The following is a 115,343-nucleotide window of genomic DNA, read 5'->3' as shown; positions in this document are numbered from 1 at the left end:
TCCAAGGCATTGATCAACACCAGAGGAATCAACTTCTCCGGGAACTGGCAGGGACCGTAATTATTCGAACAATTCGTCAATAGGACAGGAAGGCCGTACGTATGCCACCAAGCCTTGACCAGATGGTCTCCGGCTGCTTTGCTGGCCGAATAGGGGGAACGGGGATCGTAAGCCGTCGTCTCGGAAAAAGCAGTTCCCCCGTGCCCGAGGCTGCCAAAAACCTCATCCGTCGAAACGTGCAGGAAACGGAAGCGCTCCGCCTCATCCTCCGGCAACTTGCTCCAGTAGGAACGAACGGCCTCCAGCAGGGTGAAAACACCCATGACGTTCGTCTCCATGAATGGCCGGGCACCGTCGATCGAACGATCCACATGAGACTCCGCCGCAAGATTGAGGACGGCATGAGGCCGGAAATCCCCCAGCACGCGATCCACGGCCTCACGATCCGCAATATCGGCCTGCATAAATGAGTAGCGCGAAGAACGATCCGCTTCCTGCAAGGAAGCGAGATTGCCGGCATAAGTCAGCTTGTCCAGGTTCAAGACCTCGTGCGGCGTATCCCGGACGATCATCCTGACAAGGGCGGAACCGATAAATCCGGCCCCCCCCGTGACAAGAATACGCAAAATCGGCGGTGTTTCATTCATGATGCGGGACAATAGCTGGGAGGCGTTCTTTCAGACGACGGACAGCCGCAAGCACGGCATCCGCCTCCAAAAGGGACAAATTGCCGTCGGAACGCACGACTTCGTGGAAATCTCCATACGGTTCATACCGGCGGTCACCACCGCCATCGGCCAGAGTTACAGACGGAATACCCGCATGGGAGGCCATGGCAGGAAACAGGCCATCTACAGCAATCACGCAGGATGCCTTCTGCATCGCTGCAACCAGGATGCCCGGATTCCCCGTCGTTACGGGAATATCAATCTCGGCAGCCAGGGTTCGTGCATTCCCGTCATCCACATCCAAGGCCACAAGACGGCATTGACTATCAAGCCCGGCAACAAGACGTTTCCATAAATCGACAGGCCATTCCTCTCCCGAGACTCTATTGGAAAACGGAGCCAGGAGGATTTCCCCTTTGCCCTTGCGATAGCCTTCATGAAGAGAGGGAAACAGAGACGGATCCTGGTTCGGGATAGAGTGGGCTTCTGCAAGAGCCATATAATCCAGAATGCGGGGACGATCCGGTTCTTTCTGGTCGCGATACGGTGATTTGACGCGGAATTTGACTTTGCCGATGCTGGGATGGTTGTCAAAACCGGAAAAAGTCAGAGGCATAAAGGGAAGCAGTCCCTTTACCGTTTCTTCACTGCCATCCAGCAGGAAAGCCATGTCGTAGGGACCATCGTCGTACAATTCCGGTTCATCCAGCCGGGCCGCCAGTTCCCGGGCATCCCGAAAAGCTACGACCTTGTCCGGCAAATGCAATTCCTGCCAGAAGGTTTCCTGCTCCGGCCGGCACAACGCAATCATCTGGATATCGCACCGGGCTGCTTTCAGGGCACGCATCAGGGGCACGGAAAGGATGGCTTCCTCCAGACTTTCCGGACAGGCAAACAGGATACGGAAAGGAATGAGATCCATGCCTTCCAGCAAACGGTTCGTCTTCTCGTCGGATGATACAAAGGCATCCAGAACTTTCCAGCGATGGTGCATCCAGAAACCGTCTAACGGAGACTTGCGCAGGATTTCTTCCATCTTGCGATTCACGGCAATCGTAATCCCGGCAATAGAACTATCCACGGATTCCGGGTCAATCGGTTCCCCCATGTCAGCAACCCAATACCCCGGACGCTCCGTGTAAACGCCAACGGCAATCAGGGCCGCCTTCGTCCGCTTGTACATCAACGCCGGCAAATAGGTCGTCCCCGCCACTTTGCGAAAGTAAGGAACGAACACTCCTTCCTGGACAAACTGATCGCTCAAAACTCCCAGAGAACCAAGTTCCTTGAGAAATTTCAAAGGAGCCTTGATGCCGCTCTCCTTGGAAAACATACATGTTCCCCGCTCCGTGCGGCGTTTATAGAGGTATTCCTCCATCAAGGGATTATCCATCTGCCGATACATGGAACCGAAGTGCTCCACCTCCTTGAAAAACGTCCGTATCCTGGCAAGAATTTCCCAATTGCCCGAGTGGGGGATGCAGCAGACCGTACCCCGGCCCTCCCGGAGCCCCGCCGTAAAAACGTCATGGTTTTCGATACGAACGCACTTTTCCAATTGTGCCTCCGACAAGGTAGCCGTCTTCGCGGAACCAATCAGATTGGCAACCGTCCTCTTGAAATTTTCCTTCACGAGAGTATTCAATTCCTTCCCGCGCAACCGGGTATCCATCACAATGCGGAGATTCCGCGCCACAATCCGCCTCCTGCCGGGGAAAATACAATAGACTATAAAACCGACCGTACGTCCGGCTTTACACAAAACGTACATGGGAACCAGAGAGAGGCATTTCTCGAAAACATGGAAAAAAAACATCCCAAGATGTTGAGAGAATGTATTCTTCGGGGTCTTGGGCGTCACCTGTTCTTCCGTAGTCATAGCGCAAATTCAAATTACGGAAATTCATGGACGAACTCAATGCTTTTCAGGAATTCACCACATATCCGGCACCCGGGACTCAAGAAAAGGCGGAGCTCCGGCGATTTTTCTCCGGGATTGCCAAAAAAAACATGTTGCGCTAAGGTATCGTCATGGAAATAACGCTGGATTCCCCCTTGGACATGCACCTGCATCTGCGCGACAGCCAAATGCTAAAACTGGTAGCCCCTCTAAGCGCCCAATCTTTCGCGGGAGCAGTCGTCATGCCCAACCTTGTACCGCCTGTCAACTCCGCAGCATCCCTGCATGCTTACAGAAACCGCGTTGAAGAAGCAACCAAGGGGGAAATCTTCCAGCCATATATGACGTTGTTTTTCCAGTCCTATACGGAGCAGGAACTGGCCAGTCTCAGGCCGGACATTTTCGGGATCAAACTCTACCCCGCCGGAGCTACGACGAACAGCGAAGGAGGAGTCAAAGCCATCCATGACGCAGAAGGCACTATGAAAATCATGGAAGAAATGGGCATCCCCCTGCTCGTCCATGGAGAAAGCCACGGCTTCGTCATGGATCGCGAAGAGGAATTCCTGCATGTTTACCGCCATTTGGCAACGGCATTTCCCAAACTTACCATCTGTATGGAGCACATCACCACGGCTTCCGCCGTTCAACTGCTCGACGAATTCGAAAACCTTTGCGCAACCGTTACCCTCCAACACCTTATCATTACTCTGGACGACGTAGCCGGCGGCATGTTGCGCCCCCACCTTTTCTGCAAACCAATCGCCAAACGACCAGAAGACCGCGACGCCCTCTTGCAAGCGGCCCTGGCAGCCCATCCCAAGCTCATGTTCGGCAGCGACTCGGCACCGCATCCCATCCATGCCAAGGAAGCATGCGGGTGTGCGGCGGGCGTATTCACCGCCCCCATCGCCCTGCCCGTCCTGGCCGATCTCTTTGAACGCCACGGAGCTCTGGAGAAACTTCAGGACTTTGTATCCGGCAACGCATGCCGCCTCCATCATTTGACCCCTCCCGTCAAACACATCACTCTCGCCAAAAAAGACATGACCGTCCCCGACGTCTACGAAGGATATGGCAAAAACGTCGTTCCCATGAAAGCGGGAGAAACCATCTCATGGTCTATCCGGTCATAACGTACCGGACCGGATAAGGTTCGCTCCTGAAGGGCTGTAATTCTGCAACGGGTTTACCGGACAAAGGCCCGTCAAAACGCCTTTTCTCCAAGCTCCGTTGCCATAACATTACCCAGATTTATGTTGTCTCACGATCCTTCATGGATAATATCGCCGTAACAAACGGCTTTCTGATTATATTATGCAGCTCCCTTTCCGCTTCATCATCCTGTCCTGTATCGGACTGCTCGCCCCGGCTACCGGATTTTCACAATCCCTTGCTCCGATGCTTCCCGGAGGACTTCAACCCTCCTCCGCCATGAAACCGGAAGCTCCCAGAGCCAAGCCCGCACGGGTCGTCAATAGAATCGCCGCAACCGTCAACGGGCGTCCCATCACGTCCAGTGAAGTCAGCTTCCGCCTAATGCCCATCGGAGCCCAACTTGCGACCCAATATCCAAGACAGGGAGCCGAATTCAACAGGCAGCTCGCCGCCGCTAAAAAGGCAATCATCAACGATCTGATTGATCGAGAACTCGTCCTGAGCGAATTCGACTCCAAAGGAGCCCAACTCAAAGATTCCTATGTTGACCAGGAAATCTCGCGCATAATTCGTGAAAATTTCAACGGCAACCGCGATCGTTTCCTTGAAAGCCTCCGCCTCTCCAACATGACTATACGCAACTTTCGCGAAGTCACCAAGCGCAACATGGTCGTCATGGCCATGCGCGCTTCCAAATACGACCAGGACATTCCGCCTACACCCGACGAAATCAACCGTGAATACCAGGAAACCAAAATGAAGTTCCGAGATATCACGAAGGACCACATCCAGTTCAAAAAGATCTTTATCCCCATGCTCGGAGACGAGCATGACTCTACTCCCGACGTCCAGCTCAAGCTGGCCGAACTCGTTGCCCAGGAAATCAGATCCGGCAAATCCTCCTTCGAAGAGATGGCTAAAACCTATTCCAAGGACGGCATGGCGGAAAACGGAGGGGTATGGCCAATGAAAGAGCGTTCGGAACTATCCCCGGAATTTGCGGCCATTATTTTTGACACTCCCGAGAACCAGCTCGTCGGCCCCCTCATCGAACCTACCGGATTCACAATCGCCGTTCCCCTGAAAAAGAATCTGGCTCCTGCCCCGCCTCTCTCGAAAATCAAGGACGAAATCGATGCTCAAGTCCGCAGCAAGCGCAGCAATGAACGCTACAAGCAGTGGATTGAGCGTTTACGCAACAAAGCCATCATCAAAACTTACATCTAAAAAGACAGGCAATTCCGCCAGCCGCCCCCGGTTCCCTCCAAGGACCGGGGGCTTTTTCTTTCTCCTTCCGGATACGGTTTCTTCCCTTGATTCCTCGCCGTACATTCAAAGAGGCGAACGTTTCTTTATGACTTGCATAATTCGCAGGAGAGAGTCATAATCCTCCCCGTATTATGAAACCTACACTCCTTGTTCTTGCAGCCGGGATGGGCAGCCGTTACGGTGGCCTCAAGCAGCTTGACCCCATGGGCCCCAACGGTGAAGTCGTCCTTGATTACTCCGTTTATGACGCCATCCGCGCCGGTTTCGGCAAAGTCGTCTTTGTGATTCGCCGTGACTTTGAAGAGGCTTTCAAGGAAAAAGTCGGCAGCCGCTTCGCTTCCAAAATCGAAGTGGATTACGCTTTCCAATCCCTTGACGACCTTCCCGAAGGATTCTCCGTTCCCGAAGGACGTGAAAAGCCCTGGGGCACGGCTCACGCTCTCCGCGCTGCCCGCAATGTCGTCAAAGAACCGTTTGCCGTCATCAATGCGGACGACTTCTACGGCACCGACGCTTTCATGCAGGCAGCCACATTCCTCAACACCATTCAAGACGAACCCGGCAAAGCCCACTACGGTATGATCGGCTATCCCCTGAAAAATACCCTTTCCGACAACGGCGATGTCAATCGCGGTATCTGCACCATCAACAACGGCCTCCTCGCCGGCGTTGAAGAATTCGTCAAAATTCTGACAGAAGAAGACGGAGTCACCCGAGGCGAAAACCTTGAAGGCAAGCGCCTCCCGGTTGATCCCGAAGAACTCGTCTCCATGAATTTCTGGCTCTTTGGCCCGTCCTTCATCGAACTGACGGAAGCCCACTTTGTCGACTTCCTCACCAAACGCGGTACGGAACTCAAGAGCGAATGCTACATTCCAACCGTTATGGACGCCTTAATCAAAGCCGACCGGGCCGACTGCAAAGTTCTTGCCACCACATCCAACTGGTTCGGTGTCACCTATCCCCAAGACAAGCCCACTGTCGTTGCCGGCATCCGGGCTCTCATCGATCAAGGGGTTTATCCGGAAAAGCTCGCTTAATTCCAAGCCATGCACGATTTGAAAGCAACAGCCGCCCTGTTCGACCTCCGAGGAGACTTCGTCCACGGACACCCCTACGGAAGCGGTCACATCAACGATACCTACTGCATCTGGGTAGACCAGGCAGGCCAGCGCATCCGATACATCCTCCAGCGTCTCAACCAAAACGTATTCAAGCAACCCGTACCGCTGATGGAAAACGTCAAGCGAGTCACGGATCATGCTCTCTCCCAGCTGAAGGAAAGCAATTGTGCCGAAGCCTACCGCCGTACCCTTACCCTGATTCCCGCCATTGACGGAAAGCCTTACGCAATTGATGCGGAAGGCAATTGCTGGCGTGTCTACCCGTTCATCGAACGAGCCCGTACCTACGACCAGATCGAAACTACCCAACAGTGCTACGAAGCAGCCAAGGCCTTCGGTGAATTCCAAAAGCTCACCGCCAACCTTCCCGGCGATCCCCTGTTTGAAACCATTCCGAACTTCCACAACACGACCAATCGCTTCCAGGCCCTTCAGGAAGCTATCAAGGCTGATCCTCTCGGACGCGTTCAGGAAGTGAAAAAGGAAATCGAATGGTTCATGGCACGCGAAGCAGACTGCCATCGCGTCGTCAACTACCTGGCTTCCGGAGAACTGCCCGTCCGCTGTACGCATAACGACACCAAGCTCAACAACGTTATGCTTGACGATGTCACGGGAGAAGGCATCTGTGTTATCGACCTCGATACCACCATGCCCGGTTCCGCCATCTACGACTTCGGCGACATGATCCGCACGGCGACGTCCCCCGCGGCCGAAGATGAAAAGGACATATCCAAGGTCACCATGCGCATGTTCATGTTCGAAGCCTTGCTGCAGGGTTATTTATCCTCAGCAACCTTCCTGACCCCGCTTGAAAAAGAACTGCTGCCCTTCTCCGGCAAACTCCTGACAATGGAATGCGGTATCCGGTTCCTCACGGACTACCTCTCCGGAGACGTGTACTTCAAGATCAAGCGCCCGGAACACAATCTGGACCGGTGCCGCACCCAGATCGCGCTCGTTGAATCCATCGAAAAACAGATGGATGAAATGAATGCCCTGGTCGCCAAATACTAAACCACCTCATTTATACCGCAGGGGGTGGGCACCGGTTTGCGGAAGCCCGCCCCCTTTTTTAGATATTCACTCCAACCACCACTCACCATCCATCCATGAAAATCCTCGTTACAGGCGGCGCCGGGTTCATCGGCTCCCATATCGTCGAACACTATCAGGACAAAGCTGACGAAATCCGCGTCCTCGACAACCTCCGCACCGGCTATCTCAAAAACCTCGACGGCCTCAAGCACACTTTCATCGAAGGCTCCATTTGCGATCGCGACATCGTTCGCAAAGCCGTCGAAGGTGTCGATTACATTTTCCACATGGCAGCTCTCGTCTCCGTCCCGGAATCTATGAGCAAGATCGAAGAAACCATCGACATCAACTGCCGCGGTCTTCTCAACGTTCTCGAAGAAGCCTCTGCCGCAGGAGTCAAAAAGATTGTTCTCGCCTCCTCTGCCGCTATCTACGGTGACAACCCCACCGTACCCAAAATCGAAACCATGTATCCGGAGCCCAAGAGTCCGTACGCCATCACCAAGCTTGACGGCGAATACTACCTCGCCATGTTCCGCTCCATCGGCAAGATCAACACCGCATCCGTCCGGTTCTTCAACGTATTCGGCCCCCGTCAAGATCCCAAGGGAGCCTATGCCGCCGCCGTGCCGATCTTCATCGAAAAAGCCTTGAAAAACGAAGACATTACGGTTTATGGAGACGGGGAGCAAACCCGCGACTTCATCTACGTCAAGGACATCGTCGGCGCCCTTACCTTTGCTGCCGAACATCCCGAAGTAACCGGAACATTCAATGCCGGGTACGGAGGTCAGATCACAATCGAAGACCTTGCCCAAAAGATTATCAAGGAAGCCGATTCCTCCTCCAAAGTCCTCCATGCACCGGAACGCGCCGGCGACGTCAAACACTCCCGCGCCTGTGCCGACAAACTCCGCGCTGCCGGCTGGAAGCCCCGGCATTCTCTGGAAGAAGGCCTGGCCGCCACGCTTGCCTATTTCCGCAGTATCCTTGGCAAATAATCTTTCCAATCCGGTCATCGAACCGTATTGACGCATCTGTTCAGCCGCCCTTTTCTCTACGAAGGGTGGCTTTTTTTGTATGACTTTGCACCCGCATCGGCACCTTGACTTGCTCACATCGGCTTCTATCATCCAACTATGACCTGCCAAATGTACCATTTGTCAGCAATGTATTCTCCGAATATCCCTTTCCACATGATCTCTTCCGGATATTCGGGCAATTTCCTATCCCGTAAGCCTGTGAAAAAAATCCAGGCAATGTACCTGCCAGTAAAAATTCACATCCTCCAACAATTGATTAACATACAGAAACCATTCTATTTCATTAACAAAGATAGCTATGCTATTTTGCATCACGAATAAGGTGTTGACTCGCAAGAAAAAAAGCAGAAAATCCTCGTCTCCGGGCGCATCACGGATGTACAAAATTAACCATTCTCTCACCATGAACAAAAATCTGATTCACTCCTGCACAACGGTCTTAGCCGTTTTTTCCGTTCTGGGTGCCCTGACCTCCTGCGATGAGGCCACCAACAAGCAACAATCTTCCGCCGCCATCCCTCCCCCTGACGTCCAGGTCACTGAATTGATCCACCGGGATGTTCCCATCACGGCGGAATGGATAGGTTCTCTCCGAGGTACGGAAGATGCTGAAATCCGCCCGCGCGTCAGTGGTTACCTCCTGAGCAAGGATTATAAAGACGGAGCCTATGTCAAAAAGGGAGAAATCTTGTTCCGTATTGACCCTCGCCCATTCCAAGCCGCTCTCGACCAGGCTCGCGGTCAGCTGGCACAGGCTCGCGCCAACGCTGAAAAATTCAGTTTGGACGTCAAACGCTACACTCCCCTCGTCGAATCCGGTTCCGTCAGCCGCAAACAGCTTGACGACGCCGTCCAGTCCTTGAAACAGGCCGAAGCATCTATCAAAACCTCCGAGGCTTCCGTTGCCGATGCGGAAATCAACCTCAAGTTCACGACGATTGATGCCCCCATCTCCGGGCTTGCCGGACTTGCCCAGCCATCTATCGGAGACCTTCTTTCTCCCACATCGTCCGAGGCCCTGACCACCATTTCCTCCATTGATCCGATCCGAGTAGACTACTCCATCAGTGAAAATCAACTTCTCGACGCGTTCGAAAAAAACGGCATTGATCCCGAAAAGGAAAAATTCCAAGTCATTCTCGCAAACGGCAAACCCTATTCCGAACTGGGCACTCCTGTAGCCGTTGACCGCAACGTAAGCCGCCAAACCGGCACCATTAATATTGTCGGCCAGATTCCCAACCCGAAGCACGAACTTCGTCCCGGCATGTTCGTACGTATCAGAGCTGTTGTCAAAGTCATTAAAAACGCTACACTCGTCCCTCCGCGCTCCATCATGAAAGTGCAAAGCATGAGCTTTATTCTCGGCATAGGCAAGGACAACATCCCGTTCATCTTCCCCGTCAAACCGGGACCGGTCGTTGATCACCTTCAAGTCGTCGAACCGCTCAAGGGAGAATTCCCGCCCAAAATGTCTGTTGTTGTCGAAGGGGTTCTCCAAGCGGCATCGCGCCAGGGCAAAGCCCCCGTCAACCCAGTTCCCTACGTTTTCCAGGAATCCCAGCCCATCATCAATTCCAAGGCCGTCTCCGACTTCGACGACAAGGGCAAATTAAAAACGCCTGGACAACAACCCGTCTCCGGTAATAAGGAAACCAAATAACCGGCCTTTTCTCCTTAGCAGCTTGTACCCGTTCAGCCTCTCAACCTGACGCAAGCTTCAGAAATATTCCACATCTCTACCTGCATGTAACACATGTCCAAGTTCTTCATCAAACACCCCATTATCGCCATGGTGATCTCTATCATCATGGTGATCATCGGTTCCCTCTCCATGATGTCACTGCCCATTGAGCAGTATCCGAACATCGTCCCCCCTAACATCAGTCTTCAAGCAACCTACCCGGGAGCCGATGCCCAGACTGTCACGGACTCCGTTGCGACACCCATTGAAATGCAAATGTCCGGTGTAGACAACATGGAATACATGCAGTCCACCAATTCCAATAACGGCATTTGCAAAATGTCCATTGTTTTCAAGGTCGGCACCGACCCGAACATGGACCAGACGCTCACCTACATGCGTTACGCCCAATCCACTGCCCAGCTTCCCGGTGAAGTTTCGCAGATGGGCGTCACTCTCACCAAGTCGGCCTCCGCCCCGTTATGCCTGGTGTCCCTCTATTCTCCAGACAACTCGCTCGACTCCGTGTTCCTTTCCAACTACGCCTACGTCAGCCTTGTCGACCCGATCAAGCGTCTGCCCGGCGTCGGCGATGTTCAGGTCTTTGGCGCCGGTCGTTATGCCATGCGTATCTGGCTGGACACCAAGCACATGTCCTCGCTCAACATTTCTATTGATGAAATTAAGGCAGCCATCGCCGCCCAGAATACCGTCAATCCCAGTGGCCAGGTAGGAGCCGAACCCGCAGCCCCCGGACAAGACTTTACCTATACGATCCGCACGGCCGGCCGCTTGTCTACTGTTGAAGAATTCGGCGATATCGTCATCCGTGCCGTCGACGGCAAATTCGTCTACCTCAAGGATGTCGCCCGCATCGAACTGGGATCGCAGACCTACGCCGTCAATGCCCGCTACAACGGCTCTCCTACAGGGGCTATTGCTATTTACCAGACCCCCGGTTCCAACGCAATCGACACCGTTGACGCCATCAACAAAATGATGAAGGATTATTCCCGCAGTTTCCCGTCGGGACTTTCCTACAAAATGACGATGGATACGACGCAGGCAGTCCGTTCTTCCATCGAAGAAATCGAACACACACTCGTCGAAGCACTCTTGCTCGTTGTCTTCGTCGTCTTTATCTTCTTGCAAGGCTGGCGCGCTACATTGATTCCCGCCATTGCCGTACCTGTCTCCATCATCGGTACCTTCGCCGTCTTCCCCCTACTCGGTTTCACTCTGAATACCATCTGCCTCATGGGGATGGTACTGGCCATCGGCCTCGTCGTTGACGATGCCATCGTCGTCGTCGAAGCCGTCGAAGCCCACATGGAGCGAGGTCTCACGCCGCGCCAGGCAGCCTTTGCCGCCATGGAAGAAGTATCCGGTCCCGTCATTGCCATCGCTCTGGTTCTGGCCGCCGTGTTCCTGCCCTCTCTGTTGCTTCCAGGCATCACGGGAACTCTGTTCCAGCAGTTTGCCGTTACCATCGCCATCTCGATGCTCATTTCGGCATTCAATGCCCTCACACTATCTCCGGCGCTTTCAGCCATCCTTCTGAAATCGAAGAATGAAACGCACAGCCTGCTCACGCCCTTCTACAACGTTTTCAACGCATCTTACGAAGCAACGGCACGCGGTTATACCGGGATCTGCCGCTTCCTGACGCGCAGGCTCTATATCTCCATCCCCTTGCTGGCGATCATTTCTTTCATGATCATCCCCGTCGCCAACAAAATTCCCGGAGGTTTCCTCCCGGAAGAAGACCAGGGCTATCTCTTCTGCGGTGTCCAGCTACCCGATGCCTCCTCCATGCAGCGTACGCGCGACGCCATTTCCGACATGGAAAAAATCATCCTCGACAACAACTGCGTCGATGCAGTGGTAAGCGTCATCGGTTTCAACATGATCACCGGAGTGCAAAGTACCAACTGCGGATTCTTCTTCGTCACTCTCAAGCCCTGGTCCGAACGCACCGCTCCGGGACAAAGTGCCAAAGATCTTACGGCACACTTCAACGTAGCATTCGGTCAAAAGGTAACGCAAGGCATGGCCTATTGTTTTGCCCCACCGGCTATTCCTGGCGTAGGTTCCTCCGGTGGTGTGACTTTTGTTCTGCAAGACCGTGCCGGTAACGGTATCCAATATCTGGATGAACAATCCAAGGTATTCACTGCCGAGGCCGCCAAGAGACCGGAAATCGCCAGCATACGCTCTACCCTGATGCCGGCTGTTCCACAAATCCGTGTCAAACTGGACGTGGACAAATGCTATTCCCAGGGAGTTAACGTCAAGGAAGCCAATAGTATCCTCCAGGCCTACATGGGTTCCCTGTTCATTAACTATATTACCTTGTATGGTCAGCAGTGGCAGGTGTATATCCAGGCACAGGCGGATGACCGTTCGGACATCAACCAGTTGGACAATTTCTACATCCGCAACAAGGATGGCGAAGCCGTCCCCATGTCCTCTCTTATTTCCAAGGAAAACATCACAGGTCCCGAATTCGTCTTCCGGTTCAATCTGTACAATTCCGCCCAGTTCCAGGTATCCGCTCAAAAGGGATATTCCTCAGCTCAGGCCATGGACGCCTTGGAAGAAGTCTTTCACCAATACATGCCCAACGACATGGGCTATGACTACAGCGGCATGAGTTTCCAGGAAAACCAAGTTCGCACCGGTATCACCATCACGGAAATCTTCCTCCTTTCATCGGTCTTCGTGTTCCTCATCCTGGCCGCTTTGTATGAACGCTGGTCACTTCCTCTGAGTATCTTCATGACCGTCCCGATCGCAGCCCTGGGAGCCTTCCTCGGTCTTTACATTTTCAAGTTTGAGCTGAACCTGTATGCCCAGATCGGCCTGATCATGCTCATCGGCCTCGCAGCCAAGAATGCTATTCTGATCGTCGAATTTGCCGTCATTGAGATTGAACGCGGCAAAGACCTCATCGAAGCCACGCTCTCCGCCGCCAGAATTCGTCTGCGCCCGATTCTCATGACCTCATTCGCCTTCATCCTCGGTTGCGTACCGCTGGCTCTGGCCTCCGGTTCCGGCGCCTATTCCCGCAATGTCATCGGCATCGTCGTCATCGCGGGAATGACGATGGCCACCTTTGTCGGCGTCTTCCTGATTCCATGCAGCTTCTACTTCATCATGCGCCTCTTCCGCGTCAAGATTGCCGCCAAGCACGATGGAGAAGACCCTGATGAAACGATCGCCATGAAATACCTGCAAGAAGGACATCCCCACTAAACTCTGGCTGTCCCCTCCCCGACAATACCTATTGATATCTATCTTTATTTATGAAAGCCCATAATATATGCCCCATAATCACATTCGCCGTATCGGCCTTGGGCCTCACCTCGTGCATGTTCGGTCCGGACTATAAGCGTCCGGACACCGATGTCCCGGTCGCCTTCCGAGGCGCCTTTGCCACGGATGCCTCCATCGCCGACCTTCCCTGGTGGAAAGTGTTCAAGAACAAGGAACTCCAAAACCTACTGTCCGAAACCTACGCCAACAACCACGACCTGCGTTCCATGATCGCCAACGTGGAAAAAGCGCGCCAGTACGTCACCATCGCCAACGCCCCCCTCTTCCCCTGGGCCAACTATGGAGCCAATGTATCCAAAGGGCAGAATTACAATTCCGGCAGCATCTACAACAGTGGTAATATGACCACCAACCCCGCCGCCATCCAGGCCGGGATCTCGTGGGAACTTGACCTCTGGGGCAAAACCCGCCGCAGCACGGAAGCCGCCGTTGCTGAATACCTCGCTTCCGAGGAAGGTCAACGGGCTCTCATGCTCTCCCTCCTCAGCCAAGTCGCAGACGGCTACCTTTCCCTCCTTCAGCTGGATGAACAACTCTCCATTATGAAGGACTCCGTCTCATCCTACACGGAATCCTACAGACTCTTCAAAGAACAGATGCAGGGTGAAGTTGGCGACGTTCTCCAGGTATCCTCGGCCGAAGCCGCCCTTTCCGCCGCCAAAGCTCAGATCCCGCTGCTGGAATCTCAAATCGCCAGCCTCGAAAATACATTGAGCGCCATAGCGGGCCGCGTTCCCGGCAAAATCAGCCGATCCGGAGATCTTGTTTCCATTGCCAATGCCGTCAAGATCCCTGCCGGAATTCCCGCTCAGATTCTGAACCGCCGTCCCGACATCCGCCAAAAAGAACAAATGCTCCGTGCCGCCAACGCCCGGGTAGGAGTCGCCATTGCCAACTACTTCCCCAGCATCTCGTTGACAGCTGCCGCCGGCACCGCGACTTCCGACCTCCGCAACGTAGCCTACCGCACCCGCGGCAACGGCTGGGGCATTACGCCCTCCGTCACCGGCCCCATCTTCCAGGGAGGAACTCTCCGTGCCTCGGAAAAAGCAGCCAAGGCTGATTACGAAGCAGCCAAAAACGACTACGAACAAACCGTTCTCAACGCTCTTGCCGAAGTCTCCAGCACTCTTGTCTCCCGGACCAAGTTGAATGAAGTCAACATCCAACAGGACAACGCTGTCAAAGCCTACCTTACCTCCATGAACGCTGCCATGGACCGTTACAAAACCGGTCTGTCCGACTATTTCGAAGTATTGTATGCCCAGCAGAACCTCTTCCCGGCCCAAGTCAGCCGTTCCCAGTACCGTTATCAGTACGCCAGTTCCCTCGTGAAACTCTACGTTGCCCTCGGCGGAGGCTGGAACATGACGAACCAGCAAATGATGAAGGGCAAATAATCAAAAACTCCCATCCATCAATTTCCCAAAACCGCTTCTCCTGTCACATTAGGGGAAGCGGTTTTTATGTTCTTTACCGTATTCCACCCCGCCTCAAACATGATTTCCGGCAGATCCACAAAATACAGAAAATCTAGACAGAAACCGGCATCTTCTCCGCTTATTAATAGAAATGATGCGACGGTTCAAAAGCCATGAGCTCGTGTATGAGAAATTCTACCTGCTTTTTCTCATTCCCTGCCTGAGCATTACCGTCTCATGTTCGCTCCCCCCCGTCAGACAGACAGCTCCGGAGCCACAATGGCTCCAGTCGTGGAAATCTACTTGGAAAAACAAATCCGCAGCAGATGGCAAACCCATCCCTCCTGATCCGGCTTCATACTCTAGCGCCATATACATTCCTCCCCAAAAAGATTCGTCTCCACCTCTCGTCCTCCCTATGTATTCCAACCCTGACTTCTGCCCTCATCGCAATTGTAATCGTCACCATCGAAGCAAAAAAGGCCATGATATCTATCATCCGCCCGACCACTGTTTCCGCAAATAAAAACATCTTTCGGGGATTGATTCAAACGGGCATCTTGCTAACATCTCCCCCATGAAAATGATGCGTCCGCACCGTCCTTCCGTCGATGAACTTGTCCAAGGTGTCCTGCAAGGCAACCGCGCCATGCTGGGACGTGCTATCACCCTGATTGAAAGCAATGCGGAAAAAGACCAGCATACCTCCCGCGAACTCATTGAAAAACTCCTTCCCCATTCAGGCAAAGCCATCCGCGTCGGCATTACCGGCGTACCGGGCGCCGGGAAATCATCTTTCATCGAAGCCTTCGGGACCTCCCTTTGCCGTCACGGATTCAAAGTAGCCGTCCTCGCCATCGACCCCTCCTCGTCCCTCTCCAAAGGTTCTATCATGGGAGATAAAACTCGCATGGAAGAACTCTCCGGCGAAGCCAACGCCTTCATCCGCCCTTCTCCCTCCGGAGGAACCCTCGGTGGCGTCGCCCGTAAATCCCGTGAAACCATGATCGCCTGCGAAGCCGCCGGCTTCGATATCATTCTGATCGAAACCGTCGGAGTCGGTCAATCCGAAACCACGGTCCGTTCCATGGTGGACATTTTCCTTCTTCTCCTGATCACCGGTGCCGGAGACGACCTTCAGGGTATCAAGCGCGGCATCATGGAGCTGGCCGACCTACTCATCGTCACTAAAGACGACGGCGACAACCGCCATCGCGCTGCAGCCCACTGCCAGGAACTCAAAATGGTTCTCCATTACCTCCAATCTCCCACTCCCGGCTGGCAACCCAACGTCCTTACCTGCTCCTCCCTGGAAAACCGCGGCCTGGATACTATCGAATCCCAAATCATCAAATTCCGAGACACTCTCGAAGAATCCGGTTACTGGTTCAAGCGACGCCGCCAGCAAGCCCTCCAGTGGGTCCATACACTCGTTCACGAGGCTCTTCTGGATTCTTTTGCCAAACACCCGGCCGTCGCCGACCATGCCCAACAAGTAGAAGACAAAGTTGCCAGTGGAAAAATGGATCCCGTTTCCGCAGCGCAAACTCTCATCTCCTACTTCACTTATCCCCTGCCCAACCAACACAAGTCATAACTTCTCCTCCAAAAAGAACATCTTTTTACTGGACAAAATATCCCAGTCAACCTAGAATCTTGCACCCCAATTCAACGAGCTGTAGCGCAGGCTGGTAGCGCGCTTCGTTCGGGACGAAGAGGTCGCAGGTTCGAATCCTGTCAGCTCGACCATTTCAAAAGCCCTGCAAGTCAATCACTTGCAGGGCTTTTTGTGGGTGTGAAAAGCTATTTTCCTTTCGTGCCTTTTGTGTCTCAAGATGATGTTTCTGGCACCTTTTTCCTTTTCACATACTGTATTCTGCCGTATTATATTTTTTCGCTTTTGTTAGTCGTGCCTGCCGGTAATCTACTTTAGATTGATCGTTTCTTTTTTGTCTTTGACAATAATTTCAAATTCACCCGGTTCCAGCACTCGTCGTCCATCGGAATTGGCGAAACTCAAGTCTCGCGCAGGATCCACGGTAAAGGAAACGGTTTTAGATTCACCCGCCTGCAATTCGACCTTCTGAAAAGCTATCAGGCGTTTCATCGGCTGCGATACTGAAGCCACTTTGTCATGAATGTACAAGAAAACAGTTTCTTTGCCGGCCCGGGAACCGGTATTTTTGATATCGATATTCACAGTCAGAGGCGTACTGGATGTCAATTCCCTGGCACTCAGCCCAAGGGGGCCGTATTCGAATGTAGTGTAGCTGATACCGTCTCCGAACCAATACATCGGCTCCGTGGAAATATCCTGATACTTACCCTGATAAGGCCTGGCTCGGTTCCGCATATTGTAGTACACCGGGATCTGGCCTTCCGTACGAGGGAAGGTAATGGCGAGCCTGCCGGAGGGGTTTTCCCGACCGGTAAGGAGATCAGCCACAGCAGGTCCGGCTTCTGTACCGGGATGCCAGGTTACAAGAATAGATGACACTCGAGGTTCAATCGTATGCAGGGAAATTGGTCTTCCCGTCGCCAGCAGAAGGACAATCGGCTTCTTCAACTCGACCAGACGGGCAAACAACTTTTGTTGAGGAGAAGTCAAGGAAATGGTCGAACGGCTGGCATTCTCTCCATTCATGGTAGAGGTTTCCCCTAGGCAGAGGAGGATAACTTCCGATTGCTCTGCAGCCTGTACGGCTTCCTGAAGCTCCTCGTCGGAACCTTCATTCACGCCGCAACCCTTCGCATAATGGAGATTGACAGAGGATGGTAACACTTTGCGAAGTCCCTCTTCGATATCCGTCACATTCCTAGCCTCTCCACGACCGCGCCAACTTCCGATCAAGGAATCCTTGTCTTTGGCCAAAGGGCCGACCAGGGCGATGTTCTTGAGATCGGGAGATAGAGGCAAAAGGTTGTCTTTGTTTTTGAGAAGCACCATGGATTCCACAGCCATCTGGCGCGCCAAAGCCTTGTATCCGGGCAAAAGCAACCGTTCGGCTGCAGGCTTGACCTCCACGTAGGGATGTTCGAAAAGCCCTAACTCAAATTTAACGCGTAAGACATTCCGCACAGCATCGTCCACGAATTTGGGATCCAGATCCCCGCTTTTTACAAGGGAAGGAATGGATCTCCTGTAAAATCCATCCACCATTTCCATATCGAGCCCGGCTTCAAGAGCTTTTTTGACACAGTCGTCCGCATTGGCCGCATAACCCTGGTTCATCAGTTGGCGAACGGAGCTCCAGTCCGACACGACAAAACCGGTGAATCCCCATTTGTTACGCAATACTTCCTTGAGGGTATAGGGATTAGCCGAAGCCGGCACCCCACAAATGTCATTGAAAGCTCCCATCAGAGTCCTGGCTCCGGCTTGAACGCCGGCTTCGTAAGGAGGCAGGTATGTCTCCCAGAGAGCCTGACGGGAAATATCCGTATAAGAATAATCCCGTCCGCCTTCCGACACGCCGTACCCGACAAAATGCTTCAAACAAGCAGCAATTCTATACGGTATAGTCTCTCCCTGGTACCCCTTGACAGCGGCAGCGGCAAATACTCCCGTAGCATAAGGATCTTCTCCGTAACCTTCCACAACGCGCCCCCAACGGGGATCACGTCCGATGTCGATCATCGGTGAAAATGTCCAGTCGATGCCTGATGCCTTGCTCTCTTTGGCAGCAACAACACAACTTTCGCGCACCAATTCCGGATTCCAGGAACAAGCCTGGGCCAGTGGCACGGGGAAAATGGTCTTATACCCATGAATCACATCATAGCCAAAGATCATGGGAATCCCCAATCGGCTCTTTTCCACAATAAACTTCTGATAGGCGTTACGCTTTTCCGGATCTTCCAGCGCACAAATCATCGAGCCTATCCGCGGGTCATCCTGAGCCTTTCCTCCCACGAGATTATTGACATTGTAATCCTGTCCGAGAACACCCTGGCTAAGCTGCAAGGCTTTTTCTTCCAATGTCATCTGACTCAACAAGGATTCAACCCTCTCTTCAAGAGGCAGCGCCGGATTTTTGTAGTCATCGGCAACAGGAGTTTCCTGGGCGCCACCTCCCATACTACATGCTAGAAAAATGAGACAGGAGGATATTCTATAGAGATTTTTTCGTTTCATAAGCTACTTATCCGATCAATTCAACAAGGTACCAAACATCTGCGATGTTACAAGTACGCAGAAGGAAAGAAAAAACTTACGAGGTTTTTCCAATCCGGGGACAAAGAAAAGAAAGATCTCAAAAAATCAATTCGTGTGAAACAACCACGCCCATACCGGAGTATATAATTATGTTATTCTTTTTCTTATAATATCATGAAGCCCACGCTCTACACACTTGGATTACTGGCTATTACAGCAGTTACTTATCTCATCTCCGAATCCGCCGAAGGTTCCGACCTCTCGCCGGATTCTCCCGTTTTTGCTCCCGCCACCAAAAATGCCATTCACACAGACCGAGACAAACCCGCTGGTACATGGAACTGGGCCGACGCCGCCAAAATGGAGATGCCTAACGGCTTCCCCACAGCACAAAATAAATGGAAATCCGGGAAGGACGACACTCAAAGAGCCTCCCTCCAGTCCTTGTGTAAATCATGGCACAAGGCAGATCCCTCCTCCCTTTCGGCCTGCCCGGCTGCAGCCGACTACCCCGGATTGCCCGGGGAAAAAGACGTCAAGCTCGTCACTCGTACAATCACAGTCGATCCCTCTTTCGCCGGTTGGCACAGTACAGGGTTGTATGCACCTCCCGGCGGGAAGGTAACTGTCACCTTCCCGGAAAACGTCACTCTTCGCCAGGAAGAAGGCAAACGGAACAAAAACATTTATGATGTTCGCATCGGTTGCCACAAGGATAAACTCGGAGAACGGCACAAGCAATGGAGCCGTCTCCCCGACATCACCGTTTCCAAACCCGTCACCGGTACCACGACGGAAATTACAAACCCCATGGGAGGCCTTATCTACGTCTGCGTCAACGGCAACCAGCATGAAACCCAGCCCTTTGACGTCACCATATCCCCTGCCGTTCCCAGCCCGATTTTCATCCTGGGTAAAACCTCCACCGACGACTGGAAACAGCAACTAGCCACCACCACCGCTCCCTGGGGAGAAATCCAGACACCGAGACTGACTGTCACCCTCGCCATCGACCAACTGAAGCAATGTCCGGACATACAGTCCATCGCCGCTTGCCTCCAGAAAAACATGGCTCTGGAAGACTGGTTGATCGCCTGGGACAAATTCCCCAACAAATTAAAATCACCCATGCGTATTGTTGTAGACCGGCAAATTTCCGCCGGGTCCGGTCACTCAGGCTACCCGGCCATGGGCTTGTTCGGCTGGGGAAAACCCATCGCTACCGGCTCCCTCCTCACACATGGAAGCTGGGGATTCTGGCATGAATTGGGACACAACCATCAAACGCCTCCCTTCCGCCTCGACGGCTTGGGCGAAGTCACAGTCAATCTCTTTTCCCTGATCTGCCAGGTTCAAGGTATCGGACTGGATTTTTCCAATGCCTGGGGAGGACTCAAATCCAAATCCCTTGCCCAGAAACTGAATGCCTACTTCACCGGAACGGAAACATACCACGAAAACCGGGATCATTCCCTGCGCCTCGCTTTCTTTGCCGACCTCATGAAAGGCATCGGCTTCAAACCTTTCCGCGCAGCTGCCATCGCCTACCACGCAAACCCGTACGATGCCAAAAAGACATCCAACGACGCCAAATGGGACTGGCTCATGGTCGAACTTTCCAAAGGTGCCGGTAAAAACCTCGCCAAATATTTCGAAACCTGGCGCATTCCCGTCTCTCCGGAAGCCAAAGCGGAGGTCAAAAAGCTGCCTACCTGGATGCCCTCTCAAGACTATCCGGCCTGTTACATTTCGGCACAATAATACTCCCCTATCACATCACTTGCTTTTTCATTCCGGGGCTGTCCTTCATTTTGAAGGGCTGCCCAGGAATGCAGCAAGGAGATCGGAGATCAGGCATTCTTTTTAGCGGTTTCGAGACGCTGTTCCGCTTTTTTGATGATTTTTTCACCTTTCCGGTCATCGCCCGCTTCAATAAAGAAATTACCCAGTTTTTTCTGAAGCCGGACTTCCTGGGAGATTTTGAAATAATCCCCACCCGTTTCCACCTTGGAGCGGTAGATGCGTTCCATGGAGCTGAGGGCCTGGTTCGTATATTTGGGGTTGTCTTTAGCGAAGCCCCAATACATGTCCATCACGGAAGAAAGGGTATCAAGTTTGCCGCTATAATCACGCAAAGCTTTCTTGAACAATGTATTGACTTCATCGTTCTTCTCGCCCTCAAGCAGATGATCCACTTGACGACGGAGAGATTGAACGGAAAGGTCGGCACGGCCATCCTTGGTGGAACGATCAAGCTGGCGGCGTTCACGGGCAAGAGCCTTGGCCGTGTCACTGCTATCCTGGAAGGGACGGACGAATTCTTCGTCAATCTCTTCCGCAAGGGAAAGGAAATCAGGCCTGTTCTTGAACTTTTTCCGGATGCTGTCGGACATTTCCTTCCACTGCTCAGTGGTTGGCTTGGGCTCCTTATTCTTCATGAAGTCGATTGACATTTCCCAAGGCAAGGGGTGGGTCGAAGCGATTTCACGGGCGCGAGCAAGCAGTTTCCATGCTGCATCATCAAGTCCAAAATCCTTGAGGAGATTGGACATGGTGAGCAAGTCACGCATCTGCGTATTACGTGATCCGCTTGTTTTAGGGTCGGAACGCATGGCAAACAGGGATTCGTGAACGCGCTTGCCTGTCTGAGGATCCGATGTCATTCCGGACGTATATCCATAACCGCCCGCACTCTGCCAATGGGTAGCTGAATCCATGTAGACAAACCACGCATGCGGGCCACGGTTTCCGTCGCCGGTGACGTAGGCTGCCGGAATACCGTTGCAGCGGGCAGTATTGACTGCGAAATAGCCCTGGTCGCGGCAGACCCCGCCTTCTTTCAGGATTTCCTTCAGGGTATACTCCTTGTACGGGTTTTTGTTCTGGGTAGCCCGCTCCATCAGGTAGTGTACCATGGGATAGGCAGAACTCCATTTCTTGCGGGAAAGGTGAACATTTTTCTGAGCCCATTCCATTTCCGAGTACGGAAGACGGACATTGACCACATAAATCAGGTCTGAAGGTTCCATTTTTGTAATATCCGTCTTCAACTTGCCCGCTTCGGCACTGGCACAGAATCGATCGTACACCTGGACAATATCCATCGGCGTCTGTCCGATAGTCTGGCATCCTCCCAATTGATCCTCCCTCACAATGCTGCATGCAATCGCCAAAGGCTGGTATTTGGCTCTCCATTCCGGAGAACTCTTCTTCCAAAGAACATGCCAGGTTCTCAAATAGCGTTCCCAGTCACTGCCCGTTTCGGAACCGGTGGCAGCACGGCTAAGATTGATCAGGGAATTGTCCTTGTTGGTCAGGATGTATTTCAGAAAAGAATCCCCACCTTCGACCGCTTCATTCAATTCGACAAGAGTCTCCTCCGGAAGGGTTTTAATCAGGTTATAGATGGCAACGGCCTGTGGCATCAATGGACTTTCGGAATAAACCTCCATATTAAATTCTTTCATACGCGTTACGCGCGCCAGAAGATCTTTGATATTTTTTTCCAAAAACGCTTTGAAGAGATTCCACTCATTCGTATCGCAAGCCACATTCAGGACCTCGTTCATGCGATCCATATTCCCCTTCTTTCCGGCAGCTATTCCGGACAACGCCACCGATTTGTCAAAAACGGCGACACGGGGATCTTTTTTATCTTGATCGACCGGAGTCACCTCCACTTTGGAAGGTTTATGCTCTCCGGCCCGACGTCGGGCTTCGGCAAGGCGGCGAGCCTCCTCTTCACGCAGCCAGGCTTCATGGGCCAGACGTATGCTTTCATCAACGTTTTTCCAAAGCTCCATGTTCTGCTGCTGCAAATTAGCTATGATCTTAAGGGCAGCTTCACGAGCTTCTTTTTCCCGGGCCAGACGTTCGCGGTCAAGCATCGCTATGCGGGCCTTCTCTGCACGCTCCATATAAATATAATAACTGATACCGGCGACGGCAACCACCAGTATCAGCAAAAGCCAGCCAACGGCAGAACCTCGGCGCAGAGAGCGAGAAATTAAACTAAGTTTCATGAAAAGAAAAATAATCGACAGTTTACTATGTCTCCATCCTGCAAAGATGGAACTACATGTCAATGAGAATCCACTTTTTACTTCCGTGCAAGACGTTCTTCAACATCGGGCAAACGCACCGGACCATCTCCCCCGCACCGGGAATCGATATCCTCCAATTCCTGCAGCAAATCGGAAACGAGTTTCCTGGGAACGACACCACCTGCCGACGAACAAAAATGCGATCGGCATGCCAAAGGACGGTGGGCGTAAATCCTGCACAAACTCGTCACCGGATCCAGAAAAGGGCATGCCCCATCCCCGGGCAGTTCAATACGGACACGCCCTGTGGCACGCCACGCCTTCCAGGCGACCCATGCCTCACCCAACGTCACATGGGGCACTTCCCCGGTTTCACGGAAACGGCAACAGCCGGCTCTTCCTCCGCATCCCTCGCTGCATGTCCGCATCACCTGCCCGACCCGGAATGAGCATTCTTCTAAAATTTCCCTGACACGCGCCAGAATCTCCGCCGGAGGCTCCAATTCCCTCCGGAGTCTGCGCCCGTTTTTCCCATGGTTTCCACCGCCCTTCATGCACCTTGCCGAAGCCAGATCAAAAAAATGCGAAATCCCCGGACCAGAAAACATCCGGGGATCCCGCCTTGAAAGTTCAATCGCGTTACTTGGTCAGGCCGTCCACCTTTGCCTGGTTCCAATAAGCGTATTCGGAACGGTTAAAGTCCACGTATTCCGGGGAAATATCAGAGGTGTAAACCGTATAGGAGGCATCTCCCTGGTTCAGATTGATCACAATCGAGAATTCAGGCACGGATACGGCCTCCCGTAAATCGTCGGACGGAGTATTCGTCTGCAAGCCGCCCCGGCAGGCAGGAAGCCCGGCAATATCAATATCGATCAGTTCCTCGCGGACACGCGCACGGGAATACCCCACTGCGTGGATAATACGCCCCCAGTTCGGGTCATTCCCATTCCACGACGATTTCACGAGGAAAGACTTGCATACGGTTTCCGCCACCATTTTCGCTTCCGAGAAATTACGGGCGCCGGTTATTTGTACCGTCACAAATTTCGTCACCCGTTCACCGTCACGCACCACCTTTTTGGCAAGTTCAAGCATCACCGCAGTCAAAGCTTCATGAAAGGTTCTGATGTCCTCTTCCGATTCAATACTGACACCGGACGCACCATTGGCGAGAACCAGCACCGTATCATTCGTACTCATGTCGCCGTCAATCGTAATGCGGTTGAATGTCTGCTCTACGGCATCATGCGTGCATTTGTCCAACACCTGGCGGCTTACTCCGGCATCCGTCGTTATAAAGCAAAGCATTGTCGCCATGCAGGGGGAAATCATGCCGGCGCCCTTGCAACAGGCGCCGATGCGGACAGGTTTGCCGCCGATCATCATTTCAATGGCAACAATCTTGTTGCACGTATCGCTCGTAATGATGGCATTGGCCACATCCTCCCCCTTGTCGCAGGCAAGGCCGGCTGCCAATTCGGACATCCTGGGTTCAATACGCACCATCGGCATCGGAAGACCGATCACCCCCGTCGAACAGACCCCTATTTCAGAGGATTTCAACCCCAGTTCCCTGGCTATCAGCTTACATTCGCGCCGGGCCACTTCCACACCTTCTACTCCGGTACATGCGTTCGCATTGCCGCTGTTGGCCACGATCGCCTGCAAATTGCTGCGGCGCAAATGAGCCTGAGTCACCTTCACGCAAGCCGCTTTCACGCGGTTTGTCGTAAATGTGCCGGAAGATACACAGGGTTTGTCGGAATAAATCAACGCAAGATCAAGCCGGGTCGCAGTCGGCTTCTTAATGCCGCAGCTCACAGCACTGCCAAGGAATCCCTGAGGCGCACAAACGCCACCCTGTACCTGTTTGTAGGAAGTGATATCCATGTTCGTAGAATAAACGTACGCGCAAATCATGAAGCCGAACCGCACATTTGAAAAGCCCCAAACGCGCGATTCGGAAAAAATAACTCAGCCCTCTCCAATCCTCCGGCCTTACAAAAGGATCAATCCTTCCGTTTCCTTAAAGCCGAACATGATATTGAACGACTGTACCCCCTGCCCTCCAGCCCCTTTCACGACATTGTCCTCCGCACTCATGAGAACAACACGACCAGTACGCTCATCCCACGCCCAACCGAGATCTACAAAATTCGTACGGGTTACATTCTTCGTATCCGCCGGACGATTCCTTCCCAACAGACGGACAAACGGAGAAGCATCGTAGGCAGCATGCAAAGCAGACTCCACCTCGTCAAAAGACTTGCCGGCTTTCAGTTTGGCGCTGATCGTCGTACAAATGCCCGTATTGACGGGAACCAGATGAGGCGTAAACGAAATCACGACCTTTTCTCCGGCAGCCCAGGAAAGTTCCTGTTCGATTTCGCTCAAATGGCGGTGTTTCGGCACGCCATAGGCACGCACGCTTTCATTGCATTCGCAGAAAAGGAGATCCACATTCGCCTTGCGCCCGGCACCGCTCACTCCGCTGGAGGAATTCACGACAATACCTTCCAACTCCAGCAATCCCTTCTTCAGCAGAGGAATCAGGGGCAACATGATACTCGTCGGATAACAACCGGCCGACGCCACCAGACGAGCTCCGGCAATTTCGTCCTTCCTCCACTCCGGCAACCCGAATACGGCCTCCTTCATCAAGGGGACATCCGGATGACTGGTTCCGTAATATTCTTCATATGTCTCGGGATCCCTCAACCGGAAATCCGCACTAAGATCCACGACGCGAATGCCTTTTTCCACCAATCCGCGCGCATAGGTTACTGACACGCCATGAGGAAGAGCCAGGAAGGCCATCTCGGCCCCGGTTCCGGCAATGGCATCTACATCAGAATCCGTAAAAAGAAGATCGGCTCCCGAAACTTTTCTGAACCGAGGAAAAATCTCCCACAGCGGCTTCCCGGCATACTGCCGGGACGTTGCACAAACCAGTTGAACGCCAGCATGGTTCAAAAGAATCCGCAATAATTCCTGCCCCGTGTAACCACTAGCTCCAACGACTGCTACTTGTACTTGCTTCATGACGGAAAAGTCTGTGCCATGAAAAAAGTCTCTTGCCAATACCAAATTTTTACTATATACACGTCCCCGCCCTCACGAGCCGCTCTAAATAAGATGCTCATGAAATGCCAAAACGGGTTGTAGCGCAGTCTGGTAGCGCACCTGCATGGGGTGCAGGGGGTCGCAGGTTCGAATCCTGTCAACCCGACCATTTTAACCGCCGTAAGTTCAATAACTTACGGCGGTTTTTTTGATTCAACGGTGCTCTATTCCCGCCGTCAGGAAATCCCGCGGCCGGATCAAGGTCTGGAGAGGGCCGTTCTCCATTTCTTTGTCAGATGCGTTGTAATGGCAAAAGGCCAACCCTTCCGGATCGGCAATTACGCACCGCGTACCTCGTTTCATCTTCCAGTACCAATGAATGTCCGCTGCCTTGATGTCGCACAGACGTACTAAATTCTTCTCTCCGCCGTCCGACATCGGCAGGTGAGTCATGTCACGGCGAATGTCGCGCGGACCGTCCTTGCTCCATCTCTGACGGAATTTCCAGGCTTTCAGCATGATCCGGGACACGTCAGGCGTTTTTGCCTCCACCTGTTCCAGAATGGTACCGACACTCGTTCCCGGCCGACAGTAGAGGTATTCGTCCATGTCCAGGAACGCACACCAGTCCAGTTCCTTCTCCCAGCGACGGATGAAGTCTTCATAGGCCTCCACCTGGCCATGAATGATCTGTCCCGTCTCCGTATCTCTCGGCTGCCACGGCATGATGCGCACCCGTTCCCTGCCGTACCGGGCCGACAAACCATCAAGCTTACTTTTAATATCCTCGTCACTCAAATGTGCCGTCAGCCTTCCGTATTCCTCCCCCCGCTTGCTTGTTCCGCTACGCTGTAAACGCCCTGCCCGGAAGACGGAATCAACCCTGCGGCTGCCAGTGCTGCCCGTGTTGTCATAAATCACGACGCGGAAGGCTCCGGCTCGCAGGTGGAACTCAATCCAGTCGCGCAGCCAATAGTAGGATTCCCTGGGCAAGGCCACCGCACACACTCCCCAGCGCACCGGAGGAGCGGCCAAAGCCATCTCCACCAAGTCAAGGGATTCCTGCCTCCTGCCGGGATTATCGGCACCCTTCCTACGCAGAACAGCGGTATGGTACAGGCGGTAGGAACCCTCCTCCTTGTCTCGGATGAATTGTTCCCTTCCCCATCGCTCCCATTGCAGGACAAGCTCCCGTTCCGTGAAGCGCAGGACAGTTGCCTTTTCCGGGAGTTTCACGCGGCAGCCGTTTATGCCCAGAATGCGGAAGCAGTCCGTCCAGTACGGATGTTCCAGTTCCACCAGGTACTCGGCACTGGCCGGATCATCCGTCATGGCCTCATGCAGGCTTTCCTCCATTTCCACCAGGGGATTGTTCAGGCTGACAGCTGGAGAGGGACATAGCAGGAAAGAAGTTTCCTGTTCCATGCTAGAGAGATTCTCACCTCCGTAATAGCTGACCATCTGCATCATCAGGGAATCGGCATCGTGTCCATAAGCTCCGTGTTTTGGATCCCGCCGGTCAGGGTAAAGCCCGGCAAGCTGCGCCGGGTTTCGTTCGCACTCCATCAGGTATTCCGCCGCTTCCCTAGTCAACGTGTAGAAAAGAGGGTTGGCAGGTTTGGCGGGAGGTTCCGCGTACTGGACGCCGTTGCGCGTCGTCAACATGCGGCACTCCCCCTGCTCATAGGAACAATGATGCGGAGAAAGCCGGGCATGCAATCGGTTGATGCGTTCCAAAAATCCCGAAGAACACAGAAGCTCTTCTCTGGGAAAGACAAACAGGTCATACGGTGAAAGTTCCACTCCTCGCACCGTATCAATCAGATCGGAAACCTGGTTCTTGCCCGGATAGTGACGGAGCGTGACGCGCCCTTGTCTAATCCAGTATTCATAGCGCGGCAGGACGAGGGAGGTGAAATTGTCCTCCGTCATTCCCTTGACGGCGACAAAGACATGGCAGTTCCCGTAAGGCTGGACCATAAAGAGGGGGAGCAACCTGTCCAGGTTTTCCAGACGGCGCACAACCAAACAGACAGCGATGAACTTTTTCGGTTCCGCATCATCCAGACGGGAGGCATTCTGCATGGAAGGAAAATCTTCTCCACCCTCCAAAAATTCTCCCGGCATCCGGGACAGCAGACAATGATGGGACTTATTCATCAGCAGAGCAAAAGACCTTTTTTAATCTACTGCTTCTTTTCGAAAAAATCCACCAAGAAAATAAAAAATAAAAAATCTGCAAATAAATCACTTTCAATCTTGACGCAAGAGATTTGAAGATTGATTGTGTAGAGTGACAGGAAGGTTTTTATTCCTGCTTTTCTGTCCTGTGTGTGCTCAAACCATTCATTTTGCGTCCTGTCATGAATACGCCTGTCTCAGATTCCGCCTCTCCGGCCTCCAATCCGGAAAACGCCACCCCCGCCTCCCGTCTGCCCGGGGCGGCCCCCTCGCTCTCCAGCAGCGCTGCTCCGGTTTCCAGTTCCTCTGCTCTCCCCTCGTCTTCGGCAAGCTCCAGCGCCCCCTTCTCGTCGGCAAGCTCAAGTTCTCCGTCCTCGTCGGCTAGTTCCAGTTCTCCCTCATCTTCGTCAAGCCCTCCCACGTCCTCATCGAGCAGCAGTGTGCCCTCCTCTTCGTCAAGTTCCAGCGTACCATCCTCCTCATCGAGCAGTAGCGTACCATCATCTTCGTCGAGTTCCAGCGTGCCGTCTTCTTCGTCAAGCAGCAGTTCTTCTTCATCTTCTTCGAGCAGCAGTTCCTCCTCTTCCTCCAGCAGCTCCTCTTCGGAGCCTTCTTCCAGTTCGTCCTCCGAGTCCTCCAGCTCCAGCAGCGTTCCGCCGACCAAGGAAAGTGATCCCTGCCAATCCTGTTCTGATCCCTGCGATGATATTTGCAACAACGGGGACGGAGACTACGCCGGGCGCATCGGCTTTGGCGGCACGCCGGACGGCGGCATGTGTGACGGCGCTGTCAATATCACCGGTAATCCCGCTCCTGCTTCCCGCATGCGCAATGCGGCCTCCAGGGCTGGAGACCTCTTTTCCATTGATTCGAGCTACGATTCCCCCATGGGAATGAAGTCCAGCTACGATCCTTCCTCCAACTCGCTCAGCATCAGCCTGACCTCCGGGGGCGTGATGTCCTTTAGGGGCAGCGACGGGTCGGCGACGGCAGACCGTTCCGGGGCTTCGCGGAAGGACTTCTCCCTGGCCCAGTACCTGAATGAGGACATGACGCCATGCACCACCGGCAACGCCTCATTCGCTAAAGTTGTCCAGCCGGACGGCTCTTCCCAGACGTTGAACCTCTCCACTGGCAGCGTCCATTCCATGACCACCAAGACCGGAGCCGTTATCTCGAAACAGTCCTACGATTCCCAGGTTCAGGTTTCCAAAAACAGCCAGGGGGACATCAACAGCATCACCAGTTCCAGGGACGGCATGCTGAGTTTCAGCCGTTCCTCCAACAACCTCACCATCTCCCAATACGGAGTCTCCCAGGTTTCCAGGAATGCTCGCGGAGAAGCCGTCCCGCAGGGAAATCCCGTCAAGATTTATTCCTACGAGTGGAACCCCGTCAAAGGGGCGATGATCATTACAAGCCAGGAAGCGGGCCTCCAGGTCTTTACCAGGGAGCGCCGCGTGGAGGGGAACAAGACCATCATCACCGAAGGCTCGGGTGACGAACGCGTCGTCACCACCTATGAACGCAACATGCTTCCCGGCGAAAAGTGGGAGGAGATCAAGACCGTCCAAAAATTCGGGGCTGCGGCCCCCTCCCTCTGTGAACGCGTCGTAAAGAAGTACACGGACGGCGGATGGCTTATCCTGAGCCGTACGGAAGGCTACGGCACCATGCTGGCACGCACCACCTCCTATACCTATAACGACCAATTCCGCGTCTCCGTCAAGGCCCTGCCGGGCGGCGGCTACACCCGCTACGAATACGACATTCAGGGGCGCGTCATCATGGAGGCTTCCCCCTGGACGGACGGGGATTATGAAAAGGTCGTGCATACCGTCTACGCCGACCAGCGCTTCAATGACTTCCGCCCCTCCATGGAACAAGTCACCCTGATGAACCTGGTAACGGGAGAGGAACAGGAACTCAAGCGCAGCATCTTCACTTACGACGACTCCACGACCGTACAGAGAAAAGTCGTCACCACCTGGATCACCGGGGAGACCAGCCCCGTCACCACCATCACGGAGACCTGGGGAGAAAGCGCCGCCAATGAATACTCCCGCGGGCGTGTCAAGATGGAGCAGGATGCCTCCGGCGTCCAGAAATGCACGTCGTATGAAGACACCTCCCTGCATGGGGCCAAATGGAAGGTCACGGAAGAAACCCGCGTCAACGATGCCGTCGTCCCCGGCCAAAGTGAAAAAACCATCCGCTACCTGGCGGAAGATGAAACCGTCGCCCGTGAGGAAAAATACGTCCATACCGGCCAGGGCTGGAGCCTCATTTCATCCGAGGACTACCAGTACGACGCCCTGAAGCGCCTCATCAAAACGACGAGGGGCAATGGCCGCGTCAGCACGGCGGAATGGGGCTGCTGCGGCCCCCTCCGCCAGGTGGACGAGGACGGGGTGATGCTCTCCTACGCCTACAATACCTCCCGCCAGCTTGTGGAAATCATCCGCTCCGCCACGGACACCAAGCCGGAGTCTATCATTTCCTATACGCGCGATTCCTCCGGGAATATCCTCCACTTGCGGGAGGATGTCGGCTCCATGCAGCGCACCCACTCCAGGACGTACGACATTCTGGGCCGGGTCACGAGTGAAACGGACTACGCGGGCCGCGTGACGACGTGGCTCTACGCGCAATACGGCTTGAAGGAGACGGTCGTCTACCCCTCCGGGGCGCAGGCCACCCTCATCAAGAACAAAGACGGCTCCACGCACAGCTACGCCGCCGTCGGCAGGCGCACCATCGTTTATCACTACGAACCTTCCTCCCACGGGGTGAAGGTGACGCGTAAATTGGAGGACGGCAGGGTTCTGGGTTATGATGAACTTGACGGAGACGGCAAGCTCCTCAATACCTGCGAATCCCCTGTTAACACGATGCTCTCCGACCAGCTCGTCCTCTCGAACCTCTACAACGGGAAAGGCCAGCTCGTCTCCTTCACGGATCGCGGGGTTCTGACGCAGTACCAGTATGACGCCATGGGCAACCGGAGCCGCCAGGTGCTTCCCATGGCTCCGTCTCCCACCCCGCAGAACTCGCGCGTGATTGACTACGCCAACCTTTACGAGGAGCGGGAGGATGGCGTTTACCGGGTGATGACGGAAACCTCCTACAATGAGGCGGGCCTTCCCCTCGTCCGCTCCCGGGCGGAACTGGTCTCTCAATTGAGTTCCACACTGGAAAGCAAGGTGGTCTCCACGGACGTTTTAGGCAACGTGACAACCGAGTGGACGGAATACGGCGCCCCCACGGTCCGCGTCCGGAAGGTTTCTCTTCCCGCCTCTAATATCACGGCTGAAACGTGCCTGACGGACGACTTTGTCGTCTCCTCCACGGATCAGGCGGGTGTCTCCACCACCCAATCCAGGAGCTACACCTCCACTGGCTACACCGTCACCGTGACGGACGCCCGCGGGAACGTCTCCTCCGTGAAGTACGACCTGATGGAGCGCCCCGTCCTGAAGACGGATGCGGCGGGAGCCACGGAATCCTACTCCTATGACCCGGCCACCGGGAGGCTTTCGGAACACACCAATGCCCTGCAACGCTCGGCCAAGTACATCTATGATGAGAACGCCCGCGTCGTCGCCGCCTTCGGAGATGGTATCCCTCCCGTCTGCTTCAGCTACGACGAGGACGGCAACCTGGCGATAATGAAGACGTTCCGGGTTCCCGGCACGGTCATTTCCCAGGACCCCCGCACCCGTACGGACGGGGATGTGACCATTTGGGAATACGCCTGGCAGGCGCGCCTTCTTACGAAGACAACCTATGCCGACGGTCACACCGTCTCTCTCCAGTACGGGGAGATGAACCGCCTGGCCTCCAGTACGGATTCCGCCGGGCGCACGCTTTCGCGGAGCTACGACGCGGCCACCGGGGAACTCATTGATGTCTCCTGCGATGATGGTGTGACCCCCGCCATCCATTACGGCTACAACCGGCTCGGCTGGCTCACGTCCGTGCAGGACGCGGCGGGGACCAGGACGTTCACTTACGATGCCCATGGCCTTCCGGAGACGGAGGTTCTTTCCATAGGCGGCGTCTCCCATGTCTTGCAGAACAAAATGGACGGCTTGGGCCGCCTGGAGGGCCTTCTGCTGAAACAGGGGGCTTCCTCCATCCTGGACACCTCGTTCTCTTATGACGCCGTGGGCAGGTATGCCTCGGGCGCCATTGCTGTCCAAGGTGTTTCCAAACAGTTCTCCTTCGGCTACATGGAGGGCACCAATCTGCTCCAGACCCTCACGATGCCCCAGGGCGTCACCCAGCAGATCACGTATGACGAACACCGCGACCTGGAAACGGGCTACCTCTTCCAGAATTCTACCGGGGCTCCCCTGTTGCTCGCTTCCCAGTCGTATGACATCATGCGGCGCGTTGCCAGCGACTCCTGGCAGCGTTCGGGAGATTCGCCCATCCAGGGTTCCTTTGCCTACAATGCCCGCAATGAGATGGAAACCGTCACCTGGCACGGAAACTCCTATGCCTACGCCTATGACAACATCGGCAACAGGACGGCGGCCCGGGAAGCTTCCACTGCCTTCACGTACCAGTCCAACGCCCTGAACCAGTACACGCGGATTCAGGAGGGCACGGCGGCCCCCTTCGTCCCGGCCTGTAACCTGGATGGCTGCCAGACGCTGGTGAAGACCTCCACCGGCATCTGGTCGGTGGAATACAATGCGGAGAAACGCCCCATCCGTTTCACCAATACGGCCTCGGGTATCGTGGTGGAATGCGCCTATGACTACCGGGGGCGCCGCTGCATGAAGAAGGTGACGAAGAATGGCTCCGTCACGGTGCTGGACCACTACCTCTACCTTGGCTATCTCCAGGTGGCCTGTATAGACGCGCGCAACGGCGCGTCCCTGCGCCACGGCGTCCTGTGGGATTTGTCCAGAGGTATGGCGTCCCGTCCCCTCGGCTTGCTCAAGGGCGGCGCGTTGTATACGTACGCCTGGGACCGCAATAAAAACATCCGCGCCGTTCTTGATTCCTCGTCCCGGCTGGTAGCCGGGTATGACTACTCCCCCTACGGGGCCGTCACCGCGACGGGCACGCTGGAGAATCCCTTCCAGTGGAGCAGTGAGTTCTATGATGCGGAGCTGGGCTTGGTCTATTATAACTTCCGCTACTACTCGCCGCTCGACGGCAGATGGTTGAGCCGCGACCCCCTCGGGGAAGTGGCCGGTTTGAACCTGTATGTCTTCGCCCGTAACACCCAGGCTATCGACGTTCTGGGGCTCGCGGCCCAGCAGCCGTGCGACCCGAAAAGCGGGATGGCGGGAATGATTGGCGGCCTTACTGGCGAACAGCTCAAAAAGTGGTGCATTAAATTGTGCCATGGCAATGAATGGCTGGGTTCAGGTGTGTACGGGCTTTTCCCGATGGACAAGTTACAGATCAGTGATGCGTTCACCTTGTCGGAACTTTTGGATCACTCGTTCTTTCAACCGGATAGCAATGCCATCCCCGACTCCCTTACGGGTATGTTGACAGCCTCTTTCACGGTCACAACGCCTGAGCTTGCAGCCGGAAAGGGCGGGTCGCTCACAGTCAGTACGTCATATCCCTTCCCGGAAGGTAAGGACCCCGTCTCGTTTTCGGGCGGCACTGTTTCCAATCCAGGAAACAAATTCGGAGGTTCTGCAAAAATTGGGGGGGAAGTATCTATCCCTGTAACTCAGCATTCGGCTATATATGCAAACGCTGGTGCAACAGTGAATACTCAATCAAAGCAGATAGGAGTAGAAGCTGCTCTAGGATTTAGAGGTACTTTTTAACTCGTATAAAAACAATGAAACAAATGACATTAAAAACTACATCAGGCCTGTCTTTGCCCGCAGTCAAAGACAGGTCGTCAAGAGGCGCTCTCTGGCGTTTTCCTGCCCGGGTGCCTCTCCTCCTGCTCGTCACGGGGCTGTTCCTCCAAATGCCTTCCGTATGGGCCCAGCAACAGGAAACTCCTGGAAAAGCAGCAATTCCGCAGGAATCGCCGTTTGGGACGTATGGCAGTTTTGAGAAGCTCTTGCAGGCGGCTCAAGGAGGCGATGCGGATGCGCAGGTCAAAGTGGGCCTCTGTTACGGAAAAGGTATTGGAGTTACACAGGATTATGAAAAAGCGTTTACCTGGGTAATGAAGTCGGCGGAACAGGGAAATGCTTTGGGAGCATATCTTGTTGCGGATTGCTACATGCAAGGAAAAGGTGTAGAACAAAATATTCCTCAAGCTATGGAATGGTTTACAAAAGCGGCTAATCAGGGAATTGCAATAGCCCAGTACAACTTGGGGGCTATTTATTTGAAGGGATTGTTTGACATACCCAAAGATGAGAAGAAAGCGTTCTTTTGGACTGAGAAAGCAGCTAATCAGGGAGACAAAGAAGCGCAATATAATCTTGGGATTTCTTATTGTAATGGATTAGGCGTTCCGAAGAATCTGGAAAAAGCGTTCTATTGGTTTGAGAAAGCGGCGGAACAAGGAGAACCAAATGCTCAAGCCAGTTTGGGATTGCTCTACATAAATGATGATAAGGATGTATCTTCTGTTTTTACACAAGCATCTAAATATTATTGGGCTCAACAAGAAGCCGGAAAAGAAGAATTAGATGCCTTGAGCAGTCCTTTCCCCGATAAGGAAACGCAGCGTAAATTTGAAAAAATGATGCACTGGATGGGAAAAGCGGCGGAACAAGGGAATTCTTTTTCTCAACGGGAATTAGGTTTTATTTATGCTTATGGAATCGGTGGCATCAAAAAAGATCTGAAACGGGGTATAGAATTTCTGAAAAAGTCGGCGGAAGGAGGTGATGCGGAAGCTCAATACATAATAGGGATACATTACGCAGGTATGACAAGTTATCTCGGTACTGTGTCTCAAAACATTCCTAAAGCACGGGAATGGCTTCAAAAGTCGGCGGAACAGGGGCATGAGAGAGCCCGGGAAGCACTCAAACAACTAACGGAAGCAAAAGCTTCTTCCTGAGAAACCTATTTCCAATACCCGGTCAATTCCGGAATGCCGCTGGTTATGTCGCTTCCCTTGTGGTTGGCCCGAACGAGCATCGGCTTGGCGGCCAGGATCAAGTCGCCTCGCCGGACAAGGGGAGCCCAGATGCGGTCGTCCTCGCCTCCCTTACGGGTATGTTGACAGCCTCCTTCACGGGCACAACGCCTGAGCTTGTAGCCGGAAAGGGCGGATCTTTCACAGTCAGTACATCATATCCAACCCAGGAAGGTAAGGACCCCGTCTCGTTTTCGGACGGCACTGTTTCCAATCCAGGCAACAAATTCAGCGGCTCCGGCACAATTGGAGTAGAAGGGGCTATTCCTACAGGTGCACATTCGGCTCTATACGGACAGGGTTCGATTTCGCTGGGACCTACCGGAGCATCTGTTTCTGCTCAAATCGGATGGAAATTGAATTTTTAACCCGTATAAAATAATGAAACAAATGACATTAAAAACAACATCGGACCTGTCTTTGGCGATAGCTAAGGACAGGTTTTCAAGAGGCACCCTCTGGCGTTTTCCTGCCCGGGTGCCTCTCCTTCTACTCGTCACGGGGCTGTGTCTTCAAATGCCTGCCGTATGGGCCCAGCAACAGGAAACTCCTGGAAAAGCAGCAATTCCGCAGGAATCGCCGTTTGGGACATATGGCAGTTTTGAGAAGCTCTTACAGGCTGCCCAAGGAGGCGATGCGGATGCGCAGGTCAAAGTGAGTCTCTGTTACGGAAAAGGTATTGGAGTTACGCAGGATTACGAAAAAGCGTTTACTTGGGCCATGAAAGCTGCCGAACAGGAAAACGCCGGGGGAGCATCTATTGTTGCTGGTTGTTACCTGCAAGGGAAAGGTGTAGAACAAAATATTCCTCAAGCTATTGAATGGGTCACAAAAGCGGCCAATCGAGGAGATGTAATGGCGCAATATAACTTGGCAGCCACCTATTATGAGGGATTATATGGCATACCCAAGGATGAGGAAAAAGCGTTCTTTTGGGCTGAGAAAGCAGCCAATCAGGGAGATAGAGAAGCACAATGTCTTCTTGGCGTTTGTTATTTGACGGGAAAGGGCGTTACCAAAAACTTAGAGAAATCTGCCTATTGGTCTCAAAAAGCATCTGACCAAGGCGCTCCAGCCGCCCAACGTAACATGGGAATCTTTTATGCTATGGGGTTGGGAGGCTTGAAAAAAGATGTCAACAAGGCACTGGAATTATGGAAAAAAGCAGCGGAAGCTGGTGACAGTGAAGCGCAATATGCATTGGGATCATGTTATGCTGGGGATGTAGAATATTATGATCCGGATAAAATTTATCAAAACATGCCGGAAGCAAAAAAATGGCTTCAAAAAGCGGCGGATCAGGGACATGAAAGAGCTAAAGAAACCTTGGAACGTCTCTTCCACATAAAAGCTTCTTCCTGAGAAACCTATTTCCAATACCCGGTCAATTCCGGAATGCCGCTGGTTATGTCGCTTCCCTTGTGGTTGGTCCGGACGAGCATCGGCTTGGCGGCCAGGATCAGGTCGCCTCGCCGGGCAAGGGGAGCCCAGATGCGGTCGTCCTCGCCTCCCCAGGAGGAGAGGAAATTTTCCATCGCCTCCGCGTACGCCGGGCGCACGGCAAAGGCGGCCATGCTGCGCAAATCTCCCGTGACTTCCTTCCATTCCCCGCAATCAAGGACGGCGCTCCCCTCGTAATGCAGCATCGCGGCTCCAGCGGTGGCTGGCGCCTTGCTGAGGAGATCCCGCAGCTTCACGTCAAACTCCGGCATCACCCGCGCGTCGTCCTGGAGGATGACCACCCATTCCTCCTCGCAGCATGCGGCCCACGCCAGCGCATTCCGCATGGCCCGCTTGCAGCCCACCGCGCGGCGGATGTAGTCCGGGTCCGTCTTCAGTCGCGGAATGCGGTAGGCCTCCAGGTTGCTGTACTCCTCCGGCGCGGCTTCTTCCACGGCTTCCAGGCGCACGCCGTCCACCCACTCCCAGGCCAGCCCCTGTTCCAGGAGCCGGGCGCTCATGGCCTCCCTCTTCGGGGAGCCGGGCAAACTTACGACGAGTATCTTGTACATGGCATCCGCTCTTTTGCTGTTGTCTCAATCCCCGGCTCTAGGGGTTTCCCGGGGCCTTGTCGATCCCGGGAACGAGAACGTCAAATGTCTTTTCGGAATACTGGGCCTGGTACACCTGGATAGGTCCGTCCCCGTCCTTCCGGAAAAGTTCGACAATCTTTTCAACGCTTTCCGCGTCCTTCTGGCATTTGATTCCCAGGATAATCCCCGTCAAATACTTGTGGAAGCAATCTACGAAATAGTCCTCCTCCTTCCTAACATCCTTCTCTGGCAAGGAGACGAGTATCCGCAGTTCTTCCTCATAGTGCCAAGACTTATCTTTTGTTAAGAGACATTTATCTACATCACACATCAGGCGGTCACCCATCATGCTGGTTCCGAACATGCCATACTCAAATTTTTGGCGCTCTTTCTTATATTTCATATTAAACAGCACACAATAATAGAGATGGGTTTTATCCCGCTTTCTCCAGCTAAACGAAATAAGCGAGTCTTCTTTCAGTTCAATATCCAGAATATAATAGGAGTACTCGTCTTCAACGTTTAGCTGGCGCAGGGGGAAGGTAAACTCCAGGCATACCCCCTTGTGCTTGTCGCCGTAGTGCGCCCACATCGCTCCGGAATTGTAAAGGGAGGAAAAGCAGATAAACGCCATCTCATACTCTTTCGACCATTTTTCCCCTTCCGGTCCGGCGGGCATGAACTCATAGGGATCGTTGCACTCGTCGATGGTGCGCACCTTCAGGGCTCCTCCGGCCAATACCTTGAGCATGTTCTCATACGTCATGTAGATATAGGCCTTGATCTCCTTGGGCTCCGTACCGTCAGAACTCTTTTCCATCCCGCCTTTTTATCTTTTTTTGGAAGTGCTGTCACGTCCGGAATTGCCTTCTCATTCCAGCGCTCCTTCGTCCGGAGGCGGCAGTTCCCAGAGCGAGCGGGAACCATCCAGCCTCGCCAGGGTCACGGAGGGGCCTTGGAAGTTTTCTCCCTTCCATTCCAGTTCCATCGGGTCCCACCGCTTCCAGGCCAATGTCAGCGTGTCCCGGGTCTCCCCGCCGAGTTTCCACCATCCGAAGTCCGGGGAGGACGCCCTCCGGAACACCCCCTCCCGGTAAAAGAGGAAGGAGTCGTCCCAGTGGGGGTGGATGCCGCGGTACACGGCGGCGGGCGTACCGTGACGCAGCACGTCCATGGCGCGCAGCACGGAGGGGATGCACCAATGCGCCGTCACCGTGTCGTTGTCCGGCAGCGGGTAGCGCACGTTGGAGAGGAAGAGCCTCGGCGTCACCAGGTACTCCGCCCCGGTTTCAAGGGCCAGCTTCCCGAAGATGAGGTCTTCCGCCCCCGTGAGCGGCACGTCCGACCTGGCGGCAATTTCCTCCACCACCGCGCGGGAGAGGAAGTAGCCCGCCCCGCCGCTGGGGGCTTTCCGCTCGCCCAGCAGGGCATCCCCGATCAGGCCGTACCGGGAGTCCGCCAGTTCAGGCAGCCGGGAAAGGTCCAGGTACGTGTCGTCGTCGCACTTGAAAATCCAGTCGAAGTCGTAGTGCTCAAGTCCGTAGCGGAAGAAGGCCAGCACCTTGGCCGGAAGCCCGTTGTACGTGTCCGGGGCGTCCAGCCCTACGGTATCGCCCCGTTCCTCTTCCGCCGCTTCGCCGCCGATGAAGAACAGGCACTCCACGCCCTCCTGCGGGTGCCGGAGCCAGGAGTCCCGCACGGCATTGCGCCGTTCCTCCAGCCCCTGGCCGGAACAGATGCCCACCAGGATGGAAACTTTCTTCTTCTCGTTCATAAGCTCGTTTCGTGTCATTGAGGGGAACCCAAGGTTTCGGATGTAGGGACTCGCTGCCCTCCTGTCCCTATTCGGGCAGCTTCGCCATCGCGTCGAACACTTCCTCCCAACTGGCGGATGACGCTTCCAGCCCGCCGAGTTCCAGGCCGCGCTCCCGCGCCGCCTCCGCCATGTCGTCGCGCCAGTGCGGCTCGTATGCCATCCGGGAGGCGTAGTAGATAAAGTCCCTCTCATGGTCGCAGAGCCAGCCGGTCCTGCCGTGCTCCACCATCTGCCGCCACCCGCCCCGGTTATCGACAATCAGCACGCTGCCGGAGGCCATCGCCTCGAAGCCCACGCGCGGCCAGTTCTCCGTCGTGTCCGTGGGTTGCAGCACGATCTTGCAGTGCTTGTAAAACTCCTGCTGGGAGACTTCCGTCTGGTCCCGCGCCGTCCTGATCCAGTCGTAGGGCTTGCCGATCTTCTCCTCGCTCCGGTGGTCGAATCCCAGGAAGAGGCCGCGCTTGGGCACCGGGGAGACGAAGTATTCATAGATTTGCAGCGTGTTTCGGGCGAACTTGTCCGCGTCCTGGCGGGAAATCCGTCCGCACCCGAAATACTCGTCCGTCCTCTCCGTAATAAAGGGGAAGGCGTCGCTGTGGAAGTACGGCTTAAACGTCATGAACCGGACGGACGGGTCCGCGTTCAGCCCTTGCAGGAGGGGCATGTTCTTCTGCCTCACCTCCTCGTTCTGGTAAAGGAACATGGCAATCAGCCCTTCCTTCATCAATTCCTTCTCCTTGTCGAAGAGCCATGTCATGCAGTTCACAAAGACGGTGCGCTTCGTATGTTTCCGGATCTCCGGGATGGCGTCCAGAAACTCGCTGTTGCAGAACCCCATCACCGGGTCGCCCGGCTCCAGAGCCGTCCAGTCGTCCGCCGCGTGGATGACCACCCCCAGCCGCAGCAGTTCCACATAAAGGTCTTCCGGGTAGAAACCGTCCCCGGTCGGGATGAGGTGGACATCCATCCCCATCTTCCGCCACACGATCATCTGGTGGTGCAGCTCCGTCCCCGCCCCGCCGTAAAGCGACGGGAACCCATGCACGAAAATCCTTTTTAACGCCCTGCTCATGGTTGATCAGGCTCTCACCTTACCACATCCTCCACGCGCCGCCAAGAATCCTCTACATTTTCCCATTCATCTCAAAATTTAGCCCTTGCCAATTTCACGATTCATGGAGGTTTTCCTTCCCGTTTCCAAGGAAGAGCACGAATCAGTGCCATCATGTCCCGGCAAAGCCCGATTCCTCTTGATTACCCACAGGCTCTTTTTATACTCTGCGGCAGTTCCTCCCGGGGAGCCAGCCTCAGACGTCAATCTGCCAATTTCACACATCATCAGTCAGTTTTCCATGGATCTCTCCGAGTTACGCAACAGCATCGACGGCATTGATGCCCAAATTGTCAACCTGCTGAAAAACAGATACGAATTCGTACGCCAGGTCGGCGAATACAAAAAGGCCCGCAACGCCCCGATTTCCGTACCGGAAAGAGAAGCGTTGCTCATGCAGAAACTGGAGAAACTCAACAACGGCGTCCTCCCCAAGGAAGCGCTTTATTCCATCTACAGGGAAATCATCTCCTGCGGCCTCCTGCTTGAAGGCAATATCCGCGTCGCCTATCTGGGGCCTCCCGGTACATGGTCCCACCAGGCGGCTCTCAAACAATTCGGTCATAGCGTAGAACTGATACCGGAACCGAACTTTGCCGATATATTTGACGCAGTCAGCCGAGGCAAGGCCAATTACGGAGTCGTCCCGGTGGAAAACTCCACAGAGGGTGCCGTCACAGCCGTCATGGATCTTTTCGTCCAATCTCCACTCAAAATCTGTTCGCAAATTCACCTACGCATCCGCAACGGTCTCATTTCCTCAGCGCCGAAAGACAGGATCACCACCATCTATTCCCACCCCCAGATCCTCGGGCAAACACGCAACTGGCTGCACCGCCACTACCCGGAAGCCGACATTGTCGCCACCACTTCGTCCACCAAGGCTGCCCAAATTGCCAAGGAACATGCCGGGGACGGAGCAGCAGCCCTTGCCAGCCCTCTTTGTGCGGAACTTTTCGGACTCGAACTGCTGGCGGAGGATATTCAGGACAACTGCAATAACACGACGCGCTTCGCCATCATCGGCAAGCAGGAGACCCAGCCCACCGGTAATGACCGGACATCCATTCTCTTCCAGATCAATCACAAGCCGGGGACGCTCGTCAAGGTTCTCGACATTTTCCGCCGCTACAACATCGATCTGACGCGCATCGAATCCCGTCCATCCAAGGTCGTCAACTGGGAATACGTCTTCCATGTCGATATTGTCGGTCATTCCCGGGAAGAGCCCCTTCTGAGCGCGCTGAAAGAAGTGGAACAGAACTGTTCCATCCTCAAAACCATCGGCAGCTATCCCAACGTGGATACCATATAAACCGCCTTCCATCATCTCCCTCCCCCTTTCCCATGAAATGCCGCCCGCATCCATCCGCCCCCGCTCTCCTGGCACTCTTGTTCTGTGCGATGCTGCCGGGCATTGCTGACGATACGCCAGTCCAAAAAGACAAAGCAACTCCCGTACCAGCCGTACAACAAGCAGCCCCGGATCCTCGGAAATCCGACGACCAGCACGCCGCCTATACGGAATCCGAAGAAGAACGCAATGCCCGCATGAAATGGTGGCGCGATGCCAAGTTCGGCATGTTCATCCACTGGGGACTTTACTCCGGACTGGCCGGAGACTGGAAGGGCAAGCCCATGGGATCGGAATGGATCCAGAAGAACGCAGAACTGGACACCGACACCTACGCAGCGGAAGCTCTGCCTCTTTTCCAACCCAAAGAGAATTTCGCCCAAGAATGGGCCGAACTCGCCGAAGCGGCCGGCTGCCGCTATGCCGTCATGACGACCAAACACCACGACGGCTTCGCCCTCTTCAAGAGTGACGTCTCCGACTTCGATGCCTTCGACCACAAGAGCGGACGAGACCTCGTCAAAGAATATGCCGATGCCTTCCGTGCCAAAAACATCCGTATCGGCCTTTACCATTCCGTCATCGACTGGCACCACCCTTCCTACGACTACACAATCTGTCCCGACCTGTGCTATCCCAAGCAGCAGGCCGCCATGCTGGAATCCAAACAAATTCCCCGGGATCAGGAGGCTTACAAGAAATACCTCCAGGCCCAAGTCAAAGAGCTCCTCTCCAATTACGGCAAAGTCGATGTCATCTGGTGGGACTACTCCCAGGGAGACATGCAAGGGAAAACGGGATGGAACGCTCCGGAACTCATCAAGATGGCCCGCAAGCTCCAACCCGGCATCATCATGAACAACCGCCTCTACTCGTTCACCGGCCTCGGACTGACCAAACTCGACGGGCTTGACCTGCGCTGCGGAGATTTCACAACTCCAGAAAAGAGTATCCCTACGGAAGGCTATTCCGGAATCGACTGGGAAGCGTGCATGACTATCGGCGACAAATGGGGATACAACCGCCATGATACCAATATCAAGAGCAAAGACGAACTCGTTCTAAAGCTAGCCGAATGTACTGTCAAAGGGGGTAATCTCCTGTTGAATGTCAACCCTCAGGCGGACGGCACTATCCCCATGGCCATTTCCCTGGCCATGAAAGGAGTCGGATCCTGGTTGAGGATTCATGGTGAAGCCGTCTATGAAACGCGTCCGGTTTCCATTCCAGACCTCCCCGAAGGAGTTGCCGCCACGACCAAAGGCAAAAACACCTATCTGTTCATCATGCAGCCCTCCTCCCAGGAACGCAAGGAAGCCCTCGTCATCCCCATGCCCAAGGGATTTTCCAAAGCCGAATTCCTGGACGGCTCCCCTGCTCCGGATATTACGCCGGAAGGCATTATCCTGACTCCGGAAGCCCTGAAAGGCAAAACAGCCCCCGTGCTCAGGCTATCCAAATAACCCATGCAGCACACTTGGCAGGAGTTTTACAAAATCCGGCTATCCAGGGAAAAGACCTGTCCCGAGGTCAACGGCATGGATGCGTGCAGGAAATACAGAAACTCCGCCGCATGGGACGGAGTGTTGAAAGCGCCCAGCACATGTTTTTTCCGGGCTCTCTCAAACACATGATCCGGTAATCTCTCTGTCATCGGAGTCTCCATAAAACCGGGAAGCACCAGATTGACGCGGATACCGTCCCCACCCCATTCGCGGGCAAGAGATTTCATGAGGCCCACCAAAGCAGCCTTGGAAGCAGCATAAAGAGCCTGTCCGGCGCCCGGGTGCAAAGCAGTATAAGATCCGACAAGGACAATACTGCCCGGTTTCCGCACACGTTTCATGCCACGGGCGGCACTTGCGGCACACCAGGCAGCACCACGCAAATTCACATCCATGATTTCATCCCAGCGGGTCTCCGACTGGCGCATCAGCAACTGGTCTCCCGTTATTCCCGCATTGCAGATCACGCAATCGAAGGAACCATGCGAAGCCACAAACTCCTCTACTCCCACACAATCACGCACATCCAGTTCCATACGGGAAGGCGCCACAACACGCCAGCCGCGATCCCCAAAAAACTGCCGCACACACCGGGCCAGCCCTCCATTTCCCCCGCTAATCAACAAGGAAGGAGCATCATCCTGTTCCGGTGCAACCATGTCCGTGTTTCCCATAGAGAAATCCTCCTCAGGAAGCGGGATCCACCCAGCGTCCATGTTCCCGGATCAAATCGACCAGGCAGTCCACGGCTTCCTCCTGAGGAATGTTAAATCGGATCGGCTCCTTCTTCACATACAAATTGATCTTGCCGGGGGCACCGCCCACATAGCCGAAGTCGGCATCGGCCATCTCGCCCGGGCCATTGACAATGCACCCCATCACAGCGATTTTCACCCCCTTCAGATGTCCGGTTGCAGCCTTGATGCGCGCCGTAGCTTCCTGAATGTTGTACAAGGTTCTCCCGCAGGATGGACAGGACACATAGTCAGCTTTCGTCAGACGGGAACCGCTTGCCTGAAGAATATTGTAGGAAAGGAACAAAGCCGCATGGGGATCCTTTTCTCCCTGGACAAGCACCGCGTCCCCAATGCCGTCGCTCAACAAACTCCCGATAGCACGGGCGGCCTGCAACAAGGCCAACTCTCCGCCCGGTGAAGAATCCGGGGAAAGAGTATCCTTCAGCAAGATCGGATGACGCCCTTCAATCCGTGCCGCCAGCAGTCGGAAGGCATCGGCAACATCCATTGGGCAACCGTCCTTCACAGTCACCACGGTAGGTTCTGGCAGTTCCGTCAATTGTTCGACAGCTTCATCATCCAGAGGATCGACAGCAACGGGTTCCAGCCTGTCGAGATCCAGTTCCGGGATAAACTCACCCAAGGCATCGCGTTCGCGCGAAAGCACGTCAAAGGCCTCATGGGGCAGAGCTACCCGGACGGGATTGTCCCACCCGAGACGGACACCATAACACATTGCCAGCCCGGCCATGCGGCGTTCGTAGGCATAAGGATCGAACGGAGCGGGAGGTTCTGCGACAGGCAGTTCGGGAGAATCCGCCTTCACGGAGGGCTGGAACGGGGCTGCAAGAGCAAAAGCGACAGGGACTTCGCACACAGCGTCCTCCGTCAGGGAAACACGCAAGGTATCCCCAATGCCGTCCTGAAGCAGAGAACCGATGCCCACCGCACTCTTAATCCGTCCGTCTTCGCCGCCACCGGCCTCCGTCACGCCCAGGTGGATCGGATAATTCCAATCGTCCCCCATCTCGTACAGGCGTCGGACGAGCAAACGATAAGCCGCTATCATCACCTTTACGTTCGAGGATTTCATTGAAAAAACCAACTGATGATAGTCCAGGTCACGAGCAATACGCGCGAATTCCAAGGCGCTTTCCACCATCCCCTCCGGAGTATCGCCATAACGGTTCAGGATACGGTCGGACAACGAACCATGGTTGGAACCGATACGCATGGCACGACCGTGTTCCTTGCAAAACTGAACGAGCGGAGTAAACTCCTTCCGGACACGATCCAGCTCGGCTTCATACTCATCGTCCGTGTAGTCGCGAACTTCAAACTTCTTTTTATCGATAAAATTACCCGGATTGATCCTGATCTTCTCCACCCACTTAGCCGCTTCCATCGCAGCATCCGGTTTGAAATGAATATCCGCCACCAAAGGAGCCGAGCATCCGGCCCTTCTCAGTTCGCGGGAGATATGTTCCAGATTAGCGGCAAATACTTTAGTCTGGGCTGTCAGACGGATAATTTCACATCCGGCATCAGCCAATTGCAAGGCTTCGCGCACGCATGCCTCCGTATCCCGTGTGTCGGACGTCAGCATGGACTGGATGCGAATGGGATTCCCTCCTCCGATTCCGACATTTCCGACCATCACCTCGCGTGTAGTCCGGCGTTGGTACCTGTACAGGCTGGAACAATACGACTGTTGCATGCCCGTGATGATACATTCCGGGCCAGACATTTGCAAATGCCAAACGCAACACTTCCCGCCTGTCATGAAGAAAAAACGCCACCTTTCCCTTCCCAGAGAAGAGGGAAAGAGCAAGAGGAAACGAGAGAAGCTTCCTATTTCTTGATGTAGAAAATGTAGATTTTTTTGTCCTTCATCGCCGGTACAATCAACTGATTGCCATGGATGAGGAAATGGGAAATCCCCTTCATCGCCAGAGGAGCCACATTCGTTGTACGCCTGATCTTCAGATCCAAACGCTGGAGGGATTCCGGGAACCCTTCCTTGGAATTATCACTGAAATACAGCATCTTGCCATCACTGGCGACCGCTCCGTATTCTCCACGAAGTTTCTTGCCTGCCATGCCTTCCATCTCCGTCACGGTCCCGTAAGTAATATCGACGGCCAAAATGCGGCCAGACGGTTTCTCCTTTTTGTTGACGGTTTCCGTGGCATCTTCCACCACGTAGAGAATCTTGTTCTCCTTGTCCCAGAAAACGCCGCTGGGAGCATGGAGCGGTTCCTTCGTCACAATTTCCGCGAAAGTTTTGGAACGAATATCGCCAATGTAAATCTTATTCAGGTCACGGCTTGCCACAATCACGCGTCCATCGCCCAACGACGTAATGCCGTCGAGTTGCTTCATCGGCAAATCCAGGGAAACGCTGATCCCGCCATCAAGATCCGCATTCTTCTTATTGATGATATACACATTGTCCACATCACTGAGGCAGAGGTAGTCACCCTGAACGCAAATTCCCGTAGGACTGTTGTACAACCCCTTTTCGGTAATCATCTCCGGTTTGGCATTTTCATCGGCAAGATTGAGTTTTGCCACGCCACCGTCCTCATCCTTCTCTCCGGTTTTCGGTTCCTGCCCCACGACGGCAATGTAGAGAGTGTCGCCATCCAGAGCAATGCCACCGGGACAAAAGTCCAGATCGATCGCCCGAGGCTTGAAAGGAACCGGTTCCGGCACAGGGGCCTTCTGAGCATTACCGGGGATAGCCGCAAAAGCGGATGCACACAGCAACACGGAACAGGAAGTCAGGAGAATGGAACGCAGCGACATGATCTGTAAATTAATGCTGGAGAAAACATATTACAATTATTCTCCCATTTCAATCTCAAAGGAACGCAGTCCTGAGCTTCCATTCTCAAAATCATCTTCATTTTGTCTTGCTTCTTTCCTCAATTTCACATTAATCCGTAGATTAATATGTTGGAGAAACTTTTCCTCGGCCTCCTGTTGGCGGGGCTTTCGCTTGTTCCCTGTGCCTTGGGCAATGGGGGAGGCTACAACAGTCCGGAAGGAGGAGGGGGAGGCAATGTCCTGCCCTTCGAGCTCGAAGGAGTCAGCCAGGTTGCCATGGAAGAGGAAGACCTTGTCATCGAATTGTGGAACACTTACGCCGATATTCATGTCAAATACAAGCTCAGGAACACAACGAATGCCCCCGTCACCGTCCGTTTCGGCTTCCCAGTTGAAACCCAAGCAAATCCGGACGTACAATATATTTCTTCCATCTCCGACTCATCGAAACGCCCCTCGGACAATCCTGTCCTAGCTTACAAAGCCAGCCTGAACGGAAAAGAGCTGCCAAACGAATTGCAACTACAATCCGTCCCCCTTGAAGAAGATAAAACAGCCAATCTATCCATGTATGGCTGGATTGTTTCCACCATGGAACTGCAAGCACATGAACAAGCGGAATTGGTCATAGAAACCAAAATGAAGCACATCAAGGAGAGTGATTACAGCGTCAGCGAAAATATAACCGTCGTCCCTCGGAATATGGTGTATCGCCTCTCCACAGCCGCCGTCTGGAACGGGCCAATCAAACGGGGCAGCATCACCATCAGAGCTCGTTCAGTCGATACCGACGAAGTCGTCTTCAAATCCCCCGTCAATCGCTTCAAACGTTCCGGTCACAGTTGGATCTGGCAATTCGACAACCTCAAGCCCGGTTTGAAGGACGACATTATCATCCAGGTTCTTCCCGAGATGGGATCTCACTACCAAGGGGATGGTTTCAGTAACGACTGGGAACAAACGACCAACAGCGCTTACGTCTTCAACCGCTTGGGCAAATGGTACAAAGGCATGGACATTGGTTCATCCAAAATCACCGTCTCTTCCATGGCAAACAAAGCTGTGAAATTGAACAAGACCTTCAATTTCCTCTACAAACCAAACAACTCTCGAACATGGATCAGTGAACCTATGACTCCGGAACGAGAAGAATCTCTCACGATCACCCTTCCGGAACCCGCCCGTATCGGAGCCATCTCTCTCTATCCCGGAGTCCTTGGTCCAAACAATCAGGGCAATGGAAAACCAGCCGAACAAAATCGCAATTACGACAACATCGAAACCATGCAAGTCATTGTCAATGGTGGGACCTGGCAACGCCCCGTCAGGTTTGAATCCAGCGAGGAACCAATAGATCGCTGGATTTCCCTGAATGATTGTCCATTCAAAATCTCCTCCCTCAAACTTGTCATCAAATCCGTCTATCACAACCCAAAAGGCCTAAAGCAGACTGGCATTTCGAATCTGAAACTCTATCGCAAACTCTCACAAAAGCCCCATCTTCCCCCCTGCCGTTGACCATGCGCCGTCTCTTTTCCCTACTCGCAGTAGCATGGATATGGGGTTCATATGCCGCTGTGCCGGTAATTTATCTGGAACAAAGCCATACTGGCAGTTTCACCTTCTTTACGGAAACAACAGACCGTACACGGGATTACAGGCTTCTGCTCGTTGATGCCCATCCGGATTCCAATGCTGCGACCAATTCCGATGCCATCCGCGACGGTGTCCTAAGCATAAGCAATCTCAGGCAACGGGCACGGCGTCTCGACCAATGGAGAAAAGAAGGACGTATCCAATGCTACAACTGGCTGGAACCTCTGATGCCGCGTCCAGTTGCCTCCGTTTACTGGATGCCGGCAAAGGAATTACTGCAGAACCAGACCCCTGACGAATTGACACAGGACGCCGTCGCCTATCTGGACGGTCGTCTCGAAATCGATCCTCGGGAATGCGGCTCATTAAGCAAGCGATGGAAAACCATCTCTCGCTGGGAAGAATTGCCCAATGACCAAGGTCTGCCGTGGCTGGCAAGCATCGATCTGGATGCTTTCGCCAACGCTTTCCACCCGGAAGAAGCCTTGGAAGAATGCTGGAAACAGGTCACCGGACTATACAACCTGTGTGCCATCAGCATCTGTCTTTCCCGCCCATGGCACAAGGATGATGCAACCGCTTGGCGGCTTTGGGAAAAAGCTATCCGGCTTTCACTTCAGACCCATCCGGCACATGTTCTGCTCAACGGGTGTCCATTGCCGGAAAAGGATACTTCGCGTATGGCAACCAGTTTCAAAAAGCAGGGAAAATCCATCCCGCAGCTGGATTGGAAACAGGCACCAGATTCCCTGTGGGCATTGTTGGCCGCACACCGCAGCCGCTTCTCCTCCGCCCGGCCGGATGTAACGTGGGAAAACATCCTCGAATCCCACAAAAAAACAGTGCCGAAAGTCGGCCTCACGGATATACAAGCGTCGCTGGACGGGACATGGCGCATGGATGCCGGGCAACGCCACCATCTGGAAGCCGGAGACATCTACGATCTTCCTGTCATCCCCCGGCGTTACCGCTGGTACCGTCTCACCCCAGTTGCCTCCATAGCCAATCTCAAGCCGGAAGACAGCAAGGGGGCCAGTTTCACCGGACATGCCGGAAACTGTATCCTCTGGAAAGAACAATTCGTCGCGGAAACCGAGGATCCTTTCCTGGACAACGACACTTGGAGGCGCGGCATCACGCTGGGGCGCTCGTGGTGGAAAGTCGCCATACTGGCCGGAAGCCAGGTTTGGGAAAGCCTGCCCGCTACAATCGCCATCACCGAGGGAGAGGGGTTCCACTCCGCCCTATCCGAGCAATTCGGCACGCCCTACATGTATGGGGCCGGCAGTATTCCGTACATGGGACAATGGATTGCAGGCACCGGGCTAGGCAATGACTGTGCCAACATGATCTGTTACGCCTGGAGAAGAAACGGCCACCGTATCCCCTGGAGCAGTCCCCGGGAACTCACCCGGTACATGCGCCTCCTCGGCAATTTGCAGACTGAAGACACCAGAATCCCCTTTACCCCGGAAGAACAATCTACAGGTCTTGTTGTGGATGCCGTCAACCACTCCGCCGCCTTGTGGCAAGACAAACCACCGCTCGGTTCCCTGGGACAGGAAGATCTCGTCATCCATCATCTCTCCGGGCAACCGGAAATTCTGACACTGGCCGACTTCCGGAAGCGCTACAAACGTTTTTCCCACTCGGTCTGGACGCTGGGAGATACTGAACCCGGAGTTAGCATCGCCCTTCTCGGTGACGTGGTAGCAATCGGAGAAGATACCCTCTGGGACAGACTGTGCCACTCCCTGCAAAATTACAACCTGGTAATGGCTAATGTCGAAGGAAGTATCGCATGTTCTCGGGAGGATGTTCCACAGGGAAGGAAATACACCTTTCTCTCCACTCCAGAACGCCAGGTTGCCCTGCTCAAACAAGCCGGAGTCCGTGTCGCCTCACTCGCCAACAATCATTCGGAAGACGGAGGCCCACAGAGTCTTCTCCAAAATATCCGCTACCTAAACAATGCGGGCATTCAAACAGTCGGAGCAGGCACCACCGTCAAAGAAGCCCTTTCGCCCGCCATCGTTCGCATCGGGGAACGCACGATTGCCGTCTGGGGAGCAGCTCACGACGAAGCTCTGAATCCACCTGTTTCTCCGACTATCCATCTGGCAAGACTTCCGCAAGATCAGGCAGTCTTACTCGAATCCGTCCTCTCATGGAAAAACCGGACGGATATGAATATCATCATGATCCACTGGGGAAGAGAAAACACAGACAAATACACCCCAGCTCAAACGGAATGCGCTCGCCGGCTTGCTGCCGCCGGTTTCGACATCATCGCCGGAAGTCATCCTCACATTCTCCTTTCCCCGGAAACTTTAGGAACAACACTCGTCTTTCCATCCCTCGGCAATGCCAGAATGCCCAATTCCGGCCCCACTCCGGCCTTCAATAAACGCGGCTGGGGATTCATCTCCACGGGCAATACCAACATCAGGAGAGAATTAGGAATCAAAAACCTGAAAAATCTACCTTCAACTGAGCAGAGAAAGAAACACAGTTGCAAAATAGACAAGGAGTCCGTAGATTCTAGAAAATAGCTTGTGGACAATTGATTGCCTGTCGAACTATCTTTCAAACAAGCTTGATTGAAAACATCGGATTCACCAGTGCAATATGCAGATAGTGAATAGCTTGACATGTGATTAATGCTCCTGCCAACCCGTAGATACCAAAAAAAGGAGGAATGGATTTCTCCATTACCTCCTGATATAGATGGCTGGATTCAGCAGCAACGCTACTGGTTCATTTTGAACGTCCAGTCGGAATGGCGTTCCTTGTATTTATCAAGGTCGGAAGCTTTGATCGTCAAGTGACCAACACTGGAACCTCCTGTTACTTCAATCTTAATGCAAGGGATTCCATCCTTGTTCGTCCAAGGAGTCAATGTCGCGGTCATCGAACCTCCGACGATTCCGTCGAGCTCATCCATCTTGATTTCTTCTTTATTATCGTTCATGGCGTTTGATTGTGTTGGGATTCGCTATCTAGACGTAACTCATGTTCGGTTGGTTACACCTTTTCACGAAAATCTAGTTCATTCGGTGTGATTCCCGAATTTCACCATCCTCTTCTAGTAGAGAGGTTACATAAGATATCATTCCCAGCTTGATCCGTCAAAGCACTAATAACCCATCGGATGAGAAATTTCCCCTTTCCCTGACTGCGTGTACCTGTTACGTAGGAAATGAAAAAACCTTCTGGAAGCACGCAGCCTTGGTAAGTCTGAAGTCCTTAATAAATATACATGTCAAACATGACATAGTACATCTCTCAATGCCCGATTCATTTTGACATCGCCTCGGAAAAGAGAAAAGAAAAAATATTAATCCGTTATGGTTAAGTTATTTACGAGCTTTATCCCCGGTAGAATTCGAACCTGCGATCAAGGGTTGAGGCGACGCCTAAGTCCTGTCTGTGCATCAAGAGCATCAGACTTCTTTTTAAAATATCTTTTCCCGCCCTTCCCCGATGAAGACATATTTGATGGAATACAGATTGCAAACAGTCCATTCCGAGTTGCCTGAACCTCAAATTTCGGAGCTTTCGCCATGTCAAAAACTATACCCATTATCCAATCAAAAAACGTATTTTTCGGTCGTTTTTGACCGTTATTTAACCGTTTTTCGACATTTCGGAAGCCTCTAAAATTGCCATTCCGAACATAATAAAAACCCCTTGAACCTTAGAGGATCAAGGGGTTTAAACTTGGTAGGCCCGGTAGGGTTCGAACCTACGACCAAGGGATTATGAGTCCCCTGCTCTAACCGCTGAGCTACGAGCCCGTTGCCTGCGCAACACGGAAAGGTTTATAAAGGATGCAACGCAGGAGGAAAAGAGGAAATTATGTCTTTTCTCTTGATGATTGAGTAAGCGAATGACGATCAAATTGTTGGAGATCAATTGCAGATGGCAGGAAAGATGCGACTTGAGATTTTCCATGCTCCGCTCTATAATGGAAGAAAATGACAAAAAGACTTCGGAATAATCTTCTTATCTGGGGGATAGCCTGTCTGGCCATTGTAGTTCTCTCCGGAGTATTGATCTGCAATTTGGAGTCTAATACGCCCAATAAATTGGTTTTCAATCCAGTGTGGACGGGAAAGGACCGTCAGCAAATTGAGGAAATTTATGTTTCCATGAAAGCCACCATCATCCCAATGCCGGACGATCCATTCACGTTGGAGGATTTGACCAGCAGTATGTTCCTCTCTAAGTTCATCCAGAAAAAGAACCAGTTCATCAGAAATTACCGAATGAACGGCCTTTTACGTATCATTTTCGATACAGCGTCTTCCGGCAATGCCAGGCATTCGGGGGAATCGCATATGACTCTTCTTCATTATGCCTGCTGTTTTGGAAAAAATGAGCTGGCCCTGCATTTGCTGGAATTGGGGGCAGCCCCCAATCAGTCTGCAGAAATCAAGACAAGCATGGGATCTATTCCCACCGAAAACGGTCCTACTCCATTAAGTTGTGCTCTGAGTTCATGGGGACAAGATAGTCATATTCCAGTTGAAAGACGGCTGGATCTCATACGGATACTTGCCAACCATGGAGCGGATCTTAATAAAAAAGCCAATGGACTCGTTCCCTTCGAGGAAGCATGTCTAGAAAGCCATAACGAACAAATAGCGTGCCTCATCCTTTCCCTGGGGGCAGATCCTGCTCTGGGAGGGAATTATCCATCGTACAAGAAAGCCTCCGGAGTACGGAGGAATCCGCTCTGTATCCCAATTATGCACGGTTGTTCCGAAGTTGTTCGCATGATGCTGGAGAAAGGAATTGATCCCAACGAGACAAGAGACGAAAACCCTCCGTTATTTATCACTACCGGCCATTATTCCGATCTAGTCATTAAGCGTCTCCTTCTAGAACATGGTGCCGATCCCAATGTCAGATGGAAGGATCCTGCCGATAATCCTCTTGATCCTTCGCCGGAATACGGACGTACTCCTCTGTGCGACCTTTGCGACCACATCTTCCCGCGACAGAATGATGATAAAAAAGAGGTTTTGATCAAGTCCATCGAATTGCTTTTGGAATATAAAGCTCTCGTCAATAGGGCTTCCCATGATGGAGAAACCCCGCTGATGATGGCGTGCAGGCATTTGATCGATCAGGATGGGAATCTGAATCCTGCAGCAGCCCGTGTTATCCGCCTGCTTTTAAAGCATGATGCCGATGTATCTCTCAAGAACCTGAAAGGAGGCTCCGCCGTCACGTATATCCTCCCCGCTTCTGAGGAAACGAGCCGGCAGCTACAGGAGCAACTGCCGGAACTTTTTCAGCCCCGGCAGTAAGAAAAATTCCACGCATCCGCCCCCTTCCCTCCGGTATATTCTCCGGAGACTATGTTCGAGTTTTGGAGGCAGGAACGTGGGCAGCGTTCCTGTTCGGAGGATCTATTCCCTGCAGATGCTTGACAAAGAAATCCCGTCTCTTACGTTCTCCGAATTTTCCACCCATTGTATGGCCCGCACCAGTAATCAGGACAAATTCGAAGTCCTTGCCAGCCTGTTCCAAGGCATGTATGACCTGACGGGTCGAAGCCGGATCGACATTGTCATCGATTTCCCCCAGGATCAACATCAATTTCCCTTGCAATTTACCGGCATTGACAACGTTGGAACACTCTTCATATGACTTGTCTACCGGATACCCCATCCATTGTTCATTCCACCAGATTTTATCCATGCGGTTATCATGGCACCCGCATGAGGAGACACCCACCTTGTACCATTCCGGGTGGAACAACAACGCACTCAAAGCATTCTGACCTCCGGCCGATACGCCATAGATGCCGACGCGGGACAAATCCATAACCGGGTATTTCTTCGCTGCCTGCTTCATCCAGGCAATGCGATCGGGAAAACCGGCATCCTTCAGGTTTTTCCAGCAAACATCGTGAAATTTCTTGGAACGATTGGATGTACCCATACCGTCGATCATCACCATGATGAATCCCAACTCGGTATATCGCACCATCTCGTGTTCCATGTTGAAAGATTTAGGTACATGAGAATCATGCGGGCCGGCATAAATATATTCGATAACGGGATATTTACGACCGGGGACAAGATTTGGAGGAAAAGCAATGATACCCCAAATATCCGTCAGACCGTCCCTTCCTTTGCCACAAAACACGGTCGGAGGTCTCCAGCCCCTTTTCAGAGCCGGTGTAATATCGGATTTCTCCAGCTTCAGGATTTCACGACCTGTTCGGGCATCGCGAAGACTCGTTTCCGGCGGCATGTCCACACGGGAAGCCGTATCGACAAAGCACGAATAATCCGGTGAAAAATCAATTCCGTGCGTAGCATTGGTCGGAGTTAAGCAAATGGGAGTACCCCCATCGAGAGATACTCTGTAAAGTTTCTCCAAGTAAGGATCCTCGCCAGGAGTTTGGCCGCATCCGATAAAAAAGACAGTCCTTTGCCCAGCATCGACATGTAAAACCTTTTTGACAATCCATTCCCCCGACGTCAGTTGCCGCACCACCTTCCCCGTCTCAGCATCCAACAGGTAAAGGTGCCTCCATCCATCCCGTTCGGATATCCACACAATTTCACCCGTATCCTCCAGATCATGGCGGTACAGGCGTGTATAATTAACAAAAGTCGGGAAGGATTCCTCAATCAGAAGGCGGGCCTTGGACGCATTCTCCCTGTCTACCTTATACACGATGTAGGAGCCGTGTCCGCGTTTGTTGTAGTCAAAGGTGAAACCGGAACTGTCACGCAACCACCGGATTCCCCCCAAGGAAAACTGTTGTTCCGGCTCAGGGAAGGATATTTCTATCCCCGTGTCGGCTTCCGTCCCAAACAAAACAGGACGCACCACATCCAAAGGATCGCCGGGTTTGACGTAGGGAATAGACCGTTCGCGGGGTTGCACGGAATCTTTGGGAGAGGATTCGATCAAAGTAATATGCCGCACGGGAGCCGTCACCCGGCGGCAACAGACCAGCCCCTTGGAATCCGGAGCCCAAAACACGGGTAAACAGTACGGATTCTCAGCCGTACCATTGGATGAAAGCCTCACTTCCATACCGTTTTTACTATTCCGCAGGAACAAATCGTTCTCTTTGACAAATGCCTCGTACATTCCATCAGGAGAACAATTGGGATTGTTCGGCTTGTGCTGGATCTCCCTGCTTTCGGGTGCAGGAGAAAGAGTTTTTCCGACTGTATCGTAACAAAATTCCTTGTCTTTCACACGGAAGCGCAAACTTTCAGGAGTTCCCGTGATGACATCAAAGGGTAACCATGCGGGATTTGCCTTTTCTCCGGACAGGCGATTTAATTCTTCAGCAACATGATCATGATCAAATGCCGGTTCCTTTGTTCCATCCGATGAGTTCACCCTCAAAAACGACTTCCGTCCATCCCGGTAGGAAGTGTACCAAAAATCCCCGGTTCCAGAAATCCATTGAGGAGATACATATCCCCAGCTGCAGCCCTCCTCGTAATACGCCCGGTATCCATCAGCTTTCCGATAGCACTCTTCCATCGTCGACGCCGAAACAGTCCATGCCGATAGTATCCCCAGAAAAACAAGCACTCCCTTTCCGAGCAGGTAATCAAAAATAGACAACTTCATCAATGTGAAGTACGTCATTGTGTCACTTCTTCTTTCTGTTAATTTGCAAAAGATCTTTTAATCTTCAAAGGGCTGCCGACTCTCATCTTTCCCGAAGCTTCTCATAAAATTCGATATCTCAACACAGTTTTTTCTTGCCAGATGGATCGGATGTAATTATAAACCCCACGTCCTCGCTTACCAGAGCGAATGCGACACAAGCAGATGTCACGGAGTGGTAGCTCAGTTCGGTTAGAGCGCCAGCCTGTCACGCTGGAGGTCGCGGGTTCGAGCCCCGTCCGCTTCGCCATCTGACTAAAAAGACACCCTGCAATAGCACGGTGTCTTTTTGTTTCTGCAGAATACCGAACTTCTATCTCCGGATTAGATTGTCCCCCTCTTCTTTCTCTCCAAATTCATAAGGGTAACAACGAATGCGAGGCCCTACCGATACATAAGTACCAATAGGACCCCGACATTATTACCTATGCAACCAGATCGGTCTCCTTATGAAGTCTTCCTCCGAAATTTTGAAAATCTAATATTGTTACGTTATTCTTTTTAATCAATTGTTCAACAACAAAAAAGACATAGCACAACTTTGTCGAATTCACGGCAACACCCATCGCTAAAATCTGTAAGGCCAGAGTTGAGAGGCAATGTCCTCCACTTTTCCTATCTTCTCCGAAACAGCAAACGGAAAAGAAAGAATTCCTCTCCATCTCCGTAAATAATAACAGATGAAATCCACACACCATCGTTTGTGCCGTTCCTTGTCTCTTGTGCTCTTCGCTTTCTTTGCTGTTTTTCCAACTACCAGTCAGACAATCATGCCCTCAGCCCAGTCCCAGCAGTCCGCGCCAAGAATACCGGATACTGGAACAGGAGAGAAACTTCTCCCGGAACATCTGTCATTCCGTAAAATCTGGAGTCACCGCAATCTCTTCACCTCCAAAATCGACATTGCTACACTCGATCTTAAGCAAATAGCCTCGGACACAGCCGGACCTATTCCCTCCCCTATCCGCAAAACGCACACACAGGACGGCCTGCAGCTCCACAACATCGGCAACTCCGATGTTTCCTTTCGACTCCCTCTCGGACAGCATATTCCATGCGGAATCTACGAATTGGGAATTTCGGATTGGACAAGCGGCAGTTCTGCCGGAATCGACATACGAAAGGACGATAACAACCGCATTGTCCTTACGTGCGTCAATCATGCAAACGGCCAGACAAAAGCCCCTGAACTTCGACTTGAAGTGTATGTCCAAGGAGTTCGGGTAATCGATAAAGTTCTTTCCAAAGCCCGACTCCATCCCCCATTCACAATTAAGGCGGATTTCATCCCGGAATCCATCGGGAATAATATACGTCGCTGCTTTTTGAGTGTCTGGGAAGAGACAAAAGAAAAACATACTCTGCTTGATTACAAAATCGACATCCAGACCGATTTTTCCAATCCTTCCGTTGTCGAAACTTATCGAGGGAGTCTCGTCGCAGGACTAGCCTCCGATTCTCGCCTCACACTCTCAGGATTCGACAATGCCATCACAGGAGGAGCCGCTCAAGCCGACCCCAAGCCCCTGCATGACGAAACAGGAACCATCCTGCAGGAAGGAGACTCCATCTGGCTTGCCATGAGCGTCCGAGGCTACGACATCCACAGTAGTTACCAAGGCATTTACCGCCTCAACCTCAAAACGGGAGAACTGAATATCACGGGCATTCTCCTCTTCAATCCCGACAACCGCAATCACTACGCCACCTTCCATGCTGCGGATATCATCTACAATTCCATAACCCAGGAGTGGATCGCCATGCCTACCGCCCACAATGAACGTCCGCACGCCATCAAATCGGGACTCATCCCGAAGGATCCACGGCATACTCCCTTCCAATGCGTCCCCGTTACCTCCGTCCAATACCCCGATCAGTCCAATGAGGAAGACGCCTCGTTGATTTATGACAGATCCGTGGGCAAATGGCGACTTGTTATGTGCGACTCCAGCCGGGGCGGCTACCAAATTCCCCTTCTCGAATCCGATACGTGGAACGGTTCCTACCGGGAAATCGCCCGTTACACACAAGCGCCATGTACTGGCATTCAGTTCCAGAAATTAGACGGAAACTACTATGTCTTCTTCGGACGTAACGTGGACAACTGCGAAGTACTCCGTTATCCATCCATGAATCACCCCGTCCGGCTGAATATACAGAGTTCACCGCGTTCCTACAATGTCTGGCCCGTCATCATTCCCTTCCGCAATGCCGATACGAACCGACAAGAATACTACATGCTCTCATTCGATCGCGAAACCCATGGAGGAGCCCACTCATACGGCAATCTCTACCTGTATCGGGCCGACGTGAATCCTTGCAAACCTACCTCGGAAGGCCCCATGGGAACGCTCCCCCCTCCTCCCATCGTCAACGGAGAAATACGCACAGCCTCCCAGCTCATGCAAATTCGCAATAATCCATCCGGTCACTATACCCTCAAAAACAATATTGACTTAGCTTCCATTTCCGACTGGATACCTATCGGCGATATACACACGCCCTTCTCCGGTACATTTGACGGAGCAGGATTCACAATCTCCAATCTCAATGTCAAACGCCCCGGCAATCATCATAACGGGCTATTCGGATATATTGGAAAGGGGGGGCTTATCAAGAATCTCCATCTCTCTGAAGCCACCATCGAAGGCTATCTTTACACAGGAGCCCTGGCCGGAACTAACGACGGAACTATTGACACGTGTTCCGCCAAGGCAAACATCCATGCCTTTTCCGTAGCAGGAGGGCTTGTCGGACAAAACAACGGTATCATCACACATTCCTCCACATCCGGGGACGTTGCCTCATGCCATGGCGACAGCATTGGCGGACTCGTCGGAGTCAACTGTGCCAACACCGCTCCGTCCAACGCCATCGACCTTGCCACCCAAGGTGTCCTCTCAGATTGCTCCAGTAACGCCCGGGTAACAGGTATTCTCAATGTTGGAGGACTTGTCGGTCACAACGACTGCGGTTCCATATCACACTGCCAATCTCAAGGGAATATCCGTGCCAATGCCAATGCCGGAGGACTCGTCGGAACAGTCAGTAGAAACTACGGAAATCCATCCACCAGCCCTATCGCTTTCAGCCATGCCTCCGGCGACGTAACCGGCACATACAACACAGGGGGACTCATCGGCATGAACGACGGTTCAATCAGCCAGTGTTCTTCCTCCGGTTCCGTCACGGGCAACAGCAATACATCCCCCTTCATCGGCACAAACCACAACAACTCCACCGGCAAGCTAGAAGAGTGACTCTTCGACAAAATGAGTGAAGATGAAGCCAACTTTCCGTTCTTCCCCGAGCAAAAGAAAAGCCCGCAAGCGATTAACTTGCGGGCTTTATTTGGTGGAGCATAGCGGGTTCGAACCGCTGACCTCTTCAATGCCATTGAAGCGCTCTACCAACTGAGCTAATGCCCCTCGACTTTCGTCTCGGTATCCCGTGAGGACGGGGAAAATTATAGTGAAGAAAAAGCCCGATGGCAAGTATTTTTTGATATCAGGTTTATTTTTTCTTGAGAAGGACAAATGGCGAAAGAAGAATATTTCCTAAGAAATTGATTCCAAATTACTTGGAAGGTTTGGAAGACGGGACAAAAACCTTGAGGCTCCCGGGGTGTTTTTCAATTTTGAGGGCACCATGCCCACCGAAATCGCCATCCAGTTCATAAGACGCAGGCGTGTCAACAGGATCTATAGAACAACCTTCCACTTTAAGGTAGGAAAAGTCTCCCTTCATGACCGGACTGAATCCCCCGCGAAGGAAAGCATGAAGACAGTCTTTGATGATGGTTCCCATGTGGCGTCTGAATACCAGGACATCCAGCAAACCATCCGCATTGTCTGCATCTCCGAACATAGTCCAAGAACCGCCGTATCGGGCGCCGTTGCCCATGATCACGGCTATGCCTTCTTCAATTCTTCCATCACTGAGGGTTATACGAAGACGAGGCTGAGGTTCGCAGGCAGCCTTGAGACCAGCTATACCATAAGCAATAGGACCCCATTTTTTCTTGGCCTGGCTGGTAGTCAGCTCCACGGCACGTCCATCAATACCGATTCCGGCCATTTGCAGGAAGGGTTCGCCATTCACCGCAAAAACGTCCACTTCCTTGATGCAGCCTTGATTGTAAGCCTGGAGGGCACGATCAAAATTACCGGAACCAATGCCTATTTCACGAGCGAAGACGTTGACAGTACCGGAGGGTATAACGACTAATTTGGTCTCCGTTCCCGCCAAGGCTCCGGCAGCCAGACGCAAGGTACCGTCTCCACCGGCAACAGCCACTGTTTCCAAACCTTTACGAGCACATTCCCTAAGGCTTTCCTGCATGTGTTCCGGCGATGTCGGCTCCACAATATCAAAAAGGCCTTTCCTGTCCGCCAACCAACGTCTCAAATGGATGGATCTGGCACTACGGGCTTCAGGGTTCAAGAAAAAGGGGACATGATTCATTAACGGAATCAATATAGTTTAAGGAGTATCCTTTTCCAAATTCATTTTACGATAAGACTTCCCCACCTCCCTCTCTCACGGGAAATAATGGAATTCGCGAAGGCAGACAAAAGCCGCATTCAAATTATTTTATGCTTTGCTCCAAAGCGTATCCGGCCGAGATCAAAGTCTCTTCCCTGAAGTGAGGAGCGAGAAACTGGAGACCAACCGGAAGGAGATCGTCGCCATCCGCAGCCGTACCACAGGGTACCGAAATCCCGGGAAGTCCGGCAAGATTGGCAGGAATGGTATAGATGTCCGCCAGATAGGTCTGGAGATGGTCCGAAGCCGCCACACCAAGCAGGGGAGCCGGAGCCGGGGCAGTGGGACCGGCAATCAGATCTACTTTCTCAAAGGCGCGGGCAAAGTCTCCGGCAACAAGGGAGCGAACTTTCTGCGCTCTGGTGTAGTAGGCATCGTAGAAGCCGGAACTCAAAACGTAAGTGCCCAAAATAATACGGCGTTTAACCTCGGGACCAAAGCCTTCCTCACGAGAAAATTCGAAAAGGTTGGAAAGATCCGATACGTCCGGCGAACGACGCCCATAACGCACTCCGTCGAAGCGGGACAGGTTGGACGAAGCTTCCGCACAAGCAATAATGTAGTAGGCAGCCACAACGGCTTCGGCATGCGGAAGAGAAATTTCCACCAATTCAGCCCCCAAGGATTCCAACCGGGCAAGAGCACCGGATATGGCCTCGGACACACCGGGATGGTTGCCAGAAGTCATATATTCCCTGGGGATTCCGATCCTAAGCCCTTTGATGTCTTTGCCAACGGCATCTTCGAAATGCTCCACCGGATGATTCTGCGAGGTAGAATCCTTAGGATCATGACCACAGATAGCTTCCAGCAGAATCGAGGCATCGCGTACGTCCCGCGTAATCGGTCCTATCTGATCCAGGGACGAAGCGAACGCAACAAGTCCATACCGGGAAACCCGGCCATAGGTAGGTTTCAATCCTACGACTCCGCAATGGGAAGCCGGCTGGCGGATGGAGCCGCCGGTATCGGAGCCCAATGCGGCAATAGCGGTACCGGCCGCAACCGAGGCAGCGGAACCACTGGATGATCCTCCCGTCGCCCGATGGGGAGCACATGGATTGTAAGTCGGTCCGAAAGCTGAATTTTCCCCGGTGGATCCCATGGCGAATTCATCCATGTTCATGCGTCCCAGAGGGATGCCTCCCGCCGCAATCATTCTGTCGACGGACGAAGCATTGTAAGGAGCAACATACGGTTCGAGAAAGCGCGATGCGCAACGCGTCGGCTGCCCCTTGACACTAATATTGTCCTTAACGCCAATGGGAATCCCGGCCAGGAGGGAATCCTGAGAAACATTCCGGGCTATCTTCAGGGCAGCGTCCCGGTCATAGGAAAGATAGGCGTGAGTTGCGCCGTCTTCTTTATCGATAGCATCAGCCACCATGTTGACGAGTTCGACAGAAGAAACGGAGCCGTCGCGTAGACAATCTCTCCACTCGGCAAGGGATTTTAGAGGCAGGGACATGTATCTAGGAAAAGTATGAGGCAAAAGGAAAAATAGTGGGGAAAAGGATCCGAAGGGAAATCAAGCGGATTCAACAACCTTGGGCACGCGAATCTGCTCCGAGGCCTGCTGAGGAGCATTGACCAGAGCTTCCTCTGTCGAAAGACCGGAAAGAACTACATCATCGCGCATAACATCCATTACCGGCAAGGGATGGTACATGGGCTCTACTCCGGTGACGTCGTAACTCTGTAACTGATCAACATAGTTGAGAACTTTAGTCAGATCGTCGGAAAAGCGGTCAACTTCCTCTTCCGTGAGGTGCAAACTCGCCAATCGGGCAATATAGGCAACGTCAATATGCGGCTGATTCATGGGCAGACTCAGTCTAGCAAGGCATCTCCTGGGAAGACACAGCAAATAAGGTCATGCTGGGAGATATTTTTCAACCCTGGTCCAGCAGACGAATGATCCAGAATGTGGAAGCGGCAATGGAGCAAATGAGAACCAGCAGAAGAGCCGTACTCTCATGAAGTTCACGCCTGGCATTACGGACATTACCCCGTGCGACGGCTACTTTCAGCGTGTTCTGCTGGCGTGTTTGCCGCACTCTGTCCGGAGGTGGAAGAGTATTGCGCTGGGGATGCATGGAAACGGGAGATCCCTGACCGACCATTTCTTCCAGTTCGCTGATTTTCTGCATCAACTCACGGGAAGCACGATCCAAATCGCTGAATTCAGAATCTCTCTGTTTTCTTTTTCTCAGAAACATGGTATTAGAAATTGTTGGAGTGACCGCAACTGACGATTGCGTATAAGATGACTAACAAGATAAACAACGGCAGGTGAAAGGAAAAACCCTGGATGAACTGCGTCACAAATTCACGCGAAGAGATCAGCAGGCGACGGGAAGATTTGCGGGAACGGGTCAATACTTTGGTATGGCGCATATGGGAGCAGTGATCGACCGCATCATTATAATCGGCTTCACAATGATCCATGATTTCAGCAGCATCGGTTAATTGCTGTTCCAGATTATCCTGTCCCCAGTCATCGGGGCGGATCGCCCCCAGAACCTTCAGATCCTTGGTAAAGCACAGGCGGATCTGTTCCAGCTCCTTGATTTCATTAGCAAGGCTTCCCAGTTCCTGCTCAATCCTTTCCACAGCGGAGAACATCCGGTCGCCCAACTCGTTTTGATCAGCAATAAAGCGGGCTTTCTTCTGCGCAATTTCCTCCATGCGCCGCTTGTAATCATCAATCTCCGCCTTTTTACGACGGAGTTCTTCCAGCTTGCGCTGAGCCTCCTCCATATCATCCTGAACGACAGGGACAGGCACACCTCCGGCAACTGGCGACGGAGGGCCATCCAGACTCATTTTCCTGTACTGTTGTTCCTGTTCTTTCATGGGTAGAATCAAAACGCCATTCCGACTAATCGGACTGAAGAAATATTTAACCTTTCTTATCCATCAAGGAAAGTGAAAAGTGCGGAAAACTTTCCTTTTTTTTCACGATTCCGAGCGTCCGTCACTGTTTTGCTCTTAAAAATTGATTATTCAAGTGTTTTTTACGATTGTCCGTCACGAATCAACTCACGGATATTGCGTGCTTCAATAGCCTCGTTTCTGGTACGTTCGTTCACCCTTGCCCTGTAGAAGGCCTTTTCCGTATCCGACCAGATATTGGATTCATCGTACTCCCCGGCAAATGGAATATTCAAGTCGATCCATGCACAGATCTTGTCCCATTCTTCCTGAGTCAATTTGACATTTTTGTGCCCTTTTTCGAGCAGTTTGACCAATCCGCTGCGGACGGCCCCAGCCCTGTAGGGAGGATACTGGTGCATCAGTTCAAACCGGGTGTACCACGATACATACTTGTTCGGTTCGTCCGGCAGGCGCTTGCCCAATGGACGAGGCCCCCAAACCTTGTCTGTTTCCCAAAAGGCGAATTCTTCAGGTTTGTGACCATTTTCCGGACGTGCCTTCGTCAGTTCGAAATAGGAACGGTAATACCGACGCATTGCCGCCGGATCATCCACATAAGGCTTGGACGTCAATAAAAGCTTTTTCCCTTCCCCTCCCTCGCGGTGACAGGCTATGCAATGCTTGTCGAACACGGGCTGTACCTCATGAATATAACTGAAGGCGCGAGGTGGACCATAAAAAGGCTCAAGTTCCTCCGCCGGCTTCATCGACGCAATCGTACGACGCAGCGGGTTGAGCGGCGTCTTGTTTTTGTCCTCATGGCAGCCGACGCATGAAAACTTCTCTGCCGGCATCAGCGTCGCCCACGAGCGCATCGTCTGAATGACCCGGTTTTTACAATCCAGAAGCTGGAAGTATACAGGCTTGCGAGCAGGTGCCTTGAACATCGCCGAACCGTCTTCATAGACCGTTGCATCGCCGATAATCTTCTTCGAATCGAAGGAGGCAAGGCCATGTCCCGTCGGCATCACAGTATCCCAGCAACCTCCGGGACCTTTACCCATTGCCGAGCCAATCGTTGCATTTTTGTACATCATTTCAATCACGCGGATCTTCTTGACGCTTCCCGGTTCAATCCCTTGGGCCGCTTCGCCATAGTATACATTCTGTACATAAAAAATACCCTCATCCTTCGTGTAATCAACCTCGGAGGGACGCACTCCCGGACGCTTGCGCGGAGCATCCGGAATCACCTGCAGGCAGGAAGTGCCCGGGTCTGACGCCAGAAGTTCCCGTTCTCCTTTGTCATTCAAGTAATACAGGGAATAATCGGCTCCGTTGTACGGGGCTATCGACACGAGGTAATCGCGTTCCGTCAATGCATAGGGATTGGAAAACTGTTCCCCCTGTTTGCCATACCGGTCATCATAACCATTGCCGCTTTTCGGCGTCCTGTATCCGGGCATTTCCACGATTCCCTGATCCAATTCCACACCCTTGGAGACATCCATTAGAGCCAGCTTGCCTCCCTGCGTCGTGTGGTATCCGCCGATAATGCAAATCACCTTGTTGGAGTTCGGGATAGCCCGCGCATGATGGAAGCTGTTGGGCAACCCCGTCTGGTTGCCGTAGAACTCCGTCTGCGCCGTCCCGTCGGGATTCATCTGGAAGAGGGCATGAGCCGAGGACTGGCCGCGATCATTGTAGTCGCGCCTCGTAAAAATCACGCGTCCGTCATTGAGCAAGCTCGGAAAAGCCGTATTCGTTTGATCGAATCCGACACGGCGGGCATACTTGCCGTCTTTGTTCATGATAAACAGATTGCTCAGGTCTCCCCACCCGCAGGTAATGTGCTGGACGATGCGGGAGGAACTGAACATGATGTCACCATTGGGCAGATAACAGGGTTCCATGCTGGAGCCATAAGTTTCAGGAGTCGTCAACGGGCGAGTCCTGCCAGTCGTACGATCCAGTTCGTAAATCTGATAATTTGATTCGGGACATCCGTAGGCATTCTCCAAATAATGATCCCGTTCCGGCGCTGGACAATAGATCGCGTAGTGCGAATACGTCAAACAGGAATTGAAATGTTTCCGGGACGCACGCATGGCAAACAGGAGCTTCGTTCCATCAAACGAGAGTTCAGGGTCACGGACACTTCCTTTGCCAGGATCCACCAGCATGTTTTCGCAGGCAAAGGCCCCATCCTTGTCCTGCGTCAAATCCAGCGAGCAAAGGGCCGATTTCTTGTTGGAGCCCTCTGTCTCCGTAATCAGATAAATGCCGGAGATACTGCCAAAAACATGGTGCTTTGCAAAAATCAATTTCGGAGCCAAAGCCCGTACTCGATCCAAACGCATTTGCCGGCGGGCATATGCCACCCGGTCATACAGGGTTACCCACTCCTTAACCGAAGCAGAGGAATCGTTCCGTTCCAATCGGGCCGCCTCTGCAGCAAAGTTCTCCGGATCCGGCACAGTTTTCAGCGCCACACCCACGGCATCAGCAAGCAATGCCCTCATATCCGGCACGGAGAAAAGTTCTTCAACCGTTTTACTCGCATCCTGTTTCAACCAGTCCATCTGGTGAGGGAAGGCTTTTTCCATAAGGTGCCCCGCCATTTCTACATTCTTCTTCGACAACGGACACCGCAATACATCACAAACAGCAGCAAAAGTTTCCGACCATTTTCCGGGTTTCAGAATCCTATCTTCCACTGCTTTTTTTTCCTTTGCAAGGGCTTGTTCCCAAGCTTCCGGAACCGGACTGGACGACAACACAGCATATTTTACATCCATCAGAAACCTGCCTTTCAATTCCCGGGCCTTCACGAGAACTTCATGTTCCCCTTTTTCTAACTCTCCCGACCACATGCATACCAGTTGGAAATCATTGAAATTTCCAGTTGAAGGAATCGTCCATACAGACTTTTCCCGTCCATCCATAAACAAGGCAGCCGTTCCCCCTTGATCCTCCGGAGATGCCATCATGAGCCAGAAATAATACGTACCCGTCTCCGGAACCTCCAATTTCCATTCCGGACCGCTGTCTGTTCCTGTCCAGTCACGGACAAAACCGCCGCGCTTCGTCACACCGCGTCCGGTCAACCGGGCTTCGCTTCCATCCAGAAAAATGAAAGGCAAAGACACTCCGCTATCCGCAACTACGGAGACAGGTTCCGGAGAAGAAGAGGAGGCTGCAATGGCAGTACCCAGACACCCCCAAGCCAGAAAAGAGAAGAGAAGGAGCTTCATAATCATCAAAGTATACGATTCTCCATCCTTCTGCCTTTCACTCACGACACCGGATATCTACCGTTTTCCCATTCACTCATGGGAGAGAAGAAAAACGATAGGTCTCTCCAGCCCGGGTTTCCGGCAACGACAAAGTTCGCTCATTCCATTCCGGTTCGGAGGATTCGATAATGGGAAGCTTTTTCCCGGAAGAATCCAGGGCAACCACAGTTCCATATTCCCACGGACAAGCCATCGTCAACCGGCCTCCCAGCAAGCTTGTTATTTCCAGTTTCACGACCGTTTTCCGACAACCATCATAGGCAGCCGAGACCAGGAACCCGCCCGGAACCCTCAACCGTGAAAAAGCGACGTTTCGATCCTTAGGCCAATTGGGAAACACCTTGATCACATCTTTGTGTTTCAGTACCAGCATACTGTTGATGGCAGCCGTCGCCCCGACTTTTTCCAGACCGTGATAGCCATCCCGAACGGCAAGATTATTTCCCATTTGTTTTTTCAGAACGCCCGCCATGTGTTTCAAAATCTTTTCCGCCGGATAACGAAGTTGGACGGCATCATAGAAAATACGTGGAAAATTATTGATTTGCCCCCATGCTCCATCCCCAAACGCATCAATCGTATTCCTACCTACTTGCTGCTGTTCCGCCGGGGAATAATACCCGAGTTCTCCGGCCGGAAGAATCACATCCAACGGAAGGATATTTCCATCCCATGGGATCGGATTGTCCAACTGCTTCCATGTGTTCTTTTTCCATTCCCTCTCTGCCAGAGAGAAAACAGGTTTACCCTTCCATTCGGAAACCGGCTGTTCCGGCAGACGAGTCAAAAGATCTTTCCAGAAGCTACGTTTTCCGGCGTCCATATCCAATTCCTCCGATGCCTTGATCAAAAACGCCAGCAACATCTTCACCGTCGCCAGCTCAACAGCGGGATTATGCGCCCACGAACCCTCATTGTACCCGGCTACAAGAAGACACCTTCCATCCTCATCCCTTTCCAGCCAGACTTCATACAACCGTGCACATTTTTTCAAGAACCCGTACGTCCTTGCCAAAAAATCACGGTCAAGCGTATAGTTGTAATACTGGATAATCGGCCATGAACTGTATGAAACATTGAGGAGTTCACGATGGTAGGAATCATCTGTAACAGTCCCCCACGGGCCAATCCCAACGGGGTAAAGAATGGCATCCGCAATGCCCTTCCGAAGAGCGGAACGGGAATTCACATATTCCCTGTTAATCCGTTGCAGTTCAATCTGATTCGCAGCACGCTCCATTCCTTCCCTCTCCATCGCAAGCATGGCTTCTGCGGCAGGCATCAGCAAATCACACCGATTGCTGGATGCCGTCCCGTAAAACGAAGCAATAAAATTATAATTCAGATGATAATCAGAAGACCAATTCGGCGTGTCCGTCGTATGCCAGACTCCGAAAAGTCCCGGAGCAAGTTTTCCATTCCGGATACCCGACCCCATCAAATACTGGGCTCCGTAATAATAACGCTCCGCCAGAGCCGTTTCTTCATCGGACGGAGACAGGTCGATAGAAGAAACAGCCCAATACTCCCTCCACCAATCGGCATGGGACTTGAGAAGAGAGGCAACACCAGCCTCATTCCGAACCAAGCCCAGCAATTCCCGGGCTTTCACCCAAGGGTCCCAGCCCTTCAGCCTGCCATCGTGTCCGTAGGTCTGCCCTCCCCCTCCGATAGCAACTACCAGCCAGGAGGATTGTCCCGGCTGTAAACGAACTATCCTCGAAACAGTTGCTTCCGATTTATTCTTCCAATGGTCGGGCAAGCCGGCATGGACAACGGATGGAGCCAGCACTGCCTGGGAACGCCATGAAGCGGGGTTTTCAGGAGCTCCATTGAAGGTCCACCTCGAAACCGCCCCGGCATTCTCGTCCGTACCCACATCCGCAGGGAAACATTCCTGATCAGCCTTGCACCACACATCGATTTCCAGATCCATAGCCTCCGGAGACTTCAACTCGACGATTAACACGTTCTCCGTTGCCGCCATCCATGCCTTCATGGATACGGACTCGCCGCTCATTCCCGTCAGTTCTGTTTCCAGACATGCCTTCCAAATATCCAATTTCTCATGGAAAGATTTTGTTTCCGCCAATGCCGAGGACTCGGCAACCGGTCTGATCGTCACACCGCCAATAGGCAAAGGTTGCGTTTTATAACGTTTATCCGCACTGAATTTACCTTTTAAATTTCCGCAGGACCAAAAATCAGATTTGGAAATCAAATACGTTTTTTCCATTCCGCGCCCTCCCGACACAATCCCGACATCACCGTTGCCAAGCAATGCCGTCCGAGGCAAGTCATTGGAAAAACTGTCCTGCGGATTCCACGAATTCCACACCCCGGAACAAGCTGAAACAATCTGTTCCGTCCGCGCGCGATCCGGAATATCGATAGAAGAATCCGCTGTACCGGACAAACCGGCAGCCACACCTCCAAACATCACACAGGTGATCCCTCTCCATTGTTTATGGAAAAAACTCATGTTCAAAACAGTTGGTTATTTGTGGCCGGATTGAATCATTTCACGGATATGGCGAGCTTCGATGGCCTCGTTTCTGGCACGTTCGTTCACCCTTGCCCTATAGAAGGCCTTTTCTGTATCCGACCAGATATTGGATTCATCGTACTCCCCGGCAAATGGAATATTCAAGTCGATCCATGCACAGATCTTATCCCATTCTTCCTGAGTCAATTTGACATTTTTGTGCCCTTTTTCGAGCAGTTTGACCAATCCGCTACGGACGGCCCCAGCCCTGTAGGGAGGATACTGGTGCATCAGTTCAAACCGGGTGTACCACGATACATACTTGTTCGGTTCGTCCGGCAGACGCTGCCCCAGAATACGCGGTCCCCATACCTTATCCGAGGGATAGAATCCGAATTCCTCAGGTTTGTGACCATTTTCCGGACGTGCCTTCGTCAGTTCGAAATAGGAACGGTAATACCGACGTTTAGCCGCCGGATCATCCACATAAGGCTTGGACGTCAATAAAAGCTTCTTCCCTTCCCCTCCCTCGCGGTGACAGGCTATGCAATGCTTGTCGAACACGGGCTGTACCTCATGAATATAACTGAAGGCGCGAGGTGGACCATAAAAAGGCTCAAGTTCCTCCGCCGGCTTCATCGACGCAATCGTACGACGCAGCGGGTTGAGCGGCGTCTTGTTTTTGTCCTCATGGCAGCCGACGCATGAAAACTTCTCTGCCGGCATCAGCGTCGCCCACGAGCGCATCGTCTGAATGACCCGGTTTTTACAATCCAGAAGCTGGAAGTATACAGGCTTGCGAGCAGGTGCCTTGAACATCGCCGAACCGTCTTCATAGACCGTTGCATCGCCGATAATCTTCTTCGAATCGAAGGAGGCAAGGCCATGTCCCGTCGGCATCACAGTATCCCAGCAACCTCCGGGACCTTTACCCATTGCCGAGCCAATCGTTGCATTTTTGTACATCATTTCAATCACGCGGATCTTCTTGACGCTTCCCGGTTCAATCCCTTGGGCCGCTTCGCCATAGTATACATTCTGTACATAAAAAATACCCTCATCCTTCGTGTAATCAACCTCGGAGGGACGCACTCCCGGACGCTTGCGCGGAGCATCCGGAATCACCTGCAGGCAGGAAGTGCCCGGGTCTGACGCCAGAAGTTCCCGTTCTCCTTTGTCATTCAAGTAATACAGGGAATAATCGGCTCCGTTGTGCGGGGCTATCGACACAAGGTAATCGCGTTCCGTCAATGCATAGGGATTGGAAAACTGTTCCCCCTGTTTGCCATACTGGTCATCATAACCATTGCCGCTTTTCGGCGTCCTGTATCCGGGCATTTCCACGATTCCCTGATCCAATTCCACACCCTTGGAAACATCCATTAGAGCCAGCTTGCCTCCCTGCGTCGTGTGGTATCCGCCGATAATGCAAATCACCTTGTTGGAGTTCGGGATAGCCCGCGCATGATGGAAGCTGTTGGGCAACCCAGTCTGGTTGCCGTAGAACTCCGTCTGCGCCGTCCCGTCGGGATTCATCTGGAAGAGGGCATGGGCCGAGGACTGGCCGCGATCATTGTAGTCGCGCCTCGTGAAAATCACGCGACCGTCATTGAGCAAGCTCGGAAAAGCCGTATTCGTTTGATCGAATCCGACACGGCGGGCATACTTGCCGTCTTTGTTCATGATAAACAGATTGCTCAGGTCTCCCCACCCGCAGGTAATGTGCTGGACGATGCGGGAGGAACTGAACATGATGTCACCATTGGGCAGATAACAGGGTTCCATGCTGGAGCCATAAGTTTCAGGAGTCGTCAACGGGCGAGTCCTGCCAGTCGTACGATCCAGTTCGTAAATCTGATAATTGCTTTCCGGACATCCCGATGAAGCCAGATTGACATCCCCCTGGCTCTTGCCCGGGAAAAAAGTTGAATTGTAATTCTTCCTCGTCGGACGCATCGCAAAAAGAAGCTTCGTTCCATCGAAGGAAAGCTCAGGATCCCGGACACTCCCCTCCCCTGGATCAACCAGCATTTCCTCACGGGCAAAAACACCATCCTTGTCCTGCGTTAAATCCAGAGTACAAAGGGCTGATTTCTTGTTGGATCCCTCCGTCTCCGTAATCAAATAAATGCCGGAGACACTGCCAAAAACATGGTGTTTCGCAAAAATAAACTTCGGAGACTTTGTCCTGATTCGATCCAAACGGATCTGGCGCCTTGCATAGCCCATGCGTTCATACAATCCGCACCACTGGGAGAAAGAGGCATCCGGATGTTGTTTCAGTCTAGTGATCTCATCCGAAAAAATCTTCAGTTCCGGGATATTGACCAGCATTCTCTCCACCGCACCCCGAATCAACACAACGGAATCCTCCGAAAGCAGCAGCTCCATTCCTCCCTTGCCCAGATCCTGACGAAGCCATACTTCCTGGTGAGGAAACCCATTCTCCAGCAAAACACGAAGGCGGTTCTCCGAATCCGGCAACAATCTGCCATTCCTCAACAGTCCGGAAGCTACAACCAAAGACTCGTTCCAGGACGAAACATTACTCATTGTCTCTTCAATTTTCGCGCATTCTCTACCGACTGCATCCTCCCAGGCTCTTTCGGAGGAATCGGAAGATAAAAAACCGTATTTCACATCCATGAAATACTGTTGGTTTAACTTTCCAGCCACAATCCGAAACGTATGTTCTCCGGCCTCCAATTGTCCCTGCCAAACGCGAACTGTCTTGAAATCATTGAAATCCTTCGTTGAAGGGACATTCCAATCGCAGACCTTCTTCCCATCCAGGATAATTTCCGCAACTCCGCCCTGGCCAGCCGGAGATGCCATTTTTAAATTCAGATAATACATTCCTTTCTCCGAAATGGCAAATTTCCATTCTGCACCACTGCCAACGCCATCCCAATATCTCAAAAATCCCCCCTGAGTCGATATATGGCTGCCGACAAGAGAAGGCGTTGCTCCATCCAAAAAGACAAATTCAGCTCCGGAACACACCATGCACATCAACAATAATGGGAAAAAGCTTTTCATACCAGGGATGAATACGCACACGAGTACAATTTCCTTTCAGTACCCTACATATTTAATTCGCTTATTTTCATACGACAACGGATACACCAAATCCACAGAATGAAGTACCGTATGATAAGTTTTTCCTTTCAGTGCTTTCAGGCTATTACCCAGTGTATCTTCAACCACATGAAGCAGAATGGCTTGGAAAGAGCCTCCTTGAAAACAGTCGATCCTCCCGGACAATATCCTATCTCAAAACGAAACATGATATCCCTTCCCCTCCAGATATCTCCGGACATATACGGTCAAAAGAAAAGCCGGAAACCTCAATAAAGTCCCTTGCTCTTCTTCCTCAGGCCGGATAAGCTCGGCAACTCTTATTTTTTGTTTCACAGAGCGGGACAGGAAGAGTAGATTAAACAGAGCAGCCCAACGAGTTTCATGCAGCAGACCGAGATGCCTCATCCCCCAAAATCAACAAAGGCCTTGCGCCGCGTATACATTGTGCTTGGCTGCCTTGCCTTCATTCAGTTGATGGCAGTAGGCATCGCACTGACACTCAAGCTTTCGTCCCCTCCACCGCTCGTTATACAACAGCCGGTTCCTGACAAGAAAGATCCCGTGCCCGACAAGCCACAGCCCCCCCTACCCGACGAACTCATCACATCTATCAGGCCGCGAACCGTTGAGGAAATGCTACGGGATGCCGATCAAAAATCCTCAGGTTCCCAGCCTTCTGTCATTGCTCCGCCCGTTATCCGTCAACCGAACAATGTACAGGATTACGCCGAAAACAAGACCCGCAAAGAACCGGATATCCCCCTTCCCCCACAGCTTGCCCAGCTTCTCAAGGAAGCCCGTTATGCCCAAATCGAAGGAGACATGAGAAAATCCGTTCTCAAACTCGAAGAAGCTTCGGCTCTTGAACCGGGCAATCCCGTCCTCCTCTACTATTTCGGCCTCGCTTACGAGGCTCTGCGCAATGCCGAAAAGTCCCGTGAATACTTCCTCAAAGTATTCACTATGCGCGACAAAGCCGGCAAATACTGCCAAATGGCCGCCAAACACCTCGAGACCGGTTTCGAGGCTCCGTCCGATAGACGGGGCGACATGGCTTTCGGTACCATTCTGGAGTACAAGGAAGAAAACGCGGGAGACGGACAACGCGTCGTCCTGACCATTCCCATTCTCATGAAAGAAGGGCTCAATATCCGCCCGGAAGACCTCTACATCCCCATCCTCTTCTACGATTCCGTCAATGGACGAAAAATCGAATTGACGCGAGCGGAAGAACCCCAGGTCCGCTGGATGAGCGAACCCGTTGACTGGGCTGACGGGGAGGAAACCCTTGAAGTCCGCTACCACATGCCTCCTCTGACCGAAGAGGCAATCGCCGCCTACGGCGATCTCAAATATTTCGGATTCACCGCCAAACTCTATTACAAAGGAGAGCCCATGGACTGCTACGCCTCTCCACGCGTTCTGTTCCTCATCGAGCAAATGCAGATGAAAAAACCGGATGTACCCTACCAGGACGACAATTACGGAGAAGGGCTCCTTCCCCCCAAAGAAGGAGGTTCTTCTATTCTTGACGCCCAACAAATGTCCGACTTCCTTCCCGCAGCTCAATAACCCTGCATTTCCTCCCTCATGACACTTTCCTTCCCCTGTACTCTAGGCGACTACACGCTTCTTTCCCTGATCAAAGAAAAGGATGGCCGGTTGTATTTTGACGCCATCCAAATTAGCACAAGCCGCAAAGTCATCCTGGAAATGCCCGATCCGGAAACGAGTACCGAGGAATCCATCCAGGAGTTTCTTCATGAGGTCCGTGTCAAAGCATCAGTCGATTCTCCCCTTTTCACCACCGTTTACGAAGCCAGCAAGACCGACGGGAAATGGTACTTCAGCTATGAAAAACCGGATGGGGCCAGCCTGGCCAATGCCATCAGCATCGGGAAAACCTTTAGCACCCATCAACTTCTGGAGCTACTGAAAACCGTCAGCAAGGCAGAAGAATTCTTCGATTCCCACAATCTCGCCACTTCTCCCATTTCTCCCGATTCCTTTTTTGAAGACTCGAGCGGAGGATTCCGCATGATCAACCCGGTCATTCCCGGGACAAGAAAGCCGGACACATCTGCCCTGGACATGATCTCCCTCGGCAACATTCTTCCCTCCCTTATCACCCCCAACGTGCCCGGAGCCACCCGCATAGGTACTATTGCCACCTGGATGCGGGACGGGCAGGAAGGAAAAACGCTCACCTGGCAGCACGTAGCCGAAATGGTGGATACCGTCGAAGACCAGTTGGGGATCGGGCAAAACGCCACCACTGGACTTCTTGAACAATCTCCTGTTTCTCCTTTATCCCGTTACAAGATCCTTCTGGTCGCCATTGTCGCCATCCTTGCCGCCGGAGCGGTTTTCCTTCTCATCGGCAACAATGATCCGGATCATCATTCCACCGCTACAAAACCTAAACTGACACATCCCGTTTTCGATGGGCGCGACCATATGGGAATCCCCATCAATCCGGGAAACGGAGCCCCCATCCTTATCTGCGACGCATACGAAGTCACCATCGGCGCCTACAAAAACTTTCTCGACTCCATCAAGAACATGCCGGAACAGGGACGCAAGTCATACGACCATCCCAATCAGCCTCCAGGAAAAACCGGTCACACCCCTCTCGACTGGGAGGCCATGCTCGATGCCGCCCAACATGGCAAGGTCTGGGAAGACTATGCCATGAGTATGCGGACGCCTGTCTTCAACGTCGATTTCTGGGATGCCTATGCCTATGCCAAATGGAAAGGATACCGCCTTCCTACCTTGGAAGAATGGAAAACGATTGCCGACCGGGTTTCTACGCACGGGCAAGATCCTATGGGTCCTGTTGACAACTATCTCCGGGACGTGGGAGAACACAACCTGTGCGGTTTTAATTCCGGAGTATCGGAATGGACATCCAGTGAAGGAAAAGATCCCTCCATGCCTATGGAAGCGGAACGCCCCATTGTCTGCGGAGGACATAGCGGACTCCCCGGAAAACAACGAGTCATCTACGTTCCATCCCAGGACATCAGATCCAAAACAATTGGTTTCCGTACCGTTCACGAACAATAATTCCCTTGATTTATCCCCCTCACCGGTCATACATACATAAATAACATCGGAAGTCGTCGTACCTGCGAATCTTCCAGTAAAACAATCTGCCATCGATTCTCGTACACCATCCCCTTCTATCATGCAACGTATCCTATCATTCATTCTTCTTCTAGGAGCTCTCTGCCTCCCGGCGTTTTCCCAGTTGATCGTCAGAATGGAACCAATCAAAAAACAATTCCTCAGCGGAGAACCTGTCACCGTTCGCCTAACCATCAGCAACAACACCGGAGCTCCCATCCATCTGAGCAGCAGCGACCAAATCTCCTGGCTCGACATCAACGTCGAAAGCAACGACGGCGGCATGCCCCTGCCCCAATCGCGCTTCGCCAACTTTCCTCCACTCTCCATCCCCACCGGTAAAAGCGTTTCCCGCCGAATCAACCTGCGCCACTTCTACGACTTTTCCCGTGACGGCAACTACAAGGCGACAGCCCTTGTCCGCGGCCCGGACATGCGCACCATGTTTTCCTCGGGCAAAAAAATGTTCACCATCATGTCCGGCATGCCCGTCTGGTCCCAGATCGCAACTCCTCCGGGAGGCCGCCGATGCAAGTACGTCGTCTGCAGCATGAAAAATAACCAAAAATCCCACCTGTACGTTCAAGTCAAGGACGGAGAGGTGGGTACTCCCATCAATGCCACGGGACTCGGGGAATGGTTGAGCTTCTTCGACCCGGCATGCCGCATTGATTCCAAGGCTAACCTCCATGTTCTTTTTTTGACGACACCAACCATCTACGCCGGGGCAATCATCGCTCCGGACGGAACCAGGAAATCCCTGCAATACTACAAGCGAATCAATGGTTACCAGCCTTCTCTCGTCTATCTTCCCGATGGAAGCCTCCGTATTACCGGAGCCATCCCGTTCGATCCATTCAAGCAGGGAGTAAAAGGCCCCAAAGACGCAACCGTCGTCCCAGGAGAATAATCCCGCCAATCTATTCGTTCTTCCCCCCTTTCAGGGAGGAACACTATTTTCCCGCCTCCACCGTCCCGGACGATGGAGGCGCTTCTCTTATTACGCCTCCCGTTTATTTACCGACGGGCAGAATACCCAGGTCGCGCAGCTGTTCCATGGGACGCTGAGGCCAAAACTTATTGGCAACCGGACTCGCAGGACTAGGATGCAGAAGAGTACCGATGGTAAACGTACGATCCGGCATGGCAGAGGAGGCATCTTTCAATTTATTCGTCGCGTAAGCTCCTACACCGACAAGGATTTCCGGCTCCATAATCCGTATCATACTCTCAAGATGAGACAGACACAGAGCGTCAATACGCTCCTGAATGTCTGCGGACAGCTTGTCCGGAGTAACGTTGGCTCCGGATTCGGACATCCAGACAAGCGGGCAAAAATTAACGACGAAATGATCCTTGAAAAATGTTTCCGGAGTTCCATAGACATCACGAAAGAGCCCCCACAATCTCCTGCCGCTTACCTCGGAGCGCTTACATGCAAATCCATCCACAGGCCTTTTCGGATGCATGAGGGAAGGCTTCCCCACGGCAGCTTCAATACCCAGCCAGTTCTTGACAGCATCCACTTCCCCGAACGGAACACCCGTCTGGGCCATCCCGAAAGGACCGGGATTCATCCCCAGAAAAAAAGTCCTCTTCTTCGAATCTCCATACCGGCGTACATATTGTTCATACGGAGCCCACGCATACTTTAGCGGATTATACGTATAAGCGACGGGGAAGGAAAACGACAGGGAATCCATCTCATCCGCCAGAAACGCGGAAGCCTGGAGCAATTGGTCTGCGATTGATACCATGCCGGAATCATGCCTATTCCACCTATATCGTGCCAGCAAAAAACTCGGGACTTGCTTTTCCTCCCACATCATATACGCTAAATTTCGGAACTACTAACGATACCTTCAGCCAATGAGTGGAATAGCCATTATGACATCGGGCGGTGATGCAGCAGGAATGAATCCCGCCATCAAGGCCGCCGTGGACCATGCACGACATCTCTCAATGCGTCCATACGTGGTATACGACGGACTGGAAGGACTCATCGACGGAAAGATTGAAGAACCATCCCGCAACCTTACCAATGAACTGATTTACCGCGGCGGCACGCTTCTGCGTTCCTCACGTTCCAAAAGGTTTTTCCAGTACGAATATCGCAAACAGGCCTACGAACACCTGAAGGCCAAAGGCATTGAAAAACTGATCATCATGGGAGGAGACGGATCCTTCCGAGCCCTCAACGACTTTTACAATGATTTCGAAGTCCCGTTTGCCGGGATTCCCGCCACGATCGACAATGATATTGCGTCGACGGACTACTGCCTCGGTGTAGACACCGCCCAAAACGTCATTCTCAATTGTATTGATTCCATCCGTGACACGGCTCAGTCACATCACCGGGCATTTGTCGTGGAAACGATGGGGCGCGATTGCGGATATCTGGCCATGACCACGGCTCTCTGCAGCAGCGCTGATATCTGTATTGTTCCTGAAATCCCCTACGACCTCGACTCCATCTACCGCCGTCTGAGCCCTCAAATCGAAGAAGGCATCGGCTACATCATCGCCGTCGTCGCCGAAGGAACGCGTGTCGCTCAGTATCTGACTCGCTGGCTCAATGAAAAAACGGGGATGGATACACGCCTCACCGTTCTGGGCCATGTTCAGCGCGGCGGCTCCCCGACTGCGAGAGACCGCCTGATGGCGACACGTTTCGCCACCCGTGCCGTAGAAGCTCTGCACAAGGGTAACAACAACCAGATCATGGTCTACCGCGACGGGAGTTACGCCACAACATCGCTGAATGCCGTTGCCGGCCAAAAATATTCGGTCAATCCCGAAATCATCGACCTCTGCCGCGAATTGAGCTGCTAACCCGGTTTCTTCCTCGTTCATTACAGGATTTTTCTTCTGACAAAAAACCGCTATTCTTTCACGGAATGGCGGTTTTTTGTATTCGCAGGACTTCGATCAAAGGGATCAATCGTAGCGAGCGGCAGCCAAGCGAGCCTTCCTCAAATTCTCGCGGGTTTCATGTGCCATTCGTCCCCAGTAGGAGGCAGGATCCAGATCTCGAGCTTCTTCCAAGACCTCCACAGAACGGTTGAATGTTTTCTCAAGTTCAGGTGAGTTGGAACCTATTTTTCGGAAGAGTTCCCGACACCTATTGACTAACAAAGGATAAACATAGGCTACAAGCACGCATTGCCTTGTCGGTGTTTCCAGATCCTTTTCCTCTAAAAAATGCAAAAAGCCCTTCAAAACATCTTCCCTTTCCTTTTCCCCGACAAGCAAGGAAAACTTATGGACCAGATCCCCCAACGCCTCTTCATGAAGGATACGCTTTGACGCAGCAACAGCTTCTAGATACCTGGCATCGGCACAGGAGGATTTCTCCAGCATGTGCATGCATGCAGCATAATGGAGAGCCCAGGATTCTACCGGAACATGTTCCAGGGCAAGAAGCACCATGGAAGCGGCCTCCTCCGGATCCTGCGCAGCGTAAGCACGGGCCAGCATTTCATCACGCTTGACTTTCTCCCCGCGCAAGAGAAGAAGCCTGGCCGCCAGGGCATCCGCCTCATCATCATTCCGGGATCCTCCAACTGCCATCGCATACGGCTTGCCCTTCTCATCGCAAAGAATCATCGTCGGCAACATTCTCACGCCATGACGCGCGGCACGCCCCAACACCTCCGATGTAACCGGACTGCCAGGATTAACCCTTCCGGAAGGAAGCTCCAATTTGCAGAATACAAAACTACCGTCCAATCCCGATTCATCAAACCGGGAGGAATCCAACCACTGCATCCATCCTTTCTCCGCCGGCCCCGGCTGTGAAGACACGTAAAGATAAAGTATATCCTTTTTTGCCGAGCGTGCACGTATTTCAGAACCTTCCGGAGAAAGAGACCATTCGACCGCACCGTAAACCTGCCATGCCCCCCCCGCTACAAGCACGAGGAACCCATAAATCCATCGCTTCAACAGGAATCGGCAGGAGCCCTTTTCCGTAGATCGAACCATCCTCATCATTCCGGACGAATCGTAATCCGTTTGAACCGGGCATTGCCCTCTTCAGACTCCGTCACAATACCGGGAACTTCTTTCAAGGCATTATGAACAAGCATACGGTGGTACGCATTCAAGGGATACAATTTCATAGGCTTGCCCGTTTCCTTAACTTTTTCCGCAATGGAGAGCGCCTTGTCGAGAAGCTTCTTCTCATGACGCTGACGGTAAGAATCACAATCCACCTTCACCCTAGGAGCATCCGGGATTTTGTGCTGAATCATCCTGTTGACGAGATACTGCAAATCATCCAGGCGGTCTCCATCTTCTCCAATCAGGAATTTTGCGTCCGGAGAACTAATCTGGAGGCAAATGATATTGTCCATCTCTTCAGGAGTTACAGTCCCTTCGAAACCAAGCGATTGGAGGAGAGTTTCAAGCGATTGAACGGCTAATTGTTTCAGGTCTTCTTCCATGGGTGTCAAAATAAGCTTATCGGGTTCCAAAAGTCCGCCTCCAGCTCATAGCAGAAGACGCGGAATATCCTTTACTCCTTATTGTACACATATTCTCCAATTGCCAAGTCAAAAACCCGCAATTCCTCATATTCCGGCAATCGCCTTCCCGGCGATCATCCTTCCGGCTCAATCGGGGAAATCCTCTTCACGGATTCGGGGAACTTCCTCCCCTCTCTCCTGGCCTCATTCACCTCCTGTCGTATAGTCGGATCAATCCAGTAAAGATGTGACTCCAATGGGTTGAAAATAATAGGATAACAAAAACGCGTCGTCTCCGAATCCGGCCACTGAATCCATCTCCAATAAGCCATCCTTGCAGAATCGTCCTTCCAGCCGGGCACCCAAATGGCCAAATCGCGAACTCGTGTTTGAATCCTCTTGAGAGCCCTCCGTAGATCATCCCTGCCGGAAGCTTCCGCGGCTTCCGCCAACGCACTGTCCAATTCCGCATCGGCTATGGAAAACACATTCTCCGTATTGGAGACAAGCCTCCCCGCAGCATCCCTGCCCTGGGATGAATGGAGCATCGGAAAGAGATTCGGGACGGGGTAATCGAACATCGTCGCCCAAAACACAGCCATATGCCTTTTTTCATTCACCTTGCGGGCACACACAGAACCGTCCAACGGATTCAGTCGCAAGTCAACCCCGCAAGCCCTGGCTCCCTCCTTCAGTTTGCGGCAAACATTGCCGATCAATGGCGAAAGTTCGGCATATGCCAATTCAATAGAAAGACGGTCTCCACGCCCATTGACAAGAATACCGTCCGGTCCCACCCGGCTATATCCGGCACGGGCAAAATACGCTCGCGCCTTCGTGGGCGAATAATCCGGCCATGCCAGATCAGCCGTCATACTGCCATATCCGTCCGTTAGAGAACACAACCGGGAAAAGTACCCCCGGAACAAGCTATCGAGTATTTCCTGCATCGGCATGGCATATAACAGCCCCGTCCGGACATCAATATTGTCAAGTGGCGGAGCTCCCGTATTCAGGTAAATGCCATAGGGAGGCTCCGGAAACCGACGGGTAAAGGAAACCATCTCAACATACCCGTCGAGGACGGGAGGAATCTGAAGAAGAGCTTCCCACAATTCTGGCTTATACACCGTCAAATAATCCAACTGCCCGAGACGAAACATCTCATACGCCTTTGTATCCGACCGGAAAAAGTGATGCGTAATCGCATCCACGTTGCACGAATAACGATAGTATTTCCTGTCGGCTGCCCACCAGTTTTTCACTCGCTTCAACGTCAGCGCCCTACCCCGGACAATTCGGTTCGCATCCAGAATATATCCTCCCGTTCCGGGAGGAATGCGCCACTGGTATCTATCCACGTATCCGGCATTGAAATCCGCGTAAAATCCCGGATGAGCCGGGGCTAGAAGACCGGCAGCCTTGAAAGGAGCCCACGGAACGGCACGGGGCAATTCCATCTCCAAAATGTCATCCCCGTACACGCGGATACCGGCCAATTGTTTCTTGACCTCATTGGAATAGAGGGAATCCTTGACAGCCGGACTCGTCCTCAGGCAAAGGTACAGGATAAAGTCCATCGCCTTGATCGGAGAACCGTCCGAATAGGCAGCCTCAGGAGCCAGATGAAAGTAGATCTTCCTTCCATCGCCGGACACGGCCCAACGATCCGCCAGACCTGGAATAATCTCTTCGGTCTGGGGATGGATGGCAACCAGTTTCATATCTACCTGACCGTACATCGAATAGCCGAAGAAACTAGTACTCTCCGGGCCAAAAGGGCGAAACGTGGAAGGGAACATCACTCCTCCCCAAATATCGATTTCACCGCCTTTCATGGCTCTCGGATCACCAATATCCGGCTGGTCCATACCATCCTGCCAAACGAGTCCTCCCGGCAGTGACGAAGAGGGGAGTATCTGTAAAAAATCACCCGACAGGGTCCGCTTTTTCAACAAATCAAGTTCCCCCGGATCCCCTCCTTCCCTCTTCAATCGTTCAACTTCCGAAGAAAGCCAATGGGCAACCTCCCGATTCCAACGCCCGACAAATCCTTCAAAATACGCGGGCATGCCATCGCGTCCCGAAGCCATGGTCATCTTCCCCGTATCCAGTCCTTCCCTTACATCGCGCGACAACCACCATACTCCTGCCAGGAATACGGCGGCAAATGCCGCAGCCATGATTGACAACCACTTGAGCATCGGGAGATATCATGCGGGAAAAACCGCCGTTCATCCATCAGAAAAAAGAATCCATCCCCGCAGAAGAATCTTCCGTCCGGTCTTCGCCTACCGAACATGAGGATTCCCGACAGGGATGGACCTTTTCAGCAATTCAACAACAATATGAAGAAACGATCTTTAGAACTCAAGGGTAACACCGCCGAACACCCCGATTCCACGGGCCTGCAAGGCACCGAAGTTGTAGTCGTTCGTCACGATGTATTTCTCGTTGAGAAGGTTTTCCACACGGAAATGCAGAGTCATGTTGTCCGTCACTTTATAACGGACAAACCAACGCAGCGTTACATAATCATCCAGATACTTGCCGCCCGATGTCGATGTATCGCAACGGTTGCTGGCGGACAAAATACCAAGACCGGTAGTCAGGCGTTCCAGAGGTGAAACATGGATTTCACCGCTGACCGTATTGCGAGCCGTCCCGAGAAGCTGTTTGCCATCATTATCCTTGGGCATCACGTAGGTGTAGCCAAGGGTGTAGCCGGGTTTCCAGGCGCAGCTGAATTCCCCGCGCAGGGAAGTTTCCACCCCAGTCATCGTGCCATGACTTGTATTTTCCCATGTGGAGAAGGCGGTAGAATAGTCGCCGGGAGTCGTATAACCCGTTTTGGGATTGATCATGTCATTAATACGCGTCCAGAAACCGGTAACCGTCAGGTAATGGTTCTTGACGAGACGCTGTTCAATGCCCAGATCGCCGCCAAGGGAACGGGAAATTTTCAAATCAGGGTTGCCGATATACGACCAGCCTCCTATATTGCAGTTCGCGTAGCGTTCCCATTCGGAAGGAGCGCGGAAACCGGAACCAACGGAACCGAAAATTCGAGTCGGAGAATCTTCACGGCCGTTTACTTTCCATGATCCGGCAAAACGCCATGTAGCATTGTTGTTCCAGATGGTGCTGTGTTCCAAACGGCCGACGGCACTGAAATCCAGATAACGGGTCGGAGACCACATCTGTTCGGCAAACCAGGCGAGATTGCTCTCCATTTCGTCGATATCGACGTAATTATTCAAACAGTTGTAATCCGTACGATCCCAGGCCATGCCAAGGATTGTTTTCCATTCCCTATTCCACGTCAATGCATTACGCCATTCCATCTGAAACTTGCTGTGATCCGTCCAGGAGTTTCCGTCGATCAGGTTATCCTTAAAATGGCGGTCATAGTACCCCATCATGAAGGTAGTCGACCAGATCTTGTTGATGTTGGAATCCAACGTTGCAGTCAACAAGTTGCTGCGCATATCGAAACGGTCGCGCTCAACAGTCGAACCTGTTGCTCCATAAACTAAACTCGGATTGTCCAATTGCGAATCCATCCGGCGGTAGGTCAAGCTCAACTTGTTGTCCTTGTTAATATCATAGGTCAGGCGCAGAGCTTCCTGCCATTGGCGAAAATCACCGTAATTATTGGCTTGTCCCGGATTGGGGTAGGCATAAGGACCGGAAGCCCCCAAATAATGAAGATCGTTTTCGGTCGTTTCAAAACCGACTCCTACAAAATAACCCAGTTTTTTGATTTTGCCCTGAGACGTCACCGTTCCCGTATAGGAACCAAAAGAACCGGCCTCGTTGAAAATGGAAAGGGAGGGTTTGCCCGATCCTTCCGGTGTAGAAAGAGCCAAAACGCCGGCATACGAGTTGTTGCCGTAGACGGCCCCTTGAGGTCCTTTGACAAGTTCCGCGCCACCCAAGTCAAAGAGGCTACCCTGGCCATAAAGTTGTCCAGGGCCGGAACCAAGACTGTCGTACGACATGGCATTACGCACATCGGATACGCGCATGCCGTCGATCATCAAAGATGTACCGCCAGCCAAATTAACACCGCGAACAGTCATGTATCCCATGGATCCACGCTGACCAACACTGCCGTCTTCCAGCATATACACGCCAGGAGTGCGGGCAAGAGCACCGGAAAGAGTTTCAATCCCGCGTTCTTCGAAAGCCTTCGGATCAATAATACTCACAGAGACGCCGGAAGACGTGTATGGCACTCCTACATAGTGGGAGGAAACAGTCATTTCCGGTAAGACGGCGACAGTCTGGGCAGGTACAGTTTTCTGCTCCTGAGCACCGGCTGGCTGGGTTGCCGACTGATTGTCAGCATTCGCTCCGAGAGAGACTTGGCCTGAAGCCACAAGGGCCAGACCGACAGCAATAGCACCCATTTCGAGTGCTTTTCTATAGCATATCATAGTTGTAACGCCTTAAAACCGGTACTTCGCCGGTCAAATAGGACAACTCCCATGGCTGGTTTTCTGGCTTGCGAAAGCATGCTTCCGTTTACAGTTGCGGTACAGCTCCGGATTTTCACCGGTATTCCCCATCTATTGCCTGCCCGTGCCACGGGCTTCCATAGAAGTCTGTGATCCGCTCCATGGCGAACCCATGCCCGCAATCAACACAATTTTGTTCCTAAGGTCAACACCAAATTGAAGAGAGTGTCACTTTACAACATTTGCCGGCACATAATGAGACTTGGGTTCCGACACACCGAATTGCCACCGGACACTCTGAGGCTGGGAAGAAGAAAAGGTTTTCCAGGATACGAATACGGTCACGGTATCGACACGGAACGGACGGTTCGCTTTCCAGGAATACATTTTCCGGACGGGATCATAGGAAGCGGGAACTTTACCCAATCCATTGATCATCATCACAATAGAGTCCGGATTTACATCCCGTTCATTACTCAAATCAATCGATATGACGGGAGCTAGATCCGCAATCACGGCATTGGCAGTAGGCTGAACAGTTTGCATAGGAGGAGGAAGCAATGAGGAAGACATGGAGGCAACCGATATGCTTCCTGCCCCGGAATCGGATACCCCCGAAGCCCCCGATTCTCCCAAAGGATGGAACGTCACGGCATTGGCAAAAATCCTCGGATTGTTGCCAAATACGACGTAACGGGGAATCTGCCAATTGTCCGTTTCATGCAAGGTCTTCCTCTGGACGACTGTCACAGCGCCCACGTAACCGTATGTCGGCAGTTTTTCGATCATTTCCGGCGTATGATACCCTCCGGGATAACAGTAGAATTCAATCGGTACATTAAAATTGGCCTGCAGCCACTCCCGAGACTTGCCGATTTCCCGGTCGATCAGAGTGGAATAGGCTTCCTGCCCCTTACGCTGGACTCGCTTCCATGCCGAGGGGTAGAGATGGCTTGTGGAATGGCTTCCGAGAGTAGCCCCGGCACGCACCATTTCCTTAACCTGTTCAATACTCAACGACGCCCCCCGGCCAGTCAAATAATTGGTATAGGGAAACACCGTGAACGGAAATTCCATTTCCTTCAACACCGGAAAGGCGTCCGTATAGAGGCTTTTCCAGCCATCGTCGACCGTGATCATCACACAATACTCCGGAAGGCGACGGTCGCCATTCTTCCATTCCCTGAATTCTTTCAGGGTAATAACGGGCATGCCTGCATCCTTCAATGCCTGCATCTGACGACGGAAAACAGAGGTACGCATACGCATCTCCGTCACAGGTTTTTCCTCGCTAAAATCATGATAGCACAGGATGGCAACCTGAGTCTTGTTCTGATCCACCGGGATTTGGGATGCCTTGGGTATAACGGGCACTTGGACGGCCTGAGTATTGGCTGGAGCCAGCTCCTCGGGGGATACCGGCACCGCAGTCGGGATATTCTCCTCCGCTACGGGTTCCGCAGTCGGAATATTTTCCGAGGCCGGCACAACGGCTGCCCCTCTACCCTCGCCCCGGGACGGAGCAAGAGACGGAACACCGATGAAAACCCCGGGATCCAGAGGAGGTGGTTCAGAAACAGCTCCCGGACATGAATCGACCGCCAGGACAGTACAAACCATACCCAGTGACAACAACCATCCGCGAACGCTTCGTATCATACGGATGAACTACTATGCCTCCTGTCCGCGATCAATGCTTAATTGCGTGCATGCCAACCGTTGCCAATGGCATTCGGACACCGGCATCACTTGCTGTCGAATTTCAGGATTACGCGGTGAGGACGCCATGCGTCGACTATCTCATTTTCCAATTCCTTCCATGTTCTGCCATCGAGAAGCAACTCAACCGGATTCCCCTTTCCATCGCGCTGGATCTGCTGGAGGTAACGACGCAGATTTTTCATTTCTCCTCCGCCACGATCCATGCGAATAAAGAACACGGTAACCAACAAAACACCGGCTTTCATCCTCATCAAGTCCCGTTCGGAACCTTGAGGGGCACCTTCCTGAGTCAAAATCTTCTCCAAGGAAGGAAGGGAAAGGCTGCTTTTACGGATTGTACGCGGAACGGAACGGGCCGACAAAGCGATGTCATGTTCGTAATCGAACATGCCTTCCTTTTCCGGCATCACCTCCATGTAGGAAGCCAGTCCCTCGTTCAGCCAATAGATTTTGCCCAAGAACTGCATGACCCAATGGGTCATGATATGGATGGGCTTCAAGTAGGAAAAATCCGGAATCGTCGCTCTCTTTCTCAATTCAATACTAACAGGAAAATCCGGATCCGTCCTATTCAAGCGGACGATAAAATGTGTACCGGAAACCCCGATCATTTCACCGTCGCCTCCCCCGGATTCTTTCCAGCCGGCATCGTCGAAAGAAACTCGTATCACATACCGCACCGGAGGAGCCATTGCCAAGCGAAGGTTAAACGGCAGCGCGGCCAAAGCGGCCAAAGCCGATTCAAACCGGATGAACAAGGCATCCAGCTCCGTACGATCCAAAGGTTTGGGAGATTCTATCCGGAAATGATCGGACTCATAGACGCTGTACCCGTCCAGCTGCTGAAGGACCTTGAACATAATGACGCCATCATATCCCGACTTTTTCGGCCACGGATCCATCCAATTGGTCGGCACAACCTTCTTGTCAGTACTCGTATCCGTTACTTGCTGCGGCTGAGGGAACTGGTCCTCCGGAGGAGGTCCTTCTCCATCGCGAGAACGGCGCAGCCATTCATCGGCATAGGCATTGTCCACTCCGGACAAAATCTTACGGGGAATCGTTACCCGCCTCCCGTCGGCCAGCAGGATATCCAATTCAGCATCGCGTACCTCGACCAGGTTTCCCGAAATCGTCGCTCCGTTCCCATTAGTCCACACCCTGGCTTCAAGCACGGAGCTTGCAGCCACAATGCCGGTCAATATCAGGAGCAGGAATTGATTTTTCATAGGGAAACAACCGTTCTTTTGGCATATGAGTCCCTTGCTGACAATCCAATTCGCCCTTACAACAAACTTTTTCAGAAGAAATCAAAGGCTGCTTTCTCTCCGTTCATCAGGATCAAATCTCCGGTTTGTTCAGGATTCAGGCTCGTTCTCCCCGGCCATTTTACGAATATCCTGGGACAAACGCATGGCACAGAAATTGGGGCCGCACATGGAACAAAAATGAGCGTTCTTTGCATTGGCATGCGGCAGCGTCAGGTCGTGGTATTCACGAGCTCTCTGCGGATCCAGCGAGAGGTTGAACTGATCTTCCCAACGGAATTCGAAACGAGCCTTGGAGAGAGCGTTGTCCCTGTATTGCGCAAAAGGATGTCCCTTGGCAAGATCGGCCGCATGGGCAGCCAACTTGTAGGTCACGACTCCCTCGCGGACATCCTCCCTGTCCGGCAATCCCAGGTGTTCCTTCCGCGTGACATAACAGAGCATAGAACATCCGAGTTGACCGATCACAGCGCCCCCCAAAGCTCCGGTGATATGGTCATAACCGGGGGCAATATCGCTAGCCAACGGCCCCAAGGTATAGAACGGCGCCTCCATACACCACTCCAACTGCTTGTTCATGTTTTCGGCAATCAGGTGCATGGGAACATGCCCCGGGCCTTCATTCATCACCTGCACCCCTTTGTCCCAGGCGCGTTTGGTCAACTCTCCCTGCACTTCCAATTCCGCCAGTTGGGCAAAGTCATTGGCATCCGCAATGGAACCAGGTCTCAAACCATCCCCGATGGACACGGCCACATCGTAGGCGGCAAGAATGGAACACACTTCGTCCCAATGATCGTAGAGGAAGTTTTCCCTGCCGTGGAGCATGCTCCACTGAGCCATAATGGAGCCGCCGCGCGACACAATACCGGTCATACGGCGGGCCGTATGGGCAATGAACCGCTGCAAAAGCCCGGCATGCACGGTCACGTAATCGACGCCCTGTTCCGCCTGCTCTACAAGCGTATCTCGGAAGATCTCCCACGTCAGCTGCTCTACTCTTCCATGAACTTTTTCCAAAGCCTGATACACGGGAACCGTGCCAATGGGAACGGGGGAGTTGCGGAGAATACCTTCACGGGTGGCATGGATGTCATTTCCCGTGGACAAGTCCATGACAGTATCCGCCCCCCAATGAATAGCCCATCGCAATTTCTCCACCTCTTCCTCCAAACTTGAACCGAGAGCGGAATTGCCGATATTAGCATTGATCTTAACCAGGAAATTGCGACCGATAATCATCGGTTCACACTCGGGATGATTGATATTGGCGGGAATCAGAGCACGGCCCGAAGCAATTTCGTCACGGACAAATTCCGGCGTGTAGAAAACCGGCATCCGGCATCCGCAGCGCCGTTCTCCGGGATGCTGGAAATCAAGGCTGTCACGACGGACCAGACTGCCGGGACCGAATCCTTCTTCCGCTTCCAGAGCGGAAGGTCGCGGCATTACGGAAAGACTTTCAAGCATGCGTTCCGCTTCTTCCGGTCTCGTCTTCTCATGGGGAAAGCGGTCATACACCGCCTTGAAGGCTGCTTCCCTTCCCAGATTTTCACGGATGGCGACAAACTCCATTTCCTGAGTCACCATTCCCTGAGATGCATACCACCGCTGAGTTACCGGATGGGAGCCGTCCGAAACAAGACATGAGCCGTGGGAGTTCTCCACCGTTTTCACATCGCCACGGGAAGTAATCCAATCCTTCCTTAACGAGGGAATTCCCTGATCAGCAGATCCACAGAAAGAATCGTCCCCCCAGGGACCGGAACAATCGTACAACCGGACAGGAGCATTGTCTTCCCGGCAACCGTCGGGAAAGATGGTTTCACTCAGGGAAACTTCGCGGAAGGGAACGCGAATCCCGGGGAAAAGTTTCCCGGCGACATACACGCGGGACGATCCGGGGTAGGAAAGGCAAACATTCTTGGTGTTGTCAGTCATGGAAGGAACGTTGATGAAGATAAAACAACCTCCTTCAGAGATCCATGCACGGCAGGACCTAACTCAGCGACTCCCTGCGAAGGTATTAACCTTATCAGGTTCGGAGGGTTTCGGATACGCGGAACGGGTATCCTGTCTCAGCACGGCATGCTCCCCTGTCGAAGGCAGAAAGATTCTACCTCTCCTGCCGAATCAAGGGAAGACATTTCACCGGCACTCCCACCCCAATCGTCAAAAACGGGTCACGGGCACTTTGACTTCCATGCGTTTCTTCACGGCCCATCCGGCAACAACCAGGGGAATCAATCCCATGAGAAACAGGACGACCCCGTCCTTCCACAAGGTTTCCACTGTACCATGGTCTGCGCTATAGCCGGGATCGTCCGGAAGTTTGCCGTCTCCCATCCAGGGAATGGGCTGAAGATGGGCCAGGAAAATCGTCGGACGATCTACCGTTTCGCGGCTCTGTCGCTGGGCTTCGGCAAATTCGTAAATACCCTGGATACGGTCATTGACGAAATACGACACCATCGTCTGTTTTTTGACCTTCTCCAAATCCTTGATATAGGCATCAAGTCCCTCTTCGGAATCCCCCATGGCATACCGGCGTAGCGCGCGCAAATGGCGCTTTGCCTCGTCCGCGTCGGTAGCTTCCAGGGATGAAATAGCCGTCAACCCGCGTAGCAACATACGCATCTTATCCTTTTCCGCCGAGGTAAGCATGCCGGGCTTGTTCTTCAGGATATCGACGCTTTTCTGAATTTTAGAACGTTCCAATTCCCACAGATTATTGGTTGCCTGATCCACAACGAACATTTCATAGGAGTATCTCAACGGACACGCTTCGGCCACAAGAGGGACTCGTCCGGGCTTTAACCTACCATTCTCATCCGTCCTGTGAGCCGACCAGGGGATGAACTGATTCATCTCCTCGAACGGAATCATCGCCCCAGCCAGCAATACCTGCGGGATCAGTACGAGGGGCACCATATTCAACGCAACGCGTTCGGTCTTGGCAAAAACAGATACAAGCAGAGAAATACTGACACCGACAAATGCCGTCAGCACCATGATCAACCAATACGACACGAACATCTCATTCACCTGCAAAATGGCGTTGCCTATGACCAAGTACAAAGCGGACTGAATAGCGGCAAGAAAGGTCAACACCAAAGCCTTGGCCGCGATATACCCCGATACGAAAACACGGTAATTGCTTTCGCGTTTGAGCAACGGATTATCCTTCAATATCTCACTCGCCGCTCCGGTCAAACCAAAAAACATCGCCACAACAGACGATAAAAACAAGTATGGAGGAATGTGCAACGCTGTCTTGAAGGTAAACACCGGAGTTGACGATGCCCGCAGGGTCATCGCTATCAGCAGAGCCAGTAAAGGACCTTCCAGCAAAGTTGTGTACAAGCCCATCCGGCTGCGAACCCTCCCGAGAAAGGTACGCACCAGCCACAGGCGGAACAACCTCCAAAACTGAATGACGGAACGTTTGGGAGGCGGAGGAATGATATCGCTGGTTCCCAGCATGGTTTTCGGCAGTGCCGCTCCAAAATCGGCTCCCATTGAATTGCGGAACCGGAAGCCTTCAAAGCGTTCCTGCCAGAGACGGGGATGCTGGAGACGCCGTCTGTCGTGCCACTGCAAGGGAGCCTCCAAAACTTCAAAGACATAATCAGCGCCACCAGCCTTGATGCTGTCCGCCGAAACCTGAATCCCCATATCAGTCGCAGCCTTGCGGAAATAGTGCATCATCGCCGCAGGTTCCCCCCAAAAAGCCATTTGCCCGCCATGGTCAAGCACGAGAATCTTATCGAAGCGATTCATCAGGTTGGCACTCGGACGGTGCATCGTGGCAATAACGATTTTGTCGCGCCGCAGACGTTCCAACGTTTCAACAACCTTGGTAGCATCGCTGGACGATAGCCCGCTGATCGGCTCGTCCATCAGAAAGACGTCGGACCCCCCCGTCAAATCCAGCCCCAGATTCAGACGGGTTCTCTCCCCATCGGAAATCATTCGTTCATGAGGCCCCCCAACACGGCGGGAAGCAATATGCGTCAATCCCAAAAATTTCAGGATGGCATTGACGCGTCGCATGCGTTCCGCACGCTGGAGACGCGGGCGCCGGACAATAGTAGCCTGGGCGATGTGTTCAGCCACGGACATGGAAGCATCCAAGATATCCTCACGGGGAATGAACGCGATATAGGGACGCAGGTTTTCCGGCTGTTCGTAAAGGCGTTGTTCATTGTAGCGGACACGACCGCGAGTCGGGCGCAAGTGCCCCGCCAAAATAGAAAGAAGAGTACTCTTCCCGGATCCGCTCGGACCAAGAATGCACACCATCTCGCCGCGTTTGACTTCAAAGTCAATATTGTCCACAACACGACCGGAACGAGGAAAATCCTTCGTCACACTCTCGACGCACAGCGAACGGATGGCGTTGTATTCTTCATCCAGAACGCCTGAGGAAAAATTGCACCTCAAACTCTGGAAGGCATTCAGGTTGATGATATCGCCATCCTGCAACTCCATCTGACCGCGCACGACTCTGTTATTGACGGATATGTGGCTGGCTGCCTCCAAAACATCCAGTGTCCCGGAACTGGTATCGCTGGAGAACGATACCTCGAACACGACGTCCGAAGCCAATCCGGGAGTCAACAGCAAATCCCCTTTGCGAGCCTTTTCCGGCATATTCGTCACACGTACTTTACGTGCAGCAGGATCGATCTGGAACTGCTTGCCGATATCGGAAGTCACTTCCTTGATATCGTTGAGAAGGAACGGACCAGCTCCCTGCAACATGAAGGGAGTATGGTAGGAAAGTTCGGTAATTTCCCCCGGTTCAACCTTTTTGTTTCCGACTCGGAAATCGACATCGGGACGCAGGATCGTCACATCTCCCTGCAATCCCATCATGATCTTCAACAAACTGTTACGATTACGGACACGCGTGATCTGGAGGCTGTCGTGCTGAACAAAGAAGAAGAAAGCTTCCTTCCTCCCGGTTCGCTTGGCTTCCAGGAAAAAGTTAAAGTCTTCGTAACTGATCGGGCCGGAAGGAATGACGACAACCTGCCCCACCGTCAACGGCATGGCCCGCCCGGGAGCCAAAGGACGGCCGCGGACAATCAGGGATTTCTTCCCGTCATTGACGACCATCACCAGGCGAGAACAACGAATCAAGCGAAATTCTACCCCCGCATCCGATTCCGGAAGGGCAACCTCGCCTCTTCCGGATGAAGAAAAACTAACGCTAAAGGCCGGATCTTCCGCTTCAGTCCCTGGAACATTCAACAGATTCATCAGCCCCTCGGCGGCGCCGGGAAGCTCAAGACCGTAAGTGACACGTTCAAACAGATTGCCCAGGGAAGACTGATCTCCCGAATTCTTCAACAAGGACAATACTTCCAAAGCAATGGCTATGCGTTCCGCTTCGTCGCGTCCGGCGGCGGCGGCGGCCAGCACTTCACGTACCGTATAGGAAGCAGACATGGATTGTTCCAGACGGGACGCCAACCAGTAATGTTCAACCTCCGGAAACGTATACCGCAAAATATCCAAGGCAGCATCGGCATCCTTGGCATTGATATGCCGGTGCCTCATCAAAATAGTCGCAAACAAATCGACGACCGTCCCGGCATCGCGGCGCATGGAACCGTCATCCCGGCTCAACCAAGGCAAGTGCCCGGCAAGCAAACGCAACATACGCAAGCGCCAATGTCCGATTTTTTTCTGAATGAACTGTAGGGGCCGGATCATGAATTGTGCTGCAACAAACCTATTCCTTTTCTACATGCCGCAGGGGCCCGGGACAATGCCCAACTTGAACGAATATCCAAAATGACAAAAAAACATTCCTCTTAGGCTTGATAGATGGCGAGTTTGGTACTAGTTTGTAAAGAGCTGCCGCACGTTCTTACACGGCGGTTTAACATAAATAATCCAACAAGACACTATGGACTTCCAAGTATCCACTCTTTGCGACTACGCTGCAGACTATCAGGGCAAACTTTGCGTCCAAGGCGCTTTCGACACTCTCTTTGCCCGCCAGACCCCGGTTGTGCATCCCTCCTGCGCTCTTGCTCTCCGCATCACGTTGACCCCCGAAGACGAAGGTGACCATAAACTCGGCATCAGCATCGTTGACGAAGACGGTGAAGCTCTTGACAAGGAACGCATGCCCATTTCCGGCGATCTGCATGTTCAGTTGCCCGAAGGAGCTTCCTTCTTCACCCGTAACCTGATTATGAACTTCCAGGGACTCTCCTTTGCCAACGCCGGTACCTACTCCGTGGACATCACGCTTGATGGCGAAATCATCACTCGCGTTCCTCTTCGTGTTGTTCTTGTTCCGCAGCAGGAAGAAGGCTCCGCCAACTAAATCGTTTTTTCAAAAAACAATTGCTAAGGGGCTGTCTCATGAAGGATTGAAAAATCCGACTGAGACAGCCTCAAATAATAAAAAGAGCTAATATTTGATTACCACGGAGGGTAAAATGCTTCGTGGAATCGGAGCAGGGCTTCGAGGATCGCAACCACGAAGCCCTGGCTTGTATTGAGCACGAGAGACAGCCAGATTCCCGCCCTAGGGCGGAGAATGTCAAAGAGTCAGTGCCGATACAAGCCCCATCCGGGGATCCGATCATTCCAAATCTCGAATAGTTGAAAGGACCGTCTCCCCGAGATGAGTCCGCATTTGAGGAGGAGATCAGAATGAAGCCCAACAAAACAAAAATCAATCGTGAAGTAGGAGAAAACATACCTCAAAAGAACTATGCCGGAGTAGATATATCCAAAGACTATTTGGATATCTGCCTTCAGCATAAAACCTACCGATTCACCAACAACAAGACAGGACATAAGAACATGTTCCGTCTTTTTGAAAAACAGGAACAACCAGTTCATGTCGTGTATGAGTCCACCGGCTATTTAAGCCGTCGGCTTATCCCCGTTTTCATGGACGCCAATATCTCCCAAACATGCCTTAATCCGGTACGAGTAAGAAACTATGCCAGAAGTGAAGGACTACAGGCCAAGACCGACCGTTTGGACGCTCAGGTGCTCTGCCAATTGGGAAAAGACAAACAACTTGAGCAAGACTATCCACTTACCCGAGAAATTCTTCAGCTCAAAGAATACGAAAGTGTCCTTACTTTTTATGTCAAAAGACGGGCACAGTTGAAAAACGAGCAAAAAGCAACCAATCAGCCGTTTCTGAAACAGCAATTGGATCAAGCCCTGAAGCAGGAAGAAAAACGCATAGAGGCGTTGCAGGTTCAAATGGAAAAACTCATCAATACTCATCAAGAGCTAAAAGAAAAGTATGAAACCTATTTGAATGTTAAAGGAATAGGGAAACGCAATGCCATGGCGTTGATTAGCCTCATGCCCGAATTGGGAAGCATTAATAGAAAGCAGGCGTCAGCCCTACTCGGAGTAGTGCCTTATTCCTGGGAAAGCGGAACGATGAAAGGAACACGCAAAATACATGGGGGCAGAAAGGAACTGCGCCATCTTCTCTATTTGGCAACGGTTAGTGCCTTGAGGTGCAATGAAATCTTGCAGGCGAAGTACAAACATTTTCTCTCTGTGGGAAAAACACGAAAGTGTGCACTTATTGCCTGCTGTCATTCTCTAATCATTTATCTCAATAGCTTAACGAAAAAAATAATTCCCCCGGATGCAGCGTCGCACGCTGCCGGGGGGATTGGGGGCGAGTAGCCCCCATTTGTCTATTTCTGAATTATAGTTGACTCTTTTTTCTTGTAAAATACCTTTCCGAAAAGGACAAAAAAGATCGGATCGTTCTTCTTTCGTTCCTTCCTATCCCGTTATTTGACAAACGCCGAGATTGTCATTCCGGCTCCGACAAGGTAAAAAAAAACGGAATGCGACACCAATCCTATCAACGGGCTATCATTACAGGAGCCTCTTCCGGACTCGGGGAAGAATTCGCCTATCAGCTCGCTCCCTATGTCGACGAGCTCATTCTCATTGCCAGACGCCGTGACCGCCTGACAATCGTCGGAGAGAGCTCCCGCAGAATCAATCCCGCTCTTCAGGTTTCCTGCCTTCCCGGGGATCTCACGGATCCCTCCTTCATGATCCCCCTGATTCATATGCTCACCGGATTGCCGTCAGCAAGAACCCTCCTCATTAATAATGCCGGCATGGGAGATTACGGGGAATTCTCCACAGCTGACTGGGACAAGATAGAATCCATGATTGTCCTCAATATCTTTACCCTGACCAAGCTCTGCCACTCCCTCATCCCGACTTTGGAAACCGCAGGAGGAGGCATCATTAATATCAGTTCCCTTGCATCCGCCCTTCCCATTCCGGACTTTGCCGTGTATGCGGCGAGCAAAGCCTACGTTCTATCCCTATCGGAAGCCTTGCGTCTGGAATTGAAGGAAAAGAATATCAACGTTCTAGCCGTCTGCCCCGGACCGGTTCATACAGAATTCGGCCAGATAGCCCGAAGACCGGGATTCACCGGAGACATGATGCCGGGCAAGCAAATGTTCGACACATCCCGCGAACGTGTCGTTTCCGAAGCCTTGTCAGCCATGGCAAAAAACAAGTCGCGAATTTACCCCGGAGGCCCTATCAAATGGTCCCACATCCTGCTTTCCCTCCTGCCCGCTCCCGTCATCCGATGGGTCATGGGCAGGAGACCCCGGCGTAGCCTTCTTCAAACCTGAATCCCCCCGACATCATTCTCCAGTCATGAGCAGATCCAAAAGGCAATCCTCGCAATCCCGTATATCTCCGGTATCGGCCATTCTTTGCGGATGCGCCATTGCGTTCGTAGCCTCCCTGTTCACTCCTTATCCGGCCGACCTTGTGCGCGCATGCCGGGAGCTTCCCCCCCATCTCCCCACAACTCCGCCCGATCCTATTAACCGGGACAACACGCCTCCCAAGAACCACGAACCAGAACAATCAACGCCGGACGACGGAGAAAATCCCCCCCTCCCCACTCCACCAACTCCAGATCCCTCCCTTTCCGATGCCGGTCAAAAGGTTCCGCCTTCTTCTTTCATGGTAGATTCCAGGCTGGCCGATCCCTGGAGAATTGAACGGGCCGTCTCCATGCCCAACGTTACCTATCCACCTTTCCCTCCCGTCATGCCGACACGCATTGCCACGGGAGCCTTCTGGGATGTCAAGGAGCTTACGCGCGGACTAAACCTCAAAACAAAAATCAATTTCATCGAAGGAGACCGGGCATCCATTGTCCGTACGATTCCCTCCAACTACCGGGCGACACTTACCTTGGATGTCGTCATGCCCAAGCCATTGACCAAGGCGGAGGAACTCACTTCCGTCAACCCTCACCTCAACCGTATGCTGCCGGGGCTCAAGGAGTTGTTCGACTCAGGCAAGCTTTCCCCCTACTACTCGCTGCTCTATACGCGCAAGCAGAACGAAATCCGGAAAAAGCTCTCCTCTCTCAACAGAGTACTGGATCGCCACAATTTCTATGATACGGAAACCATCATGGAGCTCTGCCATCCGGCTACGGGCCGGAAAGTCCTATGGCTGCAAAGTGAAATGGACGTCGTCTCCGACGGTTCCGACGGAGACCGTTTGTCCACAATGCCGGAGAAAATCCTCAACAGTTCCTTCTATCAGCCGAGCACATCCTACCGCTGGCTAAAAAAAACCGACAAAGTCAATCCTCTCCTGCCCGTATGGGAAAAGCGTCTGACTTCCCTACAGGCATCTCTCGCCAAAGCCACTGGAGAAAAAAAGGCCCAGATAGCCAACGATATAAACCATGCCAAGCTCGTCATCGCCGAGCTCAAGCGCAATAGTTTTCTGATTGCGGAATACGATCCCTTCATCGTCCTGCCTCTGGGAATCGTCAACCAGTCCTCGTCTTATTCCCCGGCATTCGGAGATTTTGTCATCGTCGTTGCCGGCAAAAAAATGTATCCCGCCATCGTAGGAGACGCCGGTCCCCGCTACAAAACGGGAGAAGCTTCCCTGCGGCTTGCAACCGCCATCAATCCCAAAGCTTCCTCATACGCCCGCCCCGTTTCCGACCTGACGGTCAGCTACATCATCTTCCCCGGTACCGCCCTGCCGGATAAAGGACCGCCCGATTACGCAGTATGGGAACGAACCTGTACCGAACTTCTCAATGAAATCGGCGGCATTGCCCCCGGTTACAGTCTGCATCGGTGGACCGATCTGCTAACACCGCCTCCACCTCCTCCTGCTCCGCCGTCCCAAAACGGGGCAGGAGGCCCTACGACCGGAGAAACGGACAAGGGAACTGATCCTACGCTTCCCCCTGCGGGCTCTTCCACGCAAAAAGAAACGCCCTCACCATCAGGCGCCGCACCACGCTCCGCCCAACCTTCTTCTTGGGCTCCGAAGCCGTCGTCCCGTCCAATATCCCGTCAAGGTCCATAGTTTCCAATCCCAGCCACGCAGGAAGGACACTGGCAAACCTCAACCTTTTATTTATCAACGCCGAAGAATAGGCCACACCTTCTCCCAACCAGGAACGGGCCATGGATTGCCAGGCAGCCAATACATCCGGTTCGTCAGATATATAAGAACGCCCTCTTGAGGCGTCCTCGGCGCGGTCTCTCAAGATATTGACCAACTGCAATCCCTGACCGTAATGGCGACCAAGCTCAAGCATCTCCTCACGGGACAATACGGAAAAATGTTCGTCCAAGACCAGAGAAGCAAGCTCCGTCCAAAACTCTCCAACACATCCGGCAACCCGGTACGTATAAAGCAACACGTCATCCTTCGAAGGCGTGCGAGTCGCCTCTTCGTGTCCGTCTCCGAAAAATTCCAAATCCCATATCTGACCTTCGACAATCGTATGAAGAACTTTCCGTATCAGGGAAATCTGCTCAGCAGGCAAAGCATTCATGGCCGCAACACATTCCCCATACCTTTGGAGCAATACCCTCTCTCCCTCATGCGTCTGACCGGGAGCCAGGTCCCGTCCCAGTCTCTCAAAACACCTCCGGCATTCGTCCCTATCGGCTATCCCTGTCACGACACGATCCATCAATCGCAAGAGATCCAGCCTCACAAAAGAGGAAGCCTTGGCCGTATCTGCCACGGAATCAGCAGCTCTCGCCAGCATATACGCAACAGAGACGGCCTCCTTCATTCCTCCCGGCAAAAAATTGATGCTAAGAAAAAACGAGCGGGAAACGGATTTCAACAAAACGCGACCACCATTCATGCACGTTTATTCTAACGGTCTCCGGACAACATGGCAAAATCAATTCACGAAAACATGGATTATCTCTTGCAAGCAGTTCATTCCTTCCGTTATTAGAGAATGGATACGACCTTGTCCTACACATGAAAAAACTTACAGCGTTTCCAGCTGCTCTCTTCCCGGCTGTCATGGTAATGAGCTTCCTGCCCTCGTGCAGCAAAAATGACAATTTCGATAAAATCCCCCGCACGGGATTCATCACTCATTACCAGTACGACAAAAAAAACAGGACGCCTTTCCTCTCCTTCTGGGCAGATGGAAATGCCCACGAATGGAATGACCGCGTCCAGGGCAAGCATGAAAAAAAACAGATCTTGTACATCAAAGATATCAATATCAATTGGATGGATGTAAAACCGAAAAGCGATGAGGAAAAACGGGATCTCGATAAACTCCGCCAATACTTCCGCGATTCCCTCCGCAAAAACATCTCGCAGGCTGCCCATAACGAACGAAATTTCATCCCGAAAGCAACATCGTCACCCAATGCCTATACACTGGAAATAGCCATCACCTCCATCACTCCGACGCCCGCCGTGGCCAATCTCCTTCTCAATGGAGTCAATGAACTCAAATCCGGCGTCGGCACCATTGGAGAACAGCTCGTTAAAAAAGGTCATATTGCCATGGCAGCCAAACTGACAAACACACATGGCCGGATCATCGCCGAAGTTGCCGACTACCGGGAAGACCACTCGGCCCTTCTCATCGATCTCAAGGATTACACCCGCTACAAGCACCATGAACGGCATATCGACGAATGGAGCCAGGAAATTACCCTGATCCTGACACACCCATCCAACTACAAAGTGGACCCGCCCAGGAAGTTCACGCTCAATCCCTTCTAGAAGGGGCACCTCGTTTCACAAAGTGCTTAAAAACACCAAGTCAGCCACGCGCCCACGGAAACATGATTGTCGATTCCATGGGCAAGTCCCTGGTAATAAGCTACAAATGGCTGGAGACGAAAGGCTTCCCCCAGACGAAACAAAGGTCCGGTACGCACCATGAGATCCTGCAAGCCGCTCACACCATGGTATTTGGACGCCACCCCCACGGCAATCGTAGAAACCCACGCCGTACTCTGGAAAATCAACGGCTGCCACGTCACGGCCGCCTGACCATAAAATCCATCCTGGGCATAGTCATACACGGCAAAAGTGTGGATATACCAACTGGCTGTGGGACTCCAATGTAAATGTACTCCATTCTCGGTTCCGGATTTCAATACGGTCTTGTCAAACCAATTCCGGGCAACGGAAATACCCAGAGTACACTCATCGCCCACATAATACATGAGTTCCCCATACATGGTCGTCTGTCCGAATTCATTTCCATCGAATCCTCTCAGATAGTCAGCCTCGCCGGAAAAAGCCCAATCATTGTCCAATGCACCGGAAAAGGCGAACTGAGATTCCCACACTTGATCTCCCAACTTCCAGCCCCGGTATACATAATTGGAACGAAACCCCTCCATGAGAGAACATCCCAGGAAAACAGGGGAACGCCTCGTGCTTTCCGTCAATGACGGTACAGACTGATAACCCCAGCCCTGCAAAAGGCTGCAACACAAAAGGAAAAGAATACACAAACGTGCCAGCATGCCAACATCATGACACCTTGCATTCAAAAAGCAATCCGTCTCCACGACTCCGCATTCACCTCACACGTTATAGCATCTTGTCAATATCTTCCAACCGTGGATCAAGAAGGATCTTCGCAATCATGACGACCAGATTAAAAACAGGAAAACACCTCGTAAAATAACCGGTTCTCCTAAAAAATGCTTGCGTAAATCTTAAAACCATGTATAAGTTTTCCGCACACCTACTCAATTAATGCGGATGTAGCTCAGGGGTAGAGCGCAACCTTGCCAAGGTTGATGTCGTGGGTTCGAATCCCATCATCCGCTCCATTTTTGATGACTTACCTTCTATCAAGTAAGTCTTTGTTTTCTCCAATTTGTCTATTGCCAGAGATAGGAGAGTTCGGGAATACCGCTAATAATATCACTACCTTTTTGATTACAAGTAACAATGACAGGTGACGCATAGTAGAGGGATTCACCGTACTCCAGAAGAACCTTCCAAATCCTGTCCGCCTCCCCACCCCAAGCGGATAAGGCCTCGGACATCACACGGGCAAAAGCCGGTCTGACGGCAAAGGAAGTCATGCTCCTGTAGTCCCGATTCATCTTTTCCAATTTACTGGGTTTGGGAGACCGGGCAAAACCGCAGCGATGCAGAAGAATAGCCCCGGCCTCTGCGGGAGCGGATGCAAGAAGTCCCTTCAAGATACGGTCAAATCCCGCCACAGGTACGGCATCGTCCTGCATGATCACGACCCATTCCTCCTGGCATAATTCAGCACGATCCAGGGCTCTTCTCATAGCTCTCTTGCATCCGACCGCACGGCAAACGTATTCTGGGGAAAACTTAAGTCGTTCGATATGATATGCTTCAAGAGAATCTTTCTCCCAGGCTGGAATTTCATCCATACTTTCTATTTTAACGCCGTCAATCCATTCCCATGAAAGCGCCTGTTCCTGGAAGATACGGCTTGCCTTTTTGCGTTTAGGAGATCCAGGCATACTGACTATTAGTATTTTATACATTATTTTCGCGATTGATTTGTTTTGTTCCGTACCGAGTCCCATCAAAATGTAAACGAATAGATGACATGCGGTATCGACACCTGGAACCTAATGAAGTCTTTTTTGCATTTCAAGCAGGCTGAAATGTTGTTTATCAAACAACTACAACAGCAAGAGACAAAGGCGCAATACATGCATCAAGGCACAAATTCTCCTGATTCCTCTCATCTGGATTTTATCCGGAATTCACGCTACATGGAACTGATATTCAAACCATATACGTTCATGAACATTACCATAGCAGGAACAGGATACATCGGACTTGTCACCGGAGTATGCCTCGCAGAAGCAGGCCATTCCGTCACATGCATCGATATCGACCAAAAGCGCATCGCAGAATTGCGACAAGGAATAATCCCCATCCATGAACCCGGTCTCGACGAACTCGTCATCCGGAATGCAACGGAAAACCGTCTGGCTTTCGACACCGATTTAAAACGCCACGTCAACCAATCCGACGCCGTGTTCATCGCCGTCGGCACGCCACCTCTTGCCAGCGGCAAGACAGATCTGTCCTATGTTGAAGCCGTCGCAAAAAGCATCGGAAAATATATGGAACGCCCCTGCCTGATTGTCATCAAAAGCACCGTGCCGGTCGGAACGTCTGGAAACATCGGAAAAATCCTCACTCGTGAATTGAAACTCCGTAACGCAGGATGCCGTTTCGAATTAGCCTCTAATCCTGAATTTCTCCGGGAGGGTCAAGCTGTGGCCGACTTTATGCATCCGGACAGGATTATCGCCGGGACGTCTTCGCTCCATGCCAAAGAACTCATGGAGACTATTTACAAGCCGTTCACGATCCATGGAGTCAAATTGATTCACATGGATATCCCCTCTGCTGAAATGACCAAGTACGCGGCCAATGCCATGCTTGCCACACGCATCAGCTTCATGAATGAAATCGCCAATCTGTGCGATGCCGTCGGAGCGGATATCCGCATGGTACGGCTTGGGATGGCCTCCGATGAACGAATTGGCCGCCATTTTCTCAATCCCGGTTGCGGATATGGGGGATCGTGCTTCCCCAAGGATGTACAATCGCTTATTCAAACCGGACTACAGCATGGATTGGAAATGAAAATTGCCCAGGCGACGGAACAAGTTAATGTTACCCAGCGGAGCATCCTTGTTGACAAGCTCATCCATCTGTGGGAAGGCATCCCCGGTCTTATGAACAAAACAGTCGCCATCTGGGGAGCAGCTTTCAAGCCGGACACGGATGATACACGGGAAGCCCCATCGGCAGCCATGATCCACCGTCTCCTCGACTTGGGTGTCACAGTACGTCTGTACGATCCCGTCGTACGTAATATAACGCGGTTTTTCCCGGACAGAAACGCTGTTTACGAAGCGAATTCCATTGACGATGCAGTTCTCGGAGCGGATGCCCTCCTTGTTGTCACGGAATGGGACGATTTCCGCGAGCCCGATTGGAAACGCATCCGCGAACTCATGCACGGCGACATCGTTCTGGATGGTCGCAACATGTATTCGCCTCGGCTTCTTCGGCAAGAAGGATTCCTCTACCGAGGTATCGGCATACCGGCATAAATGTCCAATAACGTCCTGTCCCGTCCTAAAAAAGCGTTACAAGGATTAGGGGGGATGTTTAGCACCGTTTTAAACACAGGGCAAGTTGCCACTTGCCCTGTGTTTTGCTTCGGTAGGTTCGTATCGGATGCCCTTGTTGGTTATGCATCCACTCTGGCGTTTTCATCCCACACGATAAATGAGGGCGAAGGGTGTTGTAGATGTGGATGCTTTCTTTCACTAGTTGCATCATGCCTTCTTTACTGGTCTTGTATTTTCCCAGCAGGAAATCTTGCTTGAGGATTCCATTGATTCGTTCGGCTACCGCATTGGCGTAAGGGTCGTAGCTTTCCGTCATGCTTGGGATGATCTTGTTTGCCGCAAGTAGTTGTTGATAGGCGTCGCAACAGTATTGCAGCCCTCTATCTGAGTGGTGGATGAGTTGCTCTTTTCTTTGGCGCGTTTTAATGGCCATTCCCATCGCTCTTAGCGCTCCTTGGCTCGATAGGCTTTCCGAGAGGTCATAGCCCACGACTTTTTTCGAGTACGCATCTGTTACCAATGCTAAATACAGAGGCGACTCTCGATTACCAAGATAGGTGATGTCGCTGACCCAGATTTCTTCCGGGCGTTCAGGGGGGGGGCCCGGCGATGAGGTTTTTGTGGCGATGAAATCGATGATGCGAGTTTGTTGTCTTGTGATAGCTTCTTAAGGGTTTAATCAGCAAGTTATTAGCCTTGATGATGGCATTGAGTTTGTCCCGCCCTACATGGAGCTCCTGGAGTTGAGGCTCCAAGAGGTAGTAGAGTTTTCTCATACCTATGCGCGGCTGCTTACTTCTGATTCCCTCTACCAGCTCAATAACGTCTTGCGCCCTTCTTCGTTTCTTGTGATGAGTCCATTGGTGGCGATAATATTTTTGTCGGCTTAGCCCGAGCAATCCGCACGTTGAGCTTATCGTTTCTTCTTCTCATCGCGCAAAGCTTCTGATTGCTCGGGAGAGGAGTTTTTTCGTATAGGTATTTTGAATTCCTCTTCCGCCATGTCTATCATCATGTCGAAGAATAGGGCCTTTTTGTCCGCTTGCTTCAACTGGTGCTCCAGACGGGCATTTTGCTTTTCCAAGAGACGGATTCTTGCTTCCTATTCCAAGAGGAGTTGGTCTTTATTTTCGAGGGCTTGCTCAATGGTTTGTTCTCCCAATCAAAGCTACCATATTTCTCAAGCCATGTCTTGACCGTTCTATGGTCTTGGATTCCATATTTGCGAGTAGCCGCGCGCACGCCCAGTTCTCCACTTTCTACTTCATGGACTACTCCTAGCTTAAAAGCCATGCTGTAATCCTTCTGCGTTTTCTTAATGTATTGATGCTCTGTTTCTCTGTTCATAGCGTTTTTCGGGGTGTAACGCTATTTCAGGACTAGACATCCCGACGAAATAATCCGGCACATGGAGTGAAATTGCCTCCATGCGCCCTTTTTTATGTCTGCCCGACTACGAAACAAGCATATCATGAAAAAACCCCGTCCCGGGATTACTCCGGAATGGGGTTCTGAATTCTAATACGTATGAAACAAAAAGGAATCTGCCTAACCCTCAGGGGCGGTAATTTTGCCGGCCAGTACATACAGGGCATTCTCGTCGGCTTCAAAAACTTCGACCCCCCAATCATCCCAACACAGGATAAGGCGCTCAGGAGTCCTCTCCAATACAGAGGCCAAACTCCCGCCATCCAGCCTTCTTCCCCTTTTTCCTTGGATACGGAAAGAATCCCTCCAATGGGGGTGTGACAATTCCAAGAGATGTTCCCAGGATGCGGGATCCGTTGCAATACTTGCATTGGCGATGAGGAAACGCTTCTCAATCATACCACCGCGCGTCACGGAAGGGTTGCCCTTCTGGACGACAATATGCGGCAGAATACCTTGTTCCTTGACATAATCGGCCATATTGGCACACCCGTACTCCCGCATCAGCATAAAAATGAAGTTATCCTCGTTAAACCCGAAGTTGGTATGTCCCGTTTTGTGCTGCCACTTTTCCACAATAGGAATCATGAGCGATGGATTCAGTTCGCATTCCATCACTTTTTCCAGAACTTGCGGCGACATGTTGAGAGCAAAGCCGAAGAAACGATAAAAAGCATTCTTCAGACAGAAAAACCCGTTCAGATTCCGGGCAATTAAGTCCCGGGCATTATAATAACTGGAATAACAGGGTGGGAGAGTTGAGTGAAAGTCGTTGATATTCTTCAGATAATCCGGAGAATAAAAATCATCGTCGTCGATTTTGACGAACAAGTCGTATCCTGATATGTCAAGATCTCTCACGGTGTCGATGATGTTGGACATCTGGTTCTTATTCGGAAAATACCGAAGAGTCAGGCGTCCTGTCTCAATGAAATGGCGAAAACGAGGTACGAGCATCTTGTTGAATACGTACTCCGTCACACCTTTAACAGCGACAAAAACATGGTAGTCCTCCGAAGCATACGTTTGGTGCATGAAGGAAAAAATCTGCCGTTCCAGGCTCTCCAGTCTCTTATAGGAAGGGAGGCAAACGGCTATTTTTTTATGGATAGGATTGTGTTTCATAAAATTGGTAATTTTTTAATTTCAAATGCTTGGTTTTACGATCTCCAGACAAACCGTCTCAATGGAAGGAAGTGTCGAGGTAAAAATGGACTGGGGAGGTTCCAGACCGGATAAAAGATGATGAGATGATTGTCCGGCCTCCCGGACAGCAACGTCATAACCGACGGATTTCAGGCAAAATTCCAGAAGCTCTCGCGTCCAAAATGACCGATGCTCCAATTTGTCTTCCATCCAAACCAGGAGAGACATAACGGAAGGCTGCCCATCTTGCAATTGACCTGATAATTCCGGGACAATCATGCCCGCATAATCCATAATTCTGGAAATGTCCGCTACGGCTATTCGCATGATTCCTCCTGGTTTCAAGGTTCGCCAGGCTTCATGGAAAAACCCCAAGGCATCACGGAAGGAGACGCATTCAAGTACATGTTCCAAATAGTAGGCATCAACACAGGCATCCGGTAGAGGGACAGGATGCTTGATATCGTTATTCAACAAGCCCAAGTGAACCCAGCCCTCCATTTTCCGGCTTTCGTCACCGATCCGGATACAAAGGGGCTGAACGTCCGTGGCATGCGCGGCAAAATCCGGAGCAATCAAACAAGCAATATCCTCTTCACCGGAATCTGCTTCCAGAGCCAGCTTGTCTCCTGTATAAAGGTTGGAGCCGGTACGGACGAGCAATTCCTCATTCCAGTGGAACCACCCCAGCCCGAAAATTCCGTTGCCCTTATGAGACAACTGACCGGAACACCCCGTGCCGCGGCGTCTGAAGAATCCTCCTTCATACACTTCGATTTCGTCCGTCCACGATACATGCCGGGCTTTATACACGGCTAATGGCCGACAATGGTAAAAGTGTTCCAGAGCATGAAGCTGCAACGGTTTGCACCAATGAGAAGATACCTGCTCATTGTCCGGCAGGGGATAACGACCGCTGTGCATGCACAAGAGCGATGTGGACTTCGGGACCGCGCCAAGCTTCAAGGCCAACTCTCCGAAGATAATATCTTCGGGACCAGTCGGCGGAATGTTTTGTTCTGAAACGATTTTTTCTACCATCCGGCGGGAAAGACAGTATCCCGCACCACCGCTTGGAGCACCTCGTCCTTCCAGGGACGTATCTCCGATCAGTTCTGCTTCTCCGTCGATCAATCCCTTCAATCGATCCAGAGCGACATAGGAGTCGTCATCGCATTTGAACAGCCACTTAAAATCGTAATGTTCCAAGGCGTAGCGGAAAAACTCCAGCACCTTTTCCGGAAGACGGGCATATGTATCACTTGCCCACAGGGTAACGGTATCTTCCTTTTCATCCTCCAATGGCGTCCGGTGGCCCACGAAAAAAACGGATTTAATCCCGTTGACAGAATGCTTGAGCCACGTATCACGCACGGCTTGCCGACGGTCACGGGCTTTGCAACAAGAACAGATGCCAATCAATAGATCCACTTTCTTTCTCTCCACTTCCGTAGCTGGCGAAGAGGGCAAATAAGTATCGAGCAATTGTCCTACAATACTGTTCTTATCCACATTTTCCAAGACATCAGGGGCAGCTGCCAGCCGAGTCCCCCAGAGGCACACTGCCCGGGAATCCCTCAACTCGCTGCTTTGCAGGTGCAGCCAGCCATTGTAACAGTTTAGCCACGAGGATTCGTGTATGGGGTAGACGGAAGATGCCGGAGAGGAATACCTTTCCAAGCCGCCATGGACGATGGCCGCTGTGAAAACACTATCCCCATAGCTTGAGGGAGGAGCAATTTTTCTCCGTTGGAATACATCGGGATAATCCCGGGCAAATTGTTTCTTTGATTCCGTCTCCCGGAGGCCATCCCACGGCATCACCGCAGCCGGGTCTTCCGAGAACTGCCGGAGGCATTCCATCACCGGATGTCCGGGAGGAAACCCGATCAATCCCGTACCATAGACGCGTGGTTCCCTCTCAGGAAACCACGGCAGTTCCGGGATGTCGTCACGGTTCAAAGATACAACATCCAATTCTGTCCACAACCCGCCTTCCCGAGCAAGCAATGTATTGCGGAACCAGTTTGAAAACGGCTCCCATCCGGCTTTGTCGTGGGAAAAAGCCAGGGACTCGGGAATGACTCCGGAAGCATCCCGGAGAACCGTTCCCTCGGGAACATTCGAGCAGGGCCGGTACACAAACAATTGCATCTCGACCCCATGAGCCAAATAAGACCGGACCGCCAAACCGGCGAGGAGAGGAAGTTCCCCTCCCGGCCAGAAAGCGGAGACCCGGCGACGTAAAGTATCAGTCATCATACCAGTTCCAGTGTTCAAGGTTATTCCGGCAGTTGGAGCATCTGCTCGAAGATTTCTTCCCAGCTGTCCATCGACGCCTTCAATCCACCTAGTTGGAGACCGCGTTCACGGGCGGCTTCCGCCATATCCCTCCGCAAATTTGGTTCGTAGGCCATTTTACTGGCATAGTAGATAAAGTCCCTCTCGTTGTCGCAGAGCCAGCCCGTCTTGCCGTGCTCGACAAGTCTCTTCCATCCTCCGCGGTTATCGACAATCAGGACACTGCCGCTCGCCATGGATTCAAAACCGATGCGCGGCCAGTTTTCCGTCGTATCCGTCGGTTGGAGGACAATCTCACAATGCTTGTAAAAATCCTGCTGCGACACCACCTTATGGTTGGCCGCCGTACGGATCCAGCTGTAGGGGTGTCCAATCTTGCGTTCGCTCTTCTCTCCGAATCCGAGGAAAAGTCCCCGTTTACATTTCGGGGCAACAAAGTATTCGTAAATATGAAGAGTATTTCGGGCGAACTTGTCGGCATCCTGCCGGGAAATACGACCACAGCCGAACCATTCGTTGGAACGTTCCTCGACAAACGGAAAATCGTCTGCGTGAAAATAAGGAATAAAGGTCGAAAACCGAATCGCCGAGTCCCGGTTCAAAGCCTTCAGAATGGGCATGTTCTTTTGTCTGACATCCTCGTTCTGGTACAGGAACATGGCAATCTGCCCATCGGCCATCGCCTGTTTTTCCTTGTCGAATAACCAGGTCATACAATTGACGAACACTGTTCTCTTCGTCCTCTTGCGGATGTCCGGAAGATTGTTCAGAAACTCCGCATTGCAGAAACCGATCACAGGATCCCCCGGTTCCACAACGGACCAGTCGTTCATGGCATGGATATGAATTCCTCGGGAAATCATTTCCATATAAAGGGGTTCTCTGGAAACGTTCTCCCAGGTCGGAATCAGATGAACTTCCATTCCCATTTTGACCCAGGCGATAATTTGATGGTGCAATTCCGTTCCTGCACCACCGTACATGCCGGGGAAACCATGAACGAAAATTCGTTTCAATTTTGTACTCATATTAATGATATTGGTTCTTGTTGTTTTTATTGACATCTCCCTCTCCGGAAGACGCATCCATTTAAGGAGCAGCAATACGGAAAACACAACACAAAGCGCCAATTTTTATCATTAAAATACTTATAATAAATAATTTATAAGATTACATAATTCCTTATTTTTCTACAAAAAAAATCTATCGTCTCGTCTCAAATCGCAGGAAGGCATCCCTCCGGCAATCACCGTTGCCGGTTCTTCAAAAGAGAGGATACTTTAATCTTGTAAAATGGACAAGAAGCCCTTAGGTTTTCAGCCGTTATGCAAACCACAGCCAAAGCTGCCGTTCTGACGGCACCCAAAACCTTCGAAATCCGCGAATATCCCATTCCTGCGATCAGTGACGACGAAATGCTGATCAAAGTGGAAGCCTGCGGCGTCTGCGGAACGGACGGTCATGAATACAACCGCGATCCATTCGGACTCTGCCCCGTAGTCCTCGGCCACGAAGGTACCGGCGAAATCGTCGCCATGGGTAAAAACATCACCAAAGATACTGCCGGGAATCCTCTCGGGCTTGGCGATAAAATCGTTACCTGTATCATTCCCTGCGGTACATGCGACGCATGCCTTAATACGCCCGGACGCACCAATCTTTGTGAAAACGTCGGCGTTTATGGTCTAATGCCCGATGACGATGTCCATTTCAACGGTTACTTCGCCGAATACCTGGTCATCCGCAAAGGATCCACTTTTTTCAACGTCAGCAACATGACTCTTGACCAATGCATTCTCGTAGAACCGGCCGCCGTAGTCACCCATTCTCTGGAACGCGCCAAATCCACCGGCCTGTTGAAGTTCAATTCTGTTGTCCTCGTTCAAGGCTGCGGTCCGATCGGCTTGCTCCAAATCGCCACCATCCGCACACTTGGGATAGAAACCATCATTGCCGTGGATGGCAATGATTCCCGTCTGGAACTCGCGCGTGAAATGGGCGCTACCCGCACGTACAATTTTACAAACTATGCCGATTTCGAAACCCTCCTTGAAGCAGTCAAGGCTGACAACGGCGGTAAATTGGCCGATTTCGTCTTCCAATGTACGGGAGTGGGAAAAGCCGGAGCCAATGCCTGGAAATTTGTCAAGCGTGGCGGAGGCTTATGTGAAGTAGGCTTTTTCATGGACGGAGGAGAAAGCATCATCAACCATCACTACGACCTCTGCAACAAGGAAGTCACGGCTGTCGGCTCCTGGGTGTACAGCCCGCAGGATTACCCGACTACCTTCGACTTTCTCAAACGGGCCTATTCCATCGGCTTGCCTCTGGAAAAGCTGATTTCCCACCGTTTCAAGCTGACTGAAATCACAGAAGCTCTTGAAACCAACGTCCAGATGAAGGGCATTAAAATTGCCGTCATCTGCGACTGAGTCAGTCAGCTCCAAAATTACCGGTGAGGGATTGCAGAGATCATATCTCCTGGCGCACCTCCCGGAAGCTCCAGCAACCAACCATCCGTCCCGTAGCTACATGCCCGGGGCGGATTTTTTCCCTCCGGAAATTTTCGGCAACACGTTTTCCCGTCTTCTCTTGAGCCGGGAAAGCGCCATACGACGGCGAAGACGAACCTTACGATCCTCTTCCATCTGTTCCCGGGATTTACTTTGAGTCACCATATAGACCCCGCCAAACACCAGCGCTACAGCCAGAAATTTGAGTACCCCGAACGTATCCATTCCCCACCATACCGCTACGACGGAAGCCACGATAGGCTGCACATAATTGTACATACTGACAACAGTAGGCCTCAACCGCTTCTGCCCGACGGGAAGCAGCAAATACGTCAAAAACGTACCGAAAAATACGACGTACCCCGTACTCCCGTAAAGGGAGAACGACAACGAGGAAAATGGAATGGCAGCCACATCATGATACGCAAAGGGAAGCCAGCATATGGAAGCATACATGAACATCCACTTCATCAACGTCACCGGGGAATACCGCGATATCAATCCCTTGAAAAACACAAAATAACCGGCAACACTCATCTGCGCGAAAAGCACCAGCAGATCCCCCCATACATTGCCGGATGAATCCGCGCCTCCGGAAATCTGTCCGCTGCCGGCAATCAACAGCACCGCCCCCACCGCACTCATAAACACGCCGGACACCTTCTTCCCCGTAATAGGCTCTTTCAGGTAAAATGCCGCCATAATCATGGCAATGATCGGAGTCGTCGTCGTAATGATCGAAGCATCGGCCGGGGACGTCAAGCCAACCCCCAAAGTATAAGACCCCTGATTCAGAACGATACCGAACAAAGCCGCAAAAAACAGCATCAGCATATCCTTGGAAGCCACCTTTTCCTGCCGAGTAAAACCTGAAGCCAGCCAGAACAGACACGTTGCCCCCAGCATACGGAAAGAAGCCATTGCTACAGAACTGATTTCACCTGTGTGAAGCGCAAACTTGCACATGGGAGCCATCAACCCCCACATTGTATTGCATCCGAGCATCGCCAAATGGCCTTTGAGATTTTCATTCTTCATCTTGACAACCAGACGTAAACCGTATCTGGAAATGAACACGTCTCTTCCATCTGCGACAAGCAGTGCATTACCATCTTCCTGTGTTAAGATCAACGGCATTTCCGGATTACTCTCATAAATTCCCTCATTTCCCGTTAAAAAGAGACACATAAGAAATCACTGGAATCCCACATCGGGAAAGAGTACTTTCCCATCATGCCTCGGAAGCCTTCCCCCATCCAGACGGAAACAATTGCCAATCATATCAGGGACATGATTATCGGAAAAAGATGGAACCATGCCCTCCCCTCCGAAAGAGAATTGTCCAACATACTCTCCGTAGGCCGGGAAACTATCAGAAAAGCTCTCTCCAACTTGGAAGAAAATGGCTGGATTGCCCCGCCGCAGCACAACAGGCCTCGTATCATTACCCGCTACACACCGGATCACGATGTACAAGCTCCACTACAAGAACAACCTTCCGAGATCATCGGCCTGATCACTCCGATACCAATCGACAGAATGCCTCAGCAAGTACTCGTTGAACTCTATGAAATAGAAAAAGTTCTCGAGTACGACAATCTACAGCTCCGGGTTTACGAAATCCCCTGGGCCATGGGGAAAAAACCCGGTCCCAAATTGGACCGACTCGTCCACGCCTCCCCTCACATATGCTGGATCCTTTACCAGACTTCTGAAGAAACCCAGCTTTGGTTCAAACAACGCGCCATCCCATGTCTCGTCCGGGGTAGTAGCCACACATCGGCTTGCCTCCCCTTCATCGATACTCACTGGGAAGCCACAGCACGGCATGCGGCTACCCACCTATGGAGCCGTGGGCACCATACATCCGTCCTTTGCATTCCGGACTCTCCTCTCAAAGGCAACCAATTAATGAAAAAAGCTTTCCTTGAATTCCAAGGTGAAAAATGGAACCCGCTCTTCATTCCCATTCCAGACCAAACGGATCAATTTTTCAATCTTCTGAACAACACATTCGACGCCCACCCGGATATCACCTCATTTGTTGTTCTCAGAAGCCAGCATGCCATCACCCTCATGTCCTGGGCAGCAGCGCATTCACTCCCCATTCCGGACAAAATCAGCATCATCAGTCTCAGTTACAACCCCGTTCTGGAACACATCCTGCCTCCCATCGCTCATTACAAATCCAACATCCGTAAAACAGTACGCCGCCTCATCCGCATGCTGAGAATCCTGCGTGAAGGAAAACCACTTCACAGCACATATATCATTCCCGATTTTTGCCAAGGTGCTTCAATCATCCATGAACCACAATAACATGGGCTGTTCGTAATTGGTTTTTTTATTTTTGTCCTCCAGAAATAACACGTTATTATCAGTTATTTATAACCTGCGAAAACACAACAAGTGGTCTTTTTACGGAAATGGCAAGGGATTCTTGCAATCAATCGTGAAAGAGGCATTTTGTACATGACTCCCAAACATCCCCTCCCTGTCGTAAAGCAATGTTTACCAATAGGAAAATATACACCTTGTCCTTACTGGGCGCTTTGGCATGTTACTCCCTGCAAGCCAATTCTGCCTTCTGCCAAGAGAACGGCTCGGAGGGGATTTCAGCTCTGACTTCCATCCCCTACATCTTTAAATCGGGGGAAGGCGGATACAAATGTTATCGTATCCCCGCCATCGTCCAAAGCCCCCGAGGCACCCTGATCGCCTTCGCTGAAGGCCGCGTCAACAGCACAGCAGACCACGGCAACCTCGATATCGTAGCCAGCCGTTCTACAGACGGAGGGAAAACATGGAGCGATCTCATCATCGTCCAGGACGACGGCGACAACCAATGTGGCAACCCTGCCCCTGTCGTCGACAGTGCCACCGGTAGAATATTCCTGATATCCTGTGGTTCAAACGCCAGCGAATACGCCATCATGGATGGCAAAGCCACGCGTGAAGTGTACATTCAGCACTCAGACGACGATGGGCTCACATGGAGCAAACGGCGCAACATCACCGCCCAAACCAAAAAGCACGACTGGCGCTGGTACGCCACCGGTCCCTGCTCCGGCATTCAAATCAGAGAAGGTCGCCACAAAGGACGCCTCGTCATCCCGGCCAATCACAGCGATGCAGACAGGCAATACAAGGCCCACTGCATCTACTCCGACGACGCCGGAGATACCTGGAACATCGGCGAAACAGCCGGCATCGGATCAAACGAAAGCCAGATTGCAGAAACAGCGACCGACGTACTTGTGCAAAACATGCGCATGCAAACCCATGGGAAAGGCATGCGCGGCATCAGAACCAGCCACGACGGAGGAGCCACCTGGACCCCTCTGAAACTTGAGCTCGCCCTGCCCTGTCCCGTCTGCCAAGGCTCCATCGCCCGCGACTACAACACAGAGAACACCCTCTACTTTTCCAACCCTGCCGCCACACCACGCGCCAGAAAAAACATAACCATCCGCACCTCCACCAACGGCGGTGAATCCTGGCCCTACGCCAAAACCGTTTACGAAGGTCCATCCGGATACTCCAACCTCATCATCCTGAACACAGGACAAATCGGCATCCTTTACGAAGCCGGTAAGAAAGACCTTGCAGAAGGAATCGCCTTCCGCACCTTCAGCAAAGAAGAACTCCTCGTACCCTGCGACAAATCCCAGGATAAAACCTCAAAATAGGGGTCTCATCCATCTGACAGAGAACAGAGAAGAGAGGTCGAAAGCCAAATTGGGCCCGCTCCCCAGCCCCTATTTACGTATTGCCAATTCATCCAAAATACGGCTATACTGGAAAACACCCCCCCTACTTCAATGGCACAACAATCTTCCCTGCTTAGCATAAAATTCGGCACCCTTGCAACCCTTGCAATCATCTTTGGTACCGGAATCTTCCTGTACAACAACATGGGAAACCATCGCGTCCTCTCTGGATTTGCCGGATACGTTTACACCAAACCCATCATCGGCAGCAACGAATTCCAAGGAGTCCTCATCGGCCCCGCCTCCACCGGTTTCACCTGGCGCCGCGCCGTCAGCAAAGTTTCCATCACCCCGGAAACAACCATCGAGCACTTCTCCACCAAAGACAACACCGCAATCCTTGGCAAAGACAAACTTCCCATCTCCTGCCAGGCATCCATGGTCTTCCGCCTCAATCCTAAAAAAATTAAGGAATTCATGGAACAATACGGCGGCATCGCTCAAACCAGCGGGAAAAACGACGATGAAGACGCCGATGAAATCATGGGGTTTGCATACAAAAACTTCATCCAGCAACCCTTCCGCACCGCCGTTCGTACAGAATTAAGCAAATACCCCGCACTCGACGCCTCCAGCAACCTCCAGAAAATATCCGACGATGTCCTCACCCAGGTCAGAAGGCGCCTGGAACAAACCCCGTTCGTCGTCGACTCCGTTGCCGTTGGTGAGACCAACCCTCCGACCCCCATCATCGAAGCCGTCGTCAACAAAGTCAAAGCCACACAGGAAAACGAACGTAAAGCCATCGAACTGGAAATCGCCCAAAAAGACATCGCCATCCAAAAAGCTAAAGGCGAAGCCGAAGGAACTCTCAAATACGAAATAGCCAAACAGGAAGCCCAGGGACGCATAGCCCAAGGGAAAGCCGAAGCAGAAGTCTCCCTTCTCAAAGCAGAAGCCAAGGCCAAAGGTACCATACTCGAAGCCAAGGCAGAAGCCGAAGGCCTTGCTCTCAAGGAAAAAGCCATGGGCCCCAACATGCTGAGGGCAAAAATGTACGACAACATGCTCAACAACGCCAAAATCTATCTACCCTCCTCCAACGGTTCAGATAAAAACTCGGCCATGTCCGTCCTGGGAGTCCTCAACCTCAACGACCAGCCGCAAAGTAAATAAACGCCATTCCGCATCCACTTATCCCGTGCCCGGCCTACTTCATCTGTAGACGGGCACGACTTGTTTCATATCCTCACCTGCATGAGTATTCCACTCAGGAATACTGGGAAAATGTCGAACGATACTCTTGCCCTTAATGACAAAATATGCAGAATCCTCCTCACACGGACAGGTGGTCGAGTGGTTTATGGCTCCGGTCTTGAAAACCGGCGTGCGGGAAACCGCACCGTGGGTTCGAATCCCACCCTGTCCGCCAAATTTTATCTGAAGCATTCTTCCAGTAAGAGCGCTTTTTATGGTTCTATCCCAATATCTGGTGGAATTGATCCCCCATATAAGCGGAAACACGGGAATAAGTAGGCCTAACAATCCATTGTCCCGAAGATCATCTCCAGCAGGAACGCCTGTCGTGAATGGGGTAGAACATCAGATCTTCCCAACGAGAAGAATACGTTTCCTGCCCGGAAAGGATTTCCGCGCCCATTCGCT

At 52.2% G+C, this 115,343-nt stretch carries 78 protein-coding genes, 7 tRNA genes, 1 pseudogene and 2 riboswitches (2 of these 88 running past the window's edge); of the genes and pseudogenes, 39 read left to right on the top strand and 47 right to left on the bottom strand.

Annotated features, from left to right (window positions below; genetic code table 11):
• A protein-coding gene (rfbB, locus tag QET93_RS06870) for a dTDP-glucose 4,6-dehydratase (RefSeq protein ID WP_345786076.1) crosses the window boundary here: on the bottom strand, positions 1-626 show its 5' portion. It extends 430 nt beyond the left edge of the window; only the first 626 of its 1,056 coding nucleotides appear in the window; its start codon is at positions 624-626; the stop codon falls past the left edge of the window.
• A 13-nt stretch (positions 627-639) separates the two neighbouring features.
• Positions 640-2,484: a hypothetical protein gene (locus QET93_RS06865; protein WP_322190166.1), complete on the bottom strand. Its 1,845-nt coding sequence runs from the start codon at positions 2,482-2,484 to the stop codon at positions 640-642.
• 215 nt (positions 2,485-2,699) lie between these two features.
• Between QET93_RS06865 and pyrC the strand changes: the two genes are divergently transcribed.
• The 10 genes from pyrC (at position 2,700) to QET93_RS06815 (ending at position 16,390) form a co-directional block, all read left to right on the top strand.
• Positions 2,700-3,704, top strand: a complete 1,005-nt coding sequence (gene pyrC, locus QET93_RS06860) for a dihydroorotase (RefSeq protein ID WP_280132911.1) — start codon at positions 2,700-2,702, stop codon at positions 3,702-3,704.
• Between the two features lie 181 nt (positions 3,705-3,885).
• The gene (locus QET93_RS06855; RefSeq protein WP_280132912.1) at positions 3,886-4,953 is read left to right on the top strand and encodes a SurA N-terminal domain-containing protein; all 1,068 of its coding nucleotides are present in this window, start codon (positions 3,886-3,888) and stop codon (positions 4,951-4,953) included.
• 173 nt (positions 4,954-5,126) lie between these two features.
• Positions 5,127-6,035 (top strand): sugar phosphate nucleotidyltransferase, encoded by a 909-nt coding sequence (locus QET93_RS06850; protein WP_280126472.1) that lies wholly within the window; start codon positions 5,127-5,129, stop codon positions 6,033-6,035.
• Between the two features lie 9 nt (positions 6,036-6,044).
• Entirely contained in the window at positions 6,045-7,136 is a 1,092-nt protein-coding gene (locus QET93_RS06845; protein ID WP_280126471.1) for an aminoglycoside phosphotransferase family protein, read from the top strand.
• A 95-nt stretch (positions 7,137-7,231) separates the two neighbouring features.
• Positions 7,232-8,158 carry an NAD-dependent epimerase/dehydratase family protein gene (locus QET93_RS06840; protein WP_280126470.1) on the top strand — a complete coding sequence of 309 codons (927 nt, stop codon included), beginning with the start codon at positions 7,232-7,234 and terminating at the stop codon, positions 8,156-8,158.
• Positions 8,159-8,603: 445 nt separating this feature from the next.
• The gene (locus QET93_RS06835) at positions 8,604-9,863 is read left to right on the top strand and encodes an efflux RND transporter periplasmic adaptor subunit (RefSeq protein ID WP_280126469.1); all 1,260 of its coding nucleotides are present in this window, start codon (positions 8,604-8,606) and stop codon (positions 9,861-9,863) included.
• A 93-nt stretch (positions 9,864-9,956) separates the two neighbouring features.
• Positions 9,957-13,139 carry an efflux RND transporter permease subunit gene (locus QET93_RS06830; protein ID WP_280126468.1) on the top strand — a complete coding sequence of 1,061 codons (3,183 nt, stop codon included), beginning with the start codon at positions 9,957-9,959 and terminating at the stop codon, positions 13,137-13,139.
• A 50-nt stretch (positions 13,140-13,189) separates the two neighbouring features.
• Positions 13,190-14,620, top strand: a complete 1,431-nt coding sequence (locus QET93_RS06825; protein WP_280132913.1) for an efflux transporter outer membrane subunit — start codon at positions 13,190-13,192, stop codon at positions 14,618-14,620.
• A gap of 598 nt (positions 14,621-15,218) precedes the next feature.
• Positions 15,219-16,238, top strand: a complete 1,020-nt coding sequence (gene meaB / locus QET93_RS06820; protein WP_280126466.1) for a methylmalonyl Co-A mutase-associated GTPase MeaB — start codon at positions 15,219-15,221, stop codon at positions 16,236-16,238.
• 75 nt (positions 16,239-16,313) lie between these two features.
• Positions 16,314-16,390: transfer RNA gene (locus tag QET93_RS06815), tRNA-Pro, on the top strand.
• A 175-nt stretch (positions 16,391-16,565) separates the two neighbouring features.
• On the opposite strand, the gene QET93_RS06810 is transcribed toward QET93_RS06815, so the two are convergent.
• Positions 16,566-18,719, bottom strand: coding sequence for a glycoside hydrolase family 3 N-terminal domain-containing protein (locus QET93_RS06810; RefSeq protein ID WP_280132914.1), 2,154 nt, complete (start codon positions 18,717-18,719; stop codon positions 16,566-16,568).
• 252 nt (positions 18,720-18,971) lie between these two features.
• Between QET93_RS06810 and QET93_RS06805 the strand changes: the two genes are divergently transcribed.
• Positions 18,972-20,558 carry a M60 family metallopeptidase gene (locus QET93_RS06805; protein ID WP_280132915.1) on the top strand — a complete coding sequence of 529 codons (1,587 nt, stop codon included), beginning with the start codon at positions 18,972-18,974 and terminating at the stop codon, positions 20,556-20,558.
• A gap of 89 nt (positions 20,559-20,647) precedes the next feature.
• On the opposite strand, the gene QET93_RS06800 is transcribed toward QET93_RS06805, so the two are convergent.
• The 4 genes from QET93_RS06800 to argC form a co-directional block, all read right to left on the bottom strand.
• Entirely contained in the window at positions 20,648-22,819 is a 2,172-nt protein-coding gene (locus QET93_RS06800; protein ID WP_280132916.1) for a hypothetical protein, read from the bottom strand.
• 77 nt (positions 22,820-22,896) lie between these two features.
• Entirely contained in the window at positions 22,897-23,394 is a 498-nt protein-coding gene (locus tag QET93_RS06795; protein ID WP_280126462.1) for a YkgJ family cysteine cluster protein, read from the bottom strand.
• 85 nt (positions 23,395-23,479) lie between these two features.
• Positions 23,480-24,733 (bottom strand): bifunctional glutamate N-acetyltransferase/amino-acid acetyltransferase ArgJ, encoded by a 1,254-nt coding sequence (gene argJ / locus QET93_RS06790; protein WP_280132917.1) that lies wholly within the window; start codon positions 24,731-24,733, stop codon positions 23,480-23,482.
• A gap of 108 nt (positions 24,734-24,841) precedes the next feature.
• On the bottom strand, positions 24,842-25,885 hold the full coding sequence (gene argC / locus QET93_RS06785; RefSeq protein WP_280126460.1) for an N-acetyl-gamma-glutamyl-phosphate reductase: 1,044 nt from the start codon (positions 25,883-25,885) through the stop codon (positions 24,842-24,844).
• A gap of 113 nt (positions 25,886-25,998) precedes the next feature.
• On the opposite strand from argC, the gene QET93_RS06780 reads away from it, so the two are divergent.
• Positions 25,999-26,075 (top strand) — tRNA-Pro (locus QET93_RS06780).
• 44 nt (positions 26,076-26,119) lie between these two features.
• On the opposite strand, the gene QET93_RS06775 is transcribed toward QET93_RS06780, so the two are convergent.
• The gene (locus tag QET93_RS06775) at positions 26,120-28,066 is read right to left on the bottom strand and encodes a glycosyltransferase family 92 protein (RefSeq protein ID WP_280132918.1); all 1,947 of its coding nucleotides are present in this window, start codon (positions 28,064-28,066) and stop codon (positions 26,120-26,122) included.
• A gap of 148 nt (positions 28,067-28,214) precedes the next feature.
• Positions 28,215-28,751: a hypothetical protein gene (locus QET93_RS06770; protein WP_280132919.1), complete on the bottom strand. Its 537-nt coding sequence runs from the start codon at positions 28,749-28,751 to the stop codon at positions 28,215-28,217.
• 109 nt (positions 28,752-28,860) lie between these two features.
• On the opposite strand from QET93_RS06770, the gene QET93_RS06765 reads away from it, so the two are divergent.
• From QET93_RS06765 to QET93_RS06750, 4 genes are read left to right on the top strand one after another with little or no spacing between them, the layout of a single operon-like run.
• Complete coding sequence (locus QET93_RS06765) at positions 28,861-33,888, top strand: RHS repeat-associated core domain-containing protein (protein WP_280132920.1); 5,028 nt, start codon at positions 28,861-28,863, stop codon at positions 33,886-33,888.
• Positions 33,889-33,902: 14 nt separating this feature from the next.
• Entirely contained in the window at positions 33,903-35,090 is a 1,188-nt protein-coding gene (locus QET93_RS06760) for a tetratricopeptide repeat protein (protein ID WP_280132921.1), read from the top strand.
• Positions 35,091-35,149: 59 nt separating this feature from the next.
• Complete coding sequence (locus tag QET93_RS06755) at positions 35,150-35,536, top strand: hypothetical protein (protein ID WP_280132922.1); 387 nt, start codon at positions 35,150-35,152, stop codon at positions 35,534-35,536.
• Positions 35,537-35,549: 13 nt separating this feature from the next.
• A complete protein-coding gene (locus QET93_RS06750; RefSeq protein ID WP_280132923.1) occupies positions 35,550-36,530 on the top strand; it encodes a tetratricopeptide repeat protein in 981 nt (326 codons plus the stop codon).
• 5 nt (positions 36,531-36,535) lie between these two features.
• Here the strand turns inward: QET93_RS06750 and QET93_RS06745 are convergent, their stop codons facing one another.
• The 4 genes from QET93_RS06745 to QET93_RS06730 form a co-directional block, all read right to left on the bottom strand.
• A complete protein-coding gene (locus QET93_RS06745; RefSeq protein WP_280132924.1) occupies positions 36,536-37,129 on the bottom strand; it encodes a hypothetical protein in 594 nt (197 codons plus the stop codon).
• 88 nt (positions 37,130-37,217) lie between these two features.
• The gene (locus QET93_RS06740) at positions 37,218-38,021 is read right to left on the bottom strand and encodes a DUF2971 domain-containing protein (RefSeq protein ID WP_280132925.1); all 804 of its coding nucleotides are present in this window, start codon (positions 38,019-38,021) and stop codon (positions 37,218-37,220) included.
• Between the two features lie 51 nt (positions 38,022-38,072).
• Positions 38,073-38,975: a hypothetical protein gene (locus tag QET93_RS06735; protein WP_322190164.1), complete on the bottom strand. Its 903-nt coding sequence runs from the start codon at positions 38,973-38,975 to the stop codon at positions 38,073-38,075.
• Between the two features lie 67 nt (positions 38,976-39,042).
• Complete coding sequence (locus tag QET93_RS06730) at positions 39,043-40,089, bottom strand: glycosyltransferase (RefSeq protein ID WP_280132928.1); 1,047 nt, start codon at positions 40,087-40,089, stop codon at positions 39,043-39,045.
• 280 nt (positions 40,090-40,369) lie between these two features.
• On the opposite strand from QET93_RS06730, the gene pheA reads away from it, so the two are divergent.
• Positions 40,370-41,443, top strand: a complete 1,074-nt coding sequence (gene pheA, locus QET93_RS06725) for a prephenate dehydratase (RefSeq protein WP_322190163.1) — start codon at positions 40,370-40,372, stop codon at positions 41,441-41,443.
• Positions 41,444-41,475: 32 nt separating this feature from the next.
• Positions 41,476-42,945, top strand: a complete 1,470-nt coding sequence (locus tag QET93_RS06720; RefSeq protein WP_280132929.1) for an alpha-L-fucosidase — start codon at positions 41,476-41,478, stop codon at positions 42,943-42,945.
• A 26-nt stretch (positions 42,946-42,971) separates the two neighbouring features.
• On the opposite strand, the gene QET93_RS06715 is transcribed toward QET93_RS06720, so the two are convergent.
• The 3 genes from QET93_RS06715 to QET93_RS06705 form a co-directional block, all read right to left on the bottom strand.
• The gene (locus QET93_RS06715) at positions 42,972-43,661 is read right to left on the bottom strand and encodes an SDR family oxidoreductase (protein WP_280132930.1); all 690 of its coding nucleotides are present in this window, start codon (positions 43,659-43,661) and stop codon (positions 42,972-42,974) included.
• Positions 43,662-43,674: 13 nt separating this feature from the next.
• Positions 43,675-45,441, bottom strand: coding sequence for a (E)-4-hydroxy-3-methylbut-2-enyl-diphosphate synthase (gene ispG / locus QET93_RS06710; RefSeq protein ID WP_280126447.1), 1,767 nt, complete (start codon positions 45,439-45,441; stop codon positions 43,675-43,677).
• 134 nt (positions 45,442-45,575) lie between these two features.
• On the bottom strand, positions 45,576-46,532 hold the full coding sequence (locus tag QET93_RS06705) for a hypothetical protein (RefSeq protein WP_280132931.1): 957 nt from the start codon (positions 46,530-46,532) through the stop codon (positions 45,576-45,578).
• Positions 46,533-46,679: 147 nt separating this feature from the next.
• Here QET93_RS06705 and QET93_RS06700 point away from each other — a divergent pair, with 147 nt between their 5' ends.
• Both QET93_RS06700 and QET93_RS06695 read left to right on the top strand, forming a co-directional pair.
• Positions 46,680-48,071 (top strand): DUF4424 family protein, encoded by a 1,392-nt coding sequence (locus tag QET93_RS06700; protein ID WP_280132932.1) that lies wholly within the window; start codon positions 46,680-46,682, stop codon positions 48,069-48,071.
• Between the two features lie 2 nt (positions 48,072-48,073).
• The gene (locus QET93_RS06695) at positions 48,074-50,701 is read left to right on the top strand and encodes a CapA family protein (protein ID WP_280132933.1); all 2,628 of its coding nucleotides are present in this window, start codon (positions 48,074-48,076) and stop codon (positions 50,699-50,701) included.
• 197 nt (positions 50,702-50,898) lie between these two features.
• Here the strand turns inward: QET93_RS06695 and QET93_RS06690 are convergent, their stop codons facing one another.
• Positions 50,899-51,120: a hypothetical protein gene (locus tag QET93_RS06690; RefSeq protein WP_280132934.1), complete on the bottom strand. Its 222-nt coding sequence runs from the start codon at positions 51,118-51,120 to the stop codon at positions 50,899-50,901.
• A gap of 750 nt (positions 51,121-51,870) precedes the next feature.
• Positions 51,871-51,946 (bottom strand) — tRNA-Ile (locus tag QET93_RS06685).
• Positions 51,947-52,300: 354 nt separating this feature from the next.
• Here QET93_RS06685 and QET93_RS06680 point away from each other — a divergent pair.
• On the top strand, positions 52,301-53,464 hold the full coding sequence (locus QET93_RS06680) for a hypothetical protein (protein WP_322190162.1): 1,164 nt from the start codon (positions 52,301-52,303) through the stop codon (positions 53,462-53,464).
• A 49-nt stretch (positions 53,465-53,513) separates the two neighbouring features.
• On the opposite strand, the gene QET93_RS06675 is transcribed toward QET93_RS06680, so the two are convergent.
• On the bottom strand, positions 53,514-55,763 hold the full coding sequence (locus QET93_RS06675) for a DPP IV N-terminal domain-containing protein (protein ID WP_280132936.1): 2,250 nt from the start codon (positions 55,761-55,763) through the stop codon (positions 53,514-53,516).
• A gap of 211 nt (positions 55,764-55,974) precedes the next feature.
• Here QET93_RS06675 and QET93_RS06670 point away from each other — a divergent pair.
• Together QET93_RS06670 and QET93_RS06665 are read left to right on the top strand one after the other, a co-directional pair.
• Positions 55,975-56,052, top strand: a tRNA-Asp gene (locus tag QET93_RS06670).
• 430 nt (positions 56,053-56,482) lie between these two features.
• On the top strand, positions 56,483-59,062 hold the full coding sequence (locus QET93_RS06665; protein ID WP_322190161.1) for a GLUG motif-containing protein: 2,580 nt from the start codon (positions 56,483-56,485) through the stop codon (positions 59,060-59,062).
• 92 nt (positions 59,063-59,154) lie between these two features.
• On the opposite strand, the gene QET93_RS06660 is transcribed toward QET93_RS06665, so the two are convergent.
• From QET93_RS06660 to QET93_RS06620, 9 genes are all read right to left on the bottom strand, one after another.
• Positions 59,155-59,230 (bottom strand) — tRNA-Ala (locus tag QET93_RS06660).
• 148 nt (positions 59,231-59,378) lie between these two features.
• On the bottom strand, positions 59,379-60,266 hold the full coding sequence (locus QET93_RS06655; protein WP_322190160.1) for a diacylglycerol kinase family protein: 888 nt from the start codon (positions 60,264-60,266) through the stop codon (positions 59,379-59,381).
• Positions 60,267-60,390: 124 nt separating this feature from the next.
• The gene (gene gatA, locus QET93_RS06650; protein ID WP_280132937.1) at positions 60,391-61,815 is read right to left on the bottom strand and encodes an Asp-tRNA(Asn)/Glu-tRNA(Gln) amidotransferase subunit GatA; all 1,425 of its coding nucleotides are present in this window, start codon (positions 61,813-61,815) and stop codon (positions 60,391-60,393) included.
• Between the two features lie 60 nt (positions 61,816-61,875).
• Complete coding sequence (gene gatC, locus QET93_RS06645; protein WP_280132938.1) at positions 61,876-62,169, bottom strand: Asp-tRNA(Asn)/Glu-tRNA(Gln) amidotransferase subunit GatC; 294 nt, start codon at positions 62,167-62,169, stop codon at positions 61,876-61,878.
• A gap of 70 nt (positions 62,170-62,239) precedes the next feature.
• On the bottom strand, positions 62,240-62,566 hold the full coding sequence (locus tag QET93_RS06640) for a hypothetical protein (protein ID WP_280132939.1): 327 nt from the start codon (positions 62,564-62,566) through the stop codon (positions 62,240-62,242).
• Positions 62,567-62,570: 4 nt separating this feature from the next.
• A complete protein-coding gene (locus QET93_RS06635) occupies positions 62,571-63,203 on the bottom strand; it encodes a hypothetical protein (RefSeq protein WP_280132940.1) in 633 nt (210 codons plus the stop codon).
• A 161-nt stretch (positions 63,204-63,364) separates the two neighbouring features.
• Positions 63,365-66,478, bottom strand: a complete 3,114-nt coding sequence (locus QET93_RS06630; protein ID WP_280132941.1) for a hypothetical protein — start codon at positions 66,476-66,478, stop codon at positions 63,365-63,367.
• Positions 66,479-66,554: 76 nt separating this feature from the next.
• Positions 66,555-69,002 (bottom strand): hypothetical protein, encoded by a 2,448-nt coding sequence (locus QET93_RS06625; protein ID WP_280132942.1) that lies wholly within the window; start codon positions 69,000-69,002, stop codon positions 66,555-66,557.
• Between the two features lie 15 nt (positions 69,003-69,017).
• Positions 69,018-72,044 (bottom strand): hypothetical protein, encoded by a 3,027-nt coding sequence (locus QET93_RS06620; RefSeq protein ID WP_322190159.1) that lies wholly within the window; start codon positions 72,042-72,044, stop codon positions 69,018-69,020.
• 438 nt (positions 72,045-72,482) lie between these two features.
• Between QET93_RS06620 and QET93_RS06615 the strand changes: the two genes are divergently transcribed.
• The 3 genes from QET93_RS06615 to QET93_RS06605 all read left to right on the top strand — a co-directional run bounded on the left by QET93_RS06615 (position 72,483) and on the right by QET93_RS06605 (position 76,125).
• Positions 72,483-73,658 (top strand): hypothetical protein, encoded by a 1,176-nt coding sequence (locus QET93_RS06615; RefSeq protein WP_322190158.1) that lies wholly within the window; start codon positions 72,483-72,485, stop codon positions 73,656-73,658.
• Between the two features lie 18 nt (positions 73,659-73,676).
• On the top strand, positions 73,677-75,155 hold the full coding sequence (locus QET93_RS06610; RefSeq protein ID WP_280132945.1) for an SUMF1/EgtB/PvdO family nonheme iron enzyme: 1,479 nt from the start codon (positions 73,677-73,679) through the stop codon (positions 75,153-75,155).
• A 121-nt stretch (positions 75,156-75,276) separates the two neighbouring features.
• Positions 75,277-76,125, top strand: a complete 849-nt coding sequence (locus QET93_RS06605) for a hypothetical protein (RefSeq protein ID WP_280126383.1) — start codon at positions 75,277-75,279, stop codon at positions 76,123-76,125.
• A gap of 103 nt (positions 76,126-76,228) precedes the next feature.
• Here QET93_RS06605 and QET93_RS06600 read toward each other — a convergent pair whose 3' ends face one another.
• Entirely contained in the window at positions 76,229-76,972 is a 744-nt protein-coding gene (locus tag QET93_RS06600; protein ID WP_280132946.1) for a uracil-DNA glycosylase family protein, read from the bottom strand.
• A gap of 112 nt (positions 76,973-77,084) precedes the next feature.
• Here QET93_RS06600 and QET93_RS06595 point away from each other — a divergent pair, with 112 nt between their 5' ends.
• Positions 77,085-78,047: a 6-phosphofructokinase gene (locus tag QET93_RS06595; protein WP_280132947.1), complete on the top strand. Its 963-nt coding sequence runs from the start codon at positions 77,085-77,087 to the stop codon at positions 78,045-78,047.
• A 105-nt stretch (positions 78,048-78,152) separates the two neighbouring features.
• On the opposite strand, the gene QET93_RS06590 is transcribed toward QET93_RS06595, so the two are convergent.
• From QET93_RS06590 to QET93_RS06555, 8 genes are all read right to left on the bottom strand, one after another.
• Positions 78,153-79,199 carry a hypothetical protein gene (locus QET93_RS06590; protein ID WP_322190157.1) on the bottom strand — a complete coding sequence of 349 codons (1,047 nt, stop codon included), beginning with the start codon at positions 79,197-79,199 and terminating at the stop codon, positions 78,153-78,155.
• Positions 79,200-79,204: 5 nt separating this feature from the next.
• Positions 79,205-79,660, bottom strand: coding sequence for a R3H domain-containing nucleic acid-binding protein (locus QET93_RS06585; protein WP_280126379.1), 456 nt, complete (start codon positions 79,658-79,660; stop codon positions 79,205-79,207).
• A gap of 155 nt (positions 79,661-79,815) precedes the next feature.
• Positions 79,816-81,864, bottom strand: a complete 2,049-nt coding sequence (locus QET93_RS06580) for an ABC transporter substrate-binding protein (RefSeq protein ID WP_322190156.1) — start codon at positions 81,862-81,864, stop codon at positions 79,816-79,818.
• A gap of 180 nt (positions 81,865-82,044) precedes the next feature.
• A complete protein-coding gene (locus QET93_RS06575; protein ID WP_322190155.1) occupies positions 82,045-84,093 on the bottom strand; it encodes a TonB-dependent receptor in 2,049 nt (682 codons plus the stop codon).
• A 62-nt stretch (positions 84,094-84,155) separates the two neighbouring features.
• Positions 84,156-84,288: riboswitch (cobalamin riboswitch) on the bottom strand.
• Between the two features lie 81 nt (positions 84,289-84,369).
• Positions 84,370-85,800, bottom strand: coding sequence for a polysaccharide deacetylase family protein (locus QET93_RS06570; RefSeq protein WP_280132951.1), 1,431 nt, complete (start codon positions 85,798-85,800; stop codon positions 84,370-84,372).
• Between the two features lie 86 nt (positions 85,801-85,886).
• Positions 85,887-87,092: a hypothetical protein gene (locus QET93_RS06565; protein WP_280132952.1), complete on the bottom strand. Its 1,206-nt coding sequence runs from the start codon at positions 87,090-87,092 to the stop codon at positions 85,887-85,889.
• A 129-nt stretch (positions 87,093-87,221) separates the two neighbouring features.
• Positions 87,222-89,072, bottom strand: a complete 1,851-nt coding sequence (gene thiC / locus QET93_RS06560) for a phosphomethylpyrimidine synthase ThiC (RefSeq protein WP_280132953.1) — start codon at positions 89,070-89,072, stop codon at positions 87,222-87,224.
• Between the two features lie 54 nt (positions 89,073-89,126).
• Positions 89,127-89,239, bottom strand: a riboswitch (TPP riboswitch).
• A 64-nt stretch (positions 89,240-89,303) separates the two neighbouring features.
• A complete protein-coding gene (locus QET93_RS06555) occupies positions 89,304-92,852 on the bottom strand; it encodes an ATP-binding cassette domain-containing protein (protein WP_280132954.1) in 3,549 nt (1,182 codons plus the stop codon).
• Positions 92,853-93,048: 196 nt separating this feature from the next.
• On the opposite strand from QET93_RS06555, the gene QET93_RS06550 reads away from it, so the two are divergent.
• The 4 genes from QET93_RS06550 (at position 93,049) to QET93_RS06535 (ending at position 97,517) form a co-directional block, all read left to right on the top strand.
• Positions 93,049-93,474 carry a hypothetical protein gene (locus tag QET93_RS06550; protein ID WP_280126372.1) on the top strand — a complete coding sequence of 142 codons (426 nt, stop codon included), beginning with the start codon at positions 93,049-93,051 and terminating at the stop codon, positions 93,472-93,474.
• Between the two features lie 332 nt (positions 93,475-93,806).
• On the top strand, positions 93,807-94,814 hold the full coding sequence (locus QET93_RS06545; protein WP_322189958.1) for an IS110 family transposase: 1,008 nt from the start codon (positions 93,807-93,809) through the stop codon (positions 94,812-94,814).
• 167 nt (positions 94,815-94,981) lie between these two features.
• A complete protein-coding gene (locus QET93_RS06540; protein ID WP_280131823.1) occupies positions 94,982-95,797 on the top strand; it encodes an SDR family NAD(P)-dependent oxidoreductase in 816 nt (271 codons plus the stop codon).
• Positions 95,798-95,822: 25 nt separating this feature from the next.
• The gene (locus QET93_RS06535; RefSeq protein WP_280131822.1) at positions 95,823-97,517 is read left to right on the top strand and encodes a glycoside hydrolase family 75 protein; all 1,695 of its coding nucleotides are present in this window, start codon (positions 95,823-95,825) and stop codon (positions 97,515-97,517) included.
• Positions 97,518-97,662: 145 nt separating this feature from the next.
• On the opposite strand, the pseudogene QET93_RS06530 reads toward QET93_RS06535, so the two are convergent.
• A pseudogene (locus QET93_RS06530) lies at positions 97,663-98,313 on the bottom strand (squalene/phytoene synthase family protein); the annotation flags it as partial.
• A gap of 122 nt (positions 98,314-98,435) precedes the next feature.
• Here QET93_RS06530 and QET93_RS06525 point away from each other — a divergent pair.
• Positions 98,436-99,200 carry a hypothetical protein gene (locus QET93_RS06525; RefSeq protein ID WP_280131821.1) on the top strand — a complete coding sequence of 255 codons (765 nt, stop codon included), beginning with the start codon at positions 98,436-98,438 and terminating at the stop codon, positions 99,198-99,200.
• Between the two features lie 26 nt (positions 99,201-99,226).
• On the opposite strand, the gene QET93_RS06520 is transcribed toward QET93_RS06525, so the two are convergent.
• Positions 99,227-99,955 carry a hypothetical protein gene (locus QET93_RS06520; protein WP_280131820.1) on the bottom strand — a complete coding sequence of 243 codons (729 nt, stop codon included), beginning with the start codon at positions 99,953-99,955 and terminating at the stop codon, positions 99,227-99,229.
• 237 nt (positions 99,956-100,192) lie between these two features.
• Between QET93_RS06520 and QET93_RS06515 the strand changes: the two genes are divergently transcribed.
• Positions 100,193-100,267, top strand: a tRNA-Gly gene (locus QET93_RS06515).
• A 51-nt stretch (positions 100,268-100,318) separates the two neighbouring features.
• Here the strand turns inward: QET93_RS06515 and QET93_RS06510 are convergent.
• A complete protein-coding gene (locus QET93_RS06510) occupies positions 100,319-100,942 on the bottom strand; it encodes a hypothetical protein (protein ID WP_280131819.1) in 624 nt (207 codons plus the stop codon).
• A gap of 288 nt (positions 100,943-101,230) precedes the next feature.
• Here QET93_RS06510 and QET93_RS06505 point away from each other — a divergent pair, with 288 nt between their 5' ends.
• Complete coding sequence (locus QET93_RS06505) at positions 101,231-102,559, top strand: UDP-glucose/GDP-mannose dehydrogenase family protein (RefSeq protein WP_280131818.1); 1,329 nt, start codon at positions 101,231-101,233, stop codon at positions 102,557-102,559.
• Between the two features lie 58 nt (positions 102,560-102,617).
• Here the strand turns inward: QET93_RS06505 and QET93_RS06500 are convergent, their stop codons facing one another.
• The 5 genes from QET93_RS06500 to QET93_RS06480 all read right to left on the bottom strand — a co-directional run bounded on the left by QET93_RS06500 (position 102,618) and on the right by QET93_RS06480 (position 108,483).
• The gene (locus tag QET93_RS06500; RefSeq protein WP_345786075.1) at positions 102,618-103,142 is read right to left on the bottom strand and encodes a DDE-type integrase/transposase/recombinase; all 525 of its coding nucleotides are present in this window, start codon (positions 103,140-103,142) and stop codon (positions 102,618-102,620) included.
• A gap of 351 nt (positions 103,143-103,493) precedes the next feature.
• Positions 103,494-103,664 carry a hypothetical protein gene (locus QET93_RS06495; RefSeq protein WP_322190154.1) on the bottom strand — a complete coding sequence of 57 codons (171 nt, stop codon included), beginning with the start codon at positions 103,662-103,664 and terminating at the stop codon, positions 103,494-103,496.
• A 464-nt stretch (positions 103,665-104,128) separates the two neighbouring features.
• Entirely contained in the window at positions 104,129-105,133 is a 1,005-nt protein-coding gene (locus tag QET93_RS06490; RefSeq protein WP_280131816.1) for a glycosyltransferase family A protein, read from the bottom strand.
• A gap of 21 nt (positions 105,134-105,154) precedes the next feature.
• Entirely contained in the window at positions 105,155-107,416 is a 2,262-nt protein-coding gene (locus QET93_RS06485; protein WP_280131815.1) for a methyltransferase domain-containing protein, read from the bottom strand.
• Positions 107,417-107,436: 20 nt separating this feature from the next.
• Positions 107,437-108,483 carry a glycosyltransferase gene (locus tag QET93_RS06480; protein ID WP_280125229.1) on the bottom strand — a complete coding sequence of 349 codons (1,047 nt, stop codon included), beginning with the start codon at positions 108,481-108,483 and terminating at the stop codon, positions 107,437-107,439.
• 297 nt (positions 108,484-108,780) lie between these two features.
• Here QET93_RS06480 and QET93_RS06475 point away from each other — a divergent pair, with 297 nt between their 5' ends.
• Positions 108,781-109,887 (top strand): zinc-binding dehydrogenase, encoded by a 1,107-nt coding sequence (locus QET93_RS06475; RefSeq protein WP_280131814.1) that lies wholly within the window; start codon positions 108,781-108,783, stop codon positions 109,885-109,887.
• A gap of 96 nt (positions 109,888-109,983) precedes the next feature.
• Here QET93_RS06475 and QET93_RS06470 read toward each other — a convergent pair whose 3' ends face one another.
• A complete protein-coding gene (locus QET93_RS06470) occupies positions 109,984-111,006 on the bottom strand; it encodes a DMT family transporter (protein WP_345783035.1) in 1,023 nt (340 codons plus the stop codon).
• 195 nt (positions 111,007-111,201) lie between these two features.
• Here QET93_RS06470 and QET93_RS06465 point away from each other — a divergent pair, with 195 nt between their 5' ends.
• The 4 genes from QET93_RS06465 (at position 111,202) to QET93_RS06450 (ending at position 115,110) form a co-directional block, all read left to right on the top strand.
• Positions 111,202-112,287, top strand: a complete 1,086-nt coding sequence (locus tag QET93_RS06465; RefSeq protein ID WP_280131813.1) for a substrate-binding domain-containing protein — start codon at positions 111,202-111,204, stop codon at positions 112,285-112,287.
• 215 nt (positions 112,288-112,502) lie between these two features.
• Positions 112,503-113,657, top strand: a complete 1,155-nt coding sequence (locus QET93_RS06460; RefSeq protein ID WP_322190153.1) for a sialidase family protein — start codon at positions 112,503-112,505, stop codon at positions 113,655-113,657.
• A gap of 132 nt (positions 113,658-113,789) precedes the next feature.
• Positions 113,790-114,854 carry an SPFH domain-containing protein gene (locus tag QET93_RS06455; RefSeq protein ID WP_280131811.1) on the top strand — a complete coding sequence of 355 codons (1,065 nt, stop codon included), beginning with the start codon at positions 113,790-113,792 and terminating at the stop codon, positions 114,852-114,854.
• A 166-nt stretch (positions 114,855-115,020) separates the two neighbouring features.
• A tRNA-Ser gene (locus QET93_RS06450) sits at positions 115,021-115,110 on the top strand.
• A gap of 129 nt (positions 115,111-115,239) precedes the next feature.
• Here QET93_RS06450 and QET93_RS06445 read toward each other — a convergent pair.
• Positions 115,240-115,343: the 3' end of a hypothetical protein gene (locus QET93_RS06445; protein WP_280131810.1), read on the bottom strand. It continues 628 nt past the right edge of the window; the window shows 104 of its 732 coding nt (coding positions 629-732); its start codon lies beyond the right edge, outside the window; it ends in the stop codon at positions 115,240-115,242.

The organism is Akkermansia sp. N21116 (assembly GCF_029854705.2).
Classification (GTDB): domain Bacteria; phylum Verrucomicrobiota; class Verrucomicrobiia; order Verrucomicrobiales; family Akkermansiaceae; genus Akkermansia.
The sequence above is the reverse complement of the archived record's forward strand: the minus strand, read 5'-3'. Positions and strand labels throughout refer to the sequence as shown.

Excerpts from the sequence above, each read along its gene's own strand:
- QET93_RS06520 (WP_280131820.1), bottom strand. The coding sequence starts at position 99,955 with ATGCTGGCACGTTTGTGTATTCTTTTCCTTTTGTGTTGCAGCCTTTTG.
- QET93_RS06475 (WP_280131814.1), top strand. The coding sequence starts at position 108,781 with ATGCAAACCACAGCCAAAGCTGCCGTTCTGACGGCACCCAAAACCTTC.
- QET93_RS06490 (WP_280131816.1), bottom strand. The coding sequence starts at position 105,133 with ATGAAACACAATCCTATCCATAAAAAAATAGCCGTTTGCCTCCCTTCC.
- QET93_RS06505 (WP_280131818.1), top strand. The coding sequence starts at position 101,231 with ATGAACATTACCATAGCAGGAACAGGATACATCGGACTTGTCACCGGA.
- QET93_RS06775 (WP_280132918.1), bottom strand. The coding sequence starts at position 28,066 with ATGAATAAGTCCCATCATTGTCTGCTGTCCCGGATGCCGGGAGAATTT.
- QET93_RS06600 (WP_280132946.1), bottom strand. The coding sequence starts at position 76,972 with ATGGTATCAATCGCAGACCAATTGCTCCAGGCTTCCGCGTTTCTGGCG.
- QET93_RS06805 (WP_280132915.1), top strand. The coding sequence starts at position 18,972 with ATGAAGCCCACGCTCTACACACTTGGATTACTGGCTATTACAGCAGTT.
- QET93_RS06565 (WP_280132952.1), bottom strand. The coding sequence starts at position 87,092 with ATGAAAAATCAATTCCTGCTCCTGATATTGACCGGCATTGTGGCTGCA.
- QET93_RS06690 (WP_280132934.1), bottom strand. The coding sequence starts at position 51,120 with ATGAACGATAATAAAGAAGAAATCAAGATGGATGAGCTCGACGGAATC.
- QET93_RS06625 (WP_280132942.1), bottom strand. The coding sequence starts at position 69,002 with ATGAGTTTTTTCCATAAACAATGGAGAGGGATCACCTGTGTGATGTTT.
- QET93_RS06850 (WP_280126472.1), top strand. The coding sequence starts at position 5,127 with ATGAAACCTACACTCCTTGTTCTTGCAGCCGGGATGGGCAGCCGTTAC.
- pyrC (WP_280132911.1), top strand. The coding sequence starts at position 2,700 with ATGGAAATAACGCTGGATTCCCCCTTGGACATGCACCTGCATCTGCGC.
- QET93_RS06865 (WP_322190166.1), bottom strand. The coding sequence starts at position 2,484 with ATGTTTTTTTTCCATGTTTTCGAGAAATGCCTCTCTCTGGTTCCCATG.
- QET93_RS06620 (WP_322190159.1), bottom strand. The coding sequence starts at position 72,044 with ATGAAAAGCTTTTTCCCATTATTGTTGATGTGCATGGTGTGTTCCGGA.
- QET93_RS06610 (WP_280132945.1), top strand. The coding sequence starts at position 73,677 with ATGACACTTTCCTTCCCCTGTACTCTAGGCGACTACACGCTTCTTTCC.
- QET93_RS06800 (WP_280132916.1), bottom strand. The coding sequence starts at position 22,819 with ATGAAACTTAGTTTAATTTCTCGCTCTCTGCGCCGAGGTTCTGCCGTT.
- QET93_RS06590 (WP_322190157.1), bottom strand. The coding sequence starts at position 79,199 with ATGGTTCGATCTACGGAAAAGGGCTCCTGCCGATTCCTGTTGAAGCGA.
- QET93_RS06760 (WP_280132921.1), top strand. The coding sequence starts at position 33,903 with ATGAAACAAATGACATTAAAAACTACATCAGGCCTGTCTTTGCCCGCA.
- QET93_RS06665 (WP_322190161.1), top strand. The coding sequence starts at position 56,483 with ATGAAATCCACACACCATCGTTTGTGCCGTTCCTTGTCTCTTGTGCTC.
- QET93_RS06635 (WP_280132940.1), bottom strand. The coding sequence starts at position 63,203 with ATGAAAGAACAGGAACAACAGTACAGGAAAATGAGTCTGGATGGCCCT.
- QET93_RS06525 (WP_280131821.1), top strand. The coding sequence starts at position 98,436 with ATGAAAAAACTTACAGCGTTTCCAGCTGCTCTCTTCCCGGCTGTCATG.
- QET93_RS06585 (WP_280126379.1), bottom strand. The coding sequence starts at position 79,660 with ATGGAAGAAGACCTGAAACAATTAGCCGTTCAATCGCTTGAAACTCTC.
- QET93_RS06675 (WP_280132936.1), bottom strand. The coding sequence starts at position 55,763 with ATGAAGTTGTCTATTTTTGATTACCTGCTCGGAAAGGGAGTGCTTGTT.
- QET93_RS06830 (WP_280126468.1), top strand. The coding sequence starts at position 9,957 with ATGTCCAAGTTCTTCATCAAACACCCCATTATCGCCATGGTGATCTCT.
- QET93_RS06655 (WP_322190160.1), bottom strand. The coding sequence starts at position 60,266 with ATGAATCATGTCCCCTTTTTCTTGAACCCTGAAGCCCGTAGTGCCAGA.
- gatA (WP_280132937.1), bottom strand. The coding sequence starts at position 61,815 with ATGTCCCTGCCTCTAAAATCCCTTGCCGAGTGGAGAGATTGTCTACGC.
- QET93_RS06510 (WP_280131819.1), bottom strand. The coding sequence starts at position 100,942 with ATGCCTGGATCTCCTAAACGCAAAAAGGCAAGCCGTATCTTCCAGGAA.
- QET93_RS06765 (WP_280132920.1), top strand. The coding sequence starts at position 28,861 with ATGTGTGACGGCGCTGTCAATATCACCGGTAATCCCGCTCCTGCTTCC.
- pheA (WP_322190163.1), top strand. The coding sequence starts at position 40,370 with ATGGATCTCTCCGAGTTACGCAACAGCATCGACGGCATTGATGCCCAA.
- QET93_RS06680 (WP_322190162.1), top strand. The coding sequence starts at position 52,301 with ATGAAAGCCACCATCATCCCAATGCCGGACGATCCATTCACGTTGGAG.
- QET93_RS06845 (WP_280126471.1), top strand. The coding sequence starts at position 6,045 with ATGCACGATTTGAAAGCAACAGCCGCCCTGTTCGACCTCCGAGGAGAC.
- QET93_RS06720 (WP_280132929.1), top strand. The coding sequence starts at position 41,476 with ATGAAATGCCGCCCGCATCCATCCGCCCCCGCTCTCCTGGCACTCTTG.
- QET93_RS06605 (WP_280126383.1), top strand. The coding sequence starts at position 75,277 with ATGCAACGTATCCTATCATTCATTCTTCTTCTAGGAGCTCTCTGCCTC.
- QET93_RS06740 (WP_280132925.1), bottom strand. The coding sequence starts at position 38,021 with ATGGAAAAGAGTTCTGACGGTACGGAGCCCAAGGAGATCAAGGCCTAT.
- QET93_RS06470 (WP_345783035.1), bottom strand. The coding sequence starts at position 111,006 with ATGAAGAATGAAAATCTCAAAGGCCATTTGGCGATGCTCGGATGCAAT.
- QET93_RS06855 (WP_280132912.1), top strand. The coding sequence starts at position 3,886 with ATGCAGCTCCCTTTCCGCTTCATCATCCTGTCCTGTATCGGACTGCTC.
- QET93_RS06485 (WP_280131815.1), bottom strand. The coding sequence starts at position 107,416 with ATGATGACTGATACTTTACGTCGCCGGGTCTCCGCTTTCTGGCCGGGA.
- QET93_RS06555 (WP_280132954.1), bottom strand. The coding sequence starts at position 92,852 with ATGATCCGGCCCCTACAGTTCATTCAGAAAAAAATCGGACATTGGCGC.
- QET93_RS06825 (WP_280132913.1), top strand. The coding sequence starts at position 13,190 with ATGAAAGCCCATAATATATGCCCCATAATCACATTCGCCGTATCGGCC.
- QET93_RS06695 (WP_280132933.1), top strand. The coding sequence starts at position 48,074 with ATGCGCCGTCTCTTTTCCCTACTCGCAGTAGCATGGATATGGGGTTCA.
- QET93_RS06550 (WP_280126372.1), top strand. The coding sequence starts at position 93,049 with ATGGACTTCCAAGTATCCACTCTTTGCGACTACGCTGCAGACTATCAG.
- QET93_RS06750 (WP_280132923.1), top strand. The coding sequence starts at position 35,550 with ATGAAACAAATGACATTAAAAACAACATCGGACCTGTCTTTGGCGATA.
- gatC (WP_280132938.1), bottom strand. The coding sequence starts at position 62,169 with ATGAATCAGCCGCATATTGACGTTGCCTATATTGCCCGATTGGCGAGT.
- QET93_RS06715 (WP_280132930.1), bottom strand. The coding sequence starts at position 43,661 with ATGGGAAACACGGACATGGTTGCACCGGAACAGGATGATGCTCCTTCC.
- argC (WP_280126460.1), bottom strand. The coding sequence starts at position 25,885 with ATGAAGCAAGTACAAGTAGCAGTCGTTGGAGCTAGTGGTTACACGGGG.
- QET93_RS06455 (WP_280131811.1), top strand. The coding sequence starts at position 113,790 with ATGGCACAACAATCTTCCCTGCTTAGCATAAAATTCGGCACCCTTGCA.
- QET93_RS06545 (WP_322189958.1), top strand. The coding sequence starts at position 93,807 with ATGAAGCCCAACAAAACAAAAATCAATCGTGAAGTAGGAGAAAACATA.
- QET93_RS06735 (WP_322190164.1), bottom strand. The coding sequence starts at position 38,975 with ATGAACGAGAAGAAGAAAGTTTCCATCCTGGTGGGCATCTGTTCCGGC.
- QET93_RS06480 (WP_280125229.1), bottom strand. The coding sequence starts at position 108,483 with ATGAGTACAAAATTGAAACGAATTTTCGTTCATGGTTTCCCCGGCATG.
- QET93_RS06540 (WP_280131823.1), top strand. The coding sequence starts at position 94,982 with ATGCGACACCAATCCTATCAACGGGCTATCATTACAGGAGCCTCTTCC.
- QET93_RS06835 (WP_280126469.1), top strand. The coding sequence starts at position 8,604 with ATGAACAAAAATCTGATTCACTCCTGCACAACGGTCTTAGCCGTTTTT.
- QET93_RS06730 (WP_280132928.1), bottom strand. The coding sequence starts at position 40,089 with ATGAGCAGGGCGTTAAAAAGGATTTTCGTGCATGGGTTCCCGTCGCTT.
- QET93_RS06535 (WP_280131822.1), top strand. The coding sequence starts at position 95,823 with ATGAGCAGATCCAAAAGGCAATCCTCGCAATCCCGTATATCTCCGGTA.
- thiC (WP_280132953.1), bottom strand. The coding sequence starts at position 89,072 with ATGACTGACAACACCAAGAATGTTTGCCTTTCCTACCCCGGATCGTCC.
- QET93_RS06700 (WP_280132932.1), top strand. The coding sequence starts at position 46,680 with ATGTTGGAGAAACTTTTCCTCGGCCTCCTGTTGGCGGGGCTTTCGCTT.
- QET93_RS06795 (WP_280126462.1), bottom strand. The coding sequence starts at position 23,394 with ATGAAGGGCGGTGGAAACCATGGGAAAAACGGGCGCAGACTCCGGAGG.
- argJ (WP_280132917.1), bottom strand. The coding sequence starts at position 24,733 with ATGGATATCACTTCCTACAAACAGGTACAGGGTGGCGTTTGTGCGCCT.
- ispG (WP_280126447.1), bottom strand. The coding sequence starts at position 45,441 with ATGCAACAGTCGTATTGTTCCAGCCTGTACAGGTACCAACGCCGGACT.
- QET93_RS06630 (WP_280132941.1), bottom strand. The coding sequence starts at position 66,478 with ATGAAGCTCCTTCTCTTCTCTTTTCTGGCTTGGGGGTGTCTGGGTACT.
- QET93_RS06575 (WP_322190155.1), bottom strand. The coding sequence starts at position 84,093 with ATGGGTGCTATTGCTGTCGGTCTGGCCCTTGTGGCTTCAGGCCAAGTC.
- QET93_RS06840 (WP_280126470.1), top strand. The coding sequence starts at position 7,232 with ATGAAAATCCTCGTTACAGGCGGCGCCGGGTTCATCGGCTCCCATATC.
- QET93_RS06615 (WP_322190158.1), top strand. The coding sequence starts at position 72,483 with ATGCCTCATCCCCCAAAATCAACAAAGGCCTTGCGCCGCGTATACATT.
- QET93_RS06745 (WP_280132924.1), bottom strand. The coding sequence starts at position 37,129 with ATGAGCGCCCGGCTCCTGGAACAGGGGCTGGCCTGGGAGTGGGTGGAC.
- QET93_RS06570 (WP_280132951.1), bottom strand. The coding sequence starts at position 85,800 with ATGATACGAAGCGTTCGCGGATGGTTGTTGTCACTGGGTATGGTTTGT.
- QET93_RS06580 (WP_322190156.1), bottom strand. The coding sequence starts at position 81,864 with ATGGCTGCGGCATTTGCCGCCGTATTCCTGGCAGGAGTATGGTGGTTG.
- QET93_RS06595 (WP_280132947.1), top strand. The coding sequence starts at position 77,085 with ATGAGTGGAATAGCCATTATGACATCGGGCGGTGATGCAGCAGGAATG.
- QET93_RS06465 (WP_280131813.1), top strand. The coding sequence starts at position 111,202 with ATGCCTCGGAAGCCTTCCCCCATCCAGACGGAAACAATTGCCAATCAT.
- QET93_RS06705 (WP_280132931.1), bottom strand. The coding sequence starts at position 46,532 with ATGTCGCTGCGTTCCATTCTCCTGACTTCCTGTTCCGTGTTGCTGTGT.
- QET93_RS06640 (WP_280132939.1), bottom strand. The coding sequence starts at position 62,566 with ATGTTTCTGAGAAAAAGAAAACAGAGAGATTCTGAATTCAGCGATTTG.
- QET93_RS06810 (WP_280132914.1), bottom strand. The coding sequence starts at position 18,719 with ATGGGAGGTGGCGCCCAGGAAACTCCTGTTGCCGATGACTACAAAAAT.
- meaB (WP_280126466.1), top strand. The coding sequence starts at position 15,219 with ATGAAAATGATGCGTCCGCACCGTCCTTCCGTCGATGAACTTGTCCAA.